This window comes from Morganella sp. Je.2.23 (genome assembly GCF_051129855.1).
GTDB lineage: Bacteria > Pseudomonadota > Gammaproteobacteria > Enterobacterales > Enterobacteriaceae > Morganella > Morganella sibonii.
In genome coordinates this window covers 115,343-230,685 of the sequence record NZ_JBCPSQ010000002.1, presented here as the reverse complement: position 1 = coordinate 230,685, position 115,343 = coordinate 115,343, and the positions used below count along the sequence as shown (strand labels likewise).

The following is a 115,343-nucleotide window of genomic DNA, read 5'->3' as shown; positions in this document are numbered from 1 at the left end:
CGTCACTGCTGATATCGGTGCCCTTGGCGGTCAGGTCATTTCCGGCCTGTAATACCACCCCGGTTTTCCCCTCAGTCACGCCGGTTTTCGCCGTTGTGCCGCTTTCGTTATACACTTCACGTCCGCCGCTGAGACCACCGCCCGCATTTTTCAGGTTAATTGATTCCACATTCACCTTCGCCCCGGCGTCATAGCCGCTGACGGTTTTACTGTGTGTATCTGCTGCCTGATCCAGCGTCAGATTGTCACCGGCACGGACGGAAACCAGTCCTTCCTCACTGCGCAGTGTATCACCCTGTAATGAGACATCACGCCCCGCCTGCACCGCGATATCACCTTTCGCTGACAGCGATCCGGTCACTGCTTTACTGCTGCTTTCCGTTGCCAGACGATGACCACCGCTGCCTTCCGCGTTGATCGCAACATCCTGTCCGGTGGATGTCGCCACACGCAGGCTGCCTTTACCCTCTGTCACGGATTCAGACTGATGATGTGTATCTGCCGCTGCCGCGGACTGATAATCCCCGGTATTTATCGCAATACCGCCGTTTTCCGCCCGGTAACGTGTTCCTTCATCCAGAACACGGTCTGTGGCGTTCACGGCAACAGAACCTGCATTAACAGAGGTGGTTTTCGCCTGAGTGTTTTCGGTGGTGGTCTTCCGGTTTTCCCCTTTACCGCTCAGGTCAACGCCGATATCCGGCAGACCGGTGGCGGCGGTGCTGTCAGCCACACCGGCAACATCACCTTCCGCAAGATTTTCACCGGCCTTGGCCAGCGGACGGGAGACTTTGCTGTAATCAAGGGAAACGCCGAGACTGCCTTCGCCGCCTTTGGTGGTTTCCGTGGTGCGATCACTGTTATGAGCCGCCCGGTGTTCCGAGGTCTGCGCCGTTTCCGTATAAGCGCCGCCCACCGTGTGTGATGCGCCCTCCTGGGAAAGCGTTTTTCCGGCTGTCAGCGTGAGATTACCCTGCACCTGAGTGCCGGAGGTGACCGCCTGATGCTGCTCCTGTGTTTTGGTGGTTTCAGTGTGACCGCCGCTGATCCCGCCGCCGATTTTGTCCATACCGCCGGTCAGGTAAATGCCGCCGTGTGATTCCCCTTTCTGCTGTGTCCGGCTATCACGGTTATCCGCTGCATTCAGGGTGATATTTTCAGCAGAAAGCGCCGCATCTCCCTGAGTCGTGGTCAGTGAAGAGCCGGTAAGGGCGAGATCTTTCCCGGCGGTGACAGAAACACTGCCGCCTTTCAGTTCACTGCCCTGCTGCGTGACAGAATCCTGTTTTTGCGTTTCGCGGGTATGGCTGATATCCAGACCGGCGCGGTATTGTTTGTCTTCATCTTCTTTGGCATAGCCGCTGATTTTCAGTGTGGTTTCTGTTTTATCAGACTGCTTTTGCGCCTGTGCCGCACGGACATTAATATCCCCGAGGGTATCAATTTTCAGTGTGCCTGCACTTTCAATCAGACTTCCGGCGATGGTGATATCATTTTTCCCGGCCAGCCGCAGATCGGCCTCTGATTTCAGCTCACTGCGCTCCACCCTGGTATCTTCACTGTTTTCACGAAGCGTACTGCGGGTGATGTTAAATGCGCCGCCATCACGGTTATCAATATGTTTTGCCGTCCGGCTGACGCCGTTTTCAATGACCAGCGCGCCCTGCCCGGTCTGCACCAGGCTATCCTGAGTCCCTTTTACCTTGCTGCCGGTGACAGTGACGCCATTACCGCCGGAAAGCCAGAGTTTACCGCCCGCGGTAAAGCCGGAACCGTGTGCCGTTTCTTCCGTGGTGGCACTGTTTTCACGCGAACCGCCGCCGATACCGCCCCAGGACGTGACATTTTCAGTATGTCCCTGGTGCTGTGTCGCGGTTTGTGTGCCTATGGTGAGATTGTTGCCGGTGTTGATAATCATATCTTTTCCGGCGCGTGCCTGTGCCGCCTGAGCCCGGATGTCATGACCGGCATTCAGTCCCAGATTGCCGCCCGCGGTCAGTTCCGTTTTCACCAGCTGTTCTTTCGAGGTGACATCGCCGTGTGTGCCGCTGAGCAGTTTGGCCGTCTCATTGCGTTTATTACCGGATACGGTTTGTGTGCGGGAGTCTGTCACGCCCTCAAGCCGGATATCGCCTTTGGCATCCGCGCTGAGATGTGTTCCGGCCTCCAGTTTTGCCCCTTTCAGGGTGATATCACCGGTTGCGGCCGCCAGCCGTATGTCACCGGCAGCACGGAGATTGCTGGTTTCCTGCCGGATGCTTTCATCTTTGCGGGTTTCGTTATTTTCCCACGACATCTTCCACTGATTTGTGGTGCGGGTGTCTGACTGCGCAACCCGGTCACTGTCGAGCGTGATGGTTCCGGCCTGAACCGAGATATCCTGTCCGCTCAGATCGGTGCCGGTCAGCCGGGCTTCCTGCTGAGCCACCAGCGTGATATTTTTTCCGTCCAGCGAAGTGCGGGTGTAGCGCCCCTGCCGGGTTTCAGCGGTGACTGACTGACCGCTGCGTTTATCTTCTGTCCGGTGATGTTCATTACGTAACTGTCCTTCAGTCCGCACTGTATCGCCGCTCAGACGGATATCACCGCCGGTGACCTGTGCGCCGGTCAGTGTCAGTGCGCCCTGTGACTGCGCATCAAAACCCTTTACAGCATCAATATTACCGGCCAGTTTTACGCCGCTGCCCTGCGCGGTGTTCACCAGACGGATTTTCCCGGCACGCATACCGCCCAGGTAGTAGCTGTCGAGCGGAACCGCATTTTTACCGGCGGAAATCGTCAGCAGATCAGCAGAAACAGTATTGTTGCCGGTGATCACATTCAGTGCCGCTGCGCGGATCTCTCCGTCGGCATTAATCGCGGGAGCGACCAGATCCAGCACTTTACCGGTGGTGATCCCGTTATTTCCGATCGTCAGTGAGTTTGTGTTATCCAGGGTGCTGTACGCGCTGATCATGCCGTTTTCAATCAGCGGATTACCCACGATCAGACCGGCATTATTGGTATTGATAAACCCGCAGCCCTGACAACTGATCCCGTTAGGGTTAGCGAGGATCAGATCCGCCGCCATGCCGAAGACTTCCTGCTGACCCAGCAGCAGAGAGGGGTTACGGCTGACCACTTCGTTGAGGATCACCCCGGCGGCCTGCCCGTTCAGGTTTTTATTGGCCTCCAGCATACCTGCCAGTTGTGACTGTCCTGCGGTCATGCTGTTATTAAAGACCGCGCCATGATTATCCACATTAAAATCAAGATACTGGTTATGAGACAGCCCGTTACTGTTCGGCGCTGTAATATTGACAATATCTGTTCCGTTTACCTGCGAAACACCGGGGCCGTCCGGGCCGCTGTCCGCCACAATCCCTGCGGCTGCACTGTTCAGCGTGACAAAGGCCAGCGCCATCCACGCGGCCACCTTACCTGACGAAGAGAGTTTAAAGCGTTCTTTTTTCATTGTATTTCCTTACCATCCAACGACTGACGGAGCAGATCAGAACTGATATCCCAGGCGCAGGGAAAACAGGGTATCCTGCGAAGGCAGAGCAGCCGCTGAGGTCCGGGCACGGCTGATTTGCGCATCCAGCTGCGCGCCCCCGTAACTGACATTAACCCCTGCGGCGATACCTGCGGCAGACTGCCATCCCGCCTGCCCGGTCTGAGCCATAACCCGTCCGTAGTCCGCACCGGCACGGGGCGTTACCGTGATCCCCTGCCGGACAAAACGGCGGGAAAGGGTGTTTTGCCAGTACCATCCCTTATCCGCCGATAACGAGCCGTCGTGAAACCCTCTGATCGTGCTGTTATCCGACAGTGTCAGCCACTCCACCCCGGGGAGATGATCCTGTGTGTACTGACCGGCCAGATGACTGCTGAACAGATAAGCGTTCTCCGACAGCGAAAACTGCTGAACATAACTGAGTGAAAATTTGCCTTTGGTGTATTGCGGATCGGCGCCCGGCAGCGTGTTCCGGGTATCAGCCCCGAACAGTGTGGTGCCTTTTTCCGCCGATAACGATGTGCTGATAACGCCGCCCGGCACCAGAATCAGCCCGGTGTAACCGGCTTCGGCAACACTCAGGGACGGGCTGCTGACACCAATCAGGGTTTCATTAAGGTAGTTGCGGCTGCGTTTATATGTCATTTGTGCCATCAGCGAATCAATCCGTGACCGGTTACGGAAGATGACATAATCTGCCCGCAATGCGGCCTGGGCGCTGTCCCCGCGCAGAATGACGTGCTGATAACGCAGTGCCTGATTGATCCGGTAACGGGAGATACTGCCGTAAGTGCTGATGGTCAGTGCGCCGTAAGGTACGGAATAGAACAGCATGCCGGAGCGGCTGTAACGTGCTGCCGGGTTGTCTGTTGTGGCAGAGCCGCTCAGGCTGACAAAATCGGACAATCCGGCCGGGCTGTCAGCGGTGACGGCGGCACGGATCACATTGCGTCCGGTACTTTTCTGCCCGTAATTATCCGCACTGAGAGAGAAACCGGCCGGGGTGCCGCGCTGATTAACCAGGCGGATCACTGATCCTCCGGGTGTGCTGCCGGGCAGAATATCCATCGTCACATGATTCGATTTCAGGCGGTTCGCCTGATCCAGCCCCTGTTCCAGTTCGGTAATTTTCAGCGATTTACCGATCAGAGAGGGAAACAGCAGAGACGTGTTAACGCCGCGATCCGCGCCGTCAAACTGCTCTATCGTCCCTTCTGTCACCCCGATCCCCAGCTCGTGATAATCATTGACCGGCAGAAAGCGGACCCGCGCGGTGATATAGCCTTTATCCAGATACCGCGCCATCAGTTCCGCCACCAGCCCGTTAATATCCCGGCTGCGGATGCAGTCTTCAGGTAATGATGAGAGTGAACGGAGATCATCCTGAGATAACAGTGTGATCCCGGTGAGATACACACCACTGACCGGCAGACAATGTTCATTCTCTGCCGCACGCAACAGCGGCTCTGCGGGGGTGATCGTTGACTGCGGCTTGCTCAGCTGCCGCCGGGTCTGCTGCTCCAGCAGGTCGCTGGCCTGTTGTGCGGCATCCTGCATCGCCCGGCGCGAGGCATCAGCGCCCGGGTTTTCCGCAGCGGAAGGGAAAGGTGCGGCATATAATGGCGGGCAAAAAAACAGCCCTGATAATAGTATGCGGCGTAATAATGTCTGCAGTTTGGTCAATTCGTCTTACTTATCCTTTGCGTCAGTTACCGCCGCAGCGGACAGAAAATGCCGGTTTTCTCCGGTATGGCACCGGATGAAAAAAAGCCGCGCTTTTATCTGTTATCGGCAGAAATAAGAAAAACTTAACTGACAGGATATAAAACGGCGTCCGCCCGGCGGGCAGACGCAGAAAACAGGCGGATTATTTATGGCAGGCAGGTTTGCTGTGACGACAGCCGGAGAGATGATCGATAATCGGACATTCCGCACTATCATCCCCGGGGCAGGATTCCGCCAGCGCCAGCAGGCGGTCACGGATAGCAGTGAGCTCCGTAATGGTTTTCTCAATCTGCTTCACTTTACCCAGCGTCGCGGATTTTACATCCGCCGCATGGCGGTTCGGATTACGGAACAGCGATAACAGTTCGCGGCACTCATCCAGCGTGAAACCGACCTCTTTTGCCTGACGCAGCAGTGTCAGTTCATCGACATGCCGTTCACTGAAATACCGGTATCCGTTTTCACCCCGTTCCGGGGGTGTGATCAAAGATTTATCTTCGTAAAAACGGATCGCTTTTGGCGTTAAACCCGTTTTTTGTGCAATATCGCTGATATTCATAACTTCTCCTTGACCTTACCCTTGAGGGAAGGTTTACCATCATCGTAAATCAAAATTCCCGTTCCCCCGAACAGAATTTTTTCTTTTACGCCGTGTGTTGTTCTGCGGCGTGATGATGCGAAACATGTAAGGAAAAAAAGTATGGCAAATACAACTATTCTTGCGTTACAGGGGCTGTCCTGCGGACATTGCACCGGCAGTGTCAAAAAAGCACTCGACGCCCGTCCTGATGTTGAATCTGCGGTGGTCACCCTTGATTTCGCCAAAGTGACCGGCGATGCGGATGCACAATCCCTTATCAAAACTATCGAAGAAGCCGGTTATGAAGCACAGATTGCAGACAAGCCCGGTACAATTTTACAGCTTTCCGGGCTGAATTGTATGAAATGTGCCGCGAAAACGCAAAGTGCATTAGAAGCAGTTGAGGGTGTTGCCGCTGCGGTGGTTGATACCAAAGAAGCAAAAGTGTACGGCAGCGCTGATGCACAAACCTTAATCAGCGCGGTGGAAGCCGCCGGTTATCAGGCTGTGGTGGCGGGAGAAACCCCGTCCCCAAAATCTGAACCGCTGACGTTGCCTCAGACTGAGCCGGCGGCAGCGGAGCATTGCGATATTCCGGCCACACCGGATAACACCCCTGCTATGCCTGAGATAGAGGAAGACGACGACAGTCTCTCCTTCCTGCTCGACGGCATGACCTGTGCGAGCTGCGTCAGCAAAGTACACAAAGCGCTGCTCAGTGTGGACGGCGTGGAGAACGCCCGTGTTAACCTCGCGGAGCGCAGTGCGCTGGTCACCGGTCACGCCTCTGCGGATGCGCTGATCGCCGCCGTGGAGAAAGCCGGTTACGGTGCGGAGCTGATTCAGGATGATGCCAAACGCCGTGAGCGTCAGCAGGAAGTTGCTGTCGCCAATATGAAACGGTTCCGCTGGCAGGCAGCACTGGCGCTGGCTGTCGGTATTCCGGTGATGATCTGGGGAATGATCGGCGACAATATGATGCTGACCCCAGCAAATAACAATATCTGGCTGACTATCGGGATCGTCACTCTGGCGGTGATGATTCTGGCGGGCGGGCATTTCTACCGCAGCGCCTGGCAATCCCTGAAAAACGGCAGTGCGACGATGGATACTCTGGTGGCGCTCGGCACCGGTGCCGCGTGGCTCTATTCCATCACGGTAAACCTCTGGCCGGACGTGTTCCCGCCGCAGGCGCGTCACCTCTATTATGAGGCCAGTGCCATGATCATCGGTCTGATAAACCTGGGTCATATGCTGGAGCAGCGCGCCCGCCAGCGCTCCTCAAAAGCACTGGAGCGTCTGCTGGATCTGACACCGCCGACCGCACGGGTCGTCACACCGGACGGTGAAAAAGATGTCCCGCTGGCGGATGTGCAGCCGGGTATGATCCTGCGCCTGACCACCGGTGACCGCGTGCCGGTCGATGGTGAGATCACACAGGGTGAAGTGTGGATGGATGAGGCAATGCTGACCGGGGAACCGATCCCGCAGCAAAAAACCACCGGCGATATTGTTTCCGCCGGAACCACCGTGCAGGACGGCACCGTGCTGTTCCGTGCTGCCGCCGTCGGCAGTAAAACCACGCTGGCGCGCATCATTAAACTGGTGCGCCAGGCACAGAGCAGCAAACCGGAAATCGGTCAGCTGGCCGATAAAATCTCAGCTGTCTTTGTACCGGTTGTGGTGGTTATCGCTCTGATCGCCGGTGCCGTCTGGTACTTCTTCGGCCCGGCACCGCAGATAACCTATGCGCTGGTAATTATTACCACGGTACTGATTATCGCCTGTCCGTGTGCACTGGGGCTGGCAACACCGATGTCGATTATTTCCGGTGTCGGACGCGCCGCTGAGTTTGGTGTACTGGTGCGGGATGCGGATGCATTACAGCAGGCAAGCACCCTGGACACCATTGTTTTCGACAAAACCGGAACACTGACCGAAGGTATGCCGCAGGTAACGGAGATCCACACCTTCAACGGATTCAGTGACGATGATGTTCTGCGTCTCGCGGCAGCGCTGGAAAGCGGTTCTAATCACCCGCTGGCCCGCGCTATCACTGAACGGGCAAAAGAGCTGACACTGCCGTCTGTCACGCAGTTCCGCACCCTTGCCGGTATGGGGATCAGCGGGGAGTCTGAAAACCGGACACTGCTGCTGGGTAACCATGCGCTGATGCAGGCACAAAATATCAGCACTGCCGGCGAAGCGGATGCATTGGTGCAGTCACAGGCCGGTAAAGGCGTGACCCCGGTGATGCTGGCGGTTGACGGCAAAATCGCGGCAATACTTTCCATCCGTGATCCGCTGCGTGAGGACAGTGTCAGTGCGCTGGCGCGTCTGCACAAACAGGGATACCGCCTGGTGATGCTGACCGGCGATAATGAAGTGACCGCACGGGCTATCGCTAAAGAAGCCGGGATTGATGAAGTGATCGCCGGTGTACTGCCCGACGGTAAAGCCGCTGCCATTGAAAAATTGCAGCAGGCCGGACGCCGTGTCGCAATGGTCGGCGATGGTATCAACGATGCACCGGCGCTGGCACGGGCCGATGTGGGGATCGCCATGGGCGGCGGCAGTGATATCGCCATCGAAACCGCGGCTATCACCCTGATGCGTCACAGCCTGCATGGTGTGGCCGATGCCGTGGCAATTTCGAAAGGGACACTGCGTAACATGAAGCAGAACCTGCTGGGTGCCTTTATTTATAACACTCTCGGGATACCGATTGCTGCCGGGGTGCTGTTCCCGTTCACCGGCACCCTGCTCAACCCGGTCGTGGCAGGAGCAGCTATGGCGCTGTCATCCATTACCGTGGTCAGCAACGCCAACCGGCTGTTACGCTTTAAACCAAAAGATTAATCACTGACCTGATAAGGGAGCGAATAATTCGCTCCCTTGAGATTGCTGACAAAGCAGGATAAAACGTGGTTTTTCCTGCTTTGTGTTATCAGCCGAAAATCAATAAATTGATTTTTCTGGTTTATTTTTACAACCTCTGCCGGTCGTCGCCAACCCCTGCGGGTTTGGCGACGGCCTGACGGGAGCGAATACTTCGCTCCCTTATTTTTTTCTTACTGATTAACCGGATCTTACGTAACAGGGTTGAAAAAAACATGCGGTTGCAGTCAACTAGGGTATCGTTTCACGACAGGAGTCGTCATGAAAACACTGTTCCGCCGGCTGAAAGATTACCTTATCCCGCCTGATCCGCAGGGTGGCTGTACCTGGCCCTCTATCGACCTTACACTCCCCGGGGATATCTCGCTGCACCTGGTCGGCAGTATTCATATGGGTTCGGAAACGATGTATCCGCTGCCCGGTCCGCTGCTGGAAAGAATCAACCGCGCCGACGGCCTGATTGTGGAAGCTGATATCACCCGTCCGGCACCACCGTTCCCCGGACAAGACCCGGAGCATCCCCGTCTGCCGGTAAGTGAGCGCTTACCGGAGCACCTGAGGGACGACTACCGCCGGTACTGTGAGGAGCAGCGCCAGCCGGTGCAGACCCTTGATACCCTGCCCGCCTGGCAGGTTGCCCTGATCCTTCAGTCAGCCCAGGCACAAAGTCTAGGGCTGCGGCCGCATTACGGGATTGACTATCAGATGCTCAATGCCGCTCACGGGCAGAATATCCCTGTTTTTGAGCTGGAGGGTACACAGGCGCAGATGCAGATGCTGCTGGATTTCCCGGATGAAGGACTGAGCCTGCTGGAAGATACCCTGGCCTACTGGCATGACAATGCACGGGCACTGCAGATTATGCTCGGCTGGTGGCTGGATTACCGGCCGGAAAAACTCGCACAGCCGCTGCCAGCTACCTTCAGCGAGCAGACGTATCAGCATCTGATGATCAGCCGCAATGACGCCTGGAAAACCCGGCTAACGCAACTGCCGCCCGGCAATTATGTGGTGGCTGTCGGTGCGCTGCATATTTACGGCGACCATAATCTGCCGTCCATTTTGTGTTAAACTGGCAGGCCTTGTGACACTGCCGTCTGAATTATCTGCAAGGAAAGACCTATGACACCGGCTGTAAAACTTCTGGAAAAAAACCGGATTTCATTCACCCTCCATCCGTACGAACATGATCCGAATGATCATAATTTCGGTGATGAAGCGGTCCGCAAACTCAATCTCGATGCCCGTCAGGTATATAAAACCCTGCTGGTGGCACTTAACGGCGATAATAAACATCTCGCTGTGGCCGTCACCCCGGTATCAGAACAGCTTGATCTAAAAGCAGTGGCCAAAGCCCTTGGTGTGAAGAAAGCAGAAATGGCCGACCCGGTGAATGCACAGAAAGTCACCGGTTATCTGGTGGGCGGGATCAGCCCGCTGGGACAGAAAAAACGCCTGCCGACCCTGATTGATGAGGGCGCACAGGAGTTTGCCACTATTTTTGTTTCCGGCGGTAAACGCGGCCTGGATATCGAACTGGCACCGCAGGATCTGGCGAAAGTGCTGGACGGGAAATTTGCCCCGGTAGCGAAACGGGACTGATATACCGGATAAATATCCTCCGGCCCGTCCGGGAGGTTTGTGTACAATAAAAAACCGGGATTCACATCACACCCCGGTTTTTTAAGGCCGTCATAAACAATTATTTGTTTTTATAAATAATTTCGCCTTTCGGTTCATAATCTGCCGCTTTCAGCGGAGAATGGGCTTCAATATAGCCTTTCAGCACTTCCGCATCGACAAAACCGGTACTCACATATCCCGGATGCGTATCAATTTTCGGATAACCATCCCCGCCGATCGCATTGAAGTTCAGTGTCGCCATACGGTAGGTTTTTGCCGGATCAAGCGGTTTGCCGTCAATCGTCACATCACTCACCGAGCCGTCTTTATTCAGTGTCAGTCCCACATTATAAAACTGCGCGTAAGCCCCTGAATCAGTTTTCATATTGGCGACGGCGGTCAGATACGGCAGTACTTCGCTGCCTTTGAAATCGACATACACCAGTTCATTGGCAAACGGCTGTACTTTCAGCACATGTTTATAGGTAATATCACCCGGTTCGATAGAATCACGCACACCACCGCCGCTCATAATGGCAAAATCGGCATTCGCCCGCTCTTTTTGTGCGGACAACAGCAGATGTCCCATGCTGGTCTGTTCAAAACGGACTTTGCTGCGGTCACCTTCCAGTTTGCTGTCAACCGACCCGACTTTAATATTAAGCTGCTCATTGCCCTTTTCCTGATACGGTGTCAGCAGTTTCAGCATGTCGGGGTTTTCGGTAATTTCACTGGTGTAATACACCCGCTCTGATGAACCATCCTCTTTGGTGACTTTTTTCTTCAGATTCACCGGGATAAGCTGATAGTGCTTCAGCGTGAATTCACCGTTGCGGAACTGAAAATCTGCCCGTCCCACATATTTACCCCATTCATGTGCCTGTACAATCCAGGTGCCGTTCTGGTTATCCGGCGCACACGGAGTGCCGGGTACGTAATCGGCAATTTTGTAATTTTTATTTTCCGGCTGCATACAGACCGGGTCCTGTGAGTGACCACCCACAATCATATCCAGATAACCGGCCGGCAGACTGCGTGCCATTTCGACATCGCCCGGGGCATTGGAGCCGTGATTGCTGTCATCGTAGTGACCCATATGGGTGGCGGCGATAATAATGTCCGGTTTCTCCGCTTCACGGAGTGTTTCAACCACTTTTTTCGCTTCTTCTGCCGGGACGCGGAATTCCGTATCCGGGAAATTACCCGGATTACCGATTTTCGCCGTATCGTCCGTTGTCAGACCAATCACCGCGATTTTCACACCTTGTTTGTCAAACACCGCATACGGTTTAAACAGACGTTCACCGGTGCTTTTCTTATAAATATTGGCGGACAGGAACGGGAACGTGGCCCATTTTTCCTGAGTGCGCAGTGTTTCAAGCGGATTATCAAACTCGTGATTTCCCAGCGCCATTGCGTCGTAACCGACCAGGTTCATTCCTTTGAAATCCGGCTCGGCATTCTGTAAATCAGATTCCGGCACGCCGGTGTTAATATCGCCGCCGGAGAGCAGCAACAGTGATCCGCCTTTCTCTTCCACCTCTTTACGGATGCCGTCCACCAGAGTTTTCTGGGCGGATAAACCATATTCGCCGTGATCGTTCTGCCAGAAATGACCATGGTGATCATTAGTGTGCAGAATAGTGATGTCGTAGGTTTTATCTTTTTCCCAGGCATTCGCCAGCGCCGGAAAAAGAACTGCGGATACCGCCAGCGCGCAGGCTGCGGTTTTCAGTCTGAATGTCATGGTCATTCCCTGTATGTCTGAATGATGATACCGGTACAGAAGCTGCTCCCGCCGGCGTTCTGCTGAAAGTATGATGAAAATTCACAAATTTTTACACCAGATATGATAAATACAGCAAAAAAATGAGACATCACTCAATGTTTTGTCATTTATTTCAGCCGCACGAATGCGATAACACATCCTTAAAAAATCGTTAAATATCAATATTCAACCAAATTAAATCGGGCGTTTCTTATCCGTACTCAGGTGCTGTTATTTTATTCTCCCCGGACATTATGATGCGATTACCGGTATAAACACCACGGTTAAACACGTAATTTTCTGGTCAATTTTACAGATACCGCAAAATCGGCATCAAAAACAGATTAAACACACTCAATCATTTGTTAAATAACGACAAAGAAAACACAAAACAAAATCGATTCAGGTGAGAACATATGACCGGATGCGGAGAATAACCTGAAAACAACCGGCATTTCACATTATCAACTGCCAAATGCCGTTTTTTACATAATCAGTTATATTTTTAACGCGATTTATGTCACGAAAACATGTATTATATTTATAGCTAACCAACATCCGTTCACACCACTAATCAAAAGGAGAATGAAAAAAGTGCACTCAACGCCTCTTATCACAACTATTGTTGGCGGTCTCGTTCTCGCTTATTTACTTGGTATGTTAGCGCAGCGGTTAAAGATTTCCCCGTTAGTGGGTTATCTGGCGGCGGGTGTGTTAGCGGGTCCTTTTACCCCGGGATTTGTTGCCGATGCCTCTCTGGCACCGGAACTGGCAGAAATCGGGGTTATTCTGCTGATGTTCGGGGTCGGGCTTCATTTTTCACTGAAAGATCTGCTGGCGGTTAAAAATATCGCTATTCCCGGCGCTATCTGTCAGATAGCTGTCGCCACTATTCTGGGTCTCGGCCTTTCCGGGCTGTTCGGCTGGGGATTATTTACCGGGATCGTATTTGGTCTGAGCTTATCCACAGCGAGTACCGTGGTGCTGCTGCGCGCCCTGGAAGAGCGGCAACTGATAGAGAGCCAGCGCGGTCAGATAGCTATCGGCTGGCTGATTGTGGAAGATCTCGCCATGGTATTAACCCTGGTGCTGTTACCCGCAGCGGCCTCTATCATCAATAATCCGGAAGCCAGTGCCAGCACATCAGAACTGCTGATGAGCCTTGCCGTCACTATCGGTAAAGTAGTGGCATTTATCCTGATTATGATTTTTATCGGCCGCCGCGTGATCCCGTGGTTGCTCGCCAGAACAGCGGCCACCGGTTCACGGGAGCTGTTTACCCTGGCGGTACTGGTGCTGGCACTGGGTATTGCTTATGCCGCCGTTGCGCTGTTTGATGCCTCGTTTGCTCTCGGTGCATTCTTTGCCGGTATGGTGCTCAATGAGTCAGAACTCAGCCACCGGGCCGCACAGGACACTCTGCCGCTGCGTGATGCCTTCGCAGTGCTGTTCTTTGTCTCTGTCGGGATGCTGTTTGACCCGATGGTGCTGATCAACCACCCGCTCGGCGTACTGGGTGTGCTGGCGATTATTATCATCGGTAAATCTGCTGCCGCTCTGCTGCTGGTGAGGATGTTCGGCCATAACCGGCGGACAGCCCTGACTGTTGCCGTCAGCCTTGCGCAAATCGGGGAGTTCGCCTTTATCCTCGCCGGAATGGGCGTCACGCTGGAGGTTCTCAACCGCCAGGCCAATGACCTGATCCTGGCCGGTGCGATAGTCTCTATCATGCTCAACCCGGTACTGTTCACCCTGCTCGACCGTTATCTGGAAAAAACCGAAACGCCGGAAGAGCAGCAGGAAGAAGAAACGCTGGAAGAGATCACTCAGGTGCCGGTCAATATCTGCGGTCATACCATCGTTGTCGGTTACGGACGCGTCGGTGCGATGCTGGCGGACAAACTGCATAATAAAGGTTATCCGGTTGTGGTGGTGGAAGATACCCGCGCCCGTTTTGAAGAGCTGGCTGAACGCGGTTACCCTTCCGTGATGGGGAATGCGGTGGCACAGGATGTACTGGAACTTGCCCGCGCCGATTGTGCCAGTTCCCTGCTGCTGACAATCCCGAACGGCTATGAAGCCGGTGAGATTGTGGCCAAAGCCCGCGCCATGAACGCACATATGACAATTATTGTCCGCGCACATTATGACGACGAGCGTACCTATATTATGGAGCGCGGTGCAAACCGTGTGGTGATTGGTGAATTTGAAATCGCCCGTGCGATGAGCACGCTGCTGGCGGAAAATCAGACTGACCATGAATTCGGCTGCCCGGTCAGTATCAATCCGGTGGCAGAAACTGCGCCGGAAACAGAAACGGAAGGCCGCTCACTGCATGATATGCTGCGCAAACCGGAAACAGATGCCACTCCGGAGAATCAGAACCCGCATCCGTCGGCATAATCTGTTTTAACCTGCTGAAATACAAGCCCGGTCAGCGAACCGGGCTTTTTTATGTACACATAAAAAATCCTGCCGGAGCAGGATTTATATCAGAGGATAATAAACAGGTACTCAGTCACTGAATACCATTATTTGTGCAGCTCTGCCGTCATAATCATATTATCAGTCGTACGGAAAATAAAATATAATATAATATAAACACCGGATAAAATTGATTCCATTATGTTATTTCACAATATTTGTTACATTTTAATTGATAATTAACATAGTAATTATTAATTTTATTAAATTACCTGAGAATAGTCAGTATCCCATCAGGCGAAAATATAATAATATCTATCATCATCATGAGTTTTAAGAAATACACACCATAAAAAATCGTCACCACCTTGCTCCTGAGGAGGCGCTATGCCTGATTCTGGTCAGTATTTTATTGCAGTGCTACTGAGTTTTGTGAATATTATATATTTCAGAAAGATAATACTAAAACAAAAAATAATAAATAGAGTTATTATATCTGTAATTGTATCAACGCTATTTGTTACATTGTTTCCTCTTTTAAAGGCAAGTGTATTAAAAGAGATATATTTTAATTTTTCATTTTACACAGATATTAATTATTCTATCTCGGTTATTACAGGGAGTGTTATTAATCTGATCTCACTATGGGTATCAGATTCTGTAAAAAGGATTAAATAATATAAAGTTATTAGCTAAACATAACACCTGAGCAGATGGAAATGTACAGAAATTATTTTAATTCGCAGAACTAAACATCAGCTGCAAGCCCGGTCTGACCGGGCTTTTTTATGTGCATATATAAAAAATCCTGCCGGAGCAGGATTGATATCAGAGGATAATAAACAGGTACTCAGTCACTGGATGCCATTATTTGTGCAGTTCTGCCGTCATAATCACATTATCAGTCGTACGGGCGCTGGTGATGGTATAACCGGAAGCTCCGCTTTCCTGTGCTTTTTCAGCAATTTTTGCTTCAGCTGATGTCAGTGTGTCACTGGTGACAGAAACGGATTCAGCAGAAGCCGCAAAGGAAAACAGTGTCAGAGCAGAAGCGGTAATCAGTGTTTTTACAGTATTCATGGTCATTTCCTTGTTACATTCAATAAGGGGTATATTTCATCTGGCAAGCCTCTCTTGCCGGGAATGACCAAAGCTTAAACCTCAACATAACCTGAGGTTAAAGCGAATTTTTCACCTCAACTTCATCAGTAAAGTTGATGATGCCGATGTGTAACACGGATTATTTGTTATTGCCCATAAAAAACGCCGGAAAATTCCGGCGATTATCTGTCAGTTGTTGTTATCAGCGTTCCCAGTATGACTCTTCCAGGCTGTCTTCCCGGTCCGGTAATCCTTTGGTCAGACGCGGTGAGTGCTGGATCAGTACCTGATAGCTGACACGGTTGGCATATTTGCAGATCTGAGCCAGTGAGGAGTATGTCAGATAGCGGCGCTGATGCTTACTGGAGTTCGGGATATTCATCCGGTGATAGCTGTTAGCCGTAATATCATGCAGTAAGGCAGATAATGCACCATCACCGGCACCGTTGGTGTTCATAATCTTGTCCGGACCGCCCATATAGGGTTCGATATGGGAATAGACCCGTGCGGCGTCCTGACAATCTTTCCGGCGCATTGCACGGCTGAATTCATAACGGTTAAATTCGGCCAGCGCCCCCGGCAATAACGGGTGGGTGGTTTCGCGCATAAATTCTTTTTCTGAATAACCCGCCATATATAAACCGGCAGGGCCTGCGGTACACAATACCAGATCCACCCAGTCCAGCGCTTTATCTGATGCCAGCAGCGGATCGGTAAAGCCGGTCAGTGCCAGCGCCTCTTCTTCATTCATTGCCAGCACAGAAATGTTTTCTGCGAGGAAATCACACCACCACTGCGGATCTTCTGCGATCACATGTTTGGTTCCCAGTGTCAGGATCACCGGCACATCATGTTTTTTGGCGTACTCAATAGCTTTCATGGTGGCATCCGGCATCGGTTCGCCCGGTTTGCAGCGCACCAGATAGGCGGTCAGCACCAGTGCGGAGGCTTCCGCAATAATCTCTTCCGGAATGCTTTCCGGACGCAGCTGGTTCATCAGCCCGGGGCTGATGGCAAATGTCCGCTCACCGTTTTCACTGATCAGGGTGAAACAGCGGCCAATCGGGCCGTCAACACCCTGTAAATAGTTGAGATCCATGCGGCTGGATGTATTGCACAGATAATAATAGGCATAACTGCCAATCCGGATATTATTACACATCGTGCCCAGCAGTACGGAACGGTCATCAGCCAGTACGGAGTAGTTATGAAGGGTATTTCCGATGGTGCCGCCGGCAAATTCATGGGTGATCAGCGAGCGCTCAATCAGCTCACGATACAGCTCTTCAGCCACATCATCCTCAATAACCAGCGAATGCCCGCGGCTGAGCTGATAACGGCGGATAAAATCATCATCCACATTGGCTTCAATATCCACCAGCGTCTGATCAATACCGACGATATATGCGCGGGTATTTTCATCATCTTTCATCAGCTGGACGGGCTGTAATAACGGGTCACGCAGGCTGACCGGGAAGTAGTGTTTGGATTTGCGTCTGCCGGGGAATTTCATAAAGGTTCATGGCCGGAAAAAAAGATGCCGTATTTTATCATAACCAAAAAGAGAATGTGAGCGGACAGAACCCTTAATGCCCGCTCAACCGGAAACTATGCTGATTTTTTTCTGTTAACAAACATATTCCATGCAAAAACTGCCATCACAGAGAGGATAAACCCTAAAAAGGCAGATGCAATAAGATACATTTTAGCACCGGGGCCGTCTTTCACCACCGGCAGAGCCGGGGATTCGGTCACGGTAAACGGAACAATATCCACAGAGAACGGCGCGATGCTTTTGATACTCTTCAGTGTATAGGCTCTGTCCAGAAGATCTGCATCCACCGCCGGTAAATCTAATGCTTTCAGTGAATTTGTCATCTGCATAATTGCAGGGCGGCCCATCGCACTGTAAGCCGCAACCGGATCAGCTTCCGGATTCTGAGGCGGAACAGATGCTGTCGCCGGTGCAATGCGTTCTGCCGCTTCCAGGTAAGCCAGAGTCTGTTCACGCTGATGCTCTGCTTTGACCAGCGCCACACTATACTGGCTCTGACCGGCACTCAGTGCAGCAGCCAGGTTTTCCTGTAACTGCATCTGCATGACGTTCTGGCTGTATTGCGCGGTGTAATCGAGATAATCCGATAACATCCGCTGCGCTGTCTGCGGATCAGCCGCAGTGAACGTCACCTCGGCAGTGGCCGGTTTCAGGATATCGCCATCGGTCTTTTTAAAACCAAAAGTACCGGAAGCCGCGGTATCGCCCGGTAAGCTCAGAAATGATTTCTGCACTGACGGTGCCTGCCAGACAGTACTGAAAACATTGAACGCCGCAGGCAGATCCGAGACGGCTGACACATTGAGTGCGTTCATCTGCAAGCGAATTTTATTCAGCTCAGGCATATCACGCAGCTCTGTTGCCGTCACTTCCGCGGTACTGGTCCACTTTTGCGGCAGTATTTTGGAAACACCAAAACCGGCTGCGGCGAACAATACGGTCACAATGACGATAAAAACTTTATAGCGGTATAACAGTTTCAGAAGATCAATAATATCGATCTCGTCATTATTAAGGTTCACTGAACCCTTCTCACTCACCATGTCCATAGCACCCGTTCTGTTTGCGATGAAATATCAAATTTCACTTAAAATCAGCAATAATATCTGTCAATTTTAAGCCAATTAATTGTTACATGTTTAATGTTAACATTAATTCCTTAAAATTCTACGCATAACAGTGGTATATTTCGGACTATTCCAGATTGGAACGCAAAAAAACTAGCCTACCAGCTCGTGTAATAGTTTTATATGAATATCATCATCATTCAGCGATTCAATGTAATGATATTCCTCCCCTCCGGAAGATAAAAAGAACCCTTTATTCTGTTCCTTAATCTCTTCTAATGTCTCAAGGCAGTCAGCCGAAAATCCCGGACACATCACCTGAACAGACCTTACTCCTCCTAAGGGTAATCCCTTCATTGTTTCATCCGTATAAGGCGTCAGCCACGGCTCCCGGCCAAAGCGGGATTGATAAGTGTGCATGATATGTTCAGCCGGGAAACGGAGCCGCTCCCGCAGTAATGCCGTTGTTGCCTCACATTCTGCCGGATAAATATCCCCCTCTTCCGCATAGCGGACAGGAATACCGTGATAGGACAAGATCAGCCGGTCCGGCTCCCCGTGCTCCGCAAAAGCCGCCTCCGCCGATTGTGCCAGCGCCTCAATATAGAGCGGATGCGTCGCATAACTGCGGATAAAATTGAGTGACGGAAAGGTCCGGCGGCGTTTAAAGATATCTGCCAGCCCGTCAAACACCGCACCGGTGGTTGAGCAGGAATACTGCGGATACAGCGGCAGGACATCCAGATGCGTCACGCCCTGCTCCAGCAGAGTATCAACAGCGGATTCCAGCGATGGCGAACCATAGCTCATTCCCAGCGCCACCGGTGTACCCGGCAACTGTGCAGCCAGTGCTGCCTGCTGACGGCGGCTGTACACCAGCAGCGGAGAACCCTCCTCCATCCAGATCGACTGATACAGCTTCGCCACACGCGGTGAGCGGAACGGCAGCACAATGCCGCGTAAAATACACTGCCAGAGCAGCGGAGAGACATCCACCACACGCGGGTCACTCAGAAACTGCTTCAGATAGCGTTTTACCGCCGGGGTTTCCGGCGCATCCGGAGTGCCTAAGTTAACCAGTAAAACGCCGCGTTTGTGTTGATTTGTCATCAGAAAATCCTGTCAGCAACTAGAATGATTGTCAGGGTAATGTATTGTTAGTAATGATTCTTATTCTTTTCTGCCATGTTCTTCATGTTCTTCATCCTTTTGTCCGCAGGTTCGTTGGCTGCTCTCTGTCACCCCGGTCACATACTGATGTATGCTCCCGGTGTGCCGCAGATCAGGATAAAAAAAGGCAGCCGTTTGGCTGCCTGACAGAAATAAGTGCCGGATTAACCCAGGATACGGGCTAATTCCTGACTGACTTCGCTTACCGGACGGGTGCCGTCAATACGGTTGTATTTCACGTCACTCATCTGAGCTTCTTTCTGATAGTACTCAATCAGTGGTGCAGTCAGCTGATGGTATTCCACCAGACGCTTACGGACGGTTTCTTCCTGATCATCTTTACGGATGGTCAGCTCTTCACCGGTCACGTCGTCTTTATTTTCTGTCTTCGGCGGATTGTATTTTACATGATACACACGGCCTGAGCCTGCGTGCACGCGGCGGCCGATAATACGGTCAACGATAATGTCATCCGGAACATCGAATTCCAGAACGAAATCAACGGTGATACCGGCTTCTTTCATTGCATCTGCCTGCGGAATGGTACGCGGGAACCCGTCCAGCAGGAAGCCGTTACGGCAGTCATCCTGTTTGATGCGCTCTTTAACCAGTGCGATAACTAATGCGTCAGTCACTAATTTGCCGTTGTCCATCAGTTCTTTTGCCTGGAGACCCAATTCACTGCCGGATTTCACTGCTGCACGCAGCATGTCACCCGTCGAGATCTGAGGGATCCCGTATTTTTCCATGATAAACTGAGCCTGAGTCCCTTTACCGGCGCCCGGAGCGCCGAGCAGAATAATACGCATTGCGTAAACCCCTTGCTGGTTGCTTTTTTATAATTCGGATAAAAACAAGCTACCATACCATTTGTCAGGGTATGGACTCAAGAAAAGCGGGGAAACTCTCCCGTTCGTTTTTACTGATTTCAATGAAAAAACCACATGATTATCATGAAATCATGTGGTTTTTAAGCGGGTTATGCGCGATTGCGCTCACCCGGCGCGGGAACGCCTGTTTTTAGCCTAATAACAGACTATTCATCCGGGAAACGAATTCGTTCGGATCTTCCAGGGTTCCGCGTTCAACAAACAGTGCCTGATCGAGCAGCAGATTGATCCAGTCGGCAAAGCGGCTTTCGTCCTGCTGATCTGCGGCCAGTTTCACCAGCGGATGCTCCGGGTTCAGCTCAAAGTTATATTTCACTTCCGGTGCCTGCTGACCGGCTGCGGCGAACAGTTTCGCCATCTGCGTACTCATATCATCCGCATCAGTGGTCACAATCGCCGGCGTTGACGTCAGACGGTGTGTCAGTTTCACTTCTTTCACACGGTCACCGAGCAGTGTTTTCACACGATCAATAAACGGCGCCAGCTCTTTGTCTGCTTCTTCTTTCGCTGCCGGATCTTCATCCGCCAGTTTTTCCAGCGATTCATCCGCCTTGCTGACAGACTGGAAGGTTTTACCATCAAATTCATTGAGGTAATTCATCATCCACTCATCGATACGATCGGAGAGCAGCAGTACTTCAATGCCTTTCTTACGGAATAACTCCAGATGCGGGCTGTTTTTCGCCGCTGCATAGCTGTCTGCGGTGATGTAGTAAATTTTTTCCTGACCTTCCGCCATGCGGGAAACATAATCCGCCAGGGAAACGGTCTGTGCGGAGCTGTCTTCTTTCGTGCTGGCAAAACGCAGCAGTTTGGCGATCAGTTCCGCATTGGTGCTGTCCTCACCCGGGCCTTCTTTCAGAACCAGACCGAACTGCTGCCAGAAAGTCTGGTATTTTTCAGCATCATTATTCGCCAGTTTCTCCAGCATCTGCAGAACACGTTTGGTCAGTGCACTGCGCAGGCTGCGGGTCACAGCGCTGTCCTGTAAAATTTCACGGGAGACGTTCAGCGGCAGATCATTCGAATCTATCAGACCGCGCACAAAGCGCAGGTAGTTCGGCATGAACTGTTCCGCATCATCCATAATAAAGACGCGCTGGACATACAGGCTCAGGCCGCGGCGCTGATCGCGGTGCCACAGGTCAAACGGTGCCACGGACGGGATATAGAGCAGGCTGGTGTACTCCTGCTTCCCTTCCACTCGGTTATGCGCCCATGTCAGCGGATCAGCGAAATCATGGGAGAGATGCTTGTAAAACTCATTATATTCTTCATCACTGATGTCGTTCTTATTGCGCGTCCACAGTGCCTGAGCTTTGTTGATTTTTTCCCAGATGACAGTACCGTCTTCTTCATTTTTGCTTTCGATTTCCACCGGCAGCGCGATATGGTCAGAATACTTGCCGATAACCGAGCGCAGACGCCAGTCATCCAGGAACTCGTCTTCCCCTTCACGGAAATGCAGAGTGATTTCAGTACCGCGTGAATCCTTGTGGGTTTTGGCGATAGAGTAATCCCCTTCCCCTTCAGACTCCCAGAACACCGCCTGGTCAGACGGCACACCCGCCGCACGGGTGATAACAGTGACTTTGTCCGCCACGATAAAGGCAGAATAGAACCCCACCCCGAACTGGCCGATCAGCTGGCTGTCTTTTGCCGCGTCGGAGCCGAGTGATTCCAGGAATGCTTTGGTGCCGGATTTGGCAATCGTACCCAGATTGTCGATGACTTCATCGCGGGTCATCCCGATACCGTTATCACTGATGGTCAGTGTACGCTTTTCTTTATCAGCGGACAGACGGACATGCAGATCACCATCGTTTTCATACAGTGAACTGTCAGATAAGGCACGGAAACGCAGCTTATCGGCCGCATCAGAGGCGTTGGAGATAAGCTCGCGCAGGAAAATTTCTTTGTTGGAATAAAGTGAGTGGATCATTAACTGCAGAAGTTGTTTTACTTCTGACTGAAAACCACGGGTTTCTTGTTCTTGCAGACTCATGAATAACCTCAGACTGACTTATCAACGAAAAAAAACAGGATAAAAATCAGGTGGGGCCGGTCTTCAGATTTTCAAGGCAAACGGGGAATTTTTTGTGACAATTCTGAGGAAAAGTGACAGACGGCGCAGGCCGTCTGTCCGGGTAACAGGCAGAAACCGCCGTCAGTAATCGCTGTTGTAACGGATTTTCTGACGTCCGGCGATGGAGTGGGACAAGGTTGTGCCATCCACCATTTCCAGTTCGCCCCCGACCGGTACGCCGTGAGCGATACGGCTGGCTGAAACATCATACTGCGCGCACATTTCCGCAATATAATTGGCCGTCGCTTCCCCTTCCACTGTCGGATTGGTCGCCAGGATCACCTCATTGAGAGTTTCCTGAGACAGCCGCTCCTCCAGTTTATCCAGCCCGATATCTGCCGGACCGATACCGTCCAGCGGCGACAGGTGTCCCATCAGCACAAAGTAACGGCCGGAGAACTGCCCTGTCTGCTCGATAGCGTGGATATCCGCAGGGCTTTCCACCACACAGATAAGGCCGGTCTGCTGACGGCGCGGATTGGCACAGATAGTACACTGCTCCTGCTCGGTAAAGGTCCGGCAGTCGCGGCAGTGGCCGATTTCCGACATCGCGCGGGTCAGCGCCTGCGCCAGACGCATACCGCCGCTGCGGTCACGCTGTAACAGCTGAAACGCCATACGCTGGGCCGATTTCGGCCCGACGCCCGGCAGACAGCGCAGGGCGTCCATCAGTGCTTCAAGAAGCGGACTGGTTTGCATCAGAACGGCATCTTAAAGCCCGGCGGCAGCTGCATTCCGCTGGATACTGACGCCATTTTTTCTTTCTGGGTTTCGTCGATACGACGTGCGGCATCATTAAATGCGGCAGCAATCAGATCTTCGAGCATCTCTTTGTCATCTTCCATCAGGCTTGGATCGATTTCCACGCGGCGGCAGTTATGTGCGCCGTTGATAGTGACTTTAACCAGGCCCGCACCGGATTCACCGGTGACTTCCGTATTTGCAATCTCTTCCTGCATCTGCTGCATCTTATCCTGCATTTGCTGGGCTTGTTTCATGAGATTGCCCAAACCGCCTTTACCGAACATAGTTTTCTCTCTTTGACTAAATTGCGTATTCCAACGCAAGGTGGTTAAACAGGCCGGATACTCTCTTCATCCAGTTCCGCATCAAAAAAGGTCAGCAGAGTCTGAATGGTTTTATCCGTCACAATGGACTGACGCGCCTGCGCCAGCATCTCTTCATAGATAGCCTGCCGCCATTCCAGCGGCGTTTTTATGCTGACATCATCATCTTCACAAATAGTGAGACTGATAACTTTACCATAAAGTTCACTCAGTGCATCACTCAGCATACTGTGTGCTGATTTTGAATTCAGGTGGCGCTGGGAGGAGCGCAGATGCAGACAGATACTGTCTTCACCGGTCTGTTCTTTCACTGCATTCAGCGCCAGCTGCTGCACCAGTTTCGGCAACTGCATTTTATCAATATCTGCCGCCCATGCATCACGTTCACGGGCAGCAACAGCGAGTTTTTCAGCCACTTCCGGCGTTTTTTCATGCTCAAGGGCTTTTTTGATATCTTTCGGCCGTGTAACCGGGGCCTTTTCTTCCGGTTCATCCTGTTTCTGCGGACGCCACTGATACGGCTGCGGTTTACCGGATGCTTTCGGCTGCGGTGCAGACGCAACATGCCCCCGGCGGTTTTCAGTCACGGCAGCAAGTCGCTCCAGTGCTGAGTTCGCCGGTTTAACCTTATCTGTTAAGGTAACCGGCTCAGACTTTTTTGACGGCGGAGTCTCCTGCCGGTTCAGCGCATCACGGGCTTTCAGCAACTGCGCAGTCGGGCTGTTCTCCGTTTCCGGTGACATCACCGGCGGCGGTGTGCTGTGTGCCGGTGCGGCAGGTTCCGGTCTCTGCGGCTGTGACGGTAAAGAAACCGGTGCCACGGACGGCGCGGTGATCACTTCATCAATCACATTACGCGGATGGAATGCCAGCGCGCGCAGCAGCGCCATTTCAGCGCCCATTCGTCTGTCCGGGGCATACGGCAGCTCTTTGCGGCCGACCAGCAGTGTCTGATAATAGAGTTGCAGATCTGCCGGAGCAATAGCCCGGGCGAGGATACGCAGACGCTCTTCTGTCACACCGGCAGCACTGTTTTCCTGTACCGGCAGCAGTTGCAGCATGGCAATTTTATGCAGCGCAGCCAGCATTTCTGTCAGCAGATTATCCCAGTCCGCGCCCCGTGATGCGGCATCATTCACGCCGTTCATCACCTGAACGCCATCCCCTTTGACCAGGGCTTCCAGGATAGTCAGGGGCTGCTCGTCGTCGAGAGTGCCGAGCATCTGAGTGACCACGTCCGTGGTCACTTTTCCGGCACCGAGCGCAATCGCCTGATCCGCCAGACTCAGCGCATCACGCATACTGCCATCAGCGGCACGGGCCAGTAACAGTCGTGCGCGGGCATCGTTTTCAATCTGTTCGGCAGTCAGAATAGTATCAAGCTGCTGACTGATCTGATCCACATCCAGCGCTTTAAGATGGAACTGTAAGCAGCGCGATAAAATTGTTACCGGCAGCTTTTGCGGGTCCGTTGTGGCCAGCAGGAATTTGACGTGCTCCGGCGGCTCTTCCAGGGTTTTCAGCAGCGCATTAAAGCTGTGACGGGAGAGCATGTGGACTTCATCGATCAGATAAACTTTGAAACGCCCGCGTGACGGGGCGTACTGGACGTTATCCAGCAGTTCACGGGTATCTTCCACCTTGGTGCGCGACGCGGCATCGATCTCAATCAGATCAACAAACCGCCCCTGCTCAATTTCCAGGCAGTTCTGGCATTTGCCGCACGGTGTGGCGGTGATGCCCTGCTCACAGTTAAGACCTTTGGCAAACAGGCGCGCAAGGGTGGTTTTTCCGACCCCGCGGGTACCGGAAAAGAGATAGGCGTGGTGAAGCCGCTGATGTTCCAGCCCGTTTGCGAGCGCTGTCAGAACATGCTGCTGACCGATAACCTGTGAAAATGTTTGTGGTCGCCACTTACGGGCAAGGACTTGATAGCTCATGGATTCCGCAGAGAGTGAACATGATTTTCCATCATGCTACCACAGCCTCACCACAATGGGCGAGGCTGAGTTTGCGTTTAATACAGGGGAAAGACTCAGCCGCCGGCATATTCCAGCAGGCAGAAGCTGTGCACACCTTCCGCTTCAAGGCGTTCGGCGCCGCCGAGATCCGGCAGGCCGATAATAAAGGCGGCTTCATGTACTTCACCGCCCAGGCGGCGGATCAGGCGGATAGTTGCATTCACCGTACCGCCGGTGGCCAGCAGGTCATCAACAACCAGCACGCTGTCACCACTGCTGATGCTGTCTTTATGCATCTCCAGCGTGTCAGTGCCGTATTCCAGATCATAGGTCTCGCTGAGGGTATCACACGGTAATTTCCCTTTTTTGCGGACCGGCACAAAGCCGACACCCAGACGTAACGCAACCGGTGCGCCGAATAAGAATCCACGGGCTTCAGTGCCCACGACTTTGGTGATCCCTTTGTCTGCGAAATGCTCCACCAGCATATCAATCGTCAGACGATACGCTTCCGGATTAGCCAGTAATGTGGTGATGTCGCGAAACAGTACCCCTTCCTTAGGATAGTCAGGGATAGTCCGGATACTTTCTTTAATAAATTGCAGTTGTTCAGCAGTTGCGCTCATAATAGGTGCCATAGAGATAACACGAAACCTCAGAATCTATGCAAATCAGGGGAAAATTGCAACCGTATCCCGTGACTTTGCCGATTATTTGTTGTTTTATATCAAACAGACTAAAAAATGCTCCTGTAACTATGATCTTCAACAACGATCCCGGGCACATTTCACTGAGGCGGATAATGAACACCAGACAATTGTTACAGGCGCTGCGGCAGAAAATCAGCGTACTGGAAACACAGATTGCACCGATAGCGGACCGGGAACTGAGCCAGCGCCGCTTCGATGATACCCTGTTCGCCGCCCGTAATAAAACCCTTCGCCTCTGTATGGATGAATTACTGCACCATACTGACCAGCTTGAGCAGTGCGCGGATGAGAACCGGGCGGAACAGGTACGCTTCCTGGCCGAAAAAATTGTCGCCCAGATTGCGGCACTGAACCGCGAGGCCGCCACACAGTCACTGCGGCAGAAAGAGCAGGGCTATGTGAAACGGGACAGTCAGGTGGATCTGTATCAGCGCCTGGCACAACATCAGGATTATGAACGCCGCCTGGCACAAATGACCGATGACCGCGAACTGGCTCTCGGCCGCGCACAGACCTTTGCCGAACAACAAAAAATCCAGAAAGAACTGGCGGCGCTGGCCGGACGCCTTGTCCGCTGCCGTCAGGCTTTACAGCGCATTGAACGGCAGATTGAACGCCACGACGGCACCGAATTTTAATCAGACAGCGGATATCCCATGAGTCTTGAAAATGCCCCCGATGAGGTAAAACTGGCGGTCGATCTTATCTGCCTGCTGGAAGAGAACCGTATCCCGGCCGAAACCGTGCTCGCGGCGTTACAGATTGTCCGCCGCGATTATGAAAACAAACTGCGCGATACTGACGGTGATCAGGCCGGCTGAGCGCCGTCATCCTTCTCTTTTCCCTGTACCTGCACTTCTTTGCCGCTGTTCTGATCGTGGAGATACACTTCCAGCTGGTTGAAGGCGATATTGATATCGTTTTCACGCGCCATCCGGTCAATAGCACGGTTCACTTCATCCGTAGTGGCACTGCGGTCGCCGATGGTGCGCACATAGAAACGCAGCTGGTGATCAAGGCTGCTGGCACCAAACTCGGTGAAATACACGCCCGGCGCCGGATCTGTCATCACTTTCGGGTTATCTGTGGCCGCTTTCAGCAGAACCTCTTTCACTTTCGCCAGATCTGAACCGTAAGCCACCCCGACATTAATCACAATCCGCGTTACCGTATCGGAGAGCGACCAGTTGGTCAGGCGCTCGGTCATAAAGGCTTTGTTCGGGATAATGACCTCTTTGCGGTCAAAATCAATTACCGTGGTTGCTCGGATGCGGATCTTGTTAACTGTCCCGGAGAAGGTGCCGATAGTGACAGTATCGCCGATACGGATCGGGCGTTCGAACAGAATAATGATACCTGAGACAAAGTTGGCGAAGATCTCCTGTAACCCGAAGCTGAGGCCGAAGGTCAGGGCTGCCGCCAGCCACTGTAATTTACCCCACGACACCCCGAGAGTCCCGAATGCGGCAATGGTTCCGATCCCGACAATCAGGTACGTCAGAATAGTGGTGATGGCATACGACGTTCCCTGACGCAGCGAGAGCCGCGAAAGCACAAGAACTTCCAGTAAACCGGGCAGGTTGCGCATCATTATCCAGGACACCACCACAATCAGCACCGACAGAATCAGATCGCCGAGCGTGACCGCTTCCACCACATTCCCCAGCGTGGTATCCACGTTGTAATGCCACAGTGTGATACTGTCGAAGAAAGAGAAAATAGTAATAAAATCAGACCATATTCCGTAGAATGCGGCGGCAAAGACAATAAACAGCACCATGGATGTCAGGCGCAGCGACTGCTGGTTAATCAGCTCCATCGACATCGGCGGCTCTTCCACAATCATATCCGGGACATCATCCCCGTCATGCTGTTCTTTAAGCTGGATCTGCTGTTTCTGACGGCGGGCCAGCGCACGCTGATAGGTCAGACGCCGTGCCGCCAGTGCCAGGCCGCGCAAACTGGAGTGATACACGATATACCACAGCAGCAGCAGATAGAGGCTGTCTATCCAGCGGCTGCTCAGGCGCAGTGCGGTGTAGTAATACCCCAGCCCGACCAGCACCACCAGCACCAGAGGGGAGAACGTCAGCAAGGTCAGCAGGACAGCCCGCACCAGGTGAGAGCCCTTTTCGCGCCAGATCTCAATGCAGAACGGCAGTGTGAAGATAAAGACAAATACCAGTGCCACCGGCACCACCAGCTGTCCTATCACATCGTCCACCAGACGCAGCGGGTATTCCATACCGTAAGCCGCCCACAGCATAATCGGCAGCAGAGGCAGAGCCAGGCGCAGCAGTCTGCGGCGGCCGGTCCGGCAGATTTCCGGATCAATACCGAAGTGCGTGACGGCGATCCCTTCCGGTTTCATAATCCGGTAACTCCACTCAAACAGCACCCAGAAGAGTGCCAGCTGGCGGGAGATAGTCCACATCAGCGCGGAATCCGCGCTGCCGGTTTTCAGACAGAAATACCCGAAAGCAATCACAAACAGCGAGGAAGGCAGGGTTTTGATCAGCATCAGCCCCAGCGCCATCGGGGTGTAGATCTGACGGTCTTTTTTCAGACGCCCGACATTGGTATTAATTTCAGCCAGTTTGGTATCTATATTCTTGGTACCGAAACGCAGCAGCAGCGCAATAATCAGCAGCGGAACGGTAATAAAGAGGGAATCGACAAAGCCGTTGATCAGACTTTGCAGCGACCAGTTCAGATCCAGTGACGTCAGTTCCTGTTTAACCGCACCCGGGAAGGACTGAAACCAGGCCAGGTTGACCGGTTTGTTACTGTTGACCCAGAAAATCTGCTGCGCGAGGGTTTTCTCCAGTGAGGCGACCACCGTCACGAGCTGAGTCTGATCCAGTTGCAGGTTAATCGCCTGGGAAATCTGATTACCCATCTGGGTGTTCAGCTGATCCAGCAGATCCTGACGGACAGACACCACCTGTACCAGCGCATGCTTCTGTGCCCGCAGCTCTGCTTCCGTTTCCGGCATATCATGCGTTTTGGCATATTCATCAATCAGGGTGCTGACAAAACTGTCCGGCTGATAGAGCTTGTCACGCTGCTGGTTGATTTCAAACTGTTCCAGACGCATGTCGGCGATTCTGTCCGGTAAATCCTTAATCAGCAGATCCGGCGGCAAATCGATCTGCTCTTTAAACAGGATACGGGAGAGCAGCAGGCTGCCGCGCAGCACGGTGATCTGCTCTTTGAGGTTGCGCTCGGATTGCAGTGCGCGGTCAAGAATACTGCGGACTTTGATGGTACGCTGCACCAGCTGGTTATTGTCACGGGTGGCGGCGACCAGTTTTTCACTTAATTCATGGTTCAGGGCAATTTCACGCAGCACCAGCGGATCATCCCGCATATTGCGCTGGGTATCATCCGAGCTCTGTGCTTCTTTTGCCGCCTCTTCCGAATAATCCAGCCGTTTGCTGCTGACCGTTTCCTGAATCACATCGATATAGCTTTCCAGCTGTTTGATGTGTTCACCCACATAATCACGCTGCACCTGAAGCAGATTCTGTAATTGCGTATTCGACTGCAATGCACGCTTCTGATAATCAATCTGCTGCTGTAAGTAATACTGCTCCACCTGAAGAGACTCGATTTCAGTCGGCCTCAGTACTTTCTGAGCCGCCATAGAGTCATTCAGTTCAACACGGATTTGCTGTAAACGCTGCACATTGGCATACATGATATTCTGCGCGCGCTCCGGCTGGGTCTGGAGAGCAATCAGATCACTGTTATAAGAAGAGAGGTTATTTTGTGCGGTCTGCAACGCTTCAAGGGTGTTGTTTAGTTTCAGTTCCAGCTGTGAAAGCGGCAGACGCTCAACAGAGGCGCGGTAATCAGCCAGACCTTCATCCGTTAATGATTTAATCTGTGTTAATTTTTGTGTGACCTGTTCTGACAGACGCGGGGCTTCATCCACCCGCTTTTTCAGTTCCTGTGATTTTTCTTTGAGGGTATCCAGATTGTCATAAAATACCAGCGCCCGCTCCAGATCCTGCACGGACAATTTATCCGCAGCCGTCTGTTCTTTACGGTTATTCAGGGCATTCAGTTCAGTCTGGATTGTGTTACGGTCAGGAATCTCCTGAACGGCCGCCGCCGCACTGTTCTGAATCAGCACCGGCAACAGAAAGAAAAAACAGGTAAAAAGACGGAGAAAAATCCGTCTCAGCAGACCGGAAGCCGGGACACGGCTGACTTGCTTCATCATAATATCCACTTGTATCTGCCCTTCCCCGGCTGTCCGTTTCAGACTATCTGATTAAAAAGTAATGATTTTTTCAGCATCAAGGGACCACTGCGCCAGTTCGGCCAGTGTGCCTATTTCCACCCCGTCCACCAGCGGAAGTTCAGAGATACCGCGGGCATCGGTGCAGGTTTTGCACAGTTTAATGGCTGTTTTCTGTGCCAGCAGGATCTCCAGCATCTGTTTCAGGTTATAACCCTCTTTCGGCTGCTGACCGCGTAATCCGGCTACCACCGCATCTGACATCAGAAAAACATTCATCGGCACCTGACTGTCCTGCTCTTTAATTGCAATCGCCAGACGCAGTGCATTAAATAAAGATTCACTGCCATATGCAGCGCCATTGGCAATAATTAATACAGGCTTCATACATGATATCCTTAAGGTTAATATAATAAAATGTAAATCAGGCGTCTGCCGGCGTCAGCTGCATATTTTTACTGAGCATTAACATATCCAGATAACCGTCAACCAAATATTCCGCCTGTCCGTCAATATTAAAACTCTCACTGGAAAAGAGCCAGTTTTCTAACAGTCCGGTTACCATCCCGCGCAGCATGATTGCCGCACGGCGCAGGTCGAGGGTTGACGGCAGCAGTCCCAGTGTCACACTTTCGATCAGGAAAGATTCAATTCTTGAGTATTCCGCAGCATATAAATTTTGTCTGATGGTAATTAATTCGCTCATTTCACCGGTAAATTCACATTTATGAAATGAAATACTCAGAATAGCCCGCATTTTGGGATCGGATACCACTGAGGTCAGAATGTAAATTAATATTTTCTTAAACACTAAAAGTGGATTATCCGGGTATTTTGCCCGATACTCTTGTTCAATAACGCCAATTTTTGTATCGGTTATCGAACAGACTTCAGTAAACAGATCAACTTTATTTTTGAAGTGCCAATAGATCGCACCACGGGTCACACCTGCTTGCTTAGCAATATCCACTAATGACGTCGCAGATACGCCCCGCTCACTGAAAGCGGTTAATGCGGCCTCAATAATCTGCCGGCGGGTTTCTCCGGCCTGCTGTTTAGTTTTTCGTGCCATGTAAGGCCTGTGTCATCTGAAGTTAATTTACATACATTCGTGTATGTTTGTATTATAGCACGCTGATTTATTAGTTAATCAACCATATTTACCGGTTAAAAATCGACATTTTATAGAGGTTTACTATGCGAAAAAACAGAGGCGTTCTACCTCTGGCTATGCTCGTTCTGTCCGGGAGCTTTCTGCTGTCCGGATGTGGTGAAGAGCAGAAGCAAGGGGGCGAAATGCCACCGCCGGACGTTAAAGTCGTTACACTGAAAGCTGCACCACTGACAGTGAGCACGGAACTGCCGGGACGAACTTCTGCATACCGCATCGCGGAAGTGCGCCCTCAGGTCGGCGGCATTATTTTAAAACGCAACTACAAAGAAGGAAGTGACGTCAAAGAAGGCGAATCGCTCTATCAAATCGATCCGGCTCCTTTTCAGGCTACGCTGAACAGCGCACAGGCTGAACTGGCAAAAGCCAAAGCGAACGCCGAGCTGGCCCGCCTGACAGTGAACCGCTATAAACCGTTGCTGGGAACAAACTATATCAGCCGCCAGGATTATGATGAGGCGGTCTCCACGCATGCACAGGCTCAGGCTGCGGTTCAGGCTGCACAGGCTGCTGTTCAGACTGCGCAAATCAACCTGAACTACACCAAAGTCACCTCCCCGATTGCCGGTCTGTCCGGTAAATCAAACGTGACTGAAGGTGCATTAGTGGCAACGGGTCAGACCCAGCCGCTGACACTGGTTCAGCAGATTGACCCTATCTATGTGGATGTAACCCAGTCCAGTGATGATTACCTGCGTCTGAAACAAGAAATCGCCAGCGGCGCCGTGGATAAAGAACAGGGTAAAGTTGCTGTCAGCCTGGTGACGGCTGAAAACAAAGATTATACCCATAAAGGTTATCTGGAATTCTCCGACGTGACTGTCGATGAAACCACCGGCTCTATCACTATGCGTGCCGTGTTCCCGAACCCGCAGGAATCCCTGCTGCCGGGAATGTTTGTCCGCGCCCGTGTGGATGAAGGTGTCCGTCCTGACGCAATCCTGGTTCCGCAGGAAGGGGTTATCCGTACGGCCAAAGGCGGCGCAGTGGTTAACGTGGTCAACGCCAAAAATGAAATCGAAGTCCGTCCGGTCACTGTCGGTCAGTCTTACGGTAACAAATGGCTGATTACCTCCGGTGTGAACGACGGGGAGCGCGTGGTGGTTGAAGGCTTCCAGAAAATCAAAGCGGGTGCTGCCGTTAAGGCAACAGAAGCAGATTTAAATGCACAGCCGGCGGCTGCGCCGAAAAATACTGAATCTGCTCAGAAGTCCCAATAAGGAGTCAGTGATTCATGCCAAAGTTTTTTATTGAAAGACCGATATTTGCATGGGTAATCGCAATTATTACCATGCTTGCAGGTCTGTTGGCGATCATGAAATTGCCTGTGGCACAGTATCCGACTGTTGCGCCGCCGACCATTTCAATTTCCGCAAACTATCCGGGTGCGGATGCCGAGACAGTTCAGAATACGGTAACTCAGGTTATCGAACAGAACATGAACGGTATCGACAAGATGGTGTACATGTCTTCAACCAGTGACTCAGCGGGTAGTATGAATATCTCGCTGACCTTTGAAGCTGACGCCAACCCGGATATTGCCCAGGTTCAGGTTCAGAACAAACTCCAGCTGGCAATGCCGCTGCTTCCTCAGGAAGTTCAGCAGCAGGGTATTACCGTTGAAAAATCCACCAGTTCCTTCCTGCTGGTGGCCGGTTTCGTGTCTGAGGACGGTACCATGTCCCAGAACGATATCGCGGACTACGTCGGCTCTAACGTCAAAGACCCGATCAGCCGTGTGACCGGGGTTGGTGAAACCCAGCTCTTCGGTACTCAGTATGCCATGCGTATCTGGCTCGATCCGGACAAACTGGTGAAATATAACCTGAGCACCATTGATATCATCAATGCGATTCAGGTGCAGAATAACCAGGTTGCCGCCGGTCAGCTGGGGGGAACACCGCCGGTACCAAACCAGCGTCTGAATACCTCTATTATTGCGCAGACCCGTCTGAACACGCCTGAGCAGTTTCAGGAAATCATGCTGCGGGTTAATACTGACGGTTCGGTTGTCCGCCTGAAAGATGTTGCTTACGTGGAACTCGGTGCCGAGAACTACGGGATTATCGCGCGTTATAACGGGAAACCGGCAGCCGGTATCGGTATCAAGCTGGCAACCGGTGCTAACGCCCTGGATACCGCCAAAGCGGTTCGCGATAAACTGACAGAAATGTCAGAGTTTTTCCCTGACGGCCTGGAAGTTGTTTACCCGTACGATACAACACCATTCGTTAAAATCTCCATTTTCGAAGTGGTGAAAACACTGGTTGAAGCAATCATGCTGGTGTTCGTGGTGATGTATCTGTTCCTGCAAAACTTCCGTGCGACACTGATCCCGACTATCGCCGTACCGGTGGTACTGCTGGGGACCTTTGCCACCCTTGCCGCATTCGGGTATTCGATAAATACCCTGACGATGTTCGCGATGGTGCTGGCAATCGGTCTTCTGGTGGATGACGCCATCGTGGTGGTGGAAAACGTCGAGCGTGTCATGCAGGAAACCGGCCTGCCGCCGAAAGAAGCCACAAAAGTGTCGATGGGTCAGATCCAGAGTGCTCTGGTCGGTATTGCCATGGTGTTATCAGCGGTATTTATTCCGATGGCCTTCTTCGGCGGGTCAACCGGGGCAATTTACCGTCAGTTCTCCATTACCATTGTTTCCGCGATGATATTGTCAGTCTTCGTGGCGCTGATCCTGACACCGGCACTGTGTGCCACCATGCTCAAGCCGGTTGCCAAAGGCAGCCACGGCAGTCAGACCGGTTTCTTCGGCTGGTTTAACCGTGTGTTTGAGAAACAGACCCACCACTACACTGACAGTGTCGGCCGTATGCTGCGCGGCACCGGACGTTACCTGCTGATCTATGTGCTGCTGGTCGCGGGTATGATCGTGATGTTCACCCGTCTGCCGACTTCTTTCTTACCGGAAGAAGATCAGGGCGTACTGCTCTCGATGGTTCAGTTACCACCGGGTTCGACGCAGGAACAAACTCAGACTGTTCTTGATGGTGTCAGTAAGTACTATCTGGAAGATGAGAAAAAAGTCGTTGAATCTGTCTTTACCGTTAACGGCTTCGGCTTCGCGGGTCAGGGACAGAACATGGGTCTGGCGTTTATTGTTCTGAAAAACTGGGACGAACGTAAAGCAAAAGAAGATAAGGTGGAAGCGGTTGTTGCACGCGCCAACCAGCACTTCTTTACCAATTCGTCAGCCTCGATTTTCGCGGTAAACATTCCGCCGATTGTGGAACTGGGTTCATCCAGCGGTTTTGACCTCGAACTGATGGATAACGCTAACCAGGGTCACGAAGCACTGACCGCAGCCCGTAATCAGTTACTGAAGATGGCAGGCGAGCATCCGGATATGCTGGTGCAGGTGCGCCCGAACGGGATGGAAGATACCTCTCAGTATCATATCCATGTTGATCAGCAGAAAGCCGAGGCATTAGGGGTTGATATCAAGACCATTAACGCCGCGCTGAGCACCATGTTCGGCGGCAGCTACGTCAATGACTTTATCGACCGCGGTCGTGTGAAGAAAGTGTACGTACAGGCTGATGCACCGTTCCGTATGCAGCCGAAAAATATTGCTGAGCAGTATGTCCGCAATAACCAGGGTCAGATGGTACCGTTCTCTGCCTTTATCGATACGAAAAAGGATCCGTGGACCTTCGGTTCACCGCGCCTTGAACGTTATAACGGTATTCCTGCTATGCAGATTCAGGGCAGCGCCGCACCGGGCAAGAGTAGTGGTGATGCGATGGCACTGATGGAAAACATGGCGAAAGAACTGCCGCAGGGCTTTGGTGTTGAGTGGACAGGTATGTCTTACCAGGAAAAACTGTCCGGTAACCAGGCGCCTGCACTGTATACCATCTCTCTGATCGTGGTCTTCCTCTGTCTGGCGGCCCTGTATGAGAGCTGGTCGGTTCCGTTCTCGGTTATGCTGGTGGTTCCGCTCGGGGTTATCGGTGCACTGTTACTGACCCATGCACGCGGGCTGGACAACGACGTGTACTTCAAGGTCGGCCTGCTGACCACCATTGGTCTGTCGGCGAAGAACGCCATCCTGATTGTGGAATTCGCCAAAGACCTGATGGAGAAAGAAGGTAAAGGGCTGATTGAGGCAACACTGGAAGCCGTTAAGATGCGTCTGCGCCCTATTCTGATGACATCGCTGGCCTTTATGCTCGGGGTTATTCCGTTAGTCCTGAGTAACGGTGCCGGTTCCGGTGCACAGAACGCCGTAGGTACCGGGGTGTTCGGTGGTATGATCGCCGCGACATCACTGGCTATCTTCTTCGTACCGGTCTTCTATGTGGTTATCCGCCGCCGCTTCAGTAAGAAGAGTGAAGACATTGAGCATGCTCATGCGGTAACGCAGAAGAGCGATAGTCCTGACGGATTTTAATCCTGCTTAAACATAAAAAGGTCACATTAGTGACCTTTTTTATTTTCACGCCATGATAAATATTTTTAAATTTGAGTAAGAAGAACTTAAATAAACAATAGATAAAAGTAAATTATAACATTCCGCAAATGTAAGGTTTTGTCATAACCCGTAATGATTCCCCACCGCGCTATTCCACAAAAAACCAATAAATTTAATAAGATGAGTAATTATACCCGGTGCGTTCAGGCATTTACTCTGCATTTAAATTTACTTTTTTTGTATTTTGGCTAGTGACAAGTGCTGAAATAGTGTTATATTACAAACAGGATTAAATCAGATCTTTTTATTCACGTCTTTTTCCGGAACGTTATGTTCACTAACTGAAACAGATTAACATGTAATCAGCATCTGATTATCCACTTGTGCTGAACAGAACCTTACATTACCTTTATTTATAATTAAAGGCGGTTGATATATATAATATACCGACGTCGATAGCGTAATAACTTACTCATGTGTTAATTATAATTTAACGTTTTTCAGCGCCTTATCATTCCCGGCTACATTCAGGAGGTGATTATGGACGAGTATTCTCCACGAAATTACGATATTGCGGTACTGAAGTATCTGTGTGATGAACTTTGCCGTGAAGGCACACAAACTCTCATCAGAAGCAATAATTTTTGGGTTAATGATTTAGCCTCAGATTCAAACTTAAAACTTAACGAATTATTAGGTTACATTGCTGACGTGACCTGGAGTTTTAAGATAAAACATACACAAAATAAGGATCTCATCTCATTTGTCGATGAATACATCGATGAAACTTACGCGCTGTTTGGTCAGATGGAAGTTTCATTTAATGATGTTGAGGAATGGAAGAAGATGGCATCACTGGTAAGCAGCATGCTGACCAGCGAGGGGCATCTGGTCCACTAACGGAATACAGAACTAAAATCAGTATATTGCGTACTAACAACTCAGCAAGAAGATGACATATGATGACTAAACTTGACTATCTCATGCGCTTACGTAAGTGCACTTCGATCGAAACACTGGAACGTGTCATTGAGAAGAACAAATATGAACTGACTGATGACGAGCTGGAGGTTTTTTATTCAGCTGCCGATCATCGTCTGGCCGAATTAACCATGAATAAACTGTATGACAAAATCCCGGCGTCTGTCTGGAAATTTGTCCGTTAATTCAGTCTGCTGTAACCGCCTCTCTCAGGCATTGTCTTATTTTTAGTGATCACGGGCCAAAGGCACAGCTGACTGACTTTGGCTTTCGATCATGCCTGCTATTTATCCCGCTATTCCTTACTTATATTACGATATATATATTGTTTATAACAAAAGTATATATTTTATGTTTGTTTCACTCACCAGATTATTAAATCCTGATACGCATTTATTAAACACCGGGTATACCGAAAATTTTATTTTCAGTTTTCACTACTATAACGGGTTAAATCAAAAATAGGATTTTTATCTAATCATGCGCTTTTATGTGAAACTCACTCTTTTACACTGAGAACATAAAACAAATTTTACTCATATTGTTATATCCCTGAATCCGGTGCGACCCTCTGAAAGTCCCGGTTTGTGCTGTCAGGCATAATGTCAAATTATGAATATATTAATATGATGCACCGGATGAATGGTGAATGAATAACAGGTGAATAACGAAGACAACCACCGGATGCAGACAGAGGCATTCAGAATCAATAACAGGAGAATAGCGGCAGGTACTGCAGAAATGGGTGGGGGCCTTGCCAGCGACATCCCGGCACACAATTCCCCTGCTATGGCTGCTTCCTTCCGGACCTGACCGAGTTAACAAGTTCATGTTGCGGGAGAACCAACAAAGCCCCCATAGGAACCCTCAATAATGAGGCGGTGCCATTATCCGGGATCATTACTGAAATAGCAAGGCAACCGGGACTGACCGCTGTAATTTTACACACCTCTGACATAACCATACACACCTGCCGGCCGGGAACCGCACATAACGGCGGTTTATCATTTTTCAATTGCACTGACAGCGATTAGAATGGACGGTTCCTGCTGAAAAGATGAATAAGGGTAACTATGAGCCTGGCGTTAGAAAACCTGATAAACCTGATGGCACTGGAAAAACTCGAAGACGGGTTATTCCGGGGGCAAAGTGAAGATCTCGGCCTGCCGCAGGTCTTTGGCGGACAAGTTGCCGGACAGGCACTGTATGCAGCGGGACAGACCGTTCCGGCTGATCGCCGCGTTCATTCATTCCATAGCTATTTTCTGCGCCCGGGCGACAGCCATAAACCCATTATTTATGATGTGGAAAATCTGCGTGACGGCAAAAGTTTCAGTGCCCGCCGTGTCAGCGCTATTCAGAACGGAAAGCCGATTTTCTATATGACCGCCTCTTTCCAGGGGGAAGAGAGCAGTTTTGAGCATCAGAATGCCATGCCGGACGTGGCCGGCCCCGACGGGCTTGTTTCTGAAACCGATATAGCCCGGAAAATTGCTGCTGCTCTGCCGCCGAAAATGCAGGCGCTGTTTCTGCGTGAACAAGCCATTGAATGGCGCCCGGTGCAGTTTTACAGCCCGTTTCAGAATCCCGCAAGTCCGCCGGTACGTTATACCTGGCTGAAAACCAATGGTGCAATGCCGGATGATCAGGCGCTGCATCAGTATCTGCTCAGCTATGCCTCTGACTATAACTTCCTGCCGACCGCGCTTCAGCCTCATGGCTACGGTTTTATGCAGCCGGAAATTCAGATTGCCACGATTGATCACTCCATGTGGTATCACCGCCCGTTCCGGCTGGATGAATGGCTGCTGTATGCTGTGGAAAGCCCGACAGCATCCGGCGGGCGCGGATTTGTTCGTGGTCACTTCTATAATCAGGCTGGTGTGCTGGTTGCCTCCACAGTCCAGGAAGGCGTTCTGCGCTTACGGGATATCTAAACGTCCCGGCAATAAAAAATCCCCGCTGCACACCAGTGAGCGGGGGCTTACTTTTTCCGGCTATGAACGGTTATAAGCCTGTTCGCCGTGCGTGCTGATATCCAGCCCGTTGATCTCATCCTCTTCTGTACAACGTACGCCGGTTGTCAGTGCCGCGCATTTGAATGCGATGTAAGTAATCACTCCGCTCCAGAGCACAGTCACCAGGATACTCTCCGCCTGTATCCATAACTGATGCAACATCGTGACGCCTTCCGCATAACCTGTGCCGCCGAGTGCCGATGCCGTGAAAATGCCGGTCAGCAAACATCCGGCGATACCGCAGACGCCGTGAATGCCAAAAACATCACAGACATCATCTGCTTTCAGCCGGCGCTTCAGGGCTGTAACGCCCCAGTAACCGGCAATACCACTGATCAGTCCGATGACAACCGCTCCCGGAACACCCACCGTCCCTGCGGCAGGCGTGATCCCGACCAAACCGCTGATACACCCGGAGCACGCACCAAGAAGTGAGGGCTTACCCCGCATACACCATTCTGCGATCACCCATGCCAGCACCCCTGCGGCCACCGCAATCACGGTATTCAGAAAAGCCAGCGCCGCAATACCATCCGGTTTTCCGGCAGATCCGGCATTAAACCCGAACCAGCCGATATAGAGGATAGCGGTACCGGTAAATACCATCGGCAGGCTGTGCGGTTTGGTGGCGGCTTTCCCCGGCAACCGGCGCGGTCCTAATATGTAAGCACCAACTAACCCGGCAACTGCCGCGTTGATATGCACAACGGTTCCCCCGGCAAAATCCAGAGCACCATCTTCCGCCAGCCAGCCGCCGCCCCAGACCATATGCGCCATCGGTACATACGCCAGGGAGAACCAGATCACCGTAAATAACAGAAAGGCAGTAAATTTGATCCGCTCCGCCAGCGCTCCGGTGATGAGTGCAACCGTAATTGCCGCAAAAGATCCCTGAAAAATAACGTGTGTCAGCTGGCTGATGCTGCCGCTGTTACTGACCGGTGTGATCCCGCTGAGAAATGCATGAGATAACCCGCCGATCACACTGTTTCCGTCAGAAAACGCCATACTGTAGCCATAGAAAATCCATAACAGCAACACCAGAGCAAAACTAACGATGACTTGTGTCATCACTGACAATACATTCTCACGCCGTACCAGTCCGCCGTAAAACAGAGCGATACCGGGCAGAGTCATAAAATAGACCAGTGCCGCACAGATCAGCATAAACCCGTTATCCGCGCGATCCATCCCTTCCGTTGCGCTGTAAGCCGATGCCGGCAGTACCGCAGATATCACAACAGGCAATACTATTTTTCGTTTCATCATCTGAGTATCTCCGCGCGGTTTAAATGGCATCATCATTTTGCTCACCGGTACGTATCCGTACCGCCTGAGTAATTTCTGAAACAAATATTTTTCCGTCACCGATACTGCCTGTGTATGCTGACCGGCAAATCGCATCAACAATGCGATCAAGGCAATCATCAGCCACAACAATATTAATCTGTGTCTTCGGCAGGAAATCGGTGCTGTACTCTTCCCCGCGGTACAGTTCGGTATGTCCTTTTTGTCTGCCCGCGCCCCGTACTTCCAGTACGGTTAATCCCTGAATACCTTCTTCGTTCAGCGCATCTCTGACGTCATTAAGTTTAAAAGGCTTGATGATGGCCATTATCATTTTCATCGCATGCTCCGCTTCAGGTTGTTGTTGTCCTGTGGATAAATTGCAAAAGTGATGCCAATGCATGAAATAAAAATTAAATTATTTAATAACAACAGGATAGAAATAAAAAAGGCGTCTGAATCATCAGACGCCTTTTCCGCTAACGGGAGGATTGCACTTTTTTACAGCATCATGCACCTGTTTATGTGAACGATCTCACAATTATAGTGCAGGAGCTTCGCTCTCTTCCGGGGCATTCAGTGATTCCCCGACCTGCTGCAACTGATACATCTGGTAATAGCGGCCTTTCTCTGCCAGCAGCGCCCGGTGAGAGCCGGATTCCGCCATTTCGCCGCGGTTAAGCACATAAATGGTATCGGCATCCACAATGGTGGACAGACGGTGTGCAATTACCACCAGCGTGGTTTCACGACGGATCAGTTGCAGAGCTTTCTGAATGGCCTGTTCAGTACCGGAGTCAATATTGGCGGTTGCTTCATCCAGGATCAGGATTTTCGGGGTCTGTACCAGCACCCGCGCCATTGCCAGCAACTGTTTCTGCCCGTCAGACAGCGTGTTACCCTGCTCGCCCAGTTCCGTATCCAGCCCGTGCTCAAGCTGTGAAATATGCTCACTCAGTTGAACCATGTCCAGCACTCGGCGGATACGCTCATCATCAATATCCCGTCCGAGAGTGATATTGTCGCGGAAGGAGGCGGCCATAATAACCGGGTCCTGCTGCACCATTGCAATGCCCTGCCGCAGTGCTTTATGTGAAAACTGTTCCAGCGGTCGCCCGCCGAGACTGATTTCCCCGGCCTGCCACGGGTAATAGCCCATCAGCAGATTCGCCAGTGTGCTTTTCCCGCTGCCGGTGTGCCCGACAAAGGCGACAAAGCTGTGCTCTGGTACATCCATACTGATATCGCGCAGTACCGGTTTTCCGGGCTGATAAGCAAATGTCAGGTGTGATACGCGGATACTGCCGCAGGTCAGCGGCTGATCATCTGCCCCGTACTGCTGCTGCGGGCTGTCCATCAGCTCAAAAACACGTTCCCCGGAGATCACCGCCTGCTGTAAAACAGACTGCTGGGATGTCAGTGTGATCAGCGGTTCATTCAGCCGCCCGAGGTAGGTAATAAAGGCGTACAGCACCCCGACGCCGATAATCCCTGTACCCTCAACCCCGAACAGCAACATCAGGCCGCAGAGGATAGCCGCCGAAAACAGGCTCAGCAGCGGACGCAGTAAAATACCGTCCAGCCGCAGTGCCGCCATTCTGACCTCATAATGACGGCGGTTGGCGGCAAACATCCGTTCACCGAAACGCGCCTGCTGGCGGAACTGCTGAATAACCGTCATGCCGCTGATAACTTCATGAAAACCGTCATTAATATCCGCCAGATAACTGCGCACCCGGCGTACAATCGGCGTACTCAGCCGCTGGTAGATCCACATCACCAGCATTACCGCCGGGAACATCGCGGTTGCCACCAGTGCCATCCGCCACTCCAGGGAGTACATGGCGATCAGCATCACCACAATCAGTGCGATACTGCGGAACAGTGTCGGCAGAACGTTCACGAACAAGTCTTTGATCATTTCCGTGTCATTGGTGACACGGGAGATCAGTTGCCCGACCGGCTGAGTGTCAAATGCGCTCAGCGGCTGACGCAGTGCGGCGTCCATCACATCGGCCCGCAGTGTCTGTACCACGCCGACAGCCGCCTGATTGAAGTAGATCAGTTGGAAATAGTGCAGCAGCGAGGCGGCAATCTGTAAAGCGATAAACCCGGCCACCAGCCATAGTGTCACGGACAGAACAATCTGGTTTTTCGCCACCATATTATCAATGAAATAACTGACCAGAACAGGTGCGGCAACTTCTGCAATGGCTGTCAGCCACAGCATCACAATGGCAGCAGCCATCGGGCGGCGGTAGTTACGGCCGTATCCGAGCAGGCGTTTCAGCGACGGCCACAGGTTTTTTGCCGCTTCAGGGCGGATCTGTTCACTCATCGAGCGCGGCCTCTAACTGCTGATAATGATACATTTCGCGATACCATCCGTTCTGATTAATCAGTTCCTGATGACGCCCCTGAGCACTGATACCGCCTTGTTGCAGAACAAGAATATTGTCTGCCTCTGTCAGCGCGGAAAGCCGGTGCGCACTGATAATCACCGTGCGTCCTTCGCCCCACTGCCGCAGATTTTGCAGTATCCGGTGTTCGGTCTGCCCGTCCACCGCGGAAAGGGCATCATCGAGGATCAGGATTTCCGCATCCATCAGCAATGCGCGGGCAATGGAGATCCGCTGTTTCTGTCCGCCGGACAACATAACGCCCCGCTCACCGGCCTGAGTCTCATAGCCGAGCGGCAGACGCTCAATATCATCATGTACACTGGCCAGCCGGGCAGCATGTTCAATCTCTTCCTGTGTCGCCCCGGGCCGTCCCAGCGCAATGTTGTTGGCAATCGTATCGGAGAACAGAAACGGGGTCTGATTCACGACAGCCAGCCGGGCATGCCAGCCGGAGAATGTCAGTTCAGGCAGTGGTTTACCCTGAAAACAAATTTTGCCTGCTGTCACATCGTAATGACGCTGGATCAGTGCCAGCAGTGTGGATTTACCGCAGCCCGTCGGGCCGCACAGCCCGAGCAACTGACCCGGTTTCAGGGTAAAACGGACATCATGCAGAACCGTCCGGCGGCTTTCCGGATAACAAAATTCATCCACCGCCACTGACAGCTCACCGCGCCCGGGCGCCGGGGCATCAGTACCGTCCGCCAGTACCGGCGGTGTTTCAAGAAGAGACTGGATACGGCTGTAGGCCGCACTGCCGCGCTCCACAATATTAAACATCCAGGCCAGCGCCAGCATCGGCCAGATCATCAGCCCGAGATACATAATAAAACTGGTCAGCCCGCCGAGTGTCAGTGTACCCTGCACCACCATCCAGCTGCCGCCGGCAACCGCGAGCAGGTTGGACATCCCGATCGCCATGATGATGGTCGGATCAAAGCGGGCATCCACCTGTGCCACATGCATATTTTTGCGTCCGGCTTCGGCCGCCACAGATTCAAACCGGGAAGACTGGTGATCTTCCAGGCCAAACGCCTTTATCATCCGGATACTGCTGAGGCTTTCCTGAGCGTGATTATTCAGTGAGGAGAATGCACCCTGTGCTGTTTTAAAGCGCTGATGAAGCTGCTGTCCGTAACGTTTGATCGCCAGTGCCATCAGCGGCATCGGCAGCAGGGACAGCAGTGTCAGCTGCCAGCTGATCTCAATGCTCATCGTCAGCAGCACCACGAGCCCCATGACGAACGAATCCACCAGCGTCAGTACACCTTCTCCGGCGGCAAACACCACTTTATCCACATCGTTGGTACTGCGCGCGATCAGATCACCGGTACGGTAACGGTGATAGAACGCCGGGGACTGGCGGCTGAACTGCTGATAAAAATCCTGCCGCAGACGCACCGCCAGCTTATAGGATGCGCCGAATAACCAGACCCGCCAGATATAGCGCAGAATATAAATCACCAGCGCAATAAGCAGCATCACACCGACCCAGCCCCACAGCGCCGGGGTAGTCATCGTTTCTTTGGTCACGCCGTCAACAATAATGCCGACAAAACGCGGCGGCAGGATCTGTAATACCGCGATAATGATCAGAAAAGTGACCGCACCGGTATAGCGCCGCCATTCACTGAGGAAATACCATTTTAATTGGGCAAATAATCTCACAGGATCCCGTTAACATCTCAGGTTAATAATCAGTCCGCTTTGCATTTCTCCGGAATCGGCAATGCGGTGGTGTACTTTATGCGCTCCATCGCGAAATTGGAAGTCACATCAATTAAACCGGGTACACCGTTGACCAGTTTTTTGTAAAAATGATCGAAGCATTTCATATCCACCACTTCGACCTGCAGCATGTAATCGAATTCCCCGGCCATACGGTAAAACTCCACCACATCAGGCATCTGCTGCACATACTCCACAAACTGAGTATACCACTCGCTGCTGTGATGTTGTGTCTTGATCATGACAATCACGGTCAGTCCCAGCCCGAGTTTTTCCGGGTCAAGTAACGCCACGCGTTTACGGATGTAACCGTCATCCTCCAGCCGCTTCAGTCGTTTCCAGCAGGGAGTGGATGTCAGATTTACCGCTTCGGACAGTGTGTTCAGTGATAATGACGCATCTTCCTGCAAGAGTTGTAACAATTTACGGTCTGTTTTATCTAACATATCGCCACCAGAGAGAATAAATTTCTCCATATCATGCATGATAAAGAAAATAGAAAAAGCCTTTTCTCTCACAGAATTGCTAAGATGCATCAACAGACCGTGAGGAGATACTACATGACAACCCAATGGACGACATCCGCCATTAATGCCATTCAGGCCGATTATCAGCGCAGTGCGGATACCCACCTGATCCCGCTGGAATTACCCGTTTACCCGGGGGTTTCATTATATCTCAAGGATGAAAGTACTCACCCGACAGGCAGTCTGAAGCACCGCCTGGCACGTTCGCTTTTCCTGTACGGCCTGTGTAACGGCTGGATCCGCGAAGGCACACCGGTCATTGAGGCATCATCAGGCAGCACCGCTGTCTCAGAAGCTTACTTTGCCCGCCTGCTCGGCCTGCCGTTTATTGCCGTTATGCCGCGCTGCACCGCGCGCCGTAAAATTGAACAGATTGAGTTCTACGGCGGACAGTGCCACTTTGTGGACAGCAGCGCTCAGATCTATGCGGAATCCGAACGTCTGGCCCGTGAAACCGGCGGCCACTATATGGATCAGTTCACCTATGCCGAACGTGCCACTGACTGGCGCGGCAACAATAATATCGCCGAAAGCATTTACCGCCAGATGTCACGGGAAGCCCATCCGGTTCCGCGTTACATTGTGATGAGTGCGGGCACCGGCGGTACATCAGCCACCCTCGGCCGGTTTATCCGCTACCAGGGACATGATACAAAACTGATTGTTGTTGATCCTGAAAACTCCGTTTTTCATGACTGCTACCATCAGAAATGCTCACATCTGCGCTGCGATACCGGCAGTAAGATTGAGGGTATCGGCCGTCCGCGCGCAGAGCCGTCCTTTATTCCCGGTGTGATTGATGATGTGCTTAAAGTCAGTGATAAGTGCAGTATCGCCACCCTGTACTGGCTGGAAAAACTGCTCGGACGCCGTACCGGCGCTTCCACCGGCACCAATGTCTGGGGTGCGCTGCAACTGGCGAAACAGATGCATGAACAGAAACAGACCGGCTCCATTGTCACGCTGATCTGTGACAGCGGCGAACGTTATCCTGACACTTATTACAATCCGGAATGGGTAGCGGAAAATATCGGTGATCTGACTGACGCACAGGCAACACTACCCAAATGGTGATGCAGCCGTTACCATAAACCTCATCTTTTTATAATGAGGTTTACCGATGAAACGTGCTGTGGTCGTATTCAGTGGCGGGCAGGACTCCACAACCTGCCTGATTCAGGCGCTCCGTAACTATGATGAAGTGCATTGTGTGACGTTTGATTACGGACAGCGCCATAGTCAGGAAATAGATGTCGCCCGTAAACTCAGCCTGAAACTGGGTGCGGCAGCGCATAAGGTGCTGGATGTTTCCCTGCTGAATGAACTGGCGGTCAGCAGCCTGACCCGCGATAACATCCCGGTGCCGGGGTTCTGCGAAAGTGAACAGAGTGATATTCCGAATACCTTTGTTCCCGGACGGAATATACTGTTTCTGACCCTGACAGCGATTTATGCGTATCAGGTCAATGCAGAAGCCATTATCACCGGTGTATGTGAAACCGATTTTTCCGGTTACCCGGATTGCCGTGACGAATTTGTCAAAGCCCTCAATAAAGCGGTTAACGCCGGTCTGGCCCGCGATATCCGCTTTGAAACCCCGCTGATGTGGCTGGATAAAGCGCAGACCTGGGCTCTGGCCGATTATTACGGACAACTGGACACCGTCCGCACAGAGACGCTCACCTGCTATAACGGTATTCAGGGGGATGGTTGCGGGGAGTGTGCCGCCTGTCATCTGCGCCGCAACGGGCTGGACAACTACCTTGCTGATCGCAGTGCTGTTATGGCCGCCATGAAAAAAATCACCGGCCTGCAATAAGCGCCTGTTACGCCCGGTGACCGGCCGGGCGTTTTTCTGTCCTTCGGCTCATCAGCTCTCTTTCGGTCCTGTCAGCAATTCAAATTTATCGCGGATTTCCCCTTCAATCGGGATCGCTTTACCGGTTTTCATATTAATAAAGACAAAAGTTACTTCCGCATCCGCCACAACCTGCTTATCTTCCTGACGGGTAATGATCTGTTTGAGAACACCGCTTTTCTGCCCGGCATGCTGTAAATAACTGTCGATGACCAGCCGCTCTCCCACATAGACCGGTAACCGGTAGTTAATATTGATATTCACCACCACCACAGCAATATCCATCTGTTTAAACCAGCGGTATGCATCATAGCTTTCCAGCCAGTCCCAGCGGGCAGCCTCCAGAAACTCCAGGTAACGCGCATTATTCACATGTCCGAAGGCATCAATATGGTAGCCAATCACTTTAATTGTGGTGCTCATAATATTTCTCCCTTTACTCTGTTTCCGGTATTCCCTTCCCCGTCAGCCCGGGGAAGGGAAATCAGCTTCTGCTGATATTACAACGCTATCTTATCGCTGTTCATCGTAAAAAGGCGCTCACCAATACCATATACATCTTTCAGTTGTTCCGCAGAAGTAAATGGTCCGTTTTCCGTGCGGTACTCCACAATCCGCTGTGCTTTTTTCGGCCCGATACCGCTCAGTTCCCGTGCCAGTTCTTCCGCTGTGGCGGTGTTAATACTGATACGGTTTGTGTCCTGTGCAGCAGACGGCTGAACCTGCGTACTTTCCGCCGGTTGTGCCACCTGAGCCAGAGAGGAGGTACTGAAAAAACCGCCGGTTAACAGCGCTGATGTTAATAATAATGCAGATGTCCATTTTGTTTTCATGCTATTTCTCCTTTTGTGTTTAGCACAAAGCGGAGTGTCGCAAAAATTTTTTCTGCCGGGGGATTTTCAGAACAGAAATGCGAAAGGCTGCGAACGCAGCCTTTCGGGAGATGTAACACGACATTTTATTTTTCGGTACAGATCGAAAAATTTTAGTCCATATTTCTCACATCAATATCTGCGTTGGCACGCAGGTTCAGCAGTAATGATTCCAGTTCAGTGGATGCCATCTGCTGACGCAATACTGTGCGCAGCTCAGTTTTTTCCTGATCGGTTGCAGTACCGGCAGTGACTTTATCGAGCTGAATCAGAACAATATTGCCCTTGCCGTCAATGGTGCGGCTGTAGGTCGGTTTACCGTCCGCCGGATGCGGCTGGGTAAAGGCAGCATTGATAACCGGATCTGACGGATTCAGGCGCTGAACGGTCTGTTCTGCACCGAATTTCACACCGGCTTCTGTTAACGCCGCGTCACCTTTACCTTCTTTCAGTGCCGCCAGCAGTTTATCCGCTTCCGCATTCAGTGCGGCTTCAGCTTTACCGCGTTTGACCAGCGCGCTGATATCAGATTTTACTTTCTCAAACGGCTCTGTTGCTTCCGGACGGTACTCATCAACACGGACAACAAATGCACGATCACCGGAGACAGTAATGATATCAGAGTTAGCACCGGACGGCCCTTTCTCATCAAACAGTCCGTTTTCCGTTAAGGCTTTTAACACTTCCGGATAGTTGATCGCGTCCGGCAGGTTATTCAGTGCAAACCAGTCGGTCTGTACGGCTTTAACGTTTGTCGCCTGCTCAACACCCATCAGGGATTCGTTATCATTCGCTGCGGCTTCACTGGCTTTCTGCTGGAGGTCAAAGAACGCTTTGCTTGCGGCTTCGCCTTTCGCCAGACGGGTCACTTCGTCTTTCACATCCGCCAGTGGTTTAACGGTTTCCGGCTCATACACATCGAGACGGAAAATTGCGTAGCCGTTATCCACTTTCAGGATTTCTGAAACCTGACCGGCAGCTTTCAGCCCGGCATCTTTGATTTCAGGGATAAGCGCGGCATCTTCCATCCAGCCGATCACACCGCCGTTACGGGCAGTCAGTTTATCGGTGGATTTTTCTTTTGCCAGGGTTTTGAAATCTGCCCCGTTTTTCAGTTCATTCAGTACGGCTTTGGCATCATCTTCCGTCGCCAGCATGATCTGGCTGTACTCGCCTTTTGCCGGCACGGTGAAGCGAGGGATATTTTTGTCGTAGTAGTCCTGAATCTGTTCTTCCGTAACGCTGGTGTTGTCCTGGATATTTGCGGCATCCAGCTCAACAAAACTGATTTTTAACGCCTGCGGTGCGATGAAATTGTTTTTATTCTTCGCGTAATAAGCCTGCAGCTCTTCATCGGTTGCGGTCTGTTTTTCCTGTGCGGAAGCCAGATCCAGTGTTGCGGTACGGATAGTGCGCGACTGGAGTAAAACCGCTGCGGCATTGGTCACTTCAGAATCCAGCACAAACGAATCACGTACAAACGGCTGAACCAGCTGAGCCTGAATCATCTGCTTGCGCAGATAGGCTGCATAGGCGTCACCCGTGATACCGTTACGGGACAGGAACGTGCCGTAAGCATCCTGGCTGAACTGACCGTTAACCATAAAATCAGGTTCCTGACGAATCGCGTTAATGATCTGCTCATCGCTGACAGTGATGCCTAATTTCTGTGCATACTGTTCCAGCAGAATGGTGTCGATCATCTGGTTCAGCGCCTGAGAACGAATCTGTTTAACACCCTGTTCGGTACTGACTAACTGCGAGAACAGGTCACCCAGCTGAGCCTGCTGGCGGTTACGCTCTTCCTGGAAGGCGCGCTCTAACTGCTGGACCGATATTTCAGTATCGTTCACTTTGGCAGCATAGTTAGAACCGCTGACGAGGTAACCACCGACACCTGTCAGAATAAATGACAGGATAATGATGGCGAAGACAATTTTAATCACAGGGTTGTTCGCCGCTGTGCGCAGGTTTTCCATCATAAGAAATCCAAACTCCGCTTTGGTAAAAGAAAAATCAGGTCAGGGGAAATTATGCCCTAAAACAAAAAAAAGCGCATCATTCTGATGCGCTTCCTGTTTAGCTTTATACGGTTTTTGTGCCCGGGACAGATAAATATCCCGGTGCCTGAGGAAAAACTCAGCCGTTTACTGCGTCTTTAAGACCTTTACCTGCACGGAAAGCCGGGACTTTCGCTGCGGCGATTTTGATCTCTTTGCCGGTCTGCGGGTTACGGCCTGTACGTGCTGCGCGCTCACGAACAGTGAAAGTACCGAAACCAACCAGAGCCACATCATCCCCGCCTTTCAGAGAATCAGTTACTGAACCAATAATTGCATCTAACGCGCGACCAGCCGCAGCTTTAGAAATATTAGCGTCTGCAGCAATTTTATCGACCAATTGTGACTTATTCACTATTATCATCCCCTTTCAGAATTTTCGGCCCGGATTTACGAAGTATGTTCCTGACAGCCACAGCCGTTATATCAAGCCTTTTCGCTCTTGGCAAGATTGCAGACTTCGCATATTTCGTAAGAATGTTCGCTAAATTAGCGGGACAAAAAAAGGCTGACAAGTCCGAAAGTACCTGTCAGCCCTTTATTTATCTGAACTTCTTGACGCAGGTCACTATTTCCTACGCTTTTTTACTTACCACTTCCATGCCGAAAGCAGGATTCACTAAGGCAAGTGAAAGAACTTCATCTATTGTTTTAACCGGATGAATATCCAGATCCGCTTTTACGTTATCCGGAATTTCTTCCAGATCGCGGCGGTTTTCATCAGGAATCAGAACAGTCTTAATGCCGCCGCGGTGTGCTGCCAGCAGTTTTTCTTTCAGACCACCGATAGGCAGAACCAGACCACGCAGGGTAATTTCCCCGGTCATCGCCACATCAGCACGTACCGGGTTACCGGTCAGTGCGGAAACCAGTGCGGTACACATCGCGGTACCGGCACTCGGGCCGTCTTTCGGTGTTGCGCCTTCCGGAACGTGGACGTGAATGTCACGTTTTTCATAGAAATCATTGTTGATCCCTAATTTATCCGCACGGGCACGTACCACGGTTAACGCTGCCTGGATAGATTCCTGCATCACTTCACCCAGTGAACCGGTGTAGGAGAGTTTTCCTTTGCCCGGAACCGCTGCGGTTTCGATGGTCAGCAGGTCACCACCGACTTCTGTCCACGCCAGACCGGTTACCTGACCCACGCGGTTTTCAGTGTCTGCACGGCCGTAATCCACTTTCTGCACGCCGAGGTAATCTTTCAGGTTATCCTGATTAATTTCGATGTGTTTCAGTGTTTTATCCATCAGCAGTTGTTTCACCGCTTTACGGCACAGTTTGGAGATTTCACGCTCCAGTCCGCGCACACCGGCTTCACGGGTGTAATAACGGATGATGCCGAGGATCGCACTGTCATCAATGTGCAGCTCGGTTTTCTTCAGCGCGTTACGTTCAATCTGCTTCGGCAGCAGGTGACGTTTGGCGATGTTGAGTTTTTCATCTTCCGTATAACCGGACAGACGGATCACTTCCATACGATCCAGCAGTGGTGCCGGAATATTCATGGAGTTGGACGTCGCGACAAACATCACGTCGGACAGATCGTAATCCACTTCCAGGTAGTGATCGTTAAACGCGATATTCTGTTCCGGATCCAGCACCTCAAGCAGTGCGGAGGCCGGATCACCGCGCATATCCGATGACATTTTGTCAATTTCATCCAGCAGGAACAGCGGGTTTTTCACACCGACTTTTGCCATTTTCTGGATCAGTTTACCCGGCATAGAACCGATGTAGGTACGACGGTGACCACGGATTTCCGCTTCATCACGTACGCCGCCCAGCGCCATACGGACATATTTACGGCCGGTTGCACGGGCAATAGACTGTCCCAGTGAGGTTTTACCCACCCCCGGCGGTCCGACGAGACACAGGATCGGCCCCTTGATTTTACTGACACGGCTCTGAACCGCCAGATATTCAAGGATACGCTCTTTCACCCGCTCCAGGCCGTAATGGTCACTGTCGAGGATTTCCTGCGCCTTAATCAGGTCTTTTTTCACCTTGCTGCGCTTAACCCACGGAACCTGAACCATCCAGTCGATATAGCTGCGGACAACAGTCGCTTCCGCAGACATCGGGGACATCATTTTCAGTTTCTGTAATTCAGCTTCCGCTTTCTCTTTTGCCTCTTTCGGCATCTGCGCTTCTTCGATTTTACGTTTCAGCGCTTCCGCTTCATCCGGCGCGTCATCCATCTCACCCAGTTCTTTCTGGATAGCTTTCATCTGCTCATTGAGATAGTACTCGCGCTGGCTTTTTTCCATCTGCTTTTTGACGCGGTTACGGATGCGTTTCTCAACCTGTAACAGATCGATTTCCGATTCCATCATCGCCATCAGATACTCGAGACGCTCAACCACATCTGCCATTTCCAGTACAGACTGTTTGTCCTGTAATTTCAGTGTCATATGGGAAGCGATAGTGTCAGCCAGTTTGGCGACATCTTCGATACTGTGCAGGGAGGTCAGGACTTCCGGCGGGATCTTTTTATTCAGTTTGATATAGCCTTCAAACTGGTTGATCGCCGTGCGCAGCAGTACTTCCTGCTCACGCTCGTCCACAACAGGGGATTCCATCAGCTCTGCCTGGGCAGAGAAGAAATCACCGTTGTCACTTAATGTTTTGATATGCGCACGTTGCAGGCCTTCGACCAGCACTTTTACGGTGCCGTCCGGCAGTTTCAGCATCTGTAATACAGACGCGACTGTCCCGACGGAAAATAAATCATTGACGCCCGGTTCATCCGTTGACGCTTCTTTTTGTGCAACCAGCAGCACTTTTTTATCCATATCCATCGCTGTTTCCAGGCAATGGATAGATTTTTCGCGCCCGACAAATAAAGGAATAACCATGTGGGGGTAGACCACCACATCGCGCAAAGGCAGTACCGGGATTTCAATGCGTTCAGCACGCTCAGGATTCATAGAGCACTCTCTTCGTTTAGCTTACGCCTTGTTGGGAACGTCGTGAAACGCGTTATCACGGGTTCCACTCCATAGAATGATCAATATATGGGGATGCATTTCTCACATTCAACACTTTATTTAGTAAGAAAAGCAAAATGAGGGAAAATTCCCTCATTTGGTTAATATTGATAACAACTGCGCTAACTTTCCGTTACTCGCCGGAAACCTGAGCTTCCGGTTTACGGTAAATCAGCATCGGTTCGGTCTGATTGGTTATCACGTTCTCATCAATAACCACTTTTTCAACATTTTCCATCGATGGTAAATCATACATTGTGTTGAGCAATGCCGCCTCAACGATGGAACGCAGACCACGGGCACCGGTTTTACGGTTCATCGCTTTTTTCGCGATGGCAATCAGTGCTTCACGGCGGAACTCCAGTTCAACATCTTCAATGCTGAACAGTGCCTGATACTGTTTGGTTAATGCGTTTTTCGGCTCCTGAAGGATCTGAATCAGCGCATCTTCACTCAGTTCACCGAGCGTTGCCACCACCGGCAGACGACCGATAAATTCCGGGATCAGACCAAATTTGATCAGATCTTCCGGTTCAACCTGAGCCAGTAATTCACCTTCCGTTGCTTTGTCTTTCTCGCCGCGTACTTCCGCACCGAAACCGATACCGGAACGGGTGTTCAGACGCTGGCCGACCACTTTATCCAGACCGGCAAATGCCCCGCCGCAGATAAACAGAATTTTCGAGGTATCAACCTGTAAAAATTCCTGCTGCGGATGTTTGCGCCCGCCCTGCGGCGGAACAGCTGCAATCGTACCTTCAACCAGTTTCAGCAGCGCCTGCTGAACGCCTTCACCGGACACATCACGGGTAATCGACGGGTTATCTGATTTGCGGGAGATTTTATCGATTTCATCAATATAGACGATACCGCGCTGTGCTTTCTCCACATCATAGTCGCATTTCTGTAAAAGCTTCTGAATGATGTTTTCCACGTCCTCGCCCACATAACCGGCTTCAGTCAGTGTGGTCGCATCCGCCATTGTGAACGGCACATCCAGGTAGCGGGCCAGTGTTTCAGCCAGCAGGGTTTTACCGCTGCCGGTCGGGCCGATCAGCAGGATATTACTTTTACCCAGTTCCACGCCGTCAGCGGTTTTATCGCCGTTGCGCAGACGTTTGTAGTGGTTGTATACCGCGACTGCCAGCACTTTTTTAGCCAGTTCCTGACCAATGACATAATCATCGAGGTGCTGACGAATTTCATGAGGAGTCGGCAGTTCACTGCGTTCACTGCCCCGGGCCGGGATCAGATCTTTAATTTCTTCACGGATAATATCGTTGCATAAATCAACGCATTCATCACAGATATACACTGACGGGCCGGCAATCAGTTTTTTAACCTCATGCTGACTTTTTCCGCAGAAAGAGCAGTACAGCAGCTTTCCTGAACCGTCTTTGCGTTTGTCTGTCATCAGTAAACCTCACTTAATCAGTACAGCTCACAACCCGTGAGCTGCAAAAAAATATCACAGCACCGCTGTACCCTGCCACCCGGCAGAATACGGGCAGTACCGGTGTTACTTACCGGTGTGTGTAAATATGGTCAACCAGACCGTATTCCTGCGCTTCTGTCGCGGACAGGAAGCGGTCGCGCTCGGTATCGCGCTGAATTTCCTCAACGGATTTACCGGTATGGTGAGCTAATAAATCATTCATGCGCGCTTTCACTTTCAGAATTTCCTGAGCATGAATTTCAATATCAGTAGCTTGTCCCTGATAGCCGCCCAGCGGCTGGTGAATCATCACGCGGGAGTTAGGCAGACAGTAACGTTTGCCCGGCGCACCTGCCGTCAGTAAGAAAGCGCCCATTGAGCAGGCCTGGCCTACGCAGATGGTGCTGACCTGCGGTTTAATAAACTGCATGGTGTCATAAATAGACATCCCTGCGGTGATCACGCCGCCCGGTGAGTTGATATAAAGACTGATGTCTTTTTCCGGGTTCTCAGCTTCCAGGAAGAGTAACTGTGCCACGATCAGGTTTGCCATATGATCTTCAACCTGACCGGTTAAAAAGATAATACGGTCTTTTAATAAACGGGAATAGATATCGTAGGAGCGTTCACCACGTGAAGTCTGCTCGATAACCATCGGCACCAGCGCCATGTTGGGTGCGAAAGTATCCTGATTGTCGTGATATGACATGTCCATCTCCTGATTGAATTTTATTGGTGCCTGGCGGATACCGGTTATTTTACTTGAGATCCGGTGAGATGACCATGCGCTATACGCGATTCGATCATGCACACGCTGTCCGGCAGAGACCCTGTATGGCAAATATGGGGGATAACCACCGCAGTTTTCAAGGAATATTGTCAGAAATGACAAAAAAACCGCAGGCAATATACATTGCCTGCGGTTTTAATCAGATAAACAGCCTTCGGCCGTTCACAAAGAGAGAGGATTAACCTGCTGCCTGAACCTGGTTCATCAGGTCAGTGAAGCCGGTTTCTTTATCTGTCACTTTTGCTTTCGCCAGAACAGTCTCAACAGCCTGCTCTTCCAGTGCCAGATTACGGATACCGTCCATCATCTGTTTGTTTTTGTTGTAGTATTCTACAACTTCAGCCGGATCTTCGTACGCTGATGCCATTTCTTCGATCAGTGCATTAACGCGATCATCTTCAGCTTTCAGTTCGTTAGAAGAAATCACTTCACCTAACAGCAGACCAACCATAACACGGCGTTTAGCCTGACCTTCAAACAGTTCGCGAGGCAGTTCCATCGCCTGTTTTTCAGAGCCGCCGAAACGCTGTGCCGCCTGACGGCGCAGTTCTTCGATTTCGCTGTCAACAGCCGCTTTCGGTACATCGATTTCGTTTGCTTTCAGCAGACCATCGATAACCTGGGATTTGATACGGTTGCGTACTGCATTTTTCAGTTCGCGTTCCATATTTTTGCGGATTTCCGCTTTCAGACCTTCCAGGGAACCGTCACCGATACCGAAACGTTTGATGAATTCTTCAGTCATTTCCGGCAGTTCGCGCTCTTCCACTTTTTTCAGGGTGATAGCGAATTTCGCTGCTTTCCCTTTCAGGTTTTCAGCGTGGTAATCTTCAGGGAAAGTGACGTCGATTTCGAATTCTTCACCGGCTTTGTGACCCACAACACCGTCTTCGAAGCCCGGGATCATGCGGTTCTGGCCCATGACCAGGACGAAATCAGATGATTTGCCGCCTTCGAACTCTTCGCCGTCAACAGAACCGGTGAAGTCGATAGTAATGCGATCGTCAGCTTTTGCCGCGCCTTCAATGACTTTCCACTCAGCCTGCTGCTTACGCAGAGTTTCAACCATACCGTCGATATCTTCGTCTTTAACGGTAACAACCGGTTTTTCAACTTCGATTGTTTCCAGACCTTTCAGCTCAACTTCAGGGAAGACTTCAAACTCAACAGTGTAAGTGAAATCCTGACCTTCTTTGTACGGCTCATCGACTTTATAGTCCGGTGCACCGACAGGATTGATTTTGTTTTCGATGATCGCGCTGACAAAGTTACGTGACATCAGGTCGCTCAGTGCATCCTGAACCGCCACATCGCCGTAACGCTGTTTGATGATGTTATGCGGCACTTTACCTTTACGGAAACCGTCGATACGTGCTTTTTTGGCGATTTCAGCTAATTGTTTATTTACTTCTTTGTCAATGTCGGCTGCAGGAACGGTGATTAATACACGACGCCCAAGGCCTTCAGTCGTTTCAACAGAAACTTGCATCTTATTACCTCAAAAAAGTCTATTGCTCGGTCAACTCCAGATCTCACACCGGCCCGATGCCTGTGTGAAACGATAATGAACCGGGGCGGTCGCATTTAAAAACCGAGTTCCCTTATATTCAGAAGCGTCCCGAAACCATACGGAATTTCAGACGCGACATTATAGCGATGCTGACAGGCCGCGTCGAGAAGTGCAGACAAAAGAGTCTGAAATTCACTCTTTTTCTGTTAAATTTTGTGCTGTACGCTGCTTTTTCACCCAACAAGCCGCTTACTTTCCGCCACCGTGGCAGCGCGGGGACGGATTCACCTGACCCTGACTGTGATTCCACTCATCCGGGGTATAAGTATGCAGCGCCAGCGCGTGAACCCCGCCCGCCAGTTCATCCGCCAGCAGGGTGTACATATGACGGTGACGTGCAACAGGGCGCATCCCCGCAAAAGTCTCACTGACCACCACCACCTTAAAATGGGTTTCCGATCCTGCCGGAACATTGTGCTGACCACTCTCATTCACCACATCAATATAATGAGGGACAAGTGCATGATTCAGTTTTTCTTCAATACGCTGCTGCATCACAGCAGGAAATGATGCCGACATAACTATCCTTCCGGTCAATACTGGCTTTCAGAGAAAGCCCAGTGTAGTGAGTTTTTTATCAAAATCCATACCATTCACGGATAAAGCCGATTATCATCATGCGTTAAGCCGAACACTCACACCCCGGCGTTGATCCGGTGCTGTGGCTGACTTCAACAACCTGTAACGGATTCATATTATGTTGAAAAAATACCTCCTCCCGCTGTTCGCAATGCTTTTACTGGCCGGGTGTCAGGCGCCGTCCAACACCCTGTCTATTGAACCGGTGATGAAATTACCGTCTGCGGACCCGACTCTTGGTGCCGCCACTATTTCGATTACCGGTGTCGACAAGCGCTCTTCGCAGACACTGGCTGAATTCAGCCGTAACGGCCAGCTGGCACAGCTGCGTCCGTCCCGTGACCTGCGTTTCCTGATGCAGGAAACCCTGGAAAAACAGATGACCGCACGCGGTTTTATGATTGGGTCACCGGCAAACGCTAATGTGCAGATCGCCATCAATACCTTTAAGGCAGATGTGCAGGAAGGCAGTGTCCGCCATAATATCACCGTCAATATCGATATTACCGTTCTGGCCACCGCGCAGAATAACAGCACAAAGAGCCGGACATTCCGCACCAGTTATAATGTGCAGGGACCGTTCAGTGCCAGTAACGAAAAAATCACTGATGCCTTTAACCGCGCACTCAGCGATATCGTCGCGGACATGGCTCTGGATACCCAAATCAGCCAGTTCATTAAGCAAAATACCCGCTACTAATCTGCCGTGCCGCCCGCAGCCGGATAACGCCGGGCGGCCTGCTGTTTTCAGTCACTGTGAATGCACCGCAGCCTGCGGTGTGTGAGGATAATCATGCTCCGGAGTATTTGGGCGACATACAGCCAGCGTAATGCCCGTATTCTTTTACTGCTCGGTTTCGCATCCGGACTGCCGCTGGCGCTGACCAGCGGCACACTCCAGGCCTGGATCACCGTCGAAAACGTGGATATCAGAACCATCGGCTTTTTCACCCTTGTCAGCCAGGCCTATGTTTTTAAGTTCCTGTGGGCGCCGTTTATGGATCGCTATCAGCTGCCGTTCCTCGGACGCCGCCGCGGCTGGATGATCGCCACACAACTCCTGCTGGTTGTCAGTATTGCCGGTATGGGGATGCTGAAACCGACGGAACACCTCTGGTGGCTGGCTGCGGCAGCGGCGATAGTCGCCTTCTGCTCCGCATCACAGGACATCATTTTTGATGCTTATAAAACCGACCTGCTGTCCGCGAAAGATCGCGGCACCGGGGCGGCAATATCAACCTTAGGTTACCGGCTTGCAATGCTGCTCTCCGGCGGGCTGGCACTGTTTATCGCCCACCGCTATACCGGCTGGCAGAATATGTACCTGCTGATGGCGGGACTGATGCTGATCGGTGTGTTCGCCACGCTGATAGCGAAAGAACCGGAAACCGATGCCCCGCCGCCGCGCACACTGCGTGAAGCGGTACGGGAACCGCTGGCCGAGTTTTTCTCCCGCAATAATACCTGGCTGCTGTTACTGCTGATTGTGCTTTACAAGATGGGTGATGCGTTTGCCCTGACACTCAGCACGCCGTTTCTGATCCGGGGCGCCGGGTTCGGTCCTGATGAAGTGGGGCTTATCAACAAAACCCTGGGGCTGGCCGCGACGATTGTCGGTGCCCTGTACGGCGGTTATCTGATGCAGCGCTGGAGCCTGTTTAAGTCACTGATGTTTTTCGGGATTTTGCAGGGATTCTCCAACCTCGGCTACTGGGTGCTGTCCGTCACACCACAAAATATCTATATGATGGGCGGTGTGGTGTTTATCGAAAATATCTGCGGCGGGATGGGGACAGCGGCTTTTGTCGCCCTGCTGATGACGCTCTGTAACCGCTCATTCTCCGCCACGCAGTTTGCCCTGCTCTCCGCGCTGTCAGCGGTCGGCCGTGTCTATACCGGGCCTTTTGCCGGCTGGATGGTGGAAACCTACAACTGGAGCTGGTTCTATCTGTTCACTGTGTTTGCCGCTGTTCCGGGATTGCTGCTGCTGATGTTGTGCCGCAAGACATTGCTTTACACTCAGAAAACGGAGCAGTTTCTGCCGAGGCGGCACTTCCGCAACGGCTACCGGACGGCGATGTCGCTGCTGGGGATAACAGCCGTGCTGTTCACCGCCAGCCTGATCCTCCTGCTGACCGGTGTATTTGAACTGACCCCGGGCTTTATTCCGGATACGCTGAAAGGTGACCTGTTTATTTACGGCCTGAATATCGGTATTGCCGGGTTGTTCCTCGGCGGGCTGCTCGATTATTGTGCACTTCGCCGCGATAAACTGGCCTGATCGGCTGTCACGAATATCAGAAAAAATTCAATCAAAAGTTTATAAAGCCGGTTTTAACCGGCTTTTTTTATTCCTGACTTTAGACATTGGTCACAATTTCTGTAATTTATTTCTTGAAATTACATTCAAAACCACAAATACATCACATCACCCATTTTCCTTTTTGTGCCCCCGGCCTATATTCGCGCTGTTACTTCTGACTTCTTTACTCTTTAACGACCAAATAAACAGCTAAAAAATTATGAAAAAAACGACTATTGCAGCCCTGATCGCTGCAACCGCCGCGTTTTCTGCGCAGGCTGAATATCAGTGGGGATTTGCTAACGTCAGCATGAACTATCTGGACTGGACTCCGCATACCACCCACAAGAGCGGTAACAGCTCGCATAAAGATGACTTTGCGTATCTGGAGCTTGAGGGCGGTGCCGGTTTTACCTGGGGTGAGCTCTACGGTTTCTTCGACCTCGAGAATGCATTCAACAGTAAAAACGATTCCGATGCCGGAGATAACCAGCGTTACACCTTCAAATCCACCGCACGTATCTACCTGGGTGATACCGGTTTTAACGCTTACGGCCATGTTTACGGTACCTATTCCCTGCCGGGCAACGGTGGTAACTTCCATGAAGTAAACACCCTGTACGGTATCGGTTATAACACCGAATTCAACGGATTATGGTTCAAACCATTTGCGGCGCTGCACTATGTTGATCAAACATTTTACAGCGGTAACAACGGTTATGTCCTCGGCTGGGTTGCCGGTTATGACTTTAACCTGTGGGATGAAAAATTCAGTATCACCAACTGGAACGAAATTGAGCTGAACCGTAACGAACACTACGGCAACGGCGGGCGCGACGGTGTCAACGGTGCGCTGGCCTTATGGTGGACACCGGTTCCGTCAGTAACAACCGGCATTCAGTACCGCTATGCGGATAACAAACTGGGTGAAGATTTCTACCAGCAGGCTGTGGTTTACAGCATAAAATATAACTTCTAGATCACATTTTTTCACTGCGGAGGGCAAAAACCCTCCGTATTTTTACCAAGAAACTGTTTCTGAACAAAAAATTTTCACCATTACATCACATAAAGTGTAATAATCAGTGTCTCATCCTTTCGGTATTTCCTTCCTTAATCTAAGCTTAAATATAAATTTGTCTCGTGATTGTTAAATTTGTGATTTTTATTTCACGAATTAACAAAAATCGGATTACTTGTGATCCTTTTAACATAAAGAGGCAACAAACCAACCAATCTTATTACATATATTTACACTGATCTTACCTTGCCGTAATATGTGCGGACTGATGAAACGACAAGAGTACTTAAGTACCTTTGTTTTTGGGGTCGTTGGATGAGACTTATGAACTACAAAAAGAGTATTGGGGTAATCTCGCTGCTCGCATCTGCACTTTTGCTGGGCGGATGCGATATGGCACTGATGAACCCGAAAGGCACTATCGGTGCTGAGCAAAAAACACTGATTTTAACCGCCATTGGTCTGATGCTCATTGTGGTTATTCCGGTCATTATCATGGCAATCGTTTTTGCCCTGCGTTACCGGGAAAGCCAGAAAGCAACTTACCGTCCTGACTGGGCGCATTCCAATAAAATTGAGCTGGTCGTCTGGACTGTTCCGATTATTATCATTCTGATCCTGGGTACCATTACATGGAAAACCACCCATGAACTGGACCCGTACAAGCCACTGGTCAGTGACCAGGAGCCTGTCACCATCCAGGTTATCTCAATGGACTGGAAATGGTTATTTATCTATCCGGATCAAGGTATTGCTACTGTCAATGAGATCGCATTCCCTGTCGGTGTTCCTGTCAATTTCAAAATCACCTCTGATTCTGTGATGAATTCATTTTTCATCCCGCAGTTAGGCGGACAGATTTATGCAATGGCAGGTATGCAGACCAAACTGCATCTGATTGCTGAAGAGCCGGGCGTGTACAAAGGCATTTCTGCCAGTTACAGCGGTCACGGTTTCTCTGACATGAAATTTACCGCCACAGCCACACCGACACGCGAAGCCTTTGATGAGTGGGTTGCGAAGGTGAAAGCCTCACCGGACACCCTGAACACCACCGAAGCGTTTGACGCGCTGGCAAAACCGAGTGTGAATAACCCGGTTGTCTATTTCTCAACTGTCAAACCAAACCTGTTTGTGGATACCATTAACAAATTTGGTCACAGCGGCCACGGTGCCGGAAAGACACAGGAAGGCGAAAGCCATTCAATGATGAACATGAGCGCAGATGAACACAGCAGCCATACGCCTGCAGCTCATGCCGGGAATGAGGGGTAAAGCATGTTCGGAAAATTAACACTGGATGCCATCCCCCTGCATGAGCCTATCGTTGTTATTACGGTACTGGGTATCATTCTGGGTGGTGCTGCACTTGTCGGTCTTATCACCTACTTCCGCAAATGGACGTGGTTATGGACTGAATGGTTAACAACTGTTGACCACAAAAAAATCGGTATTATGTACATCATCGTTTCAATGGTGATGCTGATCCGTGGTTTTGCTGACGCCATTATGATGCGCGCCCAGCAGGCCCTTTCGTCTGCCGGTGAAGCCGGATTCCTGCCGCCTGAACACTACGACCAGATCTTTACCGCCCACGGCGTTATTATGATCTTCTTCGTGGCGACACCGTTTGTTGTCGGCCTGATGAACCTGGTCGTGCCGTTACAGATCGGCGCACGTGACGTTGCCTTCCCGTTCCTGAACTCCCTGAGCTTCTGGTTCTTTATGGTCGGTGTGATCCTGGTGAACCTCTCTCTGGGTATCGGGGAATTTGCACAGACCGGCTGGCTGGCCTATCCGCCGCTGTCGGGACTGGAATATAACCCGGGCGTCGGGGTCGATTACTGGCTGTGGAGTCTTCAGATATCCGGTATCGGTACCTTACTGACCGGGGTTAACTTCTTCGCCACCGTACTGCGTATGCGCGCACCGGGTATGTCGATGATGAAAATGCCGGTCTTTACCTGGGCGGCATTCTGTACCAACATCCTGATTATCGCCGCGTTCCCGATTCTGACCGTGACCTTAACCGGTCTGACCCTTGATCGTTACATGGGCACCCATTTCTTCACCAATGATATGGGCGGCAACATGATGATGTACATCAACCTGGTGTGGGCATGGGGTCACCCGGAAGTCTATATCCTGGTTCTGCCGGTCTTCGGGGTCTTCTCTGAAGTCACTGCGACATTCTCGAAAAAACGCCTGTTCGGCTATACCTCACTGGTATGGGCAACCATCGCGATTACGGTTCTGTCCTTTATCGTCTGGCTGCACCACTTCTTTACCATGGGCTCCGGTGCAAACGTCAACGCCTTCTTCGGTATCGCCACGATGATCATCTCCATTCCGACCGGGGTGAAGATATTCAACTGGCTGTTTACCATGTATCAGGGCCGTATCGAGTTCAAAACCCCGATGCTCTGGACGGTCGGCTTTATTATCACCTTCTCCGTCGGTGGTATGACCGGGGTTCTGCTGGCAGTACCGGGCGCAAACTTTGTCCTGCATAACAGTCTGTTCCTGATTGCACACTTCCATAACGTCATCATCGGTGGTGTGGTCTTCGGATGCTTCGCCGGTACCGCTTACTGGTTCCCGAAAGCGTTCGGTTTCACCCTGAACGAAAAATGGGGTGTCCGTGCATTCTGGTGCTGGTTCATCGGTTTCTTTGTTGCCTTTATGCCGGTTTACGTGCTGGGCTTCATGGGAATGACCCGCCGTATCAGCCAGAACATTGACCCGACTTTCCACACTATGCTGTTAATCGCAGCCGTCGGCGTGGCCATCATCGGTGTCGGTATTCTGTGCCAGGTCATTCAGTTCTATGTCAGTATCCGTGACCGCAACCAGAACCGTGACGTCACCGGTGACCCGTGGGGCGGCCGCACACTGGAGTGGGCAACCTCTTCACCTCCGCCGTTCTATAACTTCGCTGAAGTGCCGGATGTTCAGTCCCGTGATGAGTGGTGGGATATGAAAGAAAAAGGCACCGCCCATAAACGCCCTGCAAAATATGAAGAAATTCATATGCCGAAAAACACGGCAGCAGGTGTGATTATCGCCGGTTTCAGCCTGATCTTTGGTTTCGCCATGATCTGGCATATCTGGTGGCTCGCGATTGTCGGTTTCGCCGGCATGATCGTCACCTGGATTGTGAAAAGCTTCGACGAAGATGTGGATTACTATGTTCCTGTGGCTGAAGTCGAAAAAATCGAAAACGCCCACTACGAACAACTGAGCAAGGCAGGTGTGGATAATGTCAACTAATACCCTGACTCAACATAATAACGCCCATGATAATCATGGGCATCACGATGCAGGTGCGACCAAGGTCTTCGGATTCTGGGTCTATCTGATGAGTGACCTGATTCTGTTTGCGAGTCTGTTCGCCATTTATGTGGTGCTGAAAGACGGCACCGCCGGCGGACCGTCCGGCAAAGAAATCTTTAACTTACAGTTTGTACTGGTGGAAACCTTCCTGCTGTTATTCAGCAGTATCACCTACGGCTTTGCCATGCTGGCAATGAACCGCAATCAGGTGGGTCAGGTTAATCTGTGGTTATTTGTGACATTCCTGTTCGGCCTCGGCTTCGTGGCGATGGAAATTTACGAATTCCATGAATTAATCAGCGAAGGTTACGGCCCGGATCGCAGCGGCTTCCTGTCCGGTTTCTTCACCCTGGTGGCAACACACGGTCTTCACGTCACTGCCGGCCTTATCTGGATCATTATCATGATCATCCAGACCAGCCGCCGCGGACTGACCGAGGTGAATAAAACCCGTCTGAACTGCTTAAGCCTGTTCTGGCACTTCCTGGACGTGGTCTGGATTTGTGTGTTCACCGTTGTTTATCTGTTGGGGGCACTGTAATGAGTCATTCAAATACAGCCGGTACCGGGGCAAGCCACGGTAGTGTGAAAACCTATCTGATCGGCTTTATATTGTCGGTCATTCTGACAGTCATCCCGTTCTATATGGTGATTGAGGGAACCGCCTCAACGTCTGTACTGCTGGCGACTGTTGTGATTACTGCTGTTGTTCAGATTCTTGTTCACCTGGTGTGCTTCCTGCACATGAATACCGCGTCTGAAGAGCGCTGGAACCTGATTGCGTTCCTGTTTACGCTCCTCATTATCGGTATCGTGGTCGTGGGTTCACTGTGGATTATGTACAACCTGAACATCAATATGATGGTTGATTAAGAGTTGCCGATATGATGAAGCAATACCTGCAAGTGACCAAACCGGGAATTATTTTCGGAAATTTAATTTCTGTGGTCGGGGGATTCCTGCTCGCCTCCAAAGGTGACATTGATTACCCTCTGTTCATTGCGACATTGCTCGGTGTCTCGCTGGTCGTGGCCTCCGGTTGTGTTTTTAACAATTACATCGACCGCGACATCGACTCCGTCATGGAACGCACGAAAAACCGCCCTCTGGTAAGAGGGCTTATTGACCCGAAAATCAGTCTGGTTTATGCCTCTGTGCTGGGTATTGCCGGCATGGTGCTGCTGTTAGTGGCAGCCAATGTGGTGGCAATGCTGATTGCTGTTGTCGGCTTTGTGGTTTATGTCGGGGTTTACAGCCTGTACATGAAACGCAAATCGGTCTACGGCACACTGGTCGGCAGCCTGTCCGGTGCCGCTCCGCCGGTTATCGGCTACTGCGCAGTGACCGGCCAGTTTGATACCGGCGCACTGATCCTGCTGTTAATCTTCAGTTTATGGCAGATGCCGCACTCCTACGCGATTGCCATCTTCCGTTTCAAAGATTACCAGGCGGCCAATATCCCTGTACTGCCGGTGATTAAAGGTATTTCTGTGGCGAAAAACCACATTATCCTGTACATCATCGCCTTTATGTTTGCCACACTGATGCTCGCCATCAGCGGGTATGCGGGATATAAGTACCTGATTGTCGCAGCGGCAGTCAGTGTCTGGTGGCTCGGCATGGCATTATCGGGCTATAAAACAACGAACGATCGCCTCTGGGCACGTAAGTTGTTCGTGTTCTCCATTGTCGCTATCACATCACTCAGTGTGATGATGTCTGTTGACCCAAGCGTCTCCGGCGATGTTCTGCTGGCCTACAGCCGTTAACACACACTTTCTGTAATAACAAAATGGCAGGGCTTCCCTGCCATTTTGTGTTTAGTAAAAACCACAAATCTCATTAGAATGTGGTGTCTGTTTTTTTGAGGTTATCCCATGAACGATAATAAAATGACTCCGGTTGAGCGTCGCGCGACCTGGGGCTTAGGCTCGGTATTTTCTCTGCGCATGCTCGGCATGTTCATGGTATTACCTGTTATCACCACATTCGGACTCGATTTTAAAGACGCCACCAGCACACTGATAGGTTTTGCCATCGGCGTCTACGGCCTGACACAGGCTATCTTCCAGATCCCCTTCGGCCTGCTTTCTGACAAAATCGGCCGTAAACCGCTGATTATCGGCGGGCTGATTATCTTTATGGCGGGCAGTATTGTTGCCGCACTCAGCCACTCTATTTACGGCGTGATTGCCGGACGGGCGCTTCAGGGCGCGGGCGCGATCTCCGCCGCTGTCATGGCATTACTGTCCGATACCACCCGTGAACAAAACCGCACCAAAGCGATGGCCTTTATCGGGATCAGCATCGGAATCACCTTTGCGGTCGCCCTGGTACTCGGACCGGTACTGGCGGATATCATCGGCCTGTCCGGCCTGTTCTGGGGTATTGCCCTGCTCGCGTTTCTCGGTATCCTCGTCACGCTGTATGTGGTGCCGGACAATAAAGAGCACCGCCAGAACCGGGAAACTGCCGTGGTAAAAGGCGCAATTAAACAGGTTCTGATGGATAAACAGCTCGCGCGGCTGAATTTCGGTATCCTCGCACTGCACACTCTGCTGATGGCGACCTTTGTCGCCCTTCCTCTGGTGATGAGTGATGCCGGGCTGGCGCGGGAGTCCCACTGGAAAGCGTATCTGTACACGATGCTGATAGCCTTCGTGTCTGTGCTGCCGTTTATTATTTATGCGGAAAAATACCGCAAAATGAAGCAGGTTTTTGTCAGTTGCGTGATCATGATGGCGCTGGCAGAAATATTATTCCTGCTGGCAGGTAAAAACCTCTGGCTGCTGTACGGCGGATTGCAGATCTTCTTTATTGCGTTCAATGTGATGGAAGCGATTCTGCCGTCACTGATCAGCAAAGAAGCCCCGGCCGGCTACAAAGGAACGGCCATGGGGATCTACTCCACCAGCCAGTTTATCGGCGTGGCACTGGGCGGCAGTCTCGGCGGCCTGCTCTACAGCATTAATGGCGCACTGGCTGTTTTCGGCGGTGGTCTGGTACTGACACTTATCTGGCTGGCTGTCAGCCTGACACTGCGTCAGCCGCCGTATGTCAGCAGTCTGCGTCTGGAATTACCGGAAAATGACGTGAATCATCCGGATATTGCTGCAAAATTGCGCGAACAGCCGGGTGTATGTGATGTGGTGATTATTGCGCAGGAACGGGCGGTGTATGTGAAAACGGATACCAAACTGTCAAACCGCAAGCAACTCGAGGCGGTTCTGCAGGGCTGAACAGAAACCGGCAACCATGCTGATGCGGGTTGCCGGATAACACTCAGTCGCGGAAGTTTTTAAACTGGAAAGGCTGCCCCAGTTTCCCGTTGCGAACCAGTGCCATAACAGACTGTAAATCATCACGGGATTTGCCGGTCACACGAACCTCTTCTCCCTGAATCTGTGTCTGTACTTTCAGTTTGCTGTCTTTGATCAGCTTGACGATTTTTTTCGCCAGCGCACTGTCGATCCCCTGTAACAGCGTTGCCTCAACACTGTACAGCTTGCCGCTGTGAACAATCTCATCCGGAACGGTCAGAGACGCGCCGTCAATCCCGCGTTTTGCCAGTTTTTCCCGCATAATATCAACCAGCTGATTGACCTGGAAATCAGATTCACTGGTCATCTTAACACTGTTATTTTTTTCATTGAGCTCAATCGTGGCGGTAATGTTGCGGAAATCCCAGCGACTGGTCACTTCACGCTGTGCGTTTTCCACGGCATTGCGCACTTCATGTAATTCAACTTCAGAAACAATATCAAATGATGGCATCGGAAGACCTCCCTATATTCAACTGACCGGCATGATACCGGGTTTATCAGACCAACAAAAGCACTATATTTCCCGCTATATTTACTAAGGTGCAAACGGACAAAAAGTGGTACTATTCAGTGATATTGCTCACATCTTTTTCGCTGTCCGGAGTCCTTATGAAAATAACAGTACTGGGTTGCGGCGCAATCGGGAAACTCTGGCTCGCTGCACTGTCAGGCAGTCATGAGGTGCAGGGATGGATGCGTATTCCCGAGCCTTACCTGAATGTAAATATTGATTCTCTGAACGGAGAGCCGTTTTACGGGCAATTTACCACAAATGATCCGGAATTCCTTGCGCAAACCGAATTACTGCTGGTTTGCCTGAAAGCCTGGCAAACCTCCGAAGCCGTTAATCAATTACTGCCGAAAATCCCGGAATCCTGTCCGGTACTGCTGCTGCACAATGGTATGGGCGTGGCGCGTGAGTTATCCCGCTGTCCGAACCCGCTGCTGACCGGCATCACCTCCCACGCTGCATTTGAAGAAGACGGCCTGCTGCACCACAGCCGCCGCGGACTGACACACATAGGCCCTGTGAATGAACGTGCCCGTGATTATGGTCATCTGGCAGATATTCTGCACGACGCCCTGCCGGATGTGGCCTGGCATGATGAAATCGATGCCGCCTGCTGGCAAAAACTGGCCGTGAACTGTGTGATCTCCCCGCTGACCGTTATCTACGACTGCAAAAATGGTGAGCTGATGTCACACCTGCCGCAAATCCGGGTGCTGTGTGATGAAGTTGCGGAAGTGATGCTGCGTGAAGGTATTCATACAGACGGTGATGATATCTATGAATATATTCTTCATGTGATTGAAAAAACCGCCGATCACAGCTCGTCCATGCGCCGGGATATTCTTTACGGCCGTTATACCGAAATTGATTACATTACCGGCTATCTGCTGCAACGAGCCCGCTATCACGGGATTTTGCTGCCGGAACATATTCATGTTTACAGCCTCGTCAAACAAAAAGAGGAACAAAATGCCCCCTTCAGTTCTCATTTGTCTCGCTGACGGCTGCGAAGAAACCGAAACCGTCACCACCGCAGATCTCCTGGTGCGTGCCGGTATTACTGTCACACTCGCCAGTGCCAATGATGACGGCAGCTGTCTGATCACCGGTTCACGCGGGATCCGTATTATGGCCGATGTACCGCTGGTACGGGTGGCGGATACCCCGTTTGACGCCATTGTGCTGCCGGGCGGCCTGAAAGGTGCGGAAAATCTGCGTGACAGCCCGCTGGTAATCGAAAAAATCCGCCGCATGCATTGTGACGGACACATTGTTGCGGCCATCTGCGCGGCACCGTCTGTTATTCTGGTGAGCCACAATCTGTTCCCGCTTGGCAATATGACCGGTTATCCGGCGCTGGAAGATAAAATACCGGCGAAACAATGGGTGAATCAGCGGGTGTATTTTGATGAGCGCGTTAATTTACTGACCAGTCAGGGTCCGGCTACCGCTATCGATTTTGCTCTGCGCCTGACTGAACGCCTGTGCGGGCAGGAAACTGCCGCGAGAGTGGCGGCTGAATTAGTGCTGCCGCCGGGGATTTGGGATTATCAGGATACCCCCTACCGCACACTGGCGGACAACAAATAAAAAAACGCCCGGCTGTTTATGATACCGGGCGTTTGAGATTGCTGTAAAACAGGGTTTTTACTGTACCGGCGGTTCCGGTGTCACCATCATCCATTTTTTGGGTTTCAGCGAGTAATGTCCCGCTTTCAGTGCCGCCCATGCCGCCTGTTGATCGGCTTCAGAGGCATACTGAATATCCTGATAATCGCTCTCTGTCCAGACCAGCTTATCCGGCTCTCCCTCAGCAACTTCAGTGGTCTGCTGCCAGATCTGACAATACAGCGATGTATCGGAGTAACCGGTAATACAGACCACCGCCTCATCCTGTCCGTCTCCGTCCGCATCCGCCATAAATCCGAGACACTCCCCGTTCGCGGAGGTTTCCGTGCAGAACCAGCTGCGGGTAACATCCGGTTTTCCCTCCCACCAGGATTCCGGTAATTCCGGGCTGCCCGGTACTGTGAGCAGCACCTCCTGCAGCGTCCGGCGGTTATCCTGATCATAAGAGGAGTAGGTCAGTGCTTTACGATATTCCGGGTTGTCATTCAGCACGGTGAGTACCGCCTCTCCCCGTTTCCCCAGACCTTCCAGGGTATAGCGGATATCAGAGGTGACTTTGATTCTGCCCTTTTCAATACCGGCCAGAATACTGTTTGCCGTTATCTGTTTAAAATCTGCCAGCGGACTGCTGATCACCAGAATAACCGCCATCAGAGTCAGTAACCCGGCCTTGTTGACCGGCCCGAGCAGTTCCGCCCATCCGCTGCGTTTCCATAACAGTGCCACGCTGTACGCCAGCACGACCACCGCCAGAAACAGCGCGATACTGAATCCGTATAACCGATCCATACTCCAGCTGTATTGATTAACACGCACCAAAATGCCGTAAACCGACGACAGTGAAAAAACGTTCAGCAGCAGTACACCGGCCAGAACCAGCCCGCTGAGCCAGGAGCGGAAGCGCGGGACGCACTCATTGCCGTAAACCAGATTCAGCAGAATGATGTTCAGCGCGACAAACCAAATCATGGTGAATGAACCCAGCCCGCTGACACGGACGCCGGTCACCACGGATAACAGCAATCCGCCGGCGGCAATCACACCGATAACCGTCAGCAGCGGCAACAGCACCCGCGCCACATAGCCGGCAATTTTTCCGGTGCTGAAAGAAAAGACCGACCGGACAAATACCAGACTGACGTTAAACCCGAGACAAAAACTCAGCCAGTAATACAGAGAATCATCCAGCCACCCGCTGAGAAACTCCAGATTCACAATCCGGAACAGATAGACCGCCAGATGCAGCATGCCCATCACCAGCAGACCGATAAGCCCTGCCAGCGCACCCAGCACGGTATTTCTGACATACTGTTCCGTCAGCAGCGCATAATCCGGATTCCGTGAGCCGGATGACTGCCACAGCTGAAACCACGGCAGAATCAGCCAGAACAGCAATACCAGCAGGGGAATAAGCGAAGAAAGTTCACGGGTGTGGCCCGCCGTTGCCTCACTCAGATACCAGTAATTCATCCAGACACAGAGAGCCGCCGTCAGGACCAGCCCTGTCCAGAGAGCCGCAGAGGAAAACCGGTTGATCAGATAACTGAATACCGTCGGCACAAACAGCGCCAGCAGCATCGGCAGCCAGACCAGTGACCCCGGCAACTGCCATGAACTGCGGATCAGGTAATCGGATGTTGCATTCAGTGCAAGCCCCTGAAGGAGCGCCACCACAATAACAATAAAATAGACAAAACGGCTTGCCGGTACCGGGACCGTACTGTTTTTCATTCTGAAACCCCGTCAGTAATGGATGTTGCTGCCGGACAGCATAGTGCCCGTGCTGACACAACGATACCCCTCAGACTCTGAAAAAATAATAAAAAACCCCGGCTCAGCAGAGACGGGGTTCAGAGACAACGACTATGTCACGACTCAGGGACGATACACCTTCACATTGGTATAACCCTGCTCTGCCAGGTAAAGTGCCTGAAGACGGCTCATCACCCCGCGATCGCAATAAAGCAAATAGGTGGTCTCCGACGGTAAATCACCGAACTGAGTGCTGAGTTTGTAGAACGGCAGTGTGCGCACTTCGGTTCCCTCAATCTTCAGCGGGTGTGATTCCTGTTCATCCGGCGAACGGATATCCAGCACCACGTCAGAAGCAGACAGCTCAGACACCATCTCCACTTCAGTGACCTGCTGCTCACTCTGCTGCGCGATCACACGGATATCCATGTTCTGCGCGTTGAGCACCACATCATCCAGAATCGCGAAGTCGAATTTTTCTTCTTCGGCTTCGATTTTCTCTTTGACGGCTTTTACGGTCGGATTTTTTGAGATCACACCACAGAATTCCGGCATGGTACGGGCAAAATCTTCAGTACCGATCTGACGGGCAAGATTGATAATGGTTTCTTTGTCGTGTGAGATCAGCGGACGCAGTACCAGTGTATCAGTGGCATTGTCGATCATACGCAGGTTGGTCAGCGTCTGGCTGGACACCTGTCCCAGCGCTTCGCCGGTCACAATCGCCTGCACGCCGTAACGTTCCGCCACACGGGATGCCGCACGGACCATCATCCGCTTGAGCACCACGCCCATCTGGCCGTCATCCACTTTTTCCAGAATTTCCGCCACAACCGGCTCAAAATTCACGGCGACAAAACGGACTTTGTGCGAACTGCCGAAGCGGTTCCACAGGTAATGCGCCACCTGTTTCACACCGATTTCATGTGCCGCGCCGCCTAAATTGAAGAAGCAGTAATGAACACGGCAGCCACGGCGCATCAGCATATAACTGGAGACACCGGAGTCAAATCCGCCTGAGATCAGGGATAACACATCTTCCTGAGTCCCGATCGGGAAACCGCCGATACCTTCCAGACGACGCACCACAAGGATCAGTTTGTCATCTTCCACTTCCAGGTTCACCGTCACATCCGGATGCGTCAGTTTTACCTTCGCAGACGGAATATGCTGGTTCAGGCCGCCGCCGACATAACGTTCCAGCTCAATGGAGCTGAACGGATGCTTGCCGCGGCGTTTGGCGCGGACACAAAAGGTTTTGTTTTCCAGTGACGCGGCATACATCTCAAATGTCTGCTCATAGATATTATGCAGATCGGTAAATGCGCGCTCTTCCACCTGTAAAATATGGTGGATACCGGGAATGCGGGTCAGGCGGTCAGCCACGCCCTCACCAAGCTCTTCTTTCTTCACGCGGACTTCAAGATAGTCCCAGTGACGGACAACCGCCACATCTTCGGCCAGATCTTTAAGCACATTACGGATATTGCTGGTCAGAATTTTAATAAAGCGCAGGCGGACACTCTGGCTTTTGATGGTAATTTCAGGAAATAATTTAATGATAAACTTCATAACGGTTTACTGGCTATCGGCTTGATTTGCAAAGGACGGAGCAGCCGGTGTCGGGCAGCGGCAATCCCCGTTGATGAAATTGAAAGGCGGCAGTATATCACCATATCTCGATCTGCCCCGTAAAAATCGTAAATGAGGGGCACAATTTTCACTGAAAAGTGTAAACTAGGAATTATTTGCGACATAAATGCAACATCAGTGAAAAACAGACTATGACCAAAAAAACATCCGCAACGAAAACCGATGCACTGAGCTTTGAAGCATCACTCGATGCCCTTGAGGGGATCGTCACCCGTCTGGAAGCGGGTAATCTGCCGCTGGAAGAAGCCCTGGCCGAGTTTGAGCGCGGTATCGCACTGACCCGCACCAGTCAGAAAACCCTGATGGCAGCCGAACAGCGGGTACAGATCCTGCTGAATGATGATGAAAACGCCCCGCTGAGCGATTTTACACCTGAAAACGACTGACCGCCCGGATCGGCGGTTCCCTGTGTGAACGAGAATGACCATGTCTGAACAAACTCCCGAAACATTCCGCAACCAACTGACACAGGCCAGAGAGCGTGTTGATCACGTTCTTGATGAGATCCTGACCACTCTGCCGTTTGCCGCCACCGACATGGGCAAAGCTATGCATTACGGTGCCTTGCTGGGCGGCAAACGCCTGCGCCCGTTCCTGGTGTACGCCACCGGTGAGATGTTTGGTGTTGCCGCTGATAACCTGGATGCCCCGGCGGCGGCTATTGAGTGTATTCATGCCTATTCCCTGATCCATGACGATTTACCGGCCATGGATGACGACACACTGCGCCGCGGCAAACCAACCTGCCACGTCGCATTCGGTGAAGCGAATGCTATTCTGGCAGGCGATGCCCTGCAAACCCAGGCATTCGCTATCCTCGCGGCACGGCCGATGCCGGATGTGCGCCCGGAAGACCGTCTGGCGATGATCGCCGAACTGGCGGATGCCGCCGGTCTTGGCGGAATGTGCGGCGGCCAGGCACTTGATCTGGAAGCCGAAGGAAAAAACATCGGTATTCATGCGCTGGAACAAATACATAACCATAAGACCGGTGCTTTAATCCGTGCTTCCGTCCGCATGGGCGCGATGAGTGCCGGTGAAGCAGGCCGCCGCATGTTACCGGCTCTCGACACATACGCACAGGCTATCGGCCTGGCGTTTCAGGTACAGGATGACATTCTGGATGTTATCGGTCATACGGATGTGATCGGAAAAAGCCAGGGCAGTGACGCCGCTCACGGGAAGAGCACGTATCCGTCGCTGCTCGGGCTGAAAGCCGCTCAGGATAAAGCACAGGCGCTTTATCAGGAGTCACTGGCTGCGCTTTCACAGCTTGAAGAACATCATTACAACACAGCAACCCTGCGTGAACTTGCTAATTTTGTGATTGAACGTAACAGCTAATCCGTCCGGCACGTTCCGGTATTTTCAGAAACTTTAATAAGAATTAGTGAGCATTACATGAGTATTGATATCGCTAAATATCCGACTTTGGCACTCGTTGAGACGCCTGATGATTTGCGTCTGTTACCGAAAGAGAGTTTACCGAAACTCTGCGATGAACTGCGGCAATATCTGTTAAACAGCGTCAGCCGTTCCAGCGGGCATTTTGCCTCCGGTCTGGGGACGATTGAACTGACTGTCGCACTCCATTATGTCTATCAGACGCCGTTTGATAACCTGATCTGGGATGTCGGCCACCAGGCTTATCCGCACAAGATCCTGACCGGACGCCGTGACCGTATCGACACCATCCGTCATAAAAACGGGCTGCATGCCTTCCCGTGGCGCGAAGAGAGTGAATATGATGTCCTGAGTGTCGGTCACTCCTCCACCTCTATCAGTGCCGGTGTCGGGATGGCGGTTGCCGCTGCCCGCGAAGGACGTAACCGTAAAACCGTCTGTGTGATCGGTGACGGTGCGATCACCGCCGGGATGGCTTTTGAGGCGATGAACCACGGCGGGGATATCAAATCCGACATGCTGGTGATCCTCAATGACAACGAGATGTCCATCTCCGAAAACGTCGGCGCCCTCAATAACCATCTGGCACAACTGCTTTCCGGCAAGCTCTACACCACGCTGCGCGAGGGCGGAAAAAAAGTCTTCTCCGGCCTGCCGCCTATCAAAGATCTGCTGAAGAAAACCGAAGAGCACATCAAAGGCATGGTGGTGCCGAGCACGTTCTTTGAAGAGCTGGGCTTTAATTATATCGGACCGGTCGACGGACACGATGTGTTATCCCTGATCCAGACGCTGAAAAATATGCGTGATCTGAAAGGTCCTCAGTTCCTGCATATTATGACGAAAAAAGGACGCGGTTATGAACCGGCTGAAAAAGATCCGATCAGCTGGCACGCCGTGCCGCAGTTTGATCCGTCAACCGGCACACTGCCGAAAAGCAAGTCATCCAAACCGACCTTCTCAAAAATCTTCGGTGACTGGCTGTGCGAGGAAGCAGAACACGATCCGAAACTGATGGCCATCACCCCTGCCATGCGTGAAGGTTCCGGTATGGTGCGTTTCTCCAAATCCTTCCCTGATCAGTATTTTGATGTGGCGATTGCCGAGCAGCACTCTGTCACCTTTGCCGCCGGGCTGGCTATCGGCGGTTACAAACCGGTTGTCGCAATTTACTCCAGCTTCCTCCAGCGCGCCTACGATCAGGTGATCCACGACGTTGCCATTCAGAAACTGCCGGTGCTGTTTGCTATTGACCGCGCCGGGATTGTCGGCAATGACGGCCCGACACACCAAGGGGCGTTTGATCTCTCCTTCCTGCGCATCCTGCCGAACATGGTGATCATGACCCCGAGTGATGAAAACGAGTGCCGTCAGATGCTGCACACCGGCTATCACTACGGCAAAGGCCCTGTTGCGGTACGTTATCCGCGCGGCGGCGGTTGCGGTGCCACACTCCAGCCGCTGGCTCAGATTGAGATCGGCAAAGGTGTCGTCCGCCGTGAAGGAGAAAAAACCGCGATTCTGGTCTTCGGTACCCTGCTGGAAGAAGTGCTGAAAGCAGCGGAAAACCTGAACGCGACCGTGGTTGATATGCGTTTTGTCAAACCGCTGGATGAAGCCCTGATCCTGGAGATGGCAGCACGTCATGACACCCTGGTAACAGTCGAAGAAAACGCCGTTATGGGCGGTGCGGGCAGTGGTGTGAACGAATTCCTGATGGCACAGCGCAAGCCGGTGCCGGTGCTCAATATCGGCCTGCCGGACAGCTATGTGCCGCAGGGTGACCAGGAAGAGATCCGCAGTGATATGGGGCTGGATGCAGACCATATTCAGAAGTCCATCGAAGCGTATCTGACAAAAGCCTGATTACCTTTCTCCGGACACAAAAAACCCTGCATCACATCCGCAGGGTTTTTTTATGTCACTGATAACGCGTTTACGGTCTACTCTGCCGCAACTTTCACCGCAAAGTGATCAAACCCGCTCAGCGCCGGTTTCACTTCCTCACCTTTACTGAAATAGCGGATACCGTCACTCTCCGGCTTCATCTGCCCGATACAGCAGAAAGATGCACCGGTATGTGCCAGTGCCATTTCCAGCGCACCACGGTTGATTTCCGGAACCGTAAAGCACAGCTCATAATCCTCACCGCCGGCCAGCGCACGGGCAAGGGCCTGCTCCGGTGATGAACAGGCTTTCAGTGCCTCTGACATGGGTAAATTATCCAGTTCAATCCTGGCACCGCAACGGCTGGCTTTCAGGATATGGCCGAGATCAGAAATCAGCCCGTCAGAAATATCAATGGCAGAGGATGCAAGGTCACGCAGCGCCTGTCCCTGCAGGATACGCGGTTGTGGCCGCAGATGGCGTTTCAGCAGATAGTCTTTATGTGCCGGGTCTTCAGGCTGCAATTCATCCAGCAAAATTGCCAGTCCGGCAGCACTGTCACCCAGCGTGCCGGTGACATAGATCCAGTCGCCGTTACGGGCACCGGCGCGTTTCATCGCCCGCCCTGCCGGCACAAGACCGTGAACGGTCAGCGTCAGGCTCATCGGACCGCGGGTGGTATCCCCGCCGATTAACTGCATTCCGTAATAATTGAGTTGTTCGAAGAAGCTGTCACTGAATTCCCCCAGCCACTCTTCATCAATGGAGGGCAGCGTCAGCGCCAGTGAAACCCAGGCCGGATCGGCTCCGATAGCGGCCAGATCACTTAAATTCACCGCCAGGGACTTCCAGGCCAGATCACGGGCAGACACCGAAGGCAGAAAATGAATGCCGGACACCAGAGTATCCGTACTGACAGCAACCTGCTGTTTTTCCGCCACGGTCATCAGGGCACAATCATCCCCGATACCCAGTTCAACGTCCCGGCGGTAATAATGCTGCCGGTCAAAAAAACGCCGGATGAGATCGAATTCACCACAAGCCATAATCAGAAATTCCGCGTTCAGATAAAGACAAAAGGCCGGTTTTACCGGCCTCTTTTATATCATGTCATGTATGTCCGTGCATAAAGTATCAGATGATTACTTTCTGCGGGCATTTGGCGCGGCTTTATCGAGCACGCCATTGACAAATTTGTGGCTTTCTTCCGCGCCGAACACTTTCGCCAGTTCAATCGCTTCGTTGATCACCACTTTGTAAGGGATATCCTCACGGTAGCTTAATTCATACATCGCCAGACGCAGAACCGCTTTTTCCACCTGACCTAACTCCTCCAGCTGGCGGGAGAGGTACGGCGCCATCAGTGCATCAAGGCGCACTGCATTCGTTGCCGCGCCGAAGAGCAGCTCACGAAAATAGGCGACATCAACATCTTTGACATCCTGCTCTGACAGAAATTCTGATTCAACATCCGCAATGTTATTGCCGGATAACTGCCACGAATAAAGCGCCTGAACGGCACATTCACGAGCACGACGACGAGCTGCAGGTTTCACACATATCCCCTTACTAAAATCTAAATTCAGCCTTTGATGGCTTTAATCACATTGATCATTTCCAGCGCGGTCATTGCGGCTTCCGCCCCTTTGTTACCGGCTTTGGTTCCCGCACGTTCAATGGCCTGTTCAATATTTTCGGTGGTCAGCACCCCGAAAGTCACCGGAATCGAGCTGTTCATCGCGACGGCTGATAACCCGGAGCTGCATTCACCTGACACATATTCAAAATGTGCAGTGCCGCCGCGGATAACAGTACCCAGCGCAATGATAGCGTCATATTTTCCGGTGTCGGCCAGTGTTTTCACTGCCAGAGGCAGTTCATAAGCACCCGGCACCCAGACCGTTGTAATGTTCTCAGAGGAAACCTGACCGATACGCTCAAGCGCATCAACCGCACCGTCTAACAGGCTGTCGTTGATGAAGTTGTTAAAGCGGGCAATTGCGATGGCGATACGCGCACCCGGCGCACTGACAACACCTTTAATGACGTTCATAGCCTTTCCTTCTTACGAGTTTCATACTGCGGGGCGCGGATTTTATCACATTCTTTCCGTCACCGCGCCTGTGTTTTTCAAACTCCGGAATAAAATTTAAATTCCGGCGTAAATTCAGCGATTAATAAACCGGGATCAGCCGCAGGCGGAGATCCGGCCCGACCATCGTGCAATCGTCAATCCGGAACTGCGGCGCATCCCGCAAATGGGCAAGCGGCGGCAGTGTAAAGAGATCCTGCGCATCACTGCCCAGAATTTTCGGCGCCAGATAGAGCACAATCTCATCGGCCAGCCCGGCTTTCAGCAGCGCACCTGCCATATGTGAACCGCACTCTGTCCAGATATGGTTAATATTGCGCTTGCCGAGCTGCATCATCAGCAGAACCAGATCCACACCACTGCCGTTCTCCGGAAGAATAATTTCCTCAACATCGCCCTGCCAGTTATCGGGCTGAGAGGCGGTTCGTGCCAGCCAGCAACTGCCGGGTAACTGTGTGACACGATGCTGTGCGGTGACCCGCTGACGGCTGTCCGTGATAATCCGCACCGGCTGGCGGATAGCCGCTTCCGGATAACTCTGCTGCAACGATGCCGGGAAATCCGCATGACGGACAGTCAGACCCGGATCATCCGCCAGCACCGTGGCACTGGTGGATAAAATGGCTCCGGCCTGTGCCCGGAACTGCTGGACATCCTGCCGTGCAGCTTTTGAGGTGATCCACTGACTTTCGCCGTTGGCCAGGGCGGTTTTACCGTCAACAGACGCCGCCATTTTCAGCTGGATATACGGGAAACCGGTGCGCATCCGCTTAAAGAAGCCTTTATTCAGCGCTTCCGCTTCCTGCATCAGAACACCGTGACTGACGTCAATTCCGGCTTCGCGCAGTTTAAACAATCCGCGTCCGGCTACCTGCGGATTCGGGTCCTGCATGGCGGCCACCACCCGGCTGACCCCGGCATTCACCAGTGCCTCAGCACACGGCGGCGTACGGCCGTGATGACTGCACGGTTCCAGTGTGACATACGCGGTGGCACCGCGGGCTTTCTCACCGGCCATACGCAGCGCGTGCACTTCCGCATGCGGTTCACCGGCGCGCTGATGATAACCTTCGCCGACGATTTCGCCGTCGCGGACAATCACACAGCCGACATTCGGGTTCGGTGCCGTAGTAAAACGACCCAGCGCCGCCAGTTCAAGGGCTCGGGCCATATAGAATTCATCAGAATGCATCATGTTCAGTCCTGCAGGCGGGCAATTTCCTCGCCGAATTCACGGATATCCTCAAAACTGCGGTAAACCGACGCAAAACGGATATACGCCACTTTATCCAGCTTTTTCAGCTCGCTCATCACCAGTTCGCCGACAAACTTAGCAGAGACTTCCCGTTCACCGGTAGCCCGTAACTGTGATTTGATATGGCTGAGGGAGGTTTCGATATTGTCAGAACTGACCGGACGTTTCTCCAGCGCCTTTTGCATACCGCGGCGCAGTTTTTCTTCGTCAAACGGTTCACGGCTGTCATCACTTTTGATCACACGCGGCATAACCAGTTCGGCAACCTCAAACGTGGTAAAGCGTTCGTGACATTCCAGACACTGGCGGCGGCGGCGGACCTGGGAGCCATCACCCACCAGGCGTGAGTCGATGACTTTGGTATCAACGGCAGAGCAAAACGGGCAATGCATAAATTATCCTGCGGGTCAATGAACTGTCGCGGTAGTTTACCCTGTTTACACATAAAAAACACCCTGCATGCTTGCACATACAGGGTGTTTTCTGTTTTTCACGGCAGAAATTACGGCAGGATAGATTCCTGATCCGCACCTTCTTTTTCCACTTTCTGCACAATCAGGTGCTCACGCTTCATACCCAGTTTCAGGGCCAGCGCGGACGCCACGTAGATTGAGGAAATAGTACCGATAGACACACCGATCAGCATGACCAGTGAGAAGCCCTGCAGCATCGCACCGCCGAAGATATAGAGCATCAGAACCACTAACAGGGTGGTTGCCGATGTCATAATGGTACGGCTTAACGTCTGAGTCAGGGAAACGTTCATGATCTCATACGACGTACCACGGCGGATTTTGCGGAAGTTCTCACGGATACGGTCAGATACCACGATACTGTCGTTCAGTGAGTAACCGATAACCGACATCAGAGATGCCACAATGGTCAGGTCAATCTCAATATGGAATAACGACAGTACACCAAGGGTGATGATAACGTCATGCGCCAGCGCGATTACCGCACCTAACGCCAGACGCCATTCAAACCGCATCGCCACGTAAATCAGAATACAGATTAATGCCGCAATCAGCGCCATCGCCCCGGTCTGAGCCAGTTCCGCACCCACACTCGGGCCGACGAACTCGATACGCTTAACCACCGCACTTTCATCAATGTTTTTGTTGATCACATTGATAACAGTTTTACCCAGTTCCTGACCGGCAGCACCTTCTGCCGGCGGCAGACGCACCATGATGTCACGGCTGCTGCCGAAGTTCTGGATCAGCGGATCTTTAAATCCTGCCTGCGCGACGGTATCACGGATTTTATCCAGGTCAGCCGGCTGGCTGAAGTTAACTTCAATGACGGTACCGCCGGTGAAGTCCAGACCCCAGTTAAACCCTTTCACGCCGATGATTGCCACAGAGGCAATCAGCAGCAGCGCCGAAATGGTAAATGCCACGTTGTCCCAGCGCATAAAGTCATAGACTCTGCGGCCGTGGTTTAATTGTTCAACAGTATAATCCTGTGCCACAACGTGCTCCTTAAATAGACAGCTTATTAATACGTTTACCGCCATACAGCAGGTTCACGATGGCGCGTGTACCGATAATCGCTGTAAACATGGAGGTTGCCACACCAATGGCTGTCGTAATCGCAAATCCTTTAATCGAACCGGTACCGACCGCGTAAAGAATAACAGCGGTAATCAGTGTGGTTAAGTTTGCGTCGATAATACTTGAGAAGGCGCCTTTATACCCTTCATGGATCGCCTGCTGGACAGATCGGCCGTTACGCAGCTCCTCTTTGATACGTTCGTTTATCAGAACGTTCGCATCGACCGCAACCGCAAGGGTCAGCACGATCCCCGCAATCCCCGGCATGGTCAGCGTTGCACCCGGTAACAGCGACATCACCCCGACAATCAGGATAAGGTTCGCCAGTAACGCGCTGCTCGCGATCAGACCGAACTTACGGTAGTAGATCACCATGAAGAGAATTGAGGCCATCAGCCCCCACAGACACGCTTCCAGGCCCTGCTCGATATTCTGCAGACCCAGAGTCGGCCCGATGGTCCGCTCTTCCACAATCTGGATTGGTGCAATCAGAGCACCGGCACGCAGCAGCAGTGATAACTGACGTGCTTCATTGGCATTATCAATCCCGGTGATACGGAAGTTCGATCCTAAACGGGACTGAATATTGGCAATGTTGATAACTTCTTCATTTTTCTCAAGGATTGAGCGGCCTGCGGCATCTTTACGCCCGCTGTCTTTATATTCGACAAACAGGGTCGCCATCGGCTTATACAGGTTATCCTTGGTGAAATCGGACATGGTGTTACCACCGGTGCTGTCCAGCGAGATACTGACCTGCGGCTGACCGTATTCATCACTCTGTGATGTGGAGTCAGTAATATGGTCACCGGTCAGAATCACACGCTTGTACAGCGCGACTTTACGTCCGTCACGGGTGTATTTCACTTCGGTGTCGCCCGGGATACGGCCTGCATCGATAGCGGCAGGGTCAACAGTGCTGTTGACCAGACGGAATTCCAGCGTCGCGGTTGCGCCGAGGATTTCTTTCGCCCGTGCGGTATCCTGGATACCCGGTAATTCCACCACGATGCGGTCCGCACCCTGGCGCTGTACCAGCGGCTCAGCAACACCCAGCTGGTTAACACGGTTACGCAGGATAGTAATGTTCTGCATGACGGCGTAACTGCGCGCTTCACTTAAGCGCTGATCGCTCATCACGGCGGTCAGGGTACTGCCTGAACCATCTTTGAAAACTAAATCACGCAGGCGTTTTGATAACAGAGAGCTGGCTTCGGAACGTGAAGCATCATCACGGAAGCGGACTTCCACGCCGTAATCCGCAGATTTGCGGACAGAAGCGAACGGAATACTGTTTTCACGCAGCAGAGAACGGATACCATCCAGGTTCTGCTCCTGCAGTTTACCCAGCGCGGTTTCCATATCCACTTCCATCAGGAAGTGCACACCGCCACGCAGGTCAAGACCCAGTTTCATCGGCTCGCCACCGACGGCAGTCAGCCATTTCGGTGTTGCCGGGGCAAGGTTCAGGGCAACAACATATTGCTCACCTAAGCCTTTCACCAGCTCTTCACGGGCACGTAACTGGATATCAGGATTTGAGAAACGGGCAAGTATCACACCATTTTCCAGTGCGACCGACTTACTCGCGATCTGATCTTTTTCTAAAATGCTCCGGACCTGATCCAGGGTCTGTTCATTGGCGGCGGTTCCCCGCGCGCCAGTGATTTGAACAGCCGGATCCTCTCCGTACAGGTTTGGAAGCGCATAAAGCAAACCGATGAGGATCGCAGCGATCAGCATCAGATACTTCCACAAAGGATAACGGTTTAACACGGCAGTCCCTTCGGGAAAATCATACTACAGGAAGATTACAGCGCCTTCAGTGTACCTTTCGGTAAAACTGCTGCGACGAAATCACGTTTGATGGTTACTTCAGTTGTTTCGTTCAGTTCCAGAACGATGTAGCCGGTGTCAGACACTTTAGCCACACGACCGATCAGACCACCGGTAGTTAACACTTCATCGCCTTTCGCGATAGAGTCCATTAATTGCTTGTGTGATTTTGCACGTTTCTGTTGCGGGCGCAGGATCATGAAGTAGAAAATCAGCACGAATACGACCAGCATGATAATCAGAGACATCGGGCTGCCCTGAGAAGCTGCCGCACCTGTCGATGCTACTGCGTCAGAAATGAAAAAACTCATCAAACTATCCTCTTGTTATTCACATAATTATCAGGCAGATAAACCTGCCGGTGGTGCATCGCCTATGTTATACACCACCGGGTGATCCCGTTTCGGGGAAATCACTCACTTAACGGCGGAACGGGTTTCCCGATCCGCTGATAAAATTCAGCGGCAAATGCTTCCAGACGGCCTTCTTCAATGGCCTGCCGGATACCTGCCATCAGACGCTGATAGTAGCGCAGATTATGAATGGTATTTAAGCGCGCGCCAAGGATTTCATTACAGCGATCCAAATGATGCAGATAAGCACGCGTATAATTACGGCAGGTATAGCAGTCACATTCCGCATCCAGCGGCGATGTGTCTGATTTATACTTCGCATTACGGATTTTTACCACGCCGTCCGTCACAAACAGATGTCCGTTACGGGCATTACGGGTCGGCATCACGCAGTCGAACATATCAATACCGCGGCGCACACCTTCCACCAGATCTTCCGGTTTACCCACGCCCATTAAATAGCGCGGTTTATCTTCCGGGATCTGCGGACAGACATGCTCGAGAATGCGGTGCATGTCTTCTTTCGGCTCACCGACAGCCAGACCGCCCACAGCGTACCCATCAAATCCGATTTCCACCAGCCCTTTCACTGACACATCGCGTAAATCTTCGTAAACACTGCCCTGGATGATACCGAACAGCGCGTTCGGGTTACCCAGTTCATCGAAGCGATCACGGCTGCGTTTAGCCCAGCGCAGGGACATTTCCATGGATTTCTTCGCATAGTCCCAATCCGCCGGATACGGTGTGCACTCGTCAAAAATCATCACGATATCAGACCCGAGATCATACTGGATTTCCATCGATTTTTCAGGACTTAAGAAGATTTTTTCACCGTTGATCGGGTTACGGAAATGCACACCCTCTTCTTTGATTTTACGCATTGCGCCCAGGCTGAAAACCTGGAAGCCGCCGGAGTCAGTCAGAATCGGCCCTTTCCACTGCATAAAATCATGCAGATCACCGTGCAGTTTCATAATTTCCTGACCGGGACGCAGCCACAGATGGAACGTGTTGCCTAATAAGATTTGCGCACCGGTCTCTTTCACTTCTTCCGGTGTCATCCCTTTCACTGTGCCATAAGTACCCACCGGCATAAATGCAGGGGTTTCAACAACGCCACGATCAAAAATTAAGCGACCACGGCGCGCACGGCCGTCTGTCGTTTGCAGTTCATATTTCACAAAACCTCCGGCATCAGAAAAACAGTCTGATGATGTTGAATTAGCGGCAGTCAGTCAGCAGTCGCTGAAATCTGCCGGTTCAGTAATTTGTAGTATATCAGTCGTCGTGACCAACTTTTTCAAATTTCGCCTGCGGGTTGCGGGTAATAAACATCGCATCCCCGTAGCTGAAGAAACGGTAATGCTCACGTACCGCTGCCTCATAGGCCTGCATGGTGTGCTGATAACCGGCAAATGCGGAAACCAGCATAATCAGCGTGGATTCCGGCAGATGGAAGTTGGTGATCAGTGCATCCACCACCTGATACTCATATCCAGGGTAAATAAAGATTTGGGTATCATCAAAGAACGGTGCAATCAGTGCATCCTGTGCCGCTTTCGCCGCGCTTTCAAGAGAGCGCACCGACGTTGTGCCGACCGCAATCACTTTATTACCGCGTGCTTTACACGCCAGCACAGCATCAACCACGTTTTGCGGCACTTCCGCATATTCGGAGTGCATGATGTGATCTTCAATATTATCCACGCGCACCGGCTGGAATGTCCCTGCCCCGACATGCAGGGTGACAAAGGCCATTTCCACACCTTTTTCACGCAGTGCCGCCAGCAGCGGCTCGTCAAAGTGCAGTCCGGCTGTCGGCGCGGCGACCGCACCCGGCCGGTCATTATACACGGTCTGGTATAACTCGCGATCCGACTCTTCATCCGGACGGTCGATATAAGGCGGCAGTGGCATATGACCAATCTGATTGAGAATGGTCAGCACATCGCGCTCATCATCAAAACGGATTTCAAACAGGGCCCCGTGACGCGCCACCATCGTGGCATTTACGCTCTCATCTTCGCCCAGCAGGAGTTCCGCACCCTCTTTCGGTGCTTTGGATGCACGGACATGCGCCAGTACGCGATGCTCATCCAGCATCCGTTCCACCAGCACTTCAATCTTTCCGCCGGAGGCTTTGCGGCCGAACATTCTGGCGGGGATCACGCGGGTATCATTAAATACCAGCAGATCACCGGGATTGAGTTTATCCAGCACATCGGTGAAGATACCGTGGTTCAGTTCACCACTGACACCATCGAGTGATAACAGACGGCACTTGCTCCGTTCCGCCTGCGGATAGCGGGCGATAAGTTCGTCCGGCAGTTCAAAAGTAAAATCGGCAACACGCATGAGATTCTCGGTTTCATCTCAAAAAGAAAAACAGGCGCAATAGTCTAGTGCCCCGGTAAGCAGGGCGCAAGAAATAACCCGTCTGACGGCGGAATAAAAGGCTGCGGTATTATGAATTTTCTCGCACATCTCCACCTTGCCTCACTGGCAAACAGCAGTTTTCTCGGCAATCTGATGGCAGATTTTGTCCGCGGCGCGCCGGAAGACCAGTACAGCGCACCGGTCGCCGCGGGGATCAGGCTGCACCGGCGCATTGATACCCTGACCGATTCACACCCGCTGGTGCGGGAAGCCCGTCAGTTATTCCGCCCGGAATACCGCCGCTATGCACCGATCACGCTGGATGTGGTCTGGGATCATTTCCTCTCTCTGCACTGGTCAGCATTTGAACCGGCAGTCTCCCTGACAGATTTCACACAACACGTCCGTACAGTGATTGAGCCGCAGCTGGCTTTTACGCCGGTGAAGTTTCAGGAGCTGAATGAATTTATGTGGCCGCAGCGCTGGTTAATCCGTTATCAGGAAGTCCCCTATATCGGACAGGTGCTGGCAGGGATGGCAAAACGGCGTCCGAAACTCGCCGCTCTCAGGGAGACAAATCAGGATTTTACAGATAATTATCAGTCTCTTGAGGAGATTTTCTTCCGCTTCTACCCTCAGATGATGGATACCGTGACAAAGCCGTTTACAGCTCAGTAACGGTTTTTACGTTCATTCACACAATTAGCACTTGAACTTTACTCAAATAACTCTATCTTATTCGGGTAGCAGATAGAATAATGAACTATTGATAGGTAAAACCTATTATATTAATCGGTATTATGAACTTTAATACCGTCCCCGGATTCTTTATTCTGTCTGTTGTTTATTGCCATACTCTATATAATCTTACAGGAGTAAATTATGGTTCTGGTAACCCGTCAAGCCCCCGATTTTACAGCTGCAGCCGTTATGGGTAACGGTGAAATTGTTGATAACTTCAATCTGAAAAAACACCTGAACGGCCGTCCGGCTGTTATCTTCTTCTGGCCGATGGACTTCACTTTCGTCTGCCCTTCTGAGCTGATCGCATTCGATCACCGCTATGAAGAATTCAAAAAACGCGGTGTGGAAGTGATTGGTGTGTCTATGGACTCTGAGTTTGTTCATAACGCATGGCGTAATACTGCTATCGAAGATGGCGGTATCGGTCAGGTTCAGTATCCGATGATTGCGGATATCAAACATGACATCATGCGAGCTTACGGCGTTGAGTTTCCGGAAGCCGGTGTTGCTCTGCGCGGTTCTTTCCTGGTGGACAAAAACGGTGTTGTCCGTCACCAGGTCGTCAACGACCTGCCGCTGGGCCGTAACGTAGACGAAATGCTGCGTATGGTTGACGCACTGCAATTCCACGAAGAGCACGGTGATGTGTGTCCTGCTCAGTGGGAAAAAGGTCAGGAAGGTATGAATGCATCTCCGAAAGGCGTTGCTGACTTCCTGAAAAAGAACTCCGGCAAACTGTAAGTTCCGGTAGTTAAAAGCGTCGTAAAACCAGCCTGAGGGCTGGTTTTTTTATGCCTGAATCACGGGCAAAAAAATACCCCGCAATGCGGGGTATTTTTATAATCAGGGCTATCAGGCGTGTTTGTGATTTACTTCCGGCTCAGCGCCCATAAGGCGATCAACCACAATGGAAACCACCAGCACTGCCAGTGACGGCGCAAGCCATGCCAGGTCATATTTAAAGAACGGCAGTGACTCAATCCATGACGGCATATAAGAGCCGAACATTTTAGTGGTTTTCAGCGCGCCCATCGTTCCGATAATCAGGCTGACCAGCATCGCCGGCGCAATGACCCGTCCCGGCTTTTTCCAGAAACGCAGCGTGAAACTCAGCAGAATCAGCACAATACACGGCGGATAAATCGATACCAGTACCGGAACGGAGAATGCGATCAGCTTACTCAGCCCCAGGTTTGAAATCACCATGGAGAATGCACCGAGGATCCACACCAGTTTACGGTAAGAGATCGGCAGATAACGGCTGAAGAATTCCGCACAGGCACAGGTCAGGCCGATAGCGGTCACCATGCAGGCAACAAAAATCAGCACTGCAAGGAAGAAGCTGCCGTAGTTACCGAAGGTATACTGCACGTATTCATGCAGAATTTCCGCACCATCGGCAGGATTCGGGATAATCGATCCGCTGTTTTCCCCTAATTTGAACAGAGCCAGATAGACCAGCGTCAGCAGCACACCGGCAATCAGCCCGGCCCACATGGTATAGCGGGTCAGCAGCGAAGAGTTTTCCACCCCGCGCGAACGGGCGGCATTAACAATGACAATCCCGAATACCATCGCACCAAGGGTATCCATGGTCAGATAACCATTAATAAACCCGTTGGAGAACGCCATCTCTTTATAATCCGGCGTTGCCATAATGGCATCACCTGCCGGCCACATTACCGCAGCCACCCCGAGGATAGCCAGAGCCAGCATTTTAACCGGTGCCAGTACATGCCCGACGCTGTCCAGCAATTTCCCCGGATACAGGGAAATACCGATCACACAGGAAAAGTAGATCACACTGTAAATCAGCAGGGAAATATCAGATTCCCCGCCCACCAGCGGCGCGATCCCGATTTTATAGGAAACGGTGGCTGTACGCGGTGTGGCAAACAGCGGCCCGACGGACAGGTACGCCACAACGGCCAGCAACAGCCCGGCATATTTACCGACCGGTGTGCTGAGTGCCTCAATACCGCCGCCGACTTTTGCCAGAGCGATTACTGTCAGAACCGGTAAACCGACACCGGTGATCAGGAAACCGGCAGCTGCCGTCCAGACCATTTCCCCGGCCTGAAGACCAACCATCGGCGGAAATATGATATTTCCTGCCCCGACAAACAGCGCAAAGGTCATAAAACCTAAGGCTAAAATATCTCGTGAAGTTAAACGATGCGCCATATTATTTTTGTCTGCTACTGTTAATTTAACGTTAAATATTCAATAAAAATATCGGAAATAAAAATCCAACTCCCTGATCTGTCACCGGCGGCATCTCCTGCTGTTTTAACAATCTGTTAGCACTACGTTATTCATCATAAGTTAATAACTATAGTGATTACATTTAAAAAACAGTGATATTTGCCAATAACTGACTACAAGTAGAACTTTTATAGCGCAGAAAGGCAATAGTCAAAGCAAAAACCAGAACTATATACCACAGTCTATTTCCAAAGCAGAGATTGCTGTTATGTAAGCTTCAATAAACACTATATGATTTGTTTATATTTTAATCAGACATTTTAAATCTGATGAAATTAACAGCGATTAAATAAAGAAAGCGGCAAATGCCGCTTTAATGAGAGGATTTAGCGATAAGCCGGGCAGGAATGGTAAAACTGAACTCCGTTCCCTGCCCCGGTTTGCTGGTAATATCCAGATGGGTATGATGATGCTGCAAAGCATGTTTCACTATCGCCAGCCCCAGACCGGAGCCGCCGGTCTGCCGGGAGCGGGATTTATCCACACGATAAAAACGCTCGGTCAGACGGGACAAATGTTCGGCCGGGATACCCGGACCGTTATCTTTGACACTAAACACGGCATTGCCGTTACTCAGTGCCCAGCTGACCTCAATCCGTGTATTTTCCGGCGTGTGATTCACTGCGTTATACACCAGATTCGACATCGCACTGCGCAGCTCTTCCTCATCACCGAAAATCTTCAGTTTGTCATCCACCGTAAAGCGGATCTCCTGCTTACCCCGGCTGAGGGTTACGGCTTCCTGCTGAAGCATGATCAGCATCCCCGGCACATCCACCACCTGATCCAGCCCGCTTTTGACCGCCACTTCAATTTTTGACAGTTGCAAAAGCTGCCTGACCATACCGTCCATACGACGAGTCTGCTCCTGCATGGTCAGAATTGCTTTTTTGTTCATCGGATTATCAAAATCCTGATCAGCAAGCATTTCCAGGTAACCCTGCAAAACAGTCAGCGGCGTGCGCAGTTCATGACTGACATTGGCGAAAAAATCACGCCGTGAGTTTTCGAGACGGCGTTTTTCTGTCACATCACGGGCAACCATCAGCAGCTGTCCTTCCGAATACGGCATGATGCGCAATTCCATCATACTGCTGTTATTCAGTTCCAGTGTCAGCGGCAGCGTGTAATCGCCCTGAGTCAGATAGCGGCTGAAGTCCGGATAACGCAGAAGGTTAAAGATGTGCTGTCCGTTATCATCCGGCCAGCGGAATCCCAGCAGGTTCTGGGCATGTTTGTTACACCAGAAAATATTGCCGTCTTCCGTCATCATCACCACCGCGTCAGGCAGGGATTCAGCGCCGCTGCGAAAGCGTTTGATCAGTGTGGCGAGTTCACGGCGGCGCTTGCGGTTACGCTGCTGAAGCTGGTAGATGCCATAAAAAATCGGTTCCCAGCTGCTGCGGCCGGGCGGCGGCAGCATACTGCGATCCAGCCACAGCCAGCCGGACAGTTTCAGTAAGTTATAGCTGTGCCAGATAGCAGCGGCAAACAGTGCACCGGCAAGAAACCAGCCGGTATGGCCGAAAAAAAGTGATAAAAAGAGTGCCGGAAGGCAGAAAATCAGTAATTCCAGTACAATTTTTTTCCACGAAAGACGCTCAAGCACGCGCGATCCTCTTGCGGTTTATCATTATCATCAGTAACGGACAGAGAAGCGGTAACCCGTTCCCCGGACTGTCTGTATCATTTTATCATGTCCGTCCGCTTCCAGTGCTTTACGCAGGCGGCGGATATGCACATCCACCGTGCGATCCTCAACATAGACGTTTTCGCCCCAGACATAGTTAAGCAGTTGTTCACGGCTGTAAACCCGCTCCGGATGAGTCATAAAGAAATGCAGCAATTTAAACTCTGTCGGCCCCATTTCCAGCGGGTTCTCATTACTGGTCACGCGGTGGGAGGCGGGGTCGAGAGTCAGGCCGTTCATCGCGATAAGATCATCTGCCGCCATCGGGGAGATACGCCGCAGAATCGCTTTAACACGGGCCACTAACTCTTTCGGTGAGAAGGGTTTGGTCAGATAATCATCCGCGCCGGTTTCCAGACCTTTTACACGGTCTTCCTCTTCACCGCGCGCCGTCAGCATCATCACCGGGATTTCCCGCAGCTGGCTGTCCCGTTTCATATGTTTGATAACCTGAATGCCGGAGCCGCCCGGAATCATCCAGTCCAGCAGGACAAGATCAGGGAAAGGCTCCACCAGCCGGGCGATGGCCGCATCATAATCATCTGCCTCAATAGGCTGATAGCCATTCTGCTCCAGTACAAAACAGACCATTTCACGGATAGGTGCTTCATCTTCAACGACTAAAATTCGTCTTGCCATGGCGTTCCCTGTTTACCGTTAATTCATTTCATCAGACAGTGCCGCGATTATGCGTCACTTTTGTGACAGATTTATGAATATCAGCCGATACCTCAGGCTGCACCGCAAAGATAATGTCATTAAACTGACATACTACACACAAAATGCGTGTCAGATCGTAAAATACTGGATATTCATCCAATATTTATTCTTACCGGCTGATTTCCGTTATACTCTGTTTTCAGTAAACCGCCTAACACGAATGCGCGGGCACCGTACACGAACACCATTCGCGAACACCATACACGAACACCATATTGCGAACAGAATGTGCGGTCAGTTTTCCCGGCAGGAATAACTATATATATGAAAATCATTCACACATCAGACTGGCATCTCGGACAGTATTTTTACACTAAAAACCGGTTACAGGAACATTTGCAGTTTTCAGACTGGCTGATAAACCTGATAAAAGAACAGCAGGCGGATGCCCTGATTATCGCCGGTGATGTCTTTGATACCGCCTCACCGCCGAGCTACGCCCGTGAACTGTATAACCGTTTTGTTGCACAACTGCAGCAGACCGGTTGTCATCTGATTGTGCTTGCCGGTAATCATGATGCCGTTGCCACACTGAATGAATCACGCGAACTGATGGCCTGCCTGAATGTGGATGTCATCGCCAGACCGGAACCGGGCCGGGATCTGATTGTACTGAATAATAAACAGAACCAGCCCGGCGCGATTATCTGCGCAGTACCGTTTTTGCGGCCGCGGGATATTCTGGAAAGTCAGGCCGGACAATCCGAAGCTGAAAAACAACAGGCACTGCTGACGGCCATACAGACACACTATCAGACCCTTTATGACAAAGCGGTTGCAAAACGGACAGCGCTGGGCGCGGAGCTCCCCGTCATTATGACAGGCCACCTGACCACTGTCGGTGCCAAAACATCGGAATCTGTCCGCGATATTTATATCGGCACACTGGATGCCTTCCCGGCCGGCGCTTTCCCTCCTGCTGACTATATTGCCCTCGGACATATTCACCGCCCGCAATCCATCGGCGACAGTGGCACCATCCGTTACAGCGGCTCCCCCGTTCCGCTCAGTTTTGATGAAGCCGGACAGGAGAAAAGTGTCTTCCTGCTGACTCTGGATAACAACAGTATTACGGCGATTGATGCGGTGCCGGTTCCCTGCTTTCAGCCGATGGTCTGCCTGAAAGGTGATTTTGATGCTATCAGCCGGGCACTGGAACAGTTCCCGCCACACGATGAACACACACAACCGGTCTGGCTGGATATCGAAATCGCCGGGCGTGATTACCTGCCGGATATTCAGAAACGCATTCAGGCACTGACAGAGCCGCTGGCCGCAGAAGTGCTTCTGCTGCGCCGGGAGCGCAGACCCGTCACCGCAGACAACAGCGAAGCCCTGCGCGAAACCCTGAATGAGCTGACGCCGGATGATGTTTTTGCCCGCCGTCTGGCACTCAGTGATACTGAAGAGAGTGATATCCCGCGCCTCACCACCCTTTTCCGGCAGGTCTGTGAGCAGGTTCGCGATCAGGCAGAAAGTGACAGCAGTGCGGACAGTACCGATATCAGCAAAAAGAACAGCGCCGGCAGCCGGAAAGGAAAAAGTGAATGAAAATCCTGACATTGCGGTTTAAAAATATCAATTCACTTCAGGGCGAATGGAAGATCGATTTTACAGCGGAGCCGTTCGCCGGTAACGGGCTGTTTGCCATCACCGGTCCGACCGGAGCCGGGAAAACCACCCTGCTGGATGCTATCTGTCTCGCGCTCTACCATGAAACCCCGCGCGTAAAAACATCAGCTTCACAGAATGATGTGATGACCCGTCATACTGCTGAGTGTCTGGCTGAAGTGGAATTCTCCGTAAAAGGAAAAGCATACCGTGCTTTCTGGAGTCAGCGCCGCGCAAGAGATAAAGCAGACGGAAACCTTCAGCCGCCGAAAGCCGAACTGGCGGAATGTGCAACCGGTAAGATCCTCTCTGACAAACTGACACAGGTCAGGGAGAATATCATTGATATCACCGGCCTGGATTTCGCCCGTTTCACCCGTTCTGTCCTGTTATCACAGGGAAATTTCGCCGCCTTTCTGAATGCGGATGATAATGAACGGGCGGACCTGCTGGAAGAACTGACCGGCACGGAAATTTACCGTCTGATCTCCCGTCAGGTTTATGAGGACTACAAAGCCGCACAGCAGGCACTTTCTTTGCTGGAAGCACAGACCGGTGCTATCCGGCTTATGACGGATGATGAACGCCTTGCATGTCAGTCTGAACTGACCACCCTGCAGGCTGATGAGCAGGTTCAGCTTATCCGCCAGACACAATTACAGACAGCACTGCAATGGTGGCTGCGCCGCGACACGCTGGAGACAGAAACGGAACAGCGGCAGCAGCAGTATGCTTCAGTTATGCGGCAGATACAGGATGCACAAACACAGCTTGACCGGCTTGCCCGCGCCAAACCGGCAGAGAAACTGCGTCCGGCAAAAGAGGCAGTACAGAACAGCGCCACGTTAAGTGCGCAGTTAACGGCCCGTATGCAGGAGCTGACACAAACAACAGAAAGTACAGTTAGCTCACTGCAGCCGCTGACCGGCCGGTATGAAGAACAACAACAGCTGCTCGCCGGACTGAAACAGCAGTATCAGCAACTGGAAACGCTGGCAGAGAACGAAATCAGGCCGCTGGATAACCGGTTACAACTGCTGAATAATCAGTCTGATACGCTGAAACAGCAGTATCAGGGACAGTTACAGGAGCAGCAGGCATTACAGAGCCGTACAATAGAACTTCAGCAACGGCTGACACAAACCCGTGATATTCATACCCGCAGCACACAGTACCGGCAGGACAATAGTCAGAAAGCAGAGCTTCCGTCCGCCATTATCCGCTGGCAGCATGAACTGAACACCCGCCGGGAATACCGTTCTCAGGTTTCAGTTCTGACAGAACAACAGCAGGCGGGAGAAATTCAGTTGCAGTCGCTGACAGCCGCACATACCGGAATTGCAAATCAGCTGACCGCCCGTAACCAATCTGTTCTGCCGCTGAAAACAGAACTGGATACCTTACAAACCACATTGCAGCATGCACGGCAGACTGAATCAGATCAGCAATTAGCCGCACAACTGCAGCAAACCGATGAAAAACGCGGATTACTGCAAAAACTGGCGGCTATTGCACCGGAGATCACCCTGCTGACCCGCAACCGGAAAAATCTTCTGCAACAGCAGCAGATATCTCAGGATGAAATAAAGACACTGACAGACTGGTGCGCGCAGCAGGAACCGCTTCTGGCTGACCAGCACACACACCTGCGGGATCTGACCGCCCGTTATCAGCTCGAACAAACCATTGTCAGGCTGGATGCGGAGCGTCAGCGTTTACAGGCCGGAGAGCCCTGTCCGCTGTGCGGCAGTACGGCTCACCCGGCTGTCACAGATTATCAGCAGGTAACGCCGGATGAAACCGCACAGCGCCTGGAGGTACTGACACAAACCATCAGGGAAGCGGAAAAGCACCTGACGGAGAAACAATCCCGGCTGGCGTTTACCCGCACACAGCACGAAAAACTGAGTACAGAATTACAGGAAACCGGTAATGCTCTCGCGGCACATACCGCACAGTGGCAGAAAATCTGCCTCGGGGGCGGCTTCACATCCCTGACGGATTCCCCTGAATCACTGAATGACATCATTCAGCACTATGACGGGCTGTATCAGCAGCAGCAACAGGCACTGGAAAGCCGCCGTGCTCTGGAAACACAATTACTTACCCTGAAAAACCGGTTACAGACTGAAGAAACTGAGTGTGAGCGACTGTCACAGACACTACAGCGCAACAATCAGGAACAGCAGTTCCTGACACAACAACAGACAGAGCGGGCTGCTCGTCTGGCTGAACTTCAGCAGCAGGAACAGGCGCTGGAAACGTCTCTGGTACACTCTGTAACCGCTTTTGGCTACGCAATTCCCTCTCCGGAGGAAACAAATGCGTGGCTGGCACAACGTCAGCAGGAAAGTGATCAGTTCGCCGCCAATGAGCAGCAAATACAGCAAAGTGCACAACAACTCACAGAGCTGGGCGCACAACAGCAAAATCTGGAAGTACAGCAGGCAAAACTGACGGCACAACTGGCAGAACAGTCCGCCGCACTCGCCACACTTCAGGAACAGCATAAAACCGTCACGGCACAGCGACAGGCGCTGTTCGGTGATAAAAATATCAGTACCGAATTACAGAAACTGCTTCATCAGCAGCAGGAAACTGAAAACACACTGAAAGCCCTGACACAACAGCGTGACAGCCTGCAACAACACCTTGCCGGGCTGCGGGGAGAAGAAAAACGGCTGCAACAGCAGATACTGGATGTGCAGGAACAACACGGCCGGAATCAGCAGGTTTTTCAGCAGCAACTGGCAGAAAGCCCGTTTGCCGGTGAAGCGGATTTCCTCACTGCTCTCCTCAGTGAAGAGGAACATCAGCAGCTGCAAACCCTGGAAACGGAACTTAATCAGGCACAACTGAAAGCCGCCACCAGCCTCGGGGATACCAAAGCCGCACTGGAACAGCATCTGTCAGCACAACCGGAACCGTTCCGTGAACTGCCCCGCCTGCAACTGACTGAATTACATACTGCTGCGGCACAACAACTGCGGGAATTGAGCAGCCGTCAGGGGGAACTGCGCGGACGTCTGACCGCAGATGATAATCTGCGGATACAGCAACGTGATTTACTGGAACAAATTATCCGTCATCAGCAGGACGTGACTGACCGCAGCCGTCTCAATCTGCTGATAGGCTCTGCCGATGGTGCCAAATTCAGCCGCTTTGCACAGGGGCTGACTCTGGATTATCTGATCCATCTGGCAAACCGGCGGCTGGAAAAACTGCACGGCCGTTATGTATTGCAGCGCAAAACGGCGGACAGCCTGGAGCTGCAAATCACCGACACCTGGCAGGCTGATACTCAGCGTGACACCAAAACCCTCTCCGGCGGAGAAACATTCCTGGTCAGCCTGGCGCTCGCACTGGCTTTGTCTGATCTCGTCAGCCATAAAACACAGATTGAATCGCTGTTCCTGGATGAAGGCTTCGGTACACTGGACCAGGAAACACTGGATATCGCACTGGATGCACTCGACAACCTGAACGCAACCGGGAAAATGATTGGGGTTATCAGCCACATTGAAGCGATGAAAGAACGGATTGCGGTGCAGATCTCTGTCAGAAAAATGAACGGACTCGGGATCAGTAAATTGTCACCGGAATATCGTGTTACATCAGCGTGATATTTTCACGCCGTGAGTGATGGCTGGTTAATTTAATGATATTTATTGAGATTTTTTATATTGGCCGAATTTTTTGAAACATAAGGTTAAATATTTTCGGTATGTTTTTTGATTCATTGCTTATATGCTGTTCTTCATGAACTGAAGAGAGCACGGAAACCGGTTTTTCCGACAAAAAATTTAACGGAGAGTAACATGTCTAATTCATTTATCGAGTTAATTAAAAAACGCAGAACAATTTATAGCCTTGGTAATAATCTGCCTGTTTCTCAGGATCGTATCGCTGCTCTCATCAAAGAAGCCGTGAAACACAGTCCGACTGCATTTAACTCACAATCATCACGTGTCGTGGTACTGTTTGGTGAGAACCACAAAAAACTGTGGAACATCGTCAAAGACGCACTCCGCGCTATTGTACCGGCAGACGCATTCGCCGCCACTGAAAGCAAAATTGATAATGCATTCCTGTCCGGTGCCGGTACTGTCTTATTCTTTGAAGACCAGTCTGTTGTCAAAGGATTACAGGAACAATTCGCACTGTATGCGGATAACTTCCCGGTCTGGTCTGAACAGGCCAGCGGTATCGCACAGTTTGCTGTCTGGACAGCACTGTCTGAAGAAAATATCGGTGCATCCCTGCAACACTACAATCCGGTGATTGATGAGCAGGTCAGCAAAGCCTGGGATATCCCGGCAGACTGGAAACTGCGTGCACAGTTAGTTTTCGGCTCCATTGAGCAGGAAGCCGGTGAAAAAGCCTTTATCGATGATGAAAGCCGTTTCAGAATCTTTAACTAATCTTCCGGACTCAGCAGCACATTAACCGCTGCTGTTCCCGGGCGCATCAGGCGCTTTACCTGTCATAAAGCGTCGTTATTACCTTCTGTTATCGTGTTAAAATATGCCTTGCCCGCCTTGTGCGGGCTTTTTTTATCAGGCTTTCGGCCACAGCCAGGCTGCGCCGCGGACACCACTGGAATCACCGTGAACCGCTTTGCGGATCGGTGTGTCACACTCACCGCCGAACACACGGGATCGAATCAGGGACGGAACAGTCTGATACAGGCGATCGACATTACTCATCCCGCCGCCCATCACTATCACATCCGGGTCCAGCATGTTCACCACCTGGCCGAGCGCTTTTGCCAGCCGCTGCTCATAATTCACCATCACCTGTTCAGCAGGTAAATCTCCCTGCGACAAACGACGGATAATCTCCGCACCTTTACAGACCTCGCCGGTCAGCGCCGTATAATCAGCCATAAAACCGGTTCCGGAGATAAACAATTCGGTACAGCCCTGCTTACCGCAATAGCAATCCGCCATCCCTTTAAACAGCCGGTCAGCTTCATCCTGCCACGGCAGCGGGTTATGCCCCCACTCTCCGGCCACGCCGTTTCCGCCGCTGTGAACCTGTCCGTTCAGGGCAATTCCCGCACCGCAACCAGTGCCGATAATCACCGCAAATACCACCGGAAATCCGGCTCCCGCGCCATCAACCGCTTCTGAAACCGCGAGACAGTTTGCATCATTCGCCACCCGTACTTCCCGTTGCAGTAATGCACTGAGATCCGCATCAAACGGCTGACCGTTCAGCCAGACAGAGTTGGCATTTTTTACCCGTCCGGTAACCGGTGACAGCGTTCCCGGTATCCCCACGCCCACCGTACCGGTCTCTCCGGTGGCGGCTTCTGCGTCGTGTACCAGACCGGCAATCGCCTGTAATGTCTGCTGATAATCAAAACGCGGCGTATCCGTCCGTTTACGGAACAATTCCTGCCCCTCATTACTGAGTGCAATCACTTCAATTTTGGTGCCGCCCAAATCAATACCAATCCGCATACTGTCCCCTTCTGCTGTGGATTTACGCTCTGCTTTCATACCTCTGATAATGCAGCCCGTCCGCCTGACAATCAAGTTTCCGCGCGAAGGCATTAGAGCAACGCAGCAAGATCCGTTATCATAGCGGGATGCAATTCTCACCGCGCAATGACCGCGCATCATAAAACAGGACTGTCCGATGTGGTTTAAAAATATACTCGTTTACCGCCTTAGCTCGCCGTTTCCGCTGTCTGCCGATGAGCTGGAAAAACAGCTGGAACACATGGCATTCACGCCGTGCGGCAGTCAGGATATGATGAAAACCGGCTGGGTTTCGCCAATGGGCTCCCGGGGCGATGCACTGACCCACGCTGCCGGTAAACAGATCCTTATCTGTGCAAAAAAAGAAGAAAAAATGCTGCCATCGCCGGTGATTAAGCAGGAATTACAGGCAAAAATTGAAAAACTGGAACATGAGCAGCACCGCAAACTGAAGAAAACCGAAAAAGATTCCCTGAAAGATGAAGTGGTTCACGCGCTGCTGCCGCGTGCTTTCAGCCGTTTCAGTCAGACCGCCATCTGGATTGATGCGGAAAACGGCCTGATTATCGTCGATGCGGCCAGCGCCAAACGGGCGGAAGATAATCTCGCCCTGCTGCGTAAAACACTCGGCTCACTGCCGGTGATCCCGCTGACCACCAAAGACCCGATTGAACTGACACTGACCGAATGGGTACGTTCCGGTGATTTACCAACCGGTTTTGCCCTGATGGATGAAGCCGAACTGAAAGCGATTCTTGAAGAAGGCGGTGTCATCCGCTGTAAAAAACAGGATTTGGTGTCGGATGAAATCGCCACCTGTATTGAAGCCGGAAAATGCGTCACCAAACTGGCCCTGGACTGGGAAGAACGTATTCAGTTCCTGATATCTGATGACGGTTCCTTTAAGCGTCTGAAATACAGTGATGATTTAAAAGATAAAAATGAAGATATCGACCGCGAGGATTTTGCCCAGCGCTTTGATGCTGATTTTGTTCTGATGACCGGCGAACTGAGTGCGCTGATCAGCAGTACCATCGCTGCCCTCGGCGGTGAGGCGGAACACTGAAAACAACATCTGCGGGAAGCCCGGTAACAGGCTCCCGCTGATACCCGCTGTTTATGCCCACGGCAGCGGGGCTTTTTCATCGTTACCGTGCTCGCCGTAATAGAGCGACGGCAGAAAACGGGACAGATACGTAAACTCGTTATAACAATGCTTCATCAGTCCGAAACCAATCTCATCCGGCAATTCCGTCAGCGGATCGGCCAGCGACGCCCCGAGTAAAAACCGGCTGCGTAATACACATCCGAACTCAGTATCATACGTGATATGCAGCATTTTTCCGTCAATCGGGTAACCCAGTGTATCGGTTTTTACATCATCCCCGAACCCGATATGAGCACAAACCGCACCGGAAATCTGATGAGTCTGCCGTGCAGACGCCAGTTTATCCGCATCAAAGAAATCCAGTGCATCATTGAATTTCAGTGTCGCACCAACCGGCGGGATCGGCCCGAGTGACTCAACCGCGCGGATTGTCGCCCCGATATAACTATCCCCTTTTTTCCAGACGGAATCCCAGCCGTGGTGTGCCACATGATCATGCGGATGCCACCAGCGGATATGTTGCGTGGTTTCAAAAAATGTGAACCACCACTCCAGCATCCGCCCTTTGCAACCATGCAGATCGGTTCTGACAGAGACTGTCAGCAGCCCCTCTTCGCTGCGTTCCAGACCCATTTCCATTCTCAGTGGCTCAGAGGATAATAACTGATTAATATCATTCAGTGCCCACGGTAAGTTTTGTTTTTTCGCTGACATAACGTATACTCCACAATTAAGAAACGGATTTCGTTTCCAAATTAATATTGTCCTGCAACGGGTATTTGTCAATTGAGGATCGCACGTATGGCTAATCATGAACCGGCCGCAGAGTCACGGGGACGGGGACGTCCGGTTGTTCCGGAAGAAGAACTGATTGCGAAAATCCGTGAAGCATCGCTCTGCCTGTTGTTATCACAGGGGTATTCTGCGATGACAATGGATGCCGTGGCAAAGCGGGCCGGTGTCTCCAAAAAGACGCTGTACCGGTTTGCTGAAAACAGGGAAGATTTAGCAGAGCAGATAGTGCGCAGCTGGACGGACTCTTTTGTGCCGCTGTTTATGCAGGATGCAGAAAATAAAGATGACTTTTATCAGTTACTTGAAAAGAATCTGACCACCATGAGCCATAAGGTGCTCAGCGCTGAAGCCGCAGGGTTGTTTTGTCTGCTGAGCAGTGAGTTTCCCGGCCGGGAGTTATTACTGCCCCGTTACCAGGCAGGCGGAATCGAGCGCGGACGCGCGCTGCTGGCGGAATGGTTGTCCCGGCATCAGGACTTTTTATCTCAGCCGGATACGGCACAAATCAGTGATTTGCTGTTATCGATGGTCATGGCGGAACCGCTGCGTCAGATTGCCCTGAAACTGGCACCTCCGGCGCCGGACTATCCGGTAGAGCCGCGTATCCGTGCCGCAGTGGCATTACTGAAGTGCTGACAGGCACCGGCAGATAACCGGTGCCCGTAAACCGCATTATTTCTGTATCAGATAGCGGATTGTCGGCCCGTCCTGCTGGATGGATAACACGGTGTAGCCGTGGTTTTTGGCGTCCTGCGGGATATTATTGATGGATTGCGGGCAGTCACTCACCACTTCGAGGATCTCCCCGGTTTTCAGTGACGGCATGGCTTCAAGGGTCGCCACTGCCGGATACGGACACGGCTCACCGACCATATCCAGCCGGTAATCCGGTACAATTACAGTATTATCGGTATTCATGGTGTACTCCTTAGTGTGCAGCAGAGGCGACAGCGTCAGCCTGGTTTTTCCGTCGGAAGAAGCGTTTCTCCCACATCAGTAACAGGATAAAGGCGAAAGCGAGTAATCCGTAAGTGACCAGCAGACCACCGGCCGGGCCGAAGGTATCCAGCAGATTGACTTTATCGTAGTCAGTCGCCAGCCACGGCGCCACGGAATCCCAGTAGTACGCCAGAATGGTCGCACCAATAATATTCCCCAGTCCGACCCACCAGAAGTGCACCTGACCTTCCACAGCGCGGTACATCCAGCCGGTTTCACATCCGCCTGCCAGTACAATACCAAAACCGAACAGCAACCCGCCGATCACGGCATTAGGGCCTGCCCAGAAGATTTTCGGCTGTACGCCCAGTTGCACATAGCTGTAGATCCCGATAGCACTGACCGCCATGCCGAGAATAATCGCTTTGGCCATCTGGGTACGTCCGGTTATCCAGACATCACGGAACGCGGAGGTAAAGCAGATTTGCGCCCGTTCAATCAGCAGACCGAATCCGATACCGAACAGCATCGCCATCCCCAGTTTCGGGGATTTAAACAGTGTGAACAGAGACCAGGTGAGGCACAGCAGGAAAATCAGCATACCGAGACGAAAACGGCGTTTCGCCCGCTGCAAATCCTGTGTCAGCGGCGAGGCTTTGCTGACTTTCTGCAGTTTGACCGGAATACGGAACATCGGCAGCAGCGTAAATTTCGCGCCGAAGTAAGAGCCTGCAGCAGTTGCCAGTGCAAAGAACCAGGCATGCAGGGAGAATTGCGGGATACCGGTAAAGAACGCCGCCAGGTTACACCCCATCGCGAGACGTGCACCGAAACCGGCAATAATACCGCCGATAACGGCCTGCCAGATACGGATTTTGTGTTGCGGGAGGCGGATTTTGACATTATTAGCCCATAAGGCTGCGGCGATACAACCGGCAAACATGCCGATAATCATCATGCCGTCGATACGATCCAGGGGCGAGCCCTGCAAACCGATCACCTTAAAATACCCCCAGTTTTCCGGATGAGCGCCGAACAGTTGCAGAATGTGTCCGCCCCAGCGCGTAAACTCTCCGGTGACCGCCCAGAATGTGCCTGTTAATCCGAAGTAGTATGCGGATAAGATGCCGGCGGCGATCACTGCGGGCAACGGCTGCCAGAACCTGACAAGATACGTTGATTTAAATGTAGACCAGTTCATTTTTTTACCAAAAAAATCCCGACAGCGTCGGGAATCGATGTCGGAGTACATGTGTACCAGTAGGATCTGTATATGTGATCCACCGGAGAATCATACTCCTGTTGAGATAATTAGCTTATTAATATTTTAAAAATACTGACATGTCCCTGACCACCGGAGGATCAGGGAATAACCGGCAAACCGGAAAGACACTGACACGTCCCTGTCCGCGAAATCTGCTGAATCATCCGGTTTGTGGCAAGGCGGCAAGGGAAGGATTCCGGGGAGCATACACAAGTATGTGACCCGAAATCCTGAGTGCAGCTAACGCGGCCACGGGCCGGAGGATGACGCAGATTCGGTTCGCTCCATCCATGGCGCTTAACGCTTTCCTTTTTTGCCGGTTAACCCCTCATGTACTTGAACTCTGTTAAAAACAGAGAACAGAAAAATCAATCTGCTAAATCATCCGGTTTGTGGCAAGGCGGCGAAGTGAGGATATCCCCGGGAGCATACACCAGTATGTGACCGGGGTAGCCGAACGAAGCCAACACCGCCACAGACCGGAGGATGACACAGATGAATCTGCTAAATCATCCGCGCTGTGGCAAGGCGGCGAAGTGAGGATATCCCCGGGAGCATACACTAGTATGTGACCGGGGTAGCCGAACGAAGCCAACACCGCCACAGGCCGGAGGATGACACAGATGAATCTGCTAAATCATCCGCGCTGTGGCAAGGCGGCAAGGGAAGGATTCCGGGGAGCATACATCAGTATGTGACCCGGAATCCTGAGTGCGGCCAACACAGCCACAGAGTGGAGGATGACGCAGATTCGCAGATTCAGCAGATGCGGGGAAGGGGCTCGTTATACGGAAGATCCAGCAACCTCGTCGCCCCGAAAATCCCCTGTACTTTCACCTGTTTTGCTTCTGTCACCTGCCCGATGGTACAGGCATCCTGACCCAGCGGACTGTTATGAAGCGCTGCCAGTACGGCGTCTTCTGCTTCCGGAGCAACAACAATCACCACTTTGCCTTCATTGGCAAAATTGAGTGCCTCCAGCCCCAGCAGTTCGCACACACCGCGTACTGCGGTTTTCAGCGGCAATTTCTGTTCTTCGATATTCATGCCGCACTGCGAAGCATCCGCAAACTCATGCAGGATAGCGGTGACACCGCCACGGGTAGCATCACGGACAGCCCGGACGCCGTCAATCGCCCGCAGAGGTGCGAGCATCGGTTCCAGTACCGCACAATCGCTGCGCAGATCCGCATCCAGTCCGAGGTTTTCACGCAGATTGAGAATTGCGGCACCGTGGTCGCCCAGTGTGCCGCTGACGATAATTTTATCCCCCGGACGGCATTGTGCCGCTGCCCAGTTCAGCTGATGCGGGATCACCCCGATACCGGCGGTATTGATAAAGACTTTATCAGCCGCACCGCGCGGAACCACTTTGGTATCGCCGGTCACAATCTGAATGCCATTCGCTTTTGCGGTTTCTGCCATGCTGTTAACCAACTGAGAGAGGATCTCAAACGACAGACCTTCCTCAAGAATAAATCCGCAGGAAAGATAGCGCGGGATCGCACCGCCGACAGACAAATCATTGGCTGTGCCGCATACTGCCAGCTTGCCGATATTACCGCCGGGGAAAATAATGGGGTCGATCACATAGCTGTCAGTGCTGAACGCCAGACGATCACCGGCGGCCTGTAATTCTGCCAGCGGTATTCGCGCCTGGTCTTCTTTTTCATTCAGATACGGGTTGGAAAATGCCTGTAAAAACAGGGAGTCGATCAGTTGCTGCATCCCCTGTCCGCCGTTGCCCTGTGCCAGGGTGATTTCAGTAATAGGTTTCATTTTATTCTCCGCGCCGGTACTGATAATAAGCCGCACATGCTCCCTCAGAGGAAACCATCAGTGCACCGAGTGCGGTTTCCGGTGTGCATGCTGTGCCGAACAGCGGACAATCAGCCGGTTTACAGCGGCCGGTTAACACATCCCCGCAACGTGCCAGCGGGTTATCCGCAACAGATTGCGGCTGCGGCCGGAAGCGGCGCTCCGCATCAAATTCATGATAAGCCGGTGTCAGCTGTATGCCGGAATCTGCGATATTGCCCAGTCCGCGCCATTCACTGCTGGCTTTCAGCTCAAAGACCTCTGCCAGTGCTTTCTGTGCCAGTTGGTTTCCCTGCTCAGGAACAATACGGCTGTACTGATTTTCCACCGCCATCGGCGCCAGCTTATCCTGCGCCTGTTTTTTCAGCTGGCGGATCACCATCAGAATAGCGGTCAGTAAATCCAGCGGTTCAAACCCGGTCACCACAAACGGTTTGGCAAATTCATCACACAGCGGCTGATACGGCGTGCAGCCTATCACCATACTGACGTGTCCCGGCGCGATAAAGCCGTCGATAAACACATCTTTCTGTTCCAGCAGTGTGCGCAGCGTCGGGATAATCGTGATGTGCTGACAAAAAACGGTGAAATTTGTCAGTCCGCTTTTTTTCGCCAGCTGTAACGTGGCCGCCGTGCCCGGCATGGTGGTTTCAAAACCGAGGGCAAAGAAGACGACCTCTTTATCCGGATTATCGCGGGCAATAGTCAGCGCATCCAGCGGGGAGTAGACAATACGGATATCACTGCCGTGACGGCGCGCATCCAGCAGTGATCCGCCGCGTCCGGGAACGCGCATGGCATCACCGAACGTGCAGAAAATCACCTCCGGACGGGCTGCGATTTCCAGACAGGCGTCAATACGCCCCATCGGCAGCACACAGACCGGGCATCCCGGTCCGTGCACAAATTCCACTGAATCGGGCAGCAATTTATCCAGCCCGAACTTAAAGATGGCGTGTGTATGCCCGCCGCACACTTCCATAATCTGCAAAGGCTGTTTCAGCGGGTGCGGCCATGAGGCCATCTCTTCCCTGATTTGCGCCAGCAGTTTTTCTGCCAGCGCCGGATCACGGAACTCATCAACAAAACGCATAGAAATCCCTTATTCCGCTGCACTGCGCTGCTGGTTTGCATCACTCAGGCGATCCTGCAGCCAGGCGACCCACTCATTCATTCCTTCACCGGTAGTGGCAGACAGTACAATCACATCAATATCCGGATTCACACGGCGTGCTGCATCCACACAGGCTTCAATATTGACATTCACATACGGCAGCAGGTCGATTTTATTAATCAGCATCAGATCAGCGGCTGCAAACATATGCGGATATTTCAGTGGCTTATCTTCTCCTTCTGTTACGGACAGGATCGCCACTTTATGCTGTTCTCCCAGGTCAAAACCGGCAGGGCAGACCAGGTTACCGACATTCTCAATAAATAACAGGCTGTTATCTTTCAGTCCGAGGTGATGCATGGCGTCATGCACCATTTGTGCATCCAGGTGGCACCCTTTGCCGGTATTAACCTGAATCGCCGGTACACCGGTTGCGCGGATCCGTTCAGCATCATTGGTGGTTTGCTGATCGCCCTCAATCACGGCACAAGGTACTTTATCTTTCAGGTAATTGAGTGTGCGGGTCAGTAATGTGGTTTTGCCGGAGCCGGGACTGGATACCAGGTTCAGCGCCAGAATGCCCTGCTCCTGTAAATGTTCACGGTTATGAACAGCGATTTGGTTGTTTTTATCCAGTACCCCCATTTCAATCTGCACCATGCGTTTCTGGGTCAGGCCCGGCGCGTGAGTGCCCGCTTCCCCCATCCCGTAATGCATATTGTCTTTATCCACCACCGGCGCAAAGGCAGCCGCTTGTTCATGACCGTGGTCATGCGAATGCTCATGATCATGTGAATGATGATGGTCGTGAGCATGTCCGTGCTCATGAGAATGGCTGTGATCGTGCCCGTGGTCATGGCTGTGTTCATGTCCGTGGCTGTGCTCATGACTGTGTCCGTGAGCATGCTCTTCACCGGCTTCACGGCCGTCATAATAGTAGTGGTTTACATCGCCGTTATGATGGTAGTGGTGGTGATGAATAATGACGGGGCGGGAAGAGTTATCATGCTCGTGATGGTGGTGATCATGATGTTGGTGATCATGGTGCTGGTGATCATGGTGTTGGTGATCATGGTGGTCGTGGCTGTGACCTTCAATCTGCACGTTTCCTTCGCTGCAACCGCATGTGCTGCACATAATCCTGACTCCTGCTCGATTTATTGGCTCCGGCGCGGCATTGTGGTCAGACTCGTGACAGGTGCAAAGCATCTGATCACATGGTGTCGGGCAGTCAACATAAATAAAATATTACACATAAAAGCCGGTAAACCATTACCGGCTTTTATGTGTCCGTTATTAATTATATTTGTAGCAAATCGGCGGAGTGCCTGCTTTGACTTTGCGCAGGTCAGATGGATTTTCCCTGCGCAAATAGTGATGTGTTTACGCTGAACTCAGTGAACAAATACGACGTAAACAGCTGCGGCCACAATAAAGCGGTAGATAGCAAACGGAATAAAGGAGATACGCTTAATCAGTGACAGGAACGTTTTCATGGCAATCAGCGCCACAATAAACGCCGACAGGAAACCGACCGCAAACATCGGGATATCTGAACTGCCCAGGAAATGCCAGCTCTTGTACAGATCCAGTGCTGTCGCGCCCATCATCATCGGCACCGCCAGAATAAAGGAAAATTCTGATGCGGTGTAACGGTTGATTCCCATAAGCATACCGCCGGAGATAGTGGCACCCGAGCGGGAGAATCCCGGCCACAGTGCCAGGCACTGGAAACAACCGATGGCAAATGCCTGACGGTAACTGATGTCATCAAGCCCGGTAGCCTGCGCTTTCTTCGGTTTAAAGACTTCCGCCACAATCAGCAGGATACCACCCGCTACCAGCGCGTACATCACATTCACCGGATTAAACAGTGATTTTATCTGATCACGCAGCAATAACCCGAGTACCACCGCCGGCAGCATAGCAATAATAATATGGAGTAACGTCAGTTTTCCCTGAGTCTGCCCTTCATGGGGAACGCGGCCGAAATGAATGCCGATAAGCGCAAACATCCGCCGCCAGAACAGGAATACCACGGCGAGGATGGAACCAAGCTGGATAACCACTTCAAACGTTTTGGCTTTATCGCCCGTAAACCCGAGAAGCTCGGCAACAATAATCATATGACCGGTTGATGACACCGGTAAAAATTCGGTTAATCCTTCAACAACCCCGAGAATCAAAGCATGCAGTAAACTTGTGATATCGCCCATATAACGCCCTGTATGGCAGATAAAATAAGGCACTCCCGGAGGCGGGAATGCAGGATACGAACAGCATATGACGCAAGTGTGACAACTTTATGACACCCCTGCCGCTTTTATGACAGTTCCGCTGACGGCATTATGACAACATCAGCCCGCACTTCGTTCAATTATGACCCCGACTTCTTCCGCCTGCGCCACCGCTCCCGGCTTGGCCACACGAATACGCACCCACGGGGTTCCGAATTGTGTCAGCAATAATGACGCCACTTCTTCCGCCACACGTTCAACCAGTGCGAACTGTCTTGTCTGCACATAATCCAGAACAGCCGTGCTGACCCCGGCATAATCGAGACAATGTTCCACATCATCACTCTCTGATGCGCGTTTGTTATCCCAGTGCATTTCGATATCGAGCACTAATTTCTGCGTAATACCCTTTTCCCAGTCGTAAGCACCAATCGTTGTGAAAACAACAAGTTTCTTAATAAAAACAACATCCATCCGCAATTACCCCGTTTTTTTATGCTCATCGGATATCACTTCCCATGAAATATGCGTATTATCCATGGAGGCTGATAACTATAATTTACCGTCTGTCAGGAGGGAAGGCATGAGTGGAATCGCGCTTGGTATGATCATCTTCGCTTATCTGCTGGGATCTGTTTCCAGTGCGATCCTGATCTGCCGTCTTGCGGGACTGCCGGATCCGCGTCATCACGGCTCCGGAAACCCGGGTGCCACCAATGTGTTGCGGATCGGCGGCAAACTGGCGGCTGCCGGTGTCCTTATCTGCGACGTTCTCAAGGGTATGCTGCCGGTCTGGCTCGCTTACCTCCTGCAAATACCGTATTTTTACCTCGGTATTATCGCCATTGCAGCCTGTTTAGGCCATATTTATCCGGTATTTTTCCACTTTAAAGGCGGAAAAGGCGTGGCAACCGCATTCGGGTCGATTGCCGCCATCGGCTGGGATCTGACCGGGCTGGTCGCCGGGACCTGGCTGCTGACCGTGCTACTGAGCGGTTACTCATCATTAGGCGCGATTGTCAGCGCCCTGGTGGCACCGTTTTATGTCTGGTGGTTCAAACCGGAGTTTACCTTCCCGGTCGCCATGCTCTCCTGCCTGGTGCTTATCCGCCATCATGACAACATCCAGCGGCTGTGGCGCGGACAGGAAAGCCGTATCTGGCAGAAGCTGAAGAAAAAGCGGGCCAAAACGGATAAAGAAATAATCCAGGAAGCAAAAGAGCAGGAAAAAGAGGATTAAAAAAGGCGCATCAGCGCCTTTTTTTGTGTCCGGAAATTATTTATCCGGCGGGGGTAACTCAGCCAGCGGCCAGCGCGGGCGGACAGTCACGCCTAATTCACTGCGCATCCCGCCTTTAAAGCGGATCATCCCGGCCAGCGCAATCATCGCGCCGTTATCCGTGCACAGCTCAGGACGGGCATAGAACGCTTCTCCGCCCAGTTTTTGCAGTGTCTGCGCCATGCGTTCGCGCAATGTGCGGTTTGCACTTACCCCGCCTGCCATTACCAGCCGTTTGAAACCGGTCTGCTCCAGCGCACGTTTGCATTTGATCACCAGTGTATCCACGACAGCATCTTCAAAAGCGCGGGCAATATCCGCTTTGGTCTGGTCTGAATCATCGTTCTGGCGAATCGTATTGGCAGCGAACGTTTTCAGCCCGGAAAAGCTGAAATCCAGCCCCGGGCGATCCGTCATCGGACACGGGAACGTAAAACGCCCCGGCGTGCCCTGAGCCGCCATGCGTGACAGTGCAGGCCCGCCCGGATAATCCAGCCCCAGTAATTTAGCTGTTTTATCAAAGGCTTCCCCGGCGGCATCATCGATAGACTCACCCAGCAGCGTGTATTCACCGATACCGGTTACGCTGATTAACTGCGTGTGGCCGCCGGATACCAGCAGCGCGACAAACGGAAACTCCGGCTGATGTTCTTCCAGCATCGGTGCCAGCAGATGGCCTTCCATATGGTGAACCGGTACCGCCGGGACCCCCCATGAAAATGCCAGTGCACGACCGACTGTTGCCCCGACCATCAGCGCCCCGACCAGCCCCGGTCCTGCGGTATAGGCCACCGCATCAATATCCTGTGCCGTCAGACCGGCTTCTTTCAGTGCGGCCTGAATCAGCGGCACCGTTTTCCGGATATGGTCACGGGATGCCAGTTCCGGCACCACGCCGCCGTAATCCGCGTGGACTTTGATCTGACTGTATAACTGATTAGCCAGCAAACCGGCCTCATCATCATAAATTGCGATTCCGGTTTCATCGCAGGACGTTTCAATGCCTAACACTCGCATGGGACTTAACTCGCTGGAACAAAAACTGACGGGACTGGCGGCGGACAGCAGGAAGCACATCCGTCTCCGCAAAGAGATCAGTGTATCACCATAATGACGTGCTGACAGGTATTAAGGTGAAATACGGAACTTTTTTGCCGTCTTTTTATTCACCGGAAACCGCTTATTCACAGGATGAACACAGTTATCCACACACTTTTCCCCTGCGCGGCGGATTTATCTTGCTGACAAATCGCCGCGTATCCGCTATAATCTCCACCCTCTGTAAAACCCCTGTCGGGTGTGCGGATCCGGTCCCGGCGGTAACACCGGACCAAATCCGGGGTATTTCTCTGTCTGATTATCCACAGCACTTTACAACGTGGGTCACATTGAAGTAAAATTCCGCACCATTTTAAAGACAACTGGCATAACGCCAGTACAGACCTATTTATTGAGGTGAGAGGCACATGCCGGTAATTAAAGTACGTGAAAACGAGCCATTTGACGTTGCACTGCGTCGTTTCAAACGTTCCTGCGAAAAAGCAGGCGTATTAGCTGAAGTACGTCGTCGTGAGTTTTATGAAAAACCAACGACTGTACGTAAACGCGCTAAAGCATCTGCTGTTAAGCGTCATGCTAAGAAACTGGCTCGCGAAAACGCACGTCGTACTCGTCTGTACTAATCGCTGCGGCCGCGCCGCAACTTAGTCAGACCGCAGTAGTTGCAGTTAATGGCCGTGTTTCCGGAAGGAAGCGCGGCTTATTATCGTTATCAGACAGGCGAAAAAGGGGTTATGGCCGGGCGCATTCCACGCACATTTATCAACGACTTATTAGCGAGAACCGATATCATCGATCTTATCGATGTCAGGGTGCCGCTGAAAAAACACGGTAAAAATCACCAGGCGTGTTGTCCTTTCCACAACGAAAAAACTCCCTCTTTTACAGTCAGCAGCGATAAACAGTTTTACCACTGCTTCGGCTGTGGTGCCCACGGCAATGCTATTGATTTTTTAATTAATTATGACCGGCTCGAGTTTGTCGAGGCGATCGAAGAATTAGCAGCAATGCACGGGCTGGATGTTCCTTATGAAACCGGAAGCGGCAGCAGCCAGATAGAAAAACATCAGCGCCAGAATCTGTATCAGCTGATGGAAAAACTGGACAGCTTTTACCGCCATGCATTACAGGCGGATAACGCCGTGCATGCCCGTGAATACCTGAACCGCAGGGGTCTGAGTCAGGACATTATCAGCCGGTTTGCTATCGGCTATGCCCCCGCAGGATGGGACAACGTCCTCAAACGCTTTGCCCGCAGCGAGGATGATCGTCAGCAGTTACTGGATGCCGGCATGTTAGTGGTCAATGATAACGGCCGCTGCTATGACCGCTTCCGTGAACGCGTGATGTTTCCTATCCGTGACCGGCGCGGACGGGTAATTGCTTTCGGCGGACGTGTCCTTGATGATGCGATGCCGAAATACCTGAACTCACCGGAAACCGATATTTTTCATAAGGGCCGTCAGTTATTCGGACTGTATGAAGCACAGCAGGAAAACCGCGAATTGTCCCGCATCCTTGTGGTCGAGGGCTATATGGATGTGGTTGCCCTGGCACAGTTCGGTATTGATTATGCGGTGGCCTCGCTCGGGACATCGACAACGGCAGAGCACATACAGTTGCTCTATCGGACATCTGATACCATAATTTGTTGTTATGACGGAGACCGCGCCGGACGCGAAGCCGCCTGGCGGGCACTCGAAACTGCCCTTCCCCATCTCAATGACGGGCGGCAGCTTCGTTTTATGTTTTTACCGGACGGCGATGACCCGGATTCACTGGTACGCCGCGAAGGCCGTGAAGCCTTTGAGCAGCGGCAGAATGAGGCACACAGTCTGTCTCAGTTTCTGTTCGATACCCTGCTGCGTCAGGTGGATATGAGTACCCCGGAGGGGCGCAGCAAACTGAATGCCCTGGCAATGCCGCTGATAAGCCGCGTTCCGGGTGAAGCACAGCAGGCGTTTTTATTGCAGGAACTGGGTAATTTACTCGGGTTACCGGATATCGCGCAGCTCAAACAGGCCATCCGCCAGAGTGAAAGCAGTCCCGGTTATCAGGCACCGAAACTGAAACCAACCACCATGCGGATACTGATAGCGCTGCTGGTGCAGAATCCGCAGTTTGCACAATTAGTGCCGCCGCTGGAATCTATTGATACCAGCCGTATTGCCGGTTTTGCATTATTCAGGGAGCTGATTGATACCTGTTTATCACACCCGGGGCTGACCACCGGTCAGTTACTGGAACACTACCGTGATAATAAATTAGCGCCACAGCTTGAAAAACTGGCCGGATGGAACGATATAGAGATAGATGAGATCGCAGAAAAAACCTTCAAAGATGCCTTAAATCATCTGGTGGTATCTGCTCTCAATGAGAGATTTAACTTCCTGATCGCCAAAGAGCGGACAGAAGGTCTGACCCCTGAAGAGCGCAATGAAGTGAGTCTTCTCGTGCGGGTCCGGCAATAAGTATTATTATTAAACTATGATGAATATAACGGCTTAAGTGCCGCAGACAGCAGGAACAGCCCTGCATGCCATGTCACCAAGGTTCATGGCCGAAGAAAAGAAATCCTTGATTGTTATTGTTGCTGGCTAAGTTGTTTTGCCGACCAACACAAACCTAAATACTCAGAAGTGTGGATACCGTCTTATGGAGCAAAACCCGCAGTCACAGCTGAAACTTCTTGTCACCCGTGGTAAGGAGCAAGGCTATCTGACCTATGCTGAAGTCAATGACCATCTGCCTGAAGATATCGTCGATTCTGATCAGATCGAAGATATTATCCAGATGATCAATGACATGGGCATTCAGGTAATGGAAGAAGCACCTGATGCTGATGATCTGATGCTGGCAGAGAATTCAACAGACACCGATGATGATGCAGCCGAAGCTGCAGCACAAGTCCTCTCAAGTGTAGAATCGGAAATTGGCCGGACCACTGACCCTGTGCGCATGTATATGCGTGAGATGGGGACGGTAGAACTGTTGACCCGCGAAGGCGAAATTGACATTGCCAAGCGTATCGAAGATGGCATCAATCAGGTTCAGTGTTCCGTTGCTGAATATCCTGAGGCAATCACGTATTTACTCGATCAGTACGACCGCGTTGAAGCGGGCGAAGTCCGTCTTTCTGACCTGATTACCGGCTTCGTTGACCCGAACGCGGAAGAAGATCTGGCACCAACCGCAACCAACATCGGTTCTGAGCTGCCGGCTGAAGAATTAAATAAAGATGACGACGACGAAGACGAAGAAGAAGAGGATGACAGTGACAGCGATGACGATAACAGCATCGATCCTGAACTGGCTCGTCAGAAATTCGAAGCGCTGCGTGTGCAGCATGAAAAAGCGCGTCAGCAGATTAAAATTCACGGCCGCGACCACCCGAGCACCAATGCGGAAATTCAGCAGCTCTCTGAAGTTTTCAAAGAGTTCCGTTTAGTTCCGAAGCAGTTTGACCACCTGGTCAACAACATGCGTGAAATGATGGATCGTGTCCGTCAGCAGGAACGCTATATCATGAAACTCTGCGTTGAGCAGAGCAAAATGCCGAAGAAAAACTTCATCACCCTGTTCACCGGCAATGAAACCAGTGATTCCTGGTTTACTGCTGCTGTCGCGATGAACAAACCGTGGTCTGAAAAACTGCAGGATATGGCGGAAGAAATTGAACGCAGCCTGCAACGTTTACGCCAGATCGAAGAAGAAACCGGCCTGACCATTGAACAGGTCAAAGATATTAACCGCCGCATGTCTATCGGTGAAGCGAAAGCCCGCCGTGCGAAAAAAGAGATGGTTGAGGCGAACTTACGTCTGGTTATCTCTATCGCGAAAAAATACACCAACCGTGGCCTGCAGTTCCTGGATCTGATTCAGGAAGGTAACATCGGTCTGATGAAAGCGGTTGATAAGTTTGAATACCGTCGTGGTTATAAATTCTCAACCTATGCCACCTGGTGGATCCGTCAGGCCATTACCCGCTCTATCGCGGACCAGGCGCGTACTATCCGTATCCCGGTGCATATGATTGAGACTATCAACAAACTCAACCGTATCTCCCGTCAGATGCTTCAGGAGATGGGCCGTGAGCCGTCACCGGAAGAGCTGGCAGAGCGGATGCTGATGCCGGAAGATAAAATCCGCAAAGTGCTGAAAATCGCCAAAGAGCCAATCTCAATGGAAACACCGATTGGTGATGATGAAGATTCGCACTTAGGGGATTTCATCGAGGACACCACCCTCGAGCTGCCGCTGGATTCAGCGACTTCAGAGAGCCTGCGTTCCGCGACTCACGAAGTGCTGGCCGGGCTGACCCCGCGTGAAGCGAAAGTGCTGCGTATGCGTTTCGGTATTGATATGAATACCGACCACACGCTGGAAGAAGTGGGCAAACAGTTTGACGTTACCCGCGAACGTATCCGTCAGATCGAAGCGAAGGCACTGCGCAAACTGCGCCACCCGAGCCGTTCTGAAGTGTTACGCAGCTTCCTGGACGAGTAATTCGCTTCAGGATCAGAGCATTATCAGGCGCCGTTTAACGGCGCCTTTTTTTATGCCCCATCACCGGCTGACAACCAGCCATTGATTTACGCAATTGCTGTTCACTAATCATTTTCTGCAGGCAATATTCCGCTCATAAAACAGTCAGATAGACAAGAAACGCTAGACCCCGCCAAAAACAGGCAGTATAATCTTACCCACTTCGGCCCCTTAGCTCAGTTGGTTAGAGCACGCGACTCATAATCGCTTGGTCACTGGTTCAAGTCCAGTAGGGGCCACCAAATTTTTACTGATTTATCAGTGCATTAAGCCACTCCTCACAGGGTGGCTTTTTTACATCTGGTGCTGAGTGTCCCAAAAGTGTCCCGCCAGATTTTTTTGATTTGTGTGCCAATATCCGGCAGATAATGTAAGTATCTCTGTAAACCTTACTAATGATATTCATAGATTTCAGGAACATTGCTATTCTGAATATCTCCCGGAAGCGACTGTAAAATATTAAATCTGCTTTCGCAGGTTAATTTTCTGCCCAAACTTCACTTCTCTGTATTATCTCCCGCTTGTTATTCAGATACCGATTTTTCCGCGTCAGAAAAAAGATTCCCCCGCATATCCATCTAAAATAACATAATGTTTTTATTTGTTTTTTTTGCCTGCCTGATCACATTGAATTACGTTTTTAATCCGTTACACTAAGTCAAATTTTTATTTTTCATATTCTTATTTAAGATTAATCCGTATAAGGGATGATATGACAAAGCAACGTAAACTAAGGATTGCTCTGCTTATTGCTGTTGCACTGTCCGGCGGGGCCTGGCTGACCTATTCAGTAACATCCGGCAGCACTCCGGCAGATAAGGGCTATGAGCTGTATTTGTCCGGGGATACTGACGGGGCATTCCGCTATTTTTCTGCAGAAGCAGAAAAAGATCCGCAGGCGGCCTATGCGCTGTCCGTGATGTATCTCAACGGCAGCGGTGTACCGGTAAATGCGTTGCTGGGTTATCAGTGGCTGGAACGTGCCGCAAAAGCCGGTAATAAAAATGCCCTGTATAACCTCGGTTATTACCGCTATCACGGTATGGCGCCTTATACCGGACAGGACCCGCATGGTATTACGTCACTGAAAGCGGCGGCACAGGCCGGTGTGCGTGAGGCTCAGGAATTACTGGGCAGTATTTATATGCTCGATAAATATGAAAATACGCCGTCAGATACAGAACAGGCACGGAAATATATGACGTCTGCCGCAGACCAGGGATCGTTTTTTGCAAAATTCGCCCTGGGTTATATCGCTTACGAATATGATAAAGATTATAAAAAAGCTGTCAGTATCCTGACGCCGTTACTCAGTG

96 protein-coding genes, 1 tRNA gene and 1 other RNA gene (2 of these 98 running past the window's edge) are annotated in these 115,343 nt (G+C 51.6%); 40 read left to right on the top strand and 58 right to left on the bottom strand.

What is annotated here, in order from left to right; translation table 11 throughout:
- The 3 genes from AAZR23_RS11525 to cueR all read right to left on the bottom strand — a co-directional run.
- Window positions 1–3,454 carry the 5' portion of a hemagglutinin repeat-containing protein gene (locus AAZR23_RS11525; protein ID WP_434692687.1) on the bottom strand. It extends 1,181 nt beyond the left edge of the window, so only the first 3,454 of its 4,635 coding nucleotides appear in the window; it begins with the start codon at window positions 3,452–3,454; its stop codon lies off the left edge, out of view.
- 36 nt (window positions 3,455–3,490) lie between these two features.
- Entirely contained in the window at window positions 3,491–5,179 is a 1,689-nt protein-coding gene (locus AAZR23_RS11520) for a ShlB/FhaC/HecB family hemolysin secretion/activation protein (RefSeq protein WP_434692684.1), read from the bottom strand.
- 184 nt (window positions 5,180–5,363) lie between these two features.
- Window positions 5,364–5,780 (bottom strand): Cu(I)-responsive transcriptional regulator, encoded by a 417-nt coding sequence (cueR, locus tag AAZR23_RS11515; RefSeq protein WP_046893196.1) that lies wholly within the window; start codon window positions 5,778–5,780, stop codon window positions 5,364–5,366.
- A gap of 141 nt (window positions 5,781–5,921) precedes the next feature.
- Between cueR and copA the strand changes: the two genes are divergently transcribed.
- The 3 genes from copA to ybaK all read left to right on the top strand — a co-directional run bounded on the left by copA (window position 5,922) and on the right by ybaK (window position 10,301).
- Complete coding sequence (gene copA, locus AAZR23_RS11510) at window positions 5,922–8,660, top strand: copper-exporting P-type ATPase CopA (protein WP_434692681.1); 2,739 nt, start codon at window positions 5,922–5,924, stop codon at window positions 8,658–8,660.
- A gap of 300 nt (window positions 8,661–8,960) precedes the next feature.
- The gene (locus tag AAZR23_RS11505) at window positions 8,961–9,770 is read left to right on the top strand and encodes a TraB/GumN family protein (RefSeq protein WP_434692678.1); all 810 of its coding nucleotides are present in this window, start codon (window positions 8,961–8,963) and stop codon (window positions 9,768–9,770) included.
- Between the two features lie 51 nt (window positions 9,771–9,821).
- Window positions 9,822–10,301 carry a Cys-tRNA(Pro)/Cys-tRNA(Cys) deacylase YbaK gene (ybaK, locus tag AAZR23_RS11500; protein ID WP_004237643.1) on the top strand — a complete coding sequence of 160 codons (480 nt, stop codon included), beginning with the start codon at window positions 9,822–9,824 and terminating at the stop codon, window positions 10,299–10,301.
- A 100-nt stretch (window positions 10,302–10,401) separates the two neighbouring features.
- On the opposite strand, the gene ushA is transcribed toward ybaK, so the two are convergent.
- Window positions 10,402–12,069 (bottom strand): bifunctional UDP-sugar hydrolase/5'-nucleotidase UshA, encoded by a 1,668-nt coding sequence (gene ushA / locus AAZR23_RS11495; protein WP_434692675.1) that lies wholly within the window; start codon window positions 12,067–12,069, stop codon window positions 10,402–10,404.
- 606 nt (window positions 12,070–12,675) lie between these two features.
- On the opposite strand from ushA, the gene ybaL reads away from it, so the two are divergent.
- A complete protein-coding gene (gene ybaL, locus AAZR23_RS11490) occupies window positions 12,676–14,493 on the top strand; it encodes a YbaL family putative K(+) efflux transporter (protein WP_273746064.1) in 1,818 nt (605 codons plus the stop codon).
- An 888-nt stretch (window positions 14,494–15,381) separates the two neighbouring features.
- Here the strand turns inward: ybaL and AAZR23_RS11485 are convergent.
- The 10 genes from AAZR23_RS11485 to apt form a co-directional block, all read right to left on the bottom strand.
- On the bottom strand, window positions 15,382–15,594 hold the full coding sequence (locus tag AAZR23_RS11485; RefSeq protein ID WP_046893191.1) for a DUF1471 domain-containing protein: 213 nt from the start codon (window positions 15,592–15,594) through the stop codon (window positions 15,382–15,384).
- Between the two features lie 223 nt (window positions 15,595–15,817).
- Window positions 15,818–17,128, bottom strand: coding sequence for an inosine/guanosine kinase (locus tag AAZR23_RS11480; RefSeq protein WP_054423657.1), 1,311 nt, complete (start codon window positions 17,126–17,128; stop codon window positions 15,818–15,820).
- Between the two features lie 95 nt (window positions 17,129–17,223).
- Window positions 17,224–18,213, bottom strand: coding sequence for a Wzz/FepE/Etk N-terminal domain-containing protein (locus AAZR23_RS11475; RefSeq protein WP_218426583.1), 990 nt, complete (start codon window positions 18,211–18,213; stop codon window positions 17,224–17,226).
- 177 nt (window positions 18,214–18,390) lie between these two features.
- Window positions 18,391–19,347 (bottom strand): ferrochelatase, encoded by a 957-nt coding sequence (gene hemH, locus AAZR23_RS11470; RefSeq protein WP_046893188.1) that lies wholly within the window; start codon window positions 19,345–19,347, stop codon window positions 18,391–18,393.
- A gap of 224 nt (window positions 19,348–19,571) precedes the next feature.
- Window positions 19,572–20,216: an adenylate kinase gene (gene adk / locus AAZR23_RS11465; RefSeq protein ID WP_046893187.1), complete on the bottom strand. Its 645-nt coding sequence runs from the start codon at window positions 20,214–20,216 to the stop codon at window positions 19,572–19,574.
- A 211-nt stretch (window positions 20,217–20,427) separates the two neighbouring features.
- Window positions 20,428–22,302, bottom strand: coding sequence for a molecular chaperone HtpG (gene htpG, locus AAZR23_RS11460; protein WP_434692672.1), 1,875 nt, complete (start codon window positions 22,300–22,302; stop codon window positions 20,428–20,430).
- Between the two features lie 162 nt (window positions 22,303–22,464).
- Window positions 22,465–23,082, bottom strand: a complete 618-nt coding sequence (gene recR / locus AAZR23_RS11455; RefSeq protein WP_046893185.1) for a recombination mediator RecR — start codon at window positions 23,080–23,082, stop codon at window positions 22,465–22,467.
- Entirely contained in the window at window positions 23,082–23,411 is a 330-nt protein-coding gene (locus tag AAZR23_RS11450; RefSeq protein WP_015422952.1) for a YbaB/EbfC family nucleoid-associated protein, read from the bottom strand. The genes recR and AAZR23_RS11450 overlap by 1 nt, the downstream gene beginning before the upstream one ends.
- A 44-nt stretch (window positions 23,412–23,455) precedes the next feature.
- A complete protein-coding gene (dnaX, locus tag AAZR23_RS11445) occupies window positions 23,456–25,390 on the bottom strand; it encodes a DNA polymerase III subunit gamma/tau (RefSeq protein ID WP_434692668.1) in 1,935 nt (644 codons plus the stop codon).
- Window positions 25,391–25,485: 95 nt separating this feature from the next.
- Window positions 25,486–26,049: an adenine phosphoribosyltransferase gene (gene apt / locus AAZR23_RS11440; protein ID WP_410795813.1), complete on the bottom strand. Its 564-nt coding sequence runs from the start codon at window positions 26,047–26,049 to the stop codon at window positions 25,486–25,488.
- A 164-nt stretch (window positions 26,050–26,213) separates the two neighbouring features.
- Between apt and priC the strand changes: the two genes are divergently transcribed.
- Together priC and rsmS are read left to right on the top strand one after the other, a co-directional pair.
- Window positions 26,214–26,759, top strand: a complete 546-nt coding sequence (gene priC / locus AAZR23_RS11435) for a primosomal replication protein PriC (protein ID WP_046893183.1) — start codon at window positions 26,214–26,216, stop codon at window positions 26,757–26,759.
- Window positions 26,760–26,777: 18 nt separating this feature from the next.
- Window positions 26,778–26,942 carry a pleiotropic regulatory protein RsmS gene (gene rsmS / locus AAZR23_RS11430; protein WP_072161289.1) on the top strand — a complete coding sequence of 55 codons (165 nt, stop codon included), beginning with the start codon at window positions 26,778–26,780 and terminating at the stop codon, window positions 26,940–26,942.
- On the opposite strand, the gene mscK is transcribed toward rsmS, so the two are convergent.
- The 3 genes from mscK to acrR are packed head-to-tail and all read right to left on the bottom strand — an operon-like array spanning window position 26,930 to window position 31,439.
- On the bottom strand, window positions 26,930–30,346 hold the full coding sequence (mscK, locus tag AAZR23_RS11425; protein ID WP_218428468.1) for a mechanosensitive channel MscK: 3,417 nt from the start codon (window positions 30,344–30,346) through the stop codon (window positions 26,930–26,932). The genes rsmS and mscK overlap by 13 nt on opposite strands.
- 54 nt (window positions 30,347–30,400) lie before the next feature.
- Window positions 30,401–30,754, bottom strand: a complete 354-nt coding sequence (locus AAZR23_RS11420; RefSeq protein WP_046893182.1) for a DsrE/DsrF/TusD sulfur relay family protein — start codon at window positions 30,752–30,754, stop codon at window positions 30,401–30,403.
- 37 nt (window positions 30,755–30,791) lie between these two features.
- Window positions 30,792–31,439: a multidrug efflux transporter transcriptional repressor AcrR gene (acrR, locus tag AAZR23_RS11415; protein WP_046893181.1), complete on the bottom strand. Its 648-nt coding sequence runs from the start codon at window positions 31,437–31,439 to the stop codon at window positions 30,792–30,794.
- A 125-nt stretch (window positions 31,440–31,564) separates the two neighbouring features.
- On the opposite strand from acrR, the gene AAZR23_RS11410 reads away from it, so the two are divergent.
- From AAZR23_RS11410 to AAZR23_RS11395, 4 genes are all read left to right on the top strand, one after another.
- On the top strand, window positions 31,565–32,758 hold the full coding sequence (locus AAZR23_RS11410) for an efflux RND transporter periplasmic adaptor subunit (RefSeq protein WP_166708462.1): 1,194 nt from the start codon (window positions 31,565–31,567) through the stop codon (window positions 32,756–32,758).
- Between the two features lie 14 nt (window positions 32,759–32,772).
- Entirely contained in the window at window positions 32,773–35,949 is a 3,177-nt protein-coding gene (locus AAZR23_RS11405; RefSeq protein ID WP_166708463.1) for an efflux RND transporter permease subunit, read from the top strand.
- Window positions 35,950–36,510: 561 nt separating this feature from the next.
- The gene (gene tomB, locus AAZR23_RS11400) at window positions 36,511–36,870 is read left to right on the top strand and encodes an Hha toxicity modulator TomB (protein WP_046893178.1); all 360 of its coding nucleotides are present in this window, start codon (window positions 36,511–36,513) and stop codon (window positions 36,868–36,870) included.
- 62 nt (window positions 36,871–36,932) lie between these two features.
- Entirely contained in the window at window positions 36,933–37,136 is a 204-nt protein-coding gene (locus tag AAZR23_RS11395) for an HHA domain-containing protein (RefSeq protein ID WP_024474604.1), read from the top strand.
- Between the two features lie 567 nt (window positions 37,137–37,703).
- Here the strand turns inward: AAZR23_RS11395 and ffs are convergent.
- An RNA gene (gene ffs, locus AAZR23_RS11390) (signal recognition particle sRNA small type) lies at window positions 37,704–37,800 on the bottom strand.
- Between the two features lie 224 nt (window positions 37,801–38,024).
- Between ffs and tesB the strand changes: the two genes are divergently transcribed.
- Window positions 38,025–38,888 carry an acyl-CoA thioesterase II gene (gene tesB, locus AAZR23_RS11385; RefSeq protein WP_166708464.1) on the top strand — a complete coding sequence of 288 codons (864 nt, stop codon included), beginning with the start codon at window positions 38,025–38,027 and terminating at the stop codon, window positions 38,886–38,888.
- Window positions 38,889–38,948: 60 nt separating this feature from the next.
- On the opposite strand, the gene amtB is transcribed toward tesB, so the two are convergent.
- The 5 genes from amtB to AAZR23_RS11360 form a co-directional block, all read right to left on the bottom strand.
- Window positions 38,949–40,238 (bottom strand): ammonium transporter AmtB, encoded by a 1,290-nt coding sequence (gene amtB, locus AAZR23_RS11380; protein WP_166708465.1) that lies wholly within the window; start codon window positions 40,236–40,238, stop codon window positions 38,949–38,951.
- A gap of 19 nt (window positions 40,239–40,257) precedes the next feature.
- Window positions 40,258–40,596: a P-II family nitrogen regulator gene (locus tag AAZR23_RS11375; protein WP_218426587.1), complete on the bottom strand. Its 339-nt coding sequence runs from the start codon at window positions 40,594–40,596 to the stop codon at window positions 40,258–40,260.
- Between the two features lie 201 nt (window positions 40,597–40,797).
- Complete coding sequence (locus AAZR23_RS11370) at window positions 40,798–42,594, bottom strand: SmdB family multidrug efflux ABC transporter permease/ATP-binding protein (RefSeq protein WP_434692662.1); 1,797 nt, start codon at window positions 42,592–42,594, stop codon at window positions 40,798–40,800.
- Window positions 42,587–44,326: a SmdA family multidrug ABC transporter permease/ATP-binding protein gene (locus tag AAZR23_RS11365; RefSeq protein ID WP_182105248.1), complete on the bottom strand. Its 1,740-nt coding sequence runs from the start codon at window positions 44,324–44,326 to the stop codon at window positions 42,587–42,589. The genes AAZR23_RS11370 and AAZR23_RS11365 overlap by 8 nt, the downstream gene beginning before the upstream one ends.
- A gap of 29 nt (window positions 44,327–44,355) precedes the next feature.
- On the bottom strand, window positions 44,356–44,832 hold the full coding sequence (locus tag AAZR23_RS11360; RefSeq protein WP_046893228.1) for an Lrp/AsnC family transcriptional regulator: 477 nt from the start codon (window positions 44,830–44,832) through the stop codon (window positions 44,356–44,358).
- 114 nt (window positions 44,833–44,946) lie between these two features.
- On the opposite strand from AAZR23_RS11360, the gene AAZR23_RS11355 reads away from it, so the two are divergent.
- Window positions 44,947–45,987 carry a PLP-dependent cysteine synthase family protein gene (locus tag AAZR23_RS11355; protein ID WP_046893172.1) on the top strand — a complete coding sequence of 347 codons (1,041 nt, stop codon included), beginning with the start codon at window positions 44,947–44,949 and terminating at the stop codon, window positions 45,985–45,987.
- A gap of 46 nt (window positions 45,988–46,033) precedes the next feature.
- Window positions 46,034–46,732 (top strand): 7-cyano-7-deazaguanine synthase QueC, encoded by a 699-nt coding sequence (gene queC / locus AAZR23_RS11350; RefSeq protein ID WP_046893171.1) that lies wholly within the window; start codon window positions 46,034–46,036, stop codon window positions 46,730–46,732.
- Window positions 46,733–46,783: 51 nt separating this feature from the next.
- On the opposite strand, the gene AAZR23_RS11345 is transcribed toward queC, so the two are convergent.
- From AAZR23_RS11345 to bolA, 9 genes are all read right to left on the bottom strand, one after another.
- Complete coding sequence (locus AAZR23_RS11345; RefSeq protein WP_166708469.1) at window positions 46,784–47,194, bottom strand: acyl-CoA thioesterase; 411 nt, start codon at window positions 47,192–47,194, stop codon at window positions 46,784–46,786.
- A 77-nt stretch (window positions 47,195–47,271) separates the two neighbouring features.
- Window positions 47,272–47,604 carry a ComEA family DNA-binding protein gene (locus AAZR23_RS11340; protein WP_166708470.1) on the bottom strand — a complete coding sequence of 111 codons (333 nt, stop codon included), beginning with the start codon at window positions 47,602–47,604 and terminating at the stop codon, window positions 47,272–47,274.
- Between the two features lie 152 nt (window positions 47,605–47,756).
- A complete protein-coding gene (ppiD, locus tag AAZR23_RS11335) occupies window positions 47,757–49,625 on the bottom strand; it encodes a peptidylprolyl isomerase (protein ID WP_166708471.1) in 1,869 nt (622 codons plus the stop codon).
- Window positions 49,626–49,782: 157 nt separating this feature from the next.
- On the bottom strand, window positions 49,783–50,058 hold the full coding sequence (hupB, locus tag AAZR23_RS11330; protein WP_004240390.1) for a nucleoid-associated protein HU-beta: 276 nt from the start codon (window positions 50,056–50,058) through the stop codon (window positions 49,783–49,785).
- Window positions 50,059–50,278: 220 nt separating this feature from the next.
- Window positions 50,279–52,636: an endopeptidase La gene (gene lon, locus AAZR23_RS11325; RefSeq protein ID WP_046893167.1), complete on the bottom strand. Its 2,358-nt coding sequence runs from the start codon at window positions 52,634–52,636 to the stop codon at window positions 50,279–50,281.
- Between the two features lie 193 nt (window positions 52,637–52,829).
- Complete coding sequence (gene clpX, locus AAZR23_RS11320) at window positions 52,830–54,110, bottom strand: ATP-dependent protease ATP-binding subunit ClpX (protein ID WP_004236456.1); 1,281 nt, start codon at window positions 54,108–54,110, stop codon at window positions 52,830–52,832.
- Window positions 54,111–54,219: 109 nt separating this feature from the next.
- Window positions 54,220–54,840: an ATP-dependent Clp endopeptidase proteolytic subunit ClpP gene (gene clpP / locus AAZR23_RS11315; protein WP_046893166.1), complete on the bottom strand. Its 621-nt coding sequence runs from the start codon at window positions 54,838–54,840 to the stop codon at window positions 54,220–54,222.
- A gap of 259 nt (window positions 54,841–55,099) precedes the next feature.
- Window positions 55,100–56,410: a trigger factor gene (tig, locus tag AAZR23_RS11310; protein ID WP_046893165.1), complete on the bottom strand. Its 1,311-nt coding sequence runs from the start codon at window positions 56,408–56,410 to the stop codon at window positions 55,100–55,102.
- Window positions 56,411–56,680: 270 nt separating this feature from the next.
- The gene (gene bolA / locus AAZR23_RS11305) at window positions 56,681–57,010 is read right to left on the bottom strand and encodes a transcriptional regulator BolA (RefSeq protein WP_247717267.1); all 330 of its coding nucleotides are present in this window, start codon (window positions 57,008–57,010) and stop codon (window positions 56,681–56,683) included.
- A 178-nt stretch (window positions 57,011–57,188) separates the two neighbouring features.
- On the opposite strand from bolA, the gene AAZR23_RS11300 reads away from it, so the two are divergent.
- From AAZR23_RS11300 to AAZR23_RS11260, 9 genes are all read left to right on the top strand, one after another.
- Window positions 57,189–57,770: a YajG family lipoprotein gene (locus tag AAZR23_RS11300; protein ID WP_371005018.1), complete on the top strand. Its 582-nt coding sequence runs from the start codon at window positions 57,189–57,191 to the stop codon at window positions 57,768–57,770.
- A 93-nt stretch (window positions 57,771–57,863) separates the two neighbouring features.
- Window positions 57,864–59,351, top strand: a complete 1,488-nt coding sequence (ampG, locus tag AAZR23_RS11295; protein WP_166708474.1) for a muropeptide MFS transporter AmpG — start codon at window positions 57,864–57,866, stop codon at window positions 59,349–59,351.
- 241 nt (window positions 59,352–59,592) lie between these two features.
- Window positions 59,593–60,351, top strand: a complete 759-nt coding sequence (locus AAZR23_RS11290; protein ID WP_434692653.1) for an outer membrane protein OmpK — start codon at window positions 59,593–59,595, stop codon at window positions 60,349–60,351.
- A gap of 357 nt (window positions 60,352–60,708) precedes the next feature.
- Window positions 60,709–61,668: a cytochrome o ubiquinol oxidase subunit II gene (cyoA, locus tag AAZR23_RS11285; RefSeq protein WP_046893160.1), complete on the top strand. Its 960-nt coding sequence runs from the start codon at window positions 60,709–60,711 to the stop codon at window positions 61,666–61,668.
- A 3-nt stretch (window positions 61,669–61,671) separates the two neighbouring features.
- On the top strand, window positions 61,672–63,663 hold the full coding sequence (cyoB, locus tag AAZR23_RS11280) for a cytochrome o ubiquinol oxidase subunit I (RefSeq protein WP_046893159.1): 1,992 nt from the start codon (window positions 61,672–61,674) through the stop codon (window positions 63,661–63,663).
- Window positions 63,653–64,267: a cytochrome o ubiquinol oxidase subunit III gene (locus AAZR23_RS11275; protein WP_107678502.1), complete on the top strand. Its 615-nt coding sequence runs from the start codon at window positions 63,653–63,655 to the stop codon at window positions 64,265–64,267. The genes cyoB and AAZR23_RS11275 overlap by 11 nt, the downstream gene beginning before the upstream one ends.
- Window positions 64,267–64,599, top strand: coding sequence for a cytochrome o ubiquinol oxidase subunit IV (locus AAZR23_RS11270; protein ID WP_004236445.1), 333 nt, complete (start codon window positions 64,267–64,269; stop codon window positions 64,597–64,599). Before AAZR23_RS11275 ends, AAZR23_RS11270 begins: the two co-directional genes overlap by 1 nt.
- A gap of 11 nt (window positions 64,600–64,610) precedes the next feature.
- Window positions 64,611–65,495, top strand: coding sequence for a heme o synthase (gene cyoE / locus AAZR23_RS11265; RefSeq protein WP_046893157.1), 885 nt, complete (start codon window positions 64,611–64,613; stop codon window positions 65,493–65,495).
- Between the two features lie 108 nt (window positions 65,496–65,603).
- Entirely contained in the window at window positions 65,604–66,965 is a 1,362-nt protein-coding gene (locus AAZR23_RS11260; RefSeq protein WP_434692647.1) for an MFS transporter, read from the top strand.
- A 43-nt stretch (window positions 66,966–67,008) separates the two neighbouring features.
- Here the strand turns inward: AAZR23_RS11260 and AAZR23_RS11255 are convergent, their stop codons facing one another.
- On the bottom strand, window positions 67,009–67,500 hold the full coding sequence (locus tag AAZR23_RS11255; protein WP_046893155.1) for a YajQ family cyclic di-GMP-binding protein: 492 nt from the start codon (window positions 67,498–67,500) through the stop codon (window positions 67,009–67,011).
- Window positions 67,501–67,658: 158 nt separating this feature from the next.
- Here AAZR23_RS11255 and panE point away from each other — a divergent pair, with 158 nt between their 5' ends.
- Window positions 67,659–68,561 carry a 2-dehydropantoate 2-reductase gene (gene panE, locus AAZR23_RS11250; RefSeq protein WP_218426594.1) on the top strand — a complete coding sequence of 301 codons (903 nt, stop codon included), beginning with the start codon at window positions 67,659–67,661 and terminating at the stop codon, window positions 68,559–68,561.
- The gene (yajL, locus tag AAZR23_RS11245; RefSeq protein ID WP_434692645.1) at window positions 68,530–69,150 is read left to right on the top strand and encodes a protein deglycase YajL; all 621 of its coding nucleotides are present in this window, start codon (window positions 68,530–68,532) and stop codon (window positions 69,148–69,150) included. The genes panE and yajL overlap by 32 nt, the downstream gene beginning before the upstream one ends.
- Before the next feature lie 57 nt (window positions 69,151–69,207).
- Here yajL and AAZR23_RS11240 read toward each other — a convergent pair whose 3' ends face one another.
- Both AAZR23_RS11240 and thiI read right to left on the bottom strand, forming a co-directional pair.
- Window positions 69,208–70,920 carry a DUF7057 domain-containing protein gene (locus tag AAZR23_RS11240; protein WP_434692642.1) on the bottom strand — a complete coding sequence of 571 codons (1,713 nt, stop codon included), beginning with the start codon at window positions 70,918–70,920 and terminating at the stop codon, window positions 69,208–69,210.
- 144 nt (window positions 70,921–71,064) lie between these two features.
- Window positions 71,065–72,513 carry a tRNA uracil 4-sulfurtransferase ThiI gene (gene thiI, locus AAZR23_RS11235; protein ID WP_434692639.1) on the bottom strand — a complete coding sequence of 483 codons (1,449 nt, stop codon included), beginning with the start codon at window positions 72,511–72,513 and terminating at the stop codon, window positions 71,065–71,067.
- 212 nt (window positions 72,514–72,725) lie between these two features.
- On the opposite strand from thiI, the gene xseB reads away from it, so the two are divergent.
- The 3 genes from xseB to dxs are packed head-to-tail and all read left to right on the top strand — an operon-like array spanning window position 72,726 to window position 75,864.
- Window positions 72,726–72,980 (top strand): exodeoxyribonuclease VII small subunit, encoded by a 255-nt coding sequence (gene xseB / locus AAZR23_RS11230; protein ID WP_004236437.1) that lies wholly within the window; start codon window positions 72,726–72,728, stop codon window positions 72,978–72,980.
- A 40-nt stretch (window positions 72,981–73,020) separates the two neighbouring features.
- Entirely contained in the window at window positions 73,021–73,938 is a 918-nt protein-coding gene (ispA, locus tag AAZR23_RS11225) for a (2E,6E)-farnesyl diphosphate synthase (RefSeq protein ID WP_171819763.1), read from the top strand.
- A gap of 57 nt (window positions 73,939–73,995) precedes the next feature.
- A complete protein-coding gene (gene dxs / locus AAZR23_RS11220) occupies window positions 73,996–75,864 on the top strand; it encodes a 1-deoxy-D-xylulose-5-phosphate synthase (protein WP_434692635.1) in 1,869 nt (622 codons plus the stop codon).
- A 77-nt stretch (window positions 75,865–75,941) separates the two neighbouring features.
- Here the strand turns inward: dxs and thiL are convergent, their stop codons facing one another.
- The 10 genes from thiL to queA all read right to left on the bottom strand — a co-directional run bounded on the left by thiL (window position 75,942) and on the right by queA (window position 85,332).
- The gene (gene thiL / locus AAZR23_RS11215; RefSeq protein WP_434692632.1) at window positions 75,942–76,931 is read right to left on the bottom strand and encodes a thiamine-phosphate kinase; all 990 of its coding nucleotides are present in this window, start codon (window positions 76,929–76,931) and stop codon (window positions 75,942–75,944) included.
- 96 nt (window positions 76,932–77,027) lie between these two features.
- On the bottom strand, window positions 77,028–77,441 hold the full coding sequence (nusB, locus tag AAZR23_RS11210) for a transcription antitermination factor NusB (RefSeq protein ID WP_046893147.1): 414 nt from the start codon (window positions 77,439–77,441) through the stop codon (window positions 77,028–77,030).
- Between the two features lie 26 nt (window positions 77,442–77,467).
- Window positions 77,468–77,938 carry a 6,7-dimethyl-8-ribityllumazine synthase gene (gene ribH / locus AAZR23_RS11205; protein WP_004236430.1) on the bottom strand — a complete coding sequence of 157 codons (471 nt, stop codon included), beginning with the start codon at window positions 77,936–77,938 and terminating at the stop codon, window positions 77,468–77,470.
- A gap of 121 nt (window positions 77,939–78,059) precedes the next feature.
- Window positions 78,060–79,169 (bottom strand): bifunctional diaminohydroxyphosphoribosylaminopyrimidine deaminase/5-amino-6-(5-phosphoribosylamino)uracil reductase RibD, encoded by a 1,110-nt coding sequence (ribD, locus tag AAZR23_RS11200; RefSeq protein ID WP_166709024.1) that lies wholly within the window; start codon window positions 79,167–79,169, stop codon window positions 78,060–78,062.
- Between the two features lie 5 nt (window positions 79,170–79,174).
- A complete protein-coding gene (nrdR, locus tag AAZR23_RS11195; protein WP_046893146.1) occupies window positions 79,175–79,624 on the bottom strand; it encodes a transcriptional regulator NrdR in 450 nt (149 codons plus the stop codon).
- A 110-nt stretch (window positions 79,625–79,734) separates the two neighbouring features.
- Window positions 79,735–80,703 (bottom strand): protein translocase subunit SecF, encoded by a 969-nt coding sequence (secF, locus tag AAZR23_RS11190; RefSeq protein WP_046893145.1) that lies wholly within the window; start codon window positions 80,701–80,703, stop codon window positions 79,735–79,737.
- A gap of 10 nt (window positions 80,704–80,713) precedes the next feature.
- The gene (gene secD, locus AAZR23_RS11185) at window positions 80,714–82,561 is read right to left on the bottom strand and encodes a protein translocase subunit SecD (RefSeq protein WP_166708483.1); all 1,848 of its coding nucleotides are present in this window, start codon (window positions 82,559–82,561) and stop codon (window positions 80,714–80,716) included.
- Between the two features lie 35 nt (window positions 82,562–82,596).
- On the bottom strand, window positions 82,597–82,932 hold the full coding sequence (gene yajC / locus AAZR23_RS11180; protein ID WP_046893144.1) for a preprotein translocase subunit YajC: 336 nt from the start codon (window positions 82,930–82,932) through the stop codon (window positions 82,597–82,599).
- A 101-nt stretch (window positions 82,933–83,033) separates the two neighbouring features.
- Window positions 83,034–84,158 carry a tRNA guanosine(34) transglycosylase Tgt gene (gene tgt / locus AAZR23_RS11175; RefSeq protein WP_004240418.1) on the bottom strand — a complete coding sequence of 375 codons (1,125 nt, stop codon included), beginning with the start codon at window positions 84,156–84,158 and terminating at the stop codon, window positions 83,034–83,036.
- 97 nt (window positions 84,159–84,255) lie between these two features.
- Complete coding sequence (gene queA, locus AAZR23_RS11170) at window positions 84,256–85,332, bottom strand: tRNA preQ1(34) S-adenosylmethionine ribosyltransferase-isomerase QueA (RefSeq protein WP_107678515.1); 1,077 nt, start codon at window positions 85,330–85,332, stop codon at window positions 84,256–84,258.
- 111 nt (window positions 85,333–85,443) lie between these two features.
- On the opposite strand from queA, the gene AAZR23_RS11165 reads away from it, so the two are divergent.
- Complete coding sequence (locus tag AAZR23_RS11165) at window positions 85,444–86,031, top strand: ACP phosphodiesterase (protein WP_046893142.1); 588 nt, start codon at window positions 85,444–85,446, stop codon at window positions 86,029–86,031.
- Between the two features lie 204 nt (window positions 86,032–86,235).
- On the top strand, window positions 86,236–86,838 hold the full coding sequence (locus AAZR23_RS11160) for a peroxiredoxin C (protein ID WP_046893141.1): 603 nt from the start codon (window positions 86,236–86,238) through the stop codon (window positions 86,836–86,838).
- Between the two features lie 111 nt (window positions 86,839–86,949).
- Here the strand turns inward: AAZR23_RS11160 and brnQ are convergent, their stop codons facing one another.
- From brnQ to phoB, 3 genes are all read right to left on the bottom strand, one after another.
- Complete coding sequence (gene brnQ, locus AAZR23_RS11155) at window positions 86,950–88,281, bottom strand: branched-chain amino acid transport system II carrier protein (RefSeq protein ID WP_054423716.1); 1,332 nt, start codon at window positions 88,279–88,281, stop codon at window positions 86,950–86,952.
- A gap of 394 nt (window positions 88,282–88,675) precedes the next feature.
- Entirely contained in the window at window positions 88,676–89,971 is a 1,296-nt protein-coding gene (phoR, locus tag AAZR23_RS11150) for a phosphate regulon sensor histidine kinase PhoR (RefSeq protein WP_166708487.1), read from the bottom strand.
- 30 nt (window positions 89,972–90,001) lie between these two features.
- Window positions 90,002–90,691 carry a phosphate regulon transcriptional regulator PhoB gene (gene phoB / locus AAZR23_RS11145; RefSeq protein ID WP_004236414.1) on the bottom strand — a complete coding sequence of 230 codons (690 nt, stop codon included), beginning with the start codon at window positions 90,689–90,691 and terminating at the stop codon, window positions 90,002–90,004.
- Window positions 90,692–91,036: 345 nt separating this feature from the next.
- Here phoB and sbcD point away from each other — a divergent pair, with 345 nt between their 5' ends.
- From sbcD to AAZR23_RS11130, 3 genes are all read left to right on the top strand, one after another.
- A complete protein-coding gene (sbcD, locus tag AAZR23_RS11140) occupies window positions 91,037–92,323 on the top strand; it encodes an exonuclease subunit SbcD (protein ID WP_434692621.1) in 1,287 nt (428 codons plus the stop codon).
- Window positions 92,320–96,006 carry an AAA family ATPase gene (locus AAZR23_RS11135; protein WP_434692618.1) on the top strand — a complete coding sequence of 1,229 codons (3,687 nt, stop codon included), beginning with the start codon at window positions 92,320–92,322 and terminating at the stop codon, window positions 96,004–96,006. Before sbcD ends, AAZR23_RS11135 begins: the two co-directional genes overlap by 4 nt.
- 195 nt (window positions 96,007–96,201) lie before the next feature.
- Complete coding sequence (locus AAZR23_RS11130) at window positions 96,202–96,804, top strand: nitroreductase family protein (protein ID WP_046893136.1); 603 nt, start codon at window positions 96,202–96,204, stop codon at window positions 96,802–96,804.
- A 135-nt stretch (window positions 96,805–96,939) separates the two neighbouring features.
- Here the strand turns inward: AAZR23_RS11130 and mak are convergent, their stop codons facing one another.
- Window positions 96,940–97,848, bottom strand: a complete 909-nt coding sequence (gene mak, locus AAZR23_RS11125) for a fructokinase (RefSeq protein WP_218428475.1) — start codon at window positions 97,846–97,848, stop codon at window positions 96,940–96,942.
- A 178-nt stretch (window positions 97,849–98,026) separates the two neighbouring features.
- On the opposite strand from mak, the gene rdgC reads away from it, so the two are divergent.
- Window positions 98,027–98,935, top strand: a complete 909-nt coding sequence (gene rdgC / locus AAZR23_RS11120) for a recombination-associated protein RdgC (protein ID WP_434692615.1) — start codon at window positions 98,027–98,029, stop codon at window positions 98,933–98,935.
- A gap of 51 nt (window positions 98,936–98,986) precedes the next feature.
- Here rdgC and AAZR23_RS11115 read toward each other — a convergent pair whose 3' ends face one another.
- The gene (locus AAZR23_RS11115; protein ID WP_434692612.1) at window positions 98,987–99,691 is read right to left on the bottom strand and encodes a DAPG hydrolase family protein; all 705 of its coding nucleotides are present in this window, start codon (window positions 99,689–99,691) and stop codon (window positions 98,987–98,989) included.
- Window positions 99,692–99,778: 87 nt separating this feature from the next.
- Here AAZR23_RS11115 and AAZR23_RS11110 point away from each other — a divergent pair, with 87 nt between their 5' ends.
- Entirely contained in the window at window positions 99,779–100,408 is a 630-nt protein-coding gene (locus tag AAZR23_RS11110; protein WP_434692609.1) for a TetR/AcrR family transcriptional regulator, read from the top strand.
- A gap of 36 nt (window positions 100,409–100,444) precedes the next feature.
- Here the strand turns inward: AAZR23_RS11110 and yedF are convergent, their stop codons facing one another.
- The 7 genes from yedF to folB form a co-directional block, all read right to left on the bottom strand.
- The gene (gene yedF, locus AAZR23_RS11105) at window positions 100,445–100,690 is read right to left on the bottom strand and encodes a sulfurtransferase-like selenium metabolism protein YedF (protein WP_046893132.1); all 246 of its coding nucleotides are present in this window, start codon (window positions 100,688–100,690) and stop codon (window positions 100,445–100,447) included.
- A gap of 10 nt (window positions 100,691–100,700) precedes the next feature.
- Window positions 100,701–101,912, bottom strand: coding sequence for a selenium metabolism membrane protein YedE/FdhT (gene yedE, locus AAZR23_RS11100; protein ID WP_052926585.1), 1,212 nt, complete (start codon window positions 101,910–101,912; stop codon window positions 100,701–100,703).
- Between the two features lie 822 nt (window positions 101,913–102,734).
- Entirely contained in the window at window positions 102,735–103,754 is a 1,020-nt protein-coding gene (hypE, locus tag AAZR23_RS11095; RefSeq protein WP_434692605.1) for a hydrogenase expression/formation protein HypE, read from the bottom strand.
- Window position 103,755: 1 nt separating this feature from the next.
- Entirely contained in the window at window positions 103,756–104,886 is a 1,131-nt protein-coding gene (gene hypD, locus AAZR23_RS11090) for a hydrogenase formation protein HypD (RefSeq protein ID WP_338856313.1), read from the bottom strand.
- A gap of 9 nt (window positions 104,887–104,895) precedes the next feature.
- Entirely contained in the window at window positions 104,896–106,044 is a 1,149-nt protein-coding gene (gene hypB / locus AAZR23_RS11085; protein ID WP_434692602.1) for a hydrogenase nickel incorporation protein HypB, read from the bottom strand.
- Window positions 106,045–106,301: 257 nt separating this feature from the next.
- Window positions 106,302–107,123, bottom strand: coding sequence for an undecaprenyl-diphosphate phosphatase (bacA, locus tag AAZR23_RS11080; protein ID WP_230060429.1), 822 nt, complete (start codon window positions 107,121–107,123; stop codon window positions 106,302–106,304).
- Between the two features lie 141 nt (window positions 107,124–107,264).
- A complete protein-coding gene (folB, locus tag AAZR23_RS11075; RefSeq protein ID WP_218426617.1) occupies window positions 107,265–107,618 on the bottom strand; it encodes a bifunctional dihydroneopterin aldolase/7,8-dihydroneopterin epimerase in 354 nt (117 codons plus the stop codon).
- A gap of 109 nt (window positions 107,619–107,727) precedes the next feature.
- Here folB and plsY point away from each other — a divergent pair, with 109 nt between their 5' ends.
- Window positions 107,728–108,384, top strand: coding sequence for a glycerol-3-phosphate 1-O-acyltransferase PlsY (plsY, locus tag AAZR23_RS11070; protein WP_054426239.1), 657 nt, complete (start codon window positions 107,728–107,730; stop codon window positions 108,382–108,384).
- A 36-nt stretch (window positions 108,385–108,420) separates the two neighbouring features.
- On the opposite strand, the gene tsaD is transcribed toward plsY, so the two are convergent.
- On the bottom strand, window positions 108,421–109,440 hold the full coding sequence (gene tsaD / locus AAZR23_RS11065) for a tRNA (adenosine(37)-N6)-threonylcarbamoyltransferase complex transferase subunit TsaD (RefSeq protein ID WP_434692597.1): 1,020 nt from the start codon (window positions 109,438–109,440) through the stop codon (window positions 108,421–108,423).
- 449 nt (window positions 109,441–109,889) lie between these two features.
- Here tsaD and rpsU point away from each other — a divergent pair, with 449 nt between their 5' ends.
- The 5 genes from rpsU to AAZR23_RS11040 all read left to right on the top strand — a co-directional run.
- Window positions 109,890–110,105, top strand: a complete 216-nt coding sequence (rpsU, locus tag AAZR23_RS11060; RefSeq protein WP_004240446.1) for a 30S ribosomal protein S21 — start codon at window positions 109,890–109,892, stop codon at window positions 110,103–110,105.
- A gap of 111 nt (window positions 110,106–110,216) precedes the next feature.
- Window positions 110,217–111,953, top strand: coding sequence for a DNA primase (dnaG, locus tag AAZR23_RS11055; RefSeq protein ID WP_046893223.1), 1,737 nt, complete (start codon window positions 110,217–110,219; stop codon window positions 111,951–111,953).
- 136 nt (window positions 111,954–112,089) lie between these two features.
- On the top strand, window positions 112,090–113,988 hold the full coding sequence (gene rpoD, locus AAZR23_RS11050) for an RNA polymerase sigma factor RpoD (protein ID WP_282097962.1): 1,899 nt from the start codon (window positions 112,090–112,092) through the stop codon (window positions 113,986–113,988).
- 204 nt (window positions 113,989–114,192) lie between these two features.
- Window positions 114,193–114,269, top strand: a tRNA-Ile gene (locus tag AAZR23_RS11045).
- A 470-nt stretch (window positions 114,270–114,739) separates the two neighbouring features.
- A protein-coding gene (locus AAZR23_RS11040) for a tetratricopeptide repeat protein (RefSeq protein ID WP_434692593.1) crosses the window boundary here: on the top strand, window positions 114,740–115,343 show its start. Its footprint extends 4,079 nt past the window's final position; the window shows 604 of its 4,683 coding nt (coding positions 1–604); it begins with the start codon at window positions 114,740–114,742; the stop codon falls past the right edge of the window.

Bases quoted from the DNA above. Each gene is read 5' to 3' on its own strand.
- AAZR23_RS11255 (WP_046893155.1), bottom strand. From the start codon at position 67,500: ATGCCATCATTTGATATTGTTTCTGAAGTTGAATTACATGAAGTGCGC.
- plsY (WP_054426239.1), top strand. From the start codon at position 107,728: ATGAGTGGAATCGCGCTTGGTATGATCATCTTCGCTTATCTGCTGGGA.
- tomB (WP_046893178.1), top strand. From the start codon at position 36,511: ATGGACGAGTATTCTCCACGAAATTACGATATTGCGGTACTGAAGTAT.
- AAZR23_RS11475 (WP_218426583.1), bottom strand. From the start codon at position 18,213: ATGGTGAGTGAGAAGGGTTCAGTGAACCTTAATAATGACGAGATCGAT.
- AAZR23_RS11290 (WP_434692653.1), top strand. From the start codon at position 59,593: ATGAAAAAAACGACTATTGCAGCCCTGATCGCTGCAACCGCCGCGTTT.
- queA (WP_107678515.1), bottom strand. From the start codon at position 85,332: ATGCGTGTTGCCGATTTTACTTTTGAACTGCCGGACGAACTTATCGCC.
- AAZR23_RS11360 (WP_046893228.1), bottom strand. From the start codon at position 44,832: ATGTTAGATAAAACAGACCGTAAATTGTTACAACTCTTGCAGGAAGAT.
- tsaD (WP_434692597.1), bottom strand. From the start codon at position 109,440: ATGCGAGTGTTAGGCATTGAAACGTCCTGCGATGAAACCGGAATCGCA.
- priC (WP_046893183.1), top strand. From the start codon at position 26,214: ATGAACACCAGACAATTGTTACAGGCGCTGCGGCAGAAAATCAGCGTA.
- AAZR23_RS11410 (WP_166708462.1), top strand. From the start codon at position 31,565: ATGCGAAAAAACAGAGGCGTTCTACCTCTGGCTATGCTCGTTCTGTCC.
- yedF (WP_046893132.1), bottom strand. From the start codon at position 100,690: ATGAATACCGATAATACTGTAATTGTACCGGATTACCGGCTGGATATG.
- apt (WP_410795813.1), bottom strand. From the start codon at position 26,049: ATGGCACCTATTATGAGCGCAACTGCTGAACAACTGCAATTTATTAAA.
- mak (WP_218428475.1), bottom strand. From the start codon at position 97,848: ATGCGGATTGGTATTGATTTGGGCGGCACCAAAATTGAAGTGATTGCA.
- AAZR23_RS11505 (WP_434692678.1), top strand. From the start codon at position 8,961: ATGAAAACACTGTTCCGCCGGCTGAAAGATTACCTTATCCCGCCTGAT.
- AAZR23_RS11270 (WP_004236445.1), top strand. From the start codon at position 64,267: ATGAGTCATTCAAATACAGCCGGTACCGGGGCAAGCCACGGTAGTGTG.
- mscK (WP_218428468.1), bottom strand. From the start codon at position 30,346: ATGAAGCAAGTCAGCCGTGTCCCGGCTTCCGGTCTGCTGAGACGGATT.
- AAZR23_RS11135 (WP_434692618.1), top strand. From the start codon at position 92,320: ATGAAAATCCTGACATTGCGGTTTAAAAATATCAATTCACTTCAGGGC.
- rdgC (WP_434692615.1), top strand. From the start codon at position 98,027: ATGTGGTTTAAAAATATACTCGTTTACCGCCTTAGCTCGCCGTTTCCG.
- hypE (WP_434692605.1), bottom strand. From the start codon at position 103,754: ATGAAACCTATTACTGAAATCACCCTGGCACAGGGCAACGGCGGACAG.
- dnaG (WP_046893223.1), top strand. From the start codon at position 110,217: ATGGCCGGGCGCATTCCACGCACATTTATCAACGACTTATTAGCGAGA.
- cyoA (WP_046893160.1), top strand. From the start codon at position 60,709: ATGAGACTTATGAACTACAAAAAGAGTATTGGGGTAATCTCGCTGCTC.
- AAZR23_RS11405 (WP_166708463.1), top strand. From the start codon at position 32,773: ATGCCAAAGTTTTTTATTGAAAGACCGATATTTGCATGGGTAATCGCA.
- AAZR23_RS11275 (WP_107678502.1), top strand. From the start codon at position 63,653: ATGTCAACTAATACCCTGACTCAACATAATAACGCCCATGATAATCAT.
- queC (WP_046893171.1), top strand. From the start codon at position 46,034: ATGAAACGTGCTGTGGTCGTATTCAGTGGCGGGCAGGACTCCACAACC.
- AAZR23_RS11165 (WP_046893142.1), top strand. From the start codon at position 85,444: ATGAATTTTCTCGCACATCTCCACCTTGCCTCACTGGCAAACAGCAGT.
- AAZR23_RS11420 (WP_046893182.1), bottom strand. From the start codon at position 30,754: ATGAAGCCTGTATTAATTATTGCCAATGGCGCTGCATATGGCAGTGAA.
- sbcD (WP_434692621.1), top strand. From the start codon at position 91,037: ATGAAAATCATTCACACATCAGACTGGCATCTCGGACAGTATTTTTAC.
- AAZR23_RS11260 (WP_434692647.1), top strand. From the start codon at position 65,604: ATGAACGATAATAAAATGACTCCGGTTGAGCGTCGCGCGACCTGGGGC.
- AAZR23_RS11480 (WP_054423657.1), bottom strand. From the start codon at position 17,128: ATGAAATTCCCCGGCAGACGCAAATCCAAACACTACTTCCCGGTCAGC.
- ampG (WP_166708474.1), top strand. From the start codon at position 57,864: ATGCTCCGGAGTATTTGGGCGACATACAGCCAGCGTAATGCCCGTATT.
- ybaK (WP_004237643.1), top strand. From the start codon at position 9,822: ATGACACCGGCTGTAAAACTTCTGGAAAAAAACCGGATTTCATTCACC.
- tesB (WP_166708464.1), top strand. From the start codon at position 38,025: ATGAGCCTGGCGTTAGAAAACCTGATAAACCTGATGGCACTGGAAAAA.
- AAZR23_RS11370 (WP_434692662.1), bottom strand. From the start codon at position 42,594: ATGAGTGAACAGATCCGCCCTGAAGCGGCAAAAAACCTGTGGCCGTCG.
- adk (WP_046893187.1), bottom strand. From the start codon at position 20,216: ATGCGTATTATTCTGCTCGGCGCTCCGGGCGCCGGTAAAGGGACTCAG.
- copA (WP_434692681.1), top strand. From the start codon at position 5,922: ATGGCAAATACAACTATTCTTGCGTTACAGGGGCTGTCCTGCGGACAT.
- lon (WP_046893167.1), bottom strand. From the start codon at position 52,636: ATGAATCCTGAGCGTGCTGAACGCATTGAAATCCCGGTACTGCCTTTG.
- AAZR23_RS11240 (WP_434692642.1), bottom strand. From the start codon at position 70,920: ATGAAAAACAGTACGGTCCCGGTACCGGCAAGCCGTTTTGTCTATTTT.
- yajL (WP_434692645.1), top strand. From the start codon at position 68,530: ATGCCCCCTTCAGTTCTCATTTGTCTCGCTGACGGCTGCGAAGAAACC.
- rsmS (WP_072161289.1), top strand. From the start codon at position 26,778: ATGAGTCTTGAAAATGCCCCCGATGAGGTAAAACTGGCGGTCGATCTT.
- AAZR23_RS11395 (WP_024474604.1), top strand. From the start codon at position 36,933: ATGACTAAACTTGACTATCTCATGCGCTTACGTAAGTGCACTTCGATC.
- AAZR23_RS11160 (WP_046893141.1), top strand. From the start codon at position 86,236: ATGGTTCTGGTAACCCGTCAAGCCCCCGATTTTACAGCTGCAGCCGTT.
- cyoE (WP_046893157.1), top strand. From the start codon at position 64,611: ATGATGAAGCAATACCTGCAAGTGACCAAACCGGGAATTATTTTCGGA.
- bacA (WP_230060429.1), bottom strand. From the start codon at position 107,123: ATGGGCGATATCACAAGTTTACTGCATGCTTTGATTCTCGGGGTTGTT.
- brnQ (WP_054423716.1), bottom strand. From the start codon at position 88,281: ATGGCGCATCGTTTAACTTCACGAGATATTTTAGCCTTAGGTTTTATG.
- dxs (WP_434692635.1), top strand. From the start codon at position 73,996: ATGAGTATTGATATCGCTAAATATCCGACTTTGGCACTCGTTGAGACG.
- yedE (WP_052926585.1), bottom strand. From the start codon at position 101,912: ATGAACTGGTCTACATTTAAATCAACGTATCTTGTCAGGTTCTGGCAG.
- AAZR23_RS11130 (WP_046893136.1), top strand. From the start codon at position 96,202: ATGTCTAATTCATTTATCGAGTTAATTAAAAAACGCAGAACAATTTAT.
- ppiD (WP_166708471.1), bottom strand. From the start codon at position 49,625: ATGATGGAAAACCTGCGCACAGCGGCGAACAACCCTGTGATTAAAATT.
- AAZR23_RS11110 (WP_434692609.1), top strand. From the start codon at position 99,779: ATGGCTAATCATGAACCGGCCGCAGAGTCACGGGGACGGGGACGTCCG.
- AAZR23_RS11345 (WP_166708469.1), bottom strand. From the start codon at position 47,194: ATGAGCACCACAATTAAAGTGATTGGCTACCATATTGATGCCTTCGGA.
- clpP (WP_046893166.1), bottom strand. From the start codon at position 54,840: ATGTCATATCACGACAATCAGGATACTTTCGCACCCAACATGGCGCTG.
- amtB (WP_166708465.1), bottom strand. From the start codon at position 40,238: ATGATGAAACGAAAAATAGTATTGCCTGTTGTGATATCTGCGGTACTG.
- dnaX (WP_434692668.1), bottom strand. From the start codon at position 25,390: ATGAGCTATCAAGTCCTTGCCCGTAAGTGGCGACCACAAACATTTTCA.
- hypD (WP_338856313.1), bottom strand. From the start codon at position 104,886: ATGCGTTTTGTTGATGAGTTCCGTGATCCGGCGCTGGCAGAAAAACTG.
- xseB (WP_004236437.1), top strand. From the start codon at position 72,726: ATGACCAAAAAAACATCCGCAACGAAAACCGATGCACTGAGCTTTGAA.
- AAZR23_RS11340 (WP_166708470.1), bottom strand. From the start codon at position 47,604: ATGAAAACAAAATGGACATCTGCATTATTATTAACATCAGCGCTGTTA.
- AAZR23_RS11450 (WP_015422952.1), bottom strand. From the start codon at position 23,411: ATGTTCGGTAAAGGCGGTTTGGGCAATCTCATGAAACAAGCCCAGCAA.
- AAZR23_RS11115 (WP_434692612.1), bottom strand. From the start codon at position 99,691: ATGTCAGCGAAAAAACAAAACTTACCGTGGGCACTGAATGATATTAAT.
- nrdR (WP_046893146.1), bottom strand. From the start codon at position 79,624: ATGCATTGCCCGTTTTGCTCTGCCGTTGATACCAAAGTCATCGACTCA.
- hypB (WP_434692602.1), bottom strand. From the start codon at position 106,044: ATGTGCAGCACATGCGGTTGCAGCGAAGGAAACGTGCAGATTGAAGGT.
- hemH (WP_046893188.1), bottom strand. From the start codon at position 19,347: ATGACAAATCAACACAAACGCGGCGTTTTACTGGTTAACTTAGGCACT.
- acrR (WP_046893181.1), bottom strand. From the start codon at position 31,439: ATGGCACGAAAAACTAAACAGCAGGCCGGAGAAACCCGCCGGCAGATT.
- tig (WP_046893165.1), bottom strand. From the start codon at position 56,410: ATGCAAGTTTCTGTTGAAACGACTGAAGGCCTTGGGCGTCGTGTATTA.
- ribH (WP_004236430.1), bottom strand. From the start codon at position 77,938: ATGAACGTCATTAAAGGTGTTGTCAGTGCGCCGGGTGCGCGTATCGCC.
- ybaL (WP_273746064.1), top strand. From the start codon at position 12,676: ATGAAAAAAGTGCACTCAACGCCTCTTATCACAACTATTGTTGGCGGT.
- panE (WP_218426594.1), top strand. From the start codon at position 67,659: ATGAAAATAACAGTACTGGGTTGCGGCGCAATCGGGAAACTCTGGCTC.
- clpX (WP_004236456.1), bottom strand. From the start codon at position 54,110: ATGACAGACAAACGCAAAGACGGTTCAGGAAAGCTGCTGTACTGCTCT.
- AAZR23_RS11375 (WP_218426587.1), bottom strand. From the start codon at position 40,596: ATGAAAATGATAATGGCCATCATCAAGCCTTTTAAACTTAATGACGTC.
- ribD (WP_166709024.1), bottom strand. From the start codon at position 79,169: ATGCATTCTGATGAATTCTATATGGCCCGAGCCCTTGAACTGGCGGCG.
- htpG (WP_434692672.1), bottom strand. From the start codon at position 22,302: ATGAGTCTGCAAGAACAAGAAACCCGTGGTTTTCAGTCAGAAGTAAAA.
- folB (WP_218426617.1), bottom strand. From the start codon at position 107,618: ATGGATGTTGTTTTTATTAAGAAACTTGTTGTTTTCACAACGATTGGT.
- cueR (WP_046893196.1), bottom strand. From the start codon at position 5,780: ATGAATATCAGCGATATTGCACAAAAAACGGGTTTAACGCCAAAAGCG.
- thiI (WP_434692639.1), bottom strand. From the start codon at position 72,513: ATGAAGTTTATCATTAAATTATTTCCTGAAATTACCATCAAAAGCCAG.
- thiL (WP_434692632.1), bottom strand. From the start codon at position 76,931: ATGGCTTGTGGTGAATTCGATCTCATCCGGCGTTTTTTTGACCGGCAG.
- bolA (WP_247717267.1), bottom strand. From the start codon at position 57,010: ATGTCGGCATCATTTCCTGCTGTGATGCAGCAGCGTATTGAAGAAAAA.
- yajC (WP_046893144.1), bottom strand. From the start codon at position 82,932: ATGAGTTTTTTCATTTCTGACGCAGTAGCATCGACAGGTGCGGCAGCT.
- rpsU (WP_004240446.1), top strand. From the start codon at position 109,890: ATGCCGGTAATTAAAGTACGTGAAAACGAGCCATTTGACGTTGCACTG.
- AAZR23_RS11355 (WP_046893172.1), top strand. From the start codon at position 44,947: ATGACAACCCAATGGACGACATCCGCCATTAATGCCATTCAGGCCGAT.
- AAZR23_RS11300 (WP_371005018.1), top strand. From the start codon at position 57,189: ATGTTGAAAAAATACCTCCTCCCGCTGTTCGCAATGCTTTTACTGGCC.
- ispA (WP_171819763.1), top strand. From the start codon at position 73,021: ATGTCTGAACAAACTCCCGAAACATTCCGCAACCAACTGACACAGGCC.
- cyoB (WP_046893159.1), top strand. From the start codon at position 61,672: ATGTTCGGAAAATTAACACTGGATGCCATCCCCCTGCATGAGCCTATC.
- recR (WP_046893185.1), bottom strand. From the start codon at position 23,082: ATGCAAACCAGTCCGCTTCTTGAAGCACTGATGGACGCCCTGCGCTGT.
- phoB (WP_004236414.1), bottom strand. From the start codon at position 90,691: ATGGCAAGACGAATTTTAGTCGTTGAAGATGAAGCACCTATCCGTGAA.
- AAZR23_RS11485 (WP_046893191.1), bottom strand. From the start codon at position 15,594: ATGAATACTGTAAAAACACTGATTACCGCTTCTGCTCTGACACTGTTT.
- ushA (WP_434692675.1), bottom strand. From the start codon at position 12,069: ATGACATTCAGACTGAAAACCGCAGCCTGCGCGCTGGCGGTATCCGCA.